Source organism: Rhizobium sp. SU303, assembly GCF_021052345.1.
Classification (GTDB): Bacteria; Pseudomonadota; Alphaproteobacteria; order Rhizobiales; family Rhizobiaceae; genus Rhizobium; species Rhizobium laguerreae.
The window spans coordinates 2346189-2461531 of sequence record NZ_CP088095.1 but is presented as its reverse complement, the minus strand read 5'-3'; the positions used below and the strand labels follow the sequence as shown (position 1 = coordinate 2461531).

General features: G+C 61.8%; 97 protein-coding genes and 1 riboswitch (2 of these 98 cut by a window edge). Of the genes, 54 read left to right on the top strand and 43 right to left on the bottom strand.

What is annotated here, in order from left to right; translation table 11 throughout:
* Together RlegSU303_RS12295 and RlegSU303_RS12290 are read right to left on the bottom strand one after the other, a co-directional pair.
* On the bottom strand, positions 1 to 899 hold the 5' portion of the coding sequence (locus RlegSU303_RS12295; protein ID WP_131709209.1) for a FecCD family ABC transporter permease. It extends 172 nt beyond the left edge of the window; only the first 899 of its 1071 coding nucleotides appear in the window; it begins with the start codon at positions 897 to 899; the stop codon falls past the left edge of the window.
* 6 nt (positions 900 to 905) lie between these two features.
* Positions 906 to 2042 (bottom strand): ABC transporter substrate-binding protein, encoded by a 1137-nt coding sequence (locus RlegSU303_RS12290; RefSeq protein WP_017960728.1) that lies wholly within the window; start codon positions 2040 to 2042, stop codon positions 906 to 908.
* A gap of 113 nt (positions 2043 to 2155) precedes the next feature.
* On the opposite strand from RlegSU303_RS12290, the gene RlegSU303_RS12285 reads away from it, so the two are divergent.
* Entirely contained in the window at positions 2156 to 2941 is a 786-nt protein-coding gene (locus tag RlegSU303_RS12285) for a class I SAM-dependent methyltransferase (RefSeq protein ID WP_026158713.1), read from the top strand.
* Positions 2942 to 3240: 299 nt separating this feature from the next.
* Here RlegSU303_RS12285 and moaA read toward each other — a convergent pair whose 3' ends face one another.
* The gene (gene moaA, locus RlegSU303_RS12280) at positions 3241 to 4287 is read right to left on the bottom strand and encodes a GTP 3',8-cyclase MoaA (RefSeq protein ID WP_131718590.1); all 1047 of its coding nucleotides are present in this window, start codon (positions 4285 to 4287) and stop codon (positions 3241 to 3243) included.
* A gap of 135 nt (positions 4288 to 4422) precedes the next feature.
* Here moaA and RlegSU303_RS12275 point away from each other — a divergent pair, with 135 nt between their 5' ends.
* Positions 4423 to 4797: a gamma-butyrobetaine hydroxylase-like domain-containing protein gene (locus RlegSU303_RS12275; protein ID WP_131628936.1), complete on the top strand. Its 375-nt coding sequence runs from the start codon at positions 4423 to 4425 to the stop codon at positions 4795 to 4797.
* 62 nt (positions 4798 to 4859) lie between these two features.
* Positions 4860 to 6050 (top strand): low temperature requirement protein A, encoded by a 1191-nt coding sequence (locus tag RlegSU303_RS12270; protein WP_131718589.1) that lies wholly within the window; start codon positions 4860 to 4862, stop codon positions 6048 to 6050.
* Positions 6051 to 6053: 3 nt separating this feature from the next.
* Here RlegSU303_RS12270 and RlegSU303_RS12265 read toward each other — a convergent pair whose 3' ends face one another.
* A complete protein-coding gene (locus tag RlegSU303_RS12265) occupies positions 6054 to 6521 on the bottom strand; it encodes a MarR family winged helix-turn-helix transcriptional regulator (protein WP_131718588.1) in 468 nt (155 codons plus the stop codon).
* A gap of 47 nt (positions 6522 to 6568) precedes the next feature.
* On the opposite strand from RlegSU303_RS12265, the gene RlegSU303_RS12260 reads away from it, so the two are divergent.
* Positions 6569 to 7549, top strand: a complete 981-nt coding sequence (locus RlegSU303_RS12260; protein ID WP_131718587.1) for an alpha/beta hydrolase — start codon at positions 6569 to 6571, stop codon at positions 7547 to 7549.
* Between the two features lie 37 nt (positions 7550 to 7586).
* Positions 7587 to 8198, top strand: a complete 612-nt coding sequence (locus RlegSU303_RS12255) for a pyridoxamine 5'-phosphate oxidase family protein (protein ID WP_131718586.1) — start codon at positions 7587 to 7589, stop codon at positions 8196 to 8198.
* 297 nt (positions 8199 to 8495) lie between these two features.
* Here the strand turns inward: RlegSU303_RS12255 and RlegSU303_RS12250 are convergent, their stop codons facing one another.
* On the bottom strand, positions 8496 to 9563 hold the full coding sequence (locus tag RlegSU303_RS12250; protein WP_131718585.1) for a GGDEF domain-containing protein: 1068 nt from the start codon (positions 9561 to 9563) through the stop codon (positions 8496 to 8498).
* A gap of 347 nt (positions 9564 to 9910) precedes the next feature.
* On the opposite strand from RlegSU303_RS12250, the gene RlegSU303_RS12245 reads away from it, so the two are divergent.
* A complete protein-coding gene (locus tag RlegSU303_RS12245) occupies positions 9911 to 10117 on the top strand; it encodes a hypothetical protein (RefSeq protein ID WP_131718584.1) in 207 nt (68 codons plus the stop codon).
* Positions 10118 to 10142: 25 nt separating this feature from the next.
* Here the strand turns inward: RlegSU303_RS12245 and RlegSU303_RS12240 are convergent, their stop codons facing one another.
* Entirely contained in the window at positions 10143 to 11750 is a 1608-nt protein-coding gene (locus RlegSU303_RS12240) for a fumarate hydratase (RefSeq protein ID WP_131718583.1), read from the bottom strand.
* A 193-nt stretch (positions 11751 to 11943) separates the two neighbouring features.
* Here RlegSU303_RS12240 and RlegSU303_RS12235 point away from each other — a divergent pair, with 193 nt between their 5' ends.
* Positions 11944 to 12777, top strand: a complete 834-nt coding sequence (locus RlegSU303_RS12235) for a VCBS domain-containing protein (protein WP_065280168.1) — start codon at positions 11944 to 11946, stop codon at positions 12775 to 12777.
* A 127-nt stretch (positions 12778 to 12904) separates the two neighbouring features.
* On the opposite strand, the gene fumC is transcribed toward RlegSU303_RS12235, so the two are convergent.
* On the bottom strand, positions 12905 to 14296 hold the full coding sequence (gene fumC / locus RlegSU303_RS12230) for a class II fumarate hydratase (protein ID WP_131709203.1): 1392 nt from the start codon (positions 14294 to 14296) through the stop codon (positions 12905 to 12907).
* 403 nt (positions 14297 to 14699) lie between these two features.
* Between fumC and RlegSU303_RS12225 the strand changes: the two genes are divergently transcribed.
* Positions 14700 to 16613, top strand: a complete 1914-nt coding sequence (locus RlegSU303_RS12225) for a L,D-transpeptidase family protein (RefSeq protein WP_094085801.1) — start codon at positions 14700 to 14702, stop codon at positions 16611 to 16613.
* A 302-nt stretch (positions 16614 to 16915) separates the two neighbouring features.
* On the opposite strand, the gene RlegSU303_RS12220 is transcribed toward RlegSU303_RS12225, so the two are convergent.
* Entirely contained in the window at positions 16916 to 17632 is a 717-nt protein-coding gene (locus RlegSU303_RS12220) for an HAD family hydrolase (protein ID WP_205928044.1), read from the bottom strand.
* A 225-nt stretch (positions 17633 to 17857) separates the two neighbouring features.
* Between RlegSU303_RS12220 and rpiA the strand changes: the two genes are divergently transcribed.
* From rpiA to RlegSU303_RS12205, 3 genes are all read left to right on the top strand, one after another.
* Complete coding sequence (gene rpiA, locus RlegSU303_RS12215; protein ID WP_131718581.1) at positions 17858 to 18556, top strand: ribose-5-phosphate isomerase RpiA; 699 nt, start codon at positions 17858 to 17860, stop codon at positions 18554 to 18556.
* Positions 18557 to 18571: 15 nt separating this feature from the next.
* Positions 18572 to 19135 carry a DUF2059 domain-containing protein gene (locus tag RlegSU303_RS12210; protein WP_131718580.1) on the top strand — a complete coding sequence of 188 codons (564 nt, stop codon included), beginning with the start codon at positions 18572 to 18574 and terminating at the stop codon, positions 19133 to 19135.
* A gap of 97 nt (positions 19136 to 19232) precedes the next feature.
* Positions 19233 to 19517: an acylphosphatase gene (locus RlegSU303_RS12205; protein WP_094087616.1), complete on the top strand. Its 285-nt coding sequence runs from the start codon at positions 19233 to 19235 to the stop codon at positions 19515 to 19517.
* A 56-nt stretch (positions 19518 to 19573) separates the two neighbouring features.
* On the opposite strand, the gene RlegSU303_RS12200 is transcribed toward RlegSU303_RS12205, so the two are convergent.
* Positions 19574 to 19786 (bottom strand): hypothetical protein, encoded by a 213-nt coding sequence (locus RlegSU303_RS12200; protein WP_094087617.1) that lies wholly within the window; start codon positions 19784 to 19786, stop codon positions 19574 to 19576.
* A 221-nt stretch (positions 19787 to 20007) separates the two neighbouring features.
* On the opposite strand from RlegSU303_RS12200, the gene gor reads away from it, so the two are divergent.
* Complete coding sequence (gene gor / locus RlegSU303_RS12195) at positions 20008 to 21393, top strand: glutathione-disulfide reductase (RefSeq protein ID WP_131718579.1); 1386 nt, start codon at positions 20008 to 20010, stop codon at positions 21391 to 21393.
* A gap of 6 nt (positions 21394 to 21399) precedes the next feature.
* Here the strand turns inward: gor and RlegSU303_RS12190 are convergent, their stop codons facing one another.
* Positions 21400 to 22683 carry a pilus assembly protein TadG-related protein gene (locus RlegSU303_RS12190; RefSeq protein WP_131718578.1) on the bottom strand — a complete coding sequence of 428 codons (1284 nt, stop codon included), beginning with the start codon at positions 22681 to 22683 and terminating at the stop codon, positions 21400 to 21402.
* 219 nt (positions 22684 to 22902) lie between these two features.
* Here RlegSU303_RS12190 and RlegSU303_RS12185 point away from each other — a divergent pair, with 219 nt between their 5' ends.
* Positions 22903 to 24276 carry a class II 3-deoxy-7-phosphoheptulonate synthase gene (locus RlegSU303_RS12185; protein ID WP_131718577.1) on the top strand — a complete coding sequence of 458 codons (1374 nt, stop codon included), beginning with the start codon at positions 22903 to 22905 and terminating at the stop codon, positions 24274 to 24276.
* A gap of 221 nt (positions 24277 to 24497) precedes the next feature.
* On the opposite strand, the gene RlegSU303_RS12180 is transcribed toward RlegSU303_RS12185, so the two are convergent.
* Positions 24498 to 26336, bottom strand: coding sequence for an ABC transporter ATP-binding protein (locus RlegSU303_RS12180; protein WP_131718576.1), 1839 nt, complete (start codon positions 26334 to 26336; stop codon positions 24498 to 24500).
* Between the two features lie 295 nt (positions 26337 to 26631).
* On the opposite strand from RlegSU303_RS12180, the gene RlegSU303_RS12175 reads away from it, so the two are divergent.
* On the top strand, positions 26632 to 27030 hold the full coding sequence (locus RlegSU303_RS12175; protein ID WP_094085809.1) for a GFA family protein: 399 nt from the start codon (positions 26632 to 26634) through the stop codon (positions 27028 to 27030).
* Here RlegSU303_RS12175 and RlegSU303_RS12170 read toward each other — a convergent pair.
* Positions 27027 to 27557 (bottom strand): DUF1003 domain-containing protein, encoded by a 531-nt coding sequence (locus RlegSU303_RS12170; RefSeq protein ID WP_094087618.1) that lies wholly within the window; start codon positions 27555 to 27557, stop codon positions 27027 to 27029. The two genes, RlegSU303_RS12175 and RlegSU303_RS12170, sit on opposite strands and share 4 nt — an antisense overlap.
* A gap of 192 nt (positions 27558 to 27749) precedes the next feature.
* Here RlegSU303_RS12170 and RlegSU303_RS12165 point away from each other — a divergent pair, with 192 nt between their 5' ends.
* Together RlegSU303_RS12165 and RlegSU303_RS12160 are read left to right on the top strand one after the other, a co-directional pair.
* Positions 27750 to 29429 carry an NAD+ synthase gene (locus tag RlegSU303_RS12165; RefSeq protein WP_131718575.1) on the top strand — a complete coding sequence of 560 codons (1680 nt, stop codon included), beginning with the start codon at positions 27750 to 27752 and terminating at the stop codon, positions 29427 to 29429.
* Between the two features lie 44 nt (positions 29430 to 29473).
* Complete coding sequence (locus RlegSU303_RS12160; RefSeq protein WP_131718574.1) at positions 29474 to 30301, top strand: TolB family protein; 828 nt, start codon at positions 29474 to 29476, stop codon at positions 30299 to 30301.
* On the opposite strand, the gene RlegSU303_RS12155 is transcribed toward RlegSU303_RS12160, so the two are convergent.
* The 3 genes from RlegSU303_RS12155 to RlegSU303_RS12145 all read right to left on the bottom strand — a co-directional run bounded on the left by RlegSU303_RS12155 (position 30298) and on the right by RlegSU303_RS12145 (position 34255).
* Entirely contained in the window at positions 30298 to 31359 is a 1062-nt protein-coding gene (locus tag RlegSU303_RS12155; protein WP_131718573.1) for a 3-deoxy-7-phosphoheptulonate synthase, read from the bottom strand. The genes RlegSU303_RS12160 and RlegSU303_RS12155 overlap by 4 nt on opposite strands.
* Before the next feature lie 379 nt (positions 31360 to 31738).
* On the bottom strand, positions 31739 to 32320 hold the full coding sequence (locus tag RlegSU303_RS12150; protein WP_065280153.1) for a hypothetical protein: 582 nt from the start codon (positions 32318 to 32320) through the stop codon (positions 31739 to 31741).
* Positions 32321 to 32380: 60 nt separating this feature from the next.
* Positions 32381 to 34255 (bottom strand): methyl-accepting chemotaxis protein, encoded by a 1875-nt coding sequence (locus RlegSU303_RS12145; protein WP_131718572.1) that lies wholly within the window; start codon positions 34253 to 34255, stop codon positions 32381 to 32383.
* 368 nt (positions 34256 to 34623) lie between these two features.
* Positions 34624 to 34811: riboswitch (cobalamin riboswitch) on the top strand.
* A 42-nt stretch (positions 34812 to 34853) separates the two neighbouring features.
* Between RlegSU303_RS12145 and bluB the strand changes: the two genes are divergently transcribed.
* From bluB to RlegSU303_RS12130, 3 genes are all read left to right on the top strand, one after another.
* The gene (gene bluB / locus RlegSU303_RS12140) at positions 34854 to 35540 is read left to right on the top strand and encodes a 5,6-dimethylbenzimidazole synthase (RefSeq protein ID WP_017960698.1); all 687 of its coding nucleotides are present in this window, start codon (positions 34854 to 34856) and stop codon (positions 35538 to 35540) included.
* A 422-nt stretch (positions 35541 to 35962) separates the two neighbouring features.
* On the top strand, positions 35963 to 37756 hold the full coding sequence (locus tag RlegSU303_RS12135) for an adenylate/guanylate cyclase domain-containing protein (protein ID WP_131718571.1): 1794 nt from the start codon (positions 35963 to 35965) through the stop codon (positions 37754 to 37756).
* 240 nt (positions 37757 to 37996) lie between these two features.
* A complete protein-coding gene (locus tag RlegSU303_RS12130) occupies positions 37997 to 38743 on the top strand; it encodes an SDR family NAD(P)-dependent oxidoreductase (protein WP_131718570.1) in 747 nt (248 codons plus the stop codon).
* A gap of 117 nt (positions 38744 to 38860) precedes the next feature.
* Here RlegSU303_RS12130 and RlegSU303_RS12125 read toward each other — a convergent pair whose 3' ends face one another.
* A complete protein-coding gene (locus RlegSU303_RS12125) occupies positions 38861 to 39958 on the bottom strand; it encodes a DUF2865 domain-containing protein (RefSeq protein WP_094085819.1) in 1098 nt (365 codons plus the stop codon).
* A gap of 249 nt (positions 39959 to 40207) precedes the next feature.
* On the opposite strand from RlegSU303_RS12125, the gene RlegSU303_RS12120 reads away from it, so the two are divergent.
* Positions 40208 to 40741, top strand: a complete 534-nt coding sequence (locus RlegSU303_RS12120; RefSeq protein WP_094085820.1) for a ribonuclease H family protein — start codon at positions 40208 to 40210, stop codon at positions 40739 to 40741.
* A gap of 64 nt (positions 40742 to 40805) precedes the next feature.
* Here RlegSU303_RS12120 and RlegSU303_RS12115 read toward each other — a convergent pair whose 3' ends face one another.
* Positions 40806 to 43118 (bottom strand): NADP-dependent malic enzyme, encoded by a 2313-nt coding sequence (locus RlegSU303_RS12115; RefSeq protein WP_094085821.1) that lies wholly within the window; start codon positions 43116 to 43118, stop codon positions 40806 to 40808.
* 242 nt (positions 43119 to 43360) lie between these two features.
* On the opposite strand from RlegSU303_RS12115, the gene RlegSU303_RS12110 reads away from it, so the two are divergent.
* On the top strand, positions 43361 to 44800 hold the full coding sequence (locus tag RlegSU303_RS12110) for an FAD-binding oxidoreductase (protein WP_131718569.1): 1440 nt from the start codon (positions 43361 to 43363) through the stop codon (positions 44798 to 44800).
* Positions 44801 to 44860: 60 nt separating this feature from the next.
* Here RlegSU303_RS12110 and RlegSU303_RS12105 read toward each other — a convergent pair whose 3' ends face one another.
* Positions 44861 to 45421 (bottom strand): TetR/AcrR family transcriptional regulator, encoded by a 561-nt coding sequence (locus RlegSU303_RS12105; RefSeq protein WP_131718614.1) that lies wholly within the window; start codon positions 45419 to 45421, stop codon positions 44861 to 44863.
* Positions 45422 to 45653: 232 nt separating this feature from the next.
* On the opposite strand from RlegSU303_RS12105, the gene RlegSU303_RS12100 reads away from it, so the two are divergent.
* Complete coding sequence (locus RlegSU303_RS12100; RefSeq protein WP_205928042.1) at positions 45654 to 46832, top strand: efflux RND transporter periplasmic adaptor subunit; 1179 nt, start codon at positions 45654 to 45656, stop codon at positions 46830 to 46832.
* Positions 46833 to 46837: 5 nt separating this feature from the next.
* Positions 46838 to 49990, top strand: coding sequence for an efflux RND transporter permease subunit (locus RlegSU303_RS12095; protein ID WP_131718568.1), 3153 nt, complete (start codon positions 46838 to 46840; stop codon positions 49988 to 49990).
* A gap of 64 nt (positions 49991 to 50054) precedes the next feature.
* Here the strand turns inward: RlegSU303_RS12095 and RlegSU303_RS12090 are convergent, their stop codons facing one another.
* A complete protein-coding gene (locus tag RlegSU303_RS12090) occupies positions 50055 to 50804 on the bottom strand; it encodes a histidine phosphatase family protein (RefSeq protein ID WP_131619822.1) in 750 nt (249 codons plus the stop codon).
* Between the two features lie 38 nt (positions 50805 to 50842).
* On the opposite strand from RlegSU303_RS12090, the gene RlegSU303_RS12085 reads away from it, so the two are divergent.
* From RlegSU303_RS12085 to RlegSU303_RS12075, 3 genes are all read left to right on the top strand, one after another.
* Positions 50843 to 50980 (top strand): hypothetical protein, encoded by a 138-nt coding sequence (locus RlegSU303_RS12085; protein ID WP_205928041.1) that lies wholly within the window; start codon positions 50843 to 50845, stop codon positions 50978 to 50980.
* A 34-nt stretch (positions 50981 to 51014) separates the two neighbouring features.
* The gene (locus RlegSU303_RS12080; protein WP_131718567.1) at positions 51015 to 51857 is read left to right on the top strand and encodes a UDP-2,3-diacylglucosamine diphosphatase; all 843 of its coding nucleotides are present in this window, start codon (positions 51015 to 51017) and stop codon (positions 51855 to 51857) included.
* Positions 51858 to 52067: 210 nt separating this feature from the next.
* Complete coding sequence (locus tag RlegSU303_RS12075; protein WP_131718566.1) at positions 52068 to 53288, top strand: MFS transporter; 1221 nt, start codon at positions 52068 to 52070, stop codon at positions 53286 to 53288.
* Here the strand turns inward: RlegSU303_RS12075 and dgcA are convergent.
* A complete protein-coding gene (gene dgcA / locus RlegSU303_RS12070; protein ID WP_131718565.1) occupies positions 53240 to 54223 on the bottom strand; it encodes an N-acetyl-D-Glu racemase DgcA in 984 nt (327 codons plus the stop codon). The two genes, RlegSU303_RS12075 and dgcA, sit on opposite strands and share 49 nt — an antisense overlap.
* A gap of 98 nt (positions 54224 to 54321) precedes the next feature.
* Here dgcA and RlegSU303_RS12065 point away from each other — a divergent pair, with 98 nt between their 5' ends.
* The 5 genes from RlegSU303_RS12065 (at position 54322) to RlegSU303_RS12045 (ending at position 59754) form a co-directional block, all read left to right on the top strand.
* Positions 54322 to 55491 (top strand): ABC transporter permease, encoded by a 1170-nt coding sequence (locus RlegSU303_RS12065; protein WP_172426278.1) that lies wholly within the window; start codon positions 54322 to 54324, stop codon positions 55489 to 55491.
* Position 55492: 1 nt separating this feature from the next.
* A complete protein-coding gene (locus tag RlegSU303_RS12060) occupies positions 55493 to 56335 on the top strand; it encodes an ABC transporter ATP-binding protein (RefSeq protein WP_020050174.1) in 843 nt (280 codons plus the stop codon).
* 9 nt (positions 56336 to 56344) lie between these two features.
* Complete coding sequence (locus RlegSU303_RS12055; protein WP_017960682.1) at positions 56345 to 57715, top strand: MlaD family protein; 1371 nt, start codon at positions 56345 to 56347, stop codon at positions 57713 to 57715.
* Positions 57716 to 57741: 26 nt separating this feature from the next.
* Positions 57742 to 58353 (top strand): ABC-type transport auxiliary lipoprotein family protein, encoded by a 612-nt coding sequence (locus tag RlegSU303_RS12050; protein ID WP_027667687.1) that lies wholly within the window; start codon positions 57742 to 57744, stop codon positions 58351 to 58353.
* Positions 58354 to 58500: 147 nt separating this feature from the next.
* Positions 58501 to 59754 carry a sensor domain-containing diguanylate cyclase gene (locus RlegSU303_RS12045; RefSeq protein WP_131718564.1) on the top strand — a complete coding sequence of 418 codons (1254 nt, stop codon included), beginning with the start codon at positions 58501 to 58503 and terminating at the stop codon, positions 59752 to 59754.
* A gap of 27 nt (positions 59755 to 59781) precedes the next feature.
* Here RlegSU303_RS12045 and RlegSU303_RS12040 read toward each other — a convergent pair whose 3' ends face one another.
* A complete protein-coding gene (locus tag RlegSU303_RS12040) occupies positions 59782 to 60657 on the bottom strand; it encodes a D-alanyl-D-alanine carboxypeptidase family protein (RefSeq protein ID WP_094085831.1) in 876 nt (291 codons plus the stop codon).
* Between the two features lie 371 nt (positions 60658 to 61028).
* Here RlegSU303_RS12040 and RlegSU303_RS12035 point away from each other — a divergent pair, with 371 nt between their 5' ends.
* Complete coding sequence (locus tag RlegSU303_RS12035) at positions 61029 to 61778, top strand: aminoacyl--tRNA ligase-related protein (RefSeq protein WP_131718563.1); 750 nt, start codon at positions 61029 to 61031, stop codon at positions 61776 to 61778.
* Positions 61779 to 61832: 54 nt separating this feature from the next.
* Here RlegSU303_RS12035 and RlegSU303_RS12030 read toward each other — a convergent pair whose 3' ends face one another.
* Entirely contained in the window at positions 61833 to 62390 is a 558-nt protein-coding gene (locus tag RlegSU303_RS12030; protein WP_094085832.1) for a cysteine hydrolase family protein, read from the bottom strand.
* A gap of 111 nt (positions 62391 to 62501) precedes the next feature.
* Positions 62502 to 69614 (bottom strand): apolipoprotein A-IV repeat region-like domain-containing protein, encoded by a 7113-nt coding sequence (locus RlegSU303_RS12025; RefSeq protein ID WP_131718562.1) that lies wholly within the window; start codon positions 69612 to 69614, stop codon positions 62502 to 62504.
* Positions 69615 to 70076: 462 nt separating this feature from the next.
* Between RlegSU303_RS12025 and RlegSU303_RS12020 the strand changes: the two genes are divergently transcribed.
* Together RlegSU303_RS12020 and RlegSU303_RS12015 are read left to right on the top strand one after the other, a co-directional pair.
* Complete coding sequence (locus tag RlegSU303_RS12020; RefSeq protein ID WP_003540152.1) at positions 70077 to 70460, top strand: Hpt domain-containing protein; 384 nt, start codon at positions 70077 to 70079, stop codon at positions 70458 to 70460.
* A 262-nt stretch (positions 70461 to 70722) separates the two neighbouring features.
* Positions 70723 to 71043: a 2Fe-2S iron-sulfur cluster-binding protein gene (locus RlegSU303_RS12015; RefSeq protein ID WP_003540151.1), complete on the top strand. Its 321-nt coding sequence runs from the start codon at positions 70723 to 70725 to the stop codon at positions 71041 to 71043.
* Positions 71044 to 71358: 315 nt separating this feature from the next.
* Here RlegSU303_RS12015 and RlegSU303_RS12010 read toward each other — a convergent pair whose 3' ends face one another.
* Positions 71359 to 71985: a DUF922 domain-containing Zn-dependent protease gene (locus tag RlegSU303_RS12010; RefSeq protein ID WP_094085834.1), complete on the bottom strand. Its 627-nt coding sequence runs from the start codon at positions 71983 to 71985 to the stop codon at positions 71359 to 71361.
* A gap of 101 nt (positions 71986 to 72086) precedes the next feature.
* On the opposite strand from RlegSU303_RS12010, the gene folP reads away from it, so the two are divergent.
* Genes folP through folK form a run of 3 tightly spaced genes read left to right on the top strand, consistent with a single transcriptional unit; the run spans position 72087 to position 73829 of the window.
* Positions 72087 to 72956 carry a dihydropteroate synthase gene (gene folP, locus RlegSU303_RS12005; RefSeq protein ID WP_094085835.1) on the top strand — a complete coding sequence of 290 codons (870 nt, stop codon included), beginning with the start codon at positions 72087 to 72089 and terminating at the stop codon, positions 72954 to 72956.
* Positions 72953 to 73318 (top strand): dihydroneopterin aldolase, encoded by a 366-nt coding sequence (folB, locus tag RlegSU303_RS12000; protein ID WP_003540148.1) that lies wholly within the window; start codon positions 72953 to 72955, stop codon positions 73316 to 73318. The genes folP and folB overlap by 4 nt, the downstream gene beginning before the upstream one ends.
* On the top strand, positions 73311 to 73829 hold the full coding sequence (folK, locus tag RlegSU303_RS11995) for a 2-amino-4-hydroxy-6-hydroxymethyldihydropteridine diphosphokinase (RefSeq protein ID WP_017960674.1): 519 nt from the start codon (positions 73311 to 73313) through the stop codon (positions 73827 to 73829). The genes folB and folK overlap by 8 nt, the downstream gene beginning before the upstream one ends.
* A gap of 68 nt (positions 73830 to 73897) precedes the next feature.
* Here folK and RlegSU303_RS11990 read toward each other — a convergent pair whose 3' ends face one another.
* The 4 genes from RlegSU303_RS11990 to RlegSU303_RS11975 all read right to left on the bottom strand — a co-directional run bounded on the left by RlegSU303_RS11990 (position 73898) and on the right by RlegSU303_RS11975 (position 77905).
* Positions 73898 to 74449: a hypothetical protein gene (locus RlegSU303_RS11990; RefSeq protein WP_003540146.1), complete on the bottom strand. Its 552-nt coding sequence runs from the start codon at positions 74447 to 74449 to the stop codon at positions 73898 to 73900.
* Between the two features lie 210 nt (positions 74450 to 74659).
* On the bottom strand, positions 74660 to 75739 hold the full coding sequence (locus RlegSU303_RS11985; RefSeq protein WP_131718561.1) for a YcjF family protein: 1080 nt from the start codon (positions 75737 to 75739) through the stop codon (positions 74660 to 74662).
* A complete protein-coding gene (locus tag RlegSU303_RS11980; RefSeq protein WP_131644190.1) occupies positions 75736 to 77211 on the bottom strand; it encodes a YcjX family protein in 1476 nt (491 codons plus the stop codon). Before RlegSU303_RS11980 ends, RlegSU303_RS11985 begins: the two co-directional genes overlap by 4 nt.
* 199 nt (positions 77212 to 77410) lie before the next feature.
* Positions 77411 to 77905: a SixA phosphatase family protein gene (locus RlegSU303_RS11975; RefSeq protein WP_017960671.1), complete on the bottom strand. Its 495-nt coding sequence runs from the start codon at positions 77903 to 77905 to the stop codon at positions 77411 to 77413.
* A 275-nt stretch (positions 77906 to 78180) separates the two neighbouring features.
* On the opposite strand from RlegSU303_RS11975, the gene dksA reads away from it, so the two are divergent.
* Positions 78181 to 78600, top strand: a complete 420-nt coding sequence (dksA, locus tag RlegSU303_RS11970) for an RNA polymerase-binding protein DksA (protein WP_003540142.1) — start codon at positions 78181 to 78183, stop codon at positions 78598 to 78600.
* A gap of 63 nt (positions 78601 to 78663) precedes the next feature.
* On the opposite strand, the gene RlegSU303_RS11965 is transcribed toward dksA, so the two are convergent.
* Together RlegSU303_RS11965 and RlegSU303_RS11960 are read right to left on the bottom strand one after the other, a co-directional pair.
* Entirely contained in the window at positions 78664 to 79419 is a 756-nt protein-coding gene (locus RlegSU303_RS11965; protein ID WP_131718560.1) for a DUF1062 domain-containing protein, read from the bottom strand.
* Between the two features lie 306 nt (positions 79420 to 79725).
* A complete protein-coding gene (locus RlegSU303_RS11960) occupies positions 79726 to 80784 on the bottom strand; it encodes a flagellar biosynthetic protein FliO (protein ID WP_094085836.1) in 1059 nt (352 codons plus the stop codon).
* A gap of 298 nt (positions 80785 to 81082) precedes the next feature.
* Between RlegSU303_RS11960 and cckA the strand changes: the two genes are divergently transcribed.
* Positions 81083 to 83686, top strand: coding sequence for a cell cycle histidine kinase CckA (cckA, locus tag RlegSU303_RS11955; protein WP_131718559.1), 2604 nt, complete (start codon positions 81083 to 81085; stop codon positions 83684 to 83686).
* Between the two features lie 247 nt (positions 83687 to 83933).
* Here cckA and RlegSU303_RS11950 read toward each other — a convergent pair whose 3' ends face one another.
* On the bottom strand, positions 83934 to 84860 hold the full coding sequence (locus RlegSU303_RS11950; protein WP_131619827.1) for a pseudouridine-5'-phosphate glycosidase: 927 nt from the start codon (positions 84858 to 84860) through the stop codon (positions 83934 to 83936).
* 88 nt (positions 84861 to 84948) lie between these two features.
* Positions 84949 to 85893, bottom strand: coding sequence for a carbohydrate kinase family protein (locus RlegSU303_RS11945; protein WP_131709173.1), 945 nt, complete (start codon positions 85891 to 85893; stop codon positions 84949 to 84951).
* Between the two features lie 229 nt (positions 85894 to 86122).
* On the opposite strand from RlegSU303_RS11945, the gene recA reads away from it, so the two are divergent.
* The 3 genes from recA to RlegSU303_RS11930 all read left to right on the top strand — a co-directional run bounded on the left by recA (position 86123) and on the right by RlegSU303_RS11930 (position 91028).
* Positions 86123 to 87217 (top strand): recombinase RecA, encoded by a 1095-nt coding sequence (gene recA / locus RlegSU303_RS11940; RefSeq protein WP_003540131.1) that lies wholly within the window; start codon positions 86123 to 86125, stop codon positions 87215 to 87217.
* Positions 87218 to 87371: 154 nt separating this feature from the next.
* A complete protein-coding gene (alaS, locus tag RlegSU303_RS11935) occupies positions 87372 to 90026 on the top strand; it encodes an alanine--tRNA ligase (protein ID WP_131718558.1) in 2655 nt (884 codons plus the stop codon).
* 150 nt (positions 90027 to 90176) lie between these two features.
* Positions 90177 to 91028, top strand: a complete 852-nt coding sequence (locus RlegSU303_RS11930; RefSeq protein WP_131718557.1) for an AraC family transcriptional regulator — start codon at positions 90177 to 90179, stop codon at positions 91026 to 91028.
* A 43-nt stretch (positions 91029 to 91071) separates the two neighbouring features.
* Here the strand turns inward: RlegSU303_RS11930 and RlegSU303_RS11925 are convergent, their stop codons facing one another.
* The 3 genes from RlegSU303_RS11925 to RlegSU303_RS11915 all read right to left on the bottom strand — a co-directional run bounded on the left by RlegSU303_RS11925 (position 91072) and on the right by RlegSU303_RS11915 (position 93505).
* The gene (locus tag RlegSU303_RS11925; protein WP_131619831.1) at positions 91072 to 91698 is read right to left on the bottom strand and encodes a glutathione S-transferase family protein; all 627 of its coding nucleotides are present in this window, start codon (positions 91696 to 91698) and stop codon (positions 91072 to 91074) included.
* Between the two features lie 77 nt (positions 91699 to 91775).
* Positions 91776 to 92222 carry a GNAT family N-acetyltransferase gene (locus RlegSU303_RS11920; protein ID WP_017960660.1) on the bottom strand — a complete coding sequence of 149 codons (447 nt, stop codon included), beginning with the start codon at positions 92220 to 92222 and terminating at the stop codon, positions 91776 to 91778.
* Between the two features lie 71 nt (positions 92223 to 92293).
* Positions 92294 to 93505, bottom strand: a complete 1212-nt coding sequence (locus RlegSU303_RS11915; RefSeq protein ID WP_094085842.1) for an NADP-dependent isocitrate dehydrogenase — start codon at positions 93503 to 93505, stop codon at positions 92294 to 92296.
* Between the two features lie 186 nt (positions 93506 to 93691).
* Between RlegSU303_RS11915 and RlegSU303_RS11910 the strand changes: the two genes are divergently transcribed.
* The 10 genes from RlegSU303_RS11910 (at position 93692) to RlegSU303_RS11865 (ending at position 104156) form a co-directional block, all read left to right on the top strand.
* Positions 93692 to 94219 (top strand): hypothetical protein, encoded by a 528-nt coding sequence (locus RlegSU303_RS11910; protein ID WP_131619832.1) that lies wholly within the window; start codon positions 93692 to 93694, stop codon positions 94217 to 94219.
* Between the two features lie 54 nt (positions 94220 to 94273).
* Complete coding sequence (locus RlegSU303_RS11905) at positions 94274 to 96313, top strand: FUSC family protein (protein ID WP_131718556.1); 2040 nt, start codon at positions 94274 to 94276, stop codon at positions 96311 to 96313.
* A 4-nt stretch (positions 96314 to 96317) separates the two neighbouring features.
* The gene (locus RlegSU303_RS11900) at positions 96318 to 97148 is read left to right on the top strand and encodes an RNA methyltransferase (protein ID WP_231283812.1); all 831 of its coding nucleotides are present in this window, start codon (positions 96318 to 96320) and stop codon (positions 97146 to 97148) included.
* Positions 97129 to 97929, top strand: coding sequence for a glutamate racemase (gene murI, locus RlegSU303_RS11895; RefSeq protein WP_094085845.1), 801 nt, complete (start codon positions 97129 to 97131; stop codon positions 97927 to 97929). Before RlegSU303_RS11900 ends, murI begins: the two co-directional genes overlap by 20 nt.
* Positions 97930 to 98109: 180 nt before the next feature.
* The gene (locus RlegSU303_RS11890; RefSeq protein ID WP_131644183.1) at positions 98110 to 99615 is read left to right on the top strand and encodes an ATP-binding protein; all 1506 of its coding nucleotides are present in this window, start codon (positions 98110 to 98112) and stop codon (positions 99613 to 99615) included.
* Positions 99616 to 99839: 224 nt separating this feature from the next.
* Positions 99840 to 100457 (top strand): 30S ribosomal protein S4, encoded by a 618-nt coding sequence (gene rpsD, locus RlegSU303_RS11885; RefSeq protein WP_003540107.1) that lies wholly within the window; start codon positions 99840 to 99842, stop codon positions 100455 to 100457.
* A 102-nt stretch (positions 100458 to 100559) separates the two neighbouring features.
* A complete protein-coding gene (locus RlegSU303_RS11880; RefSeq protein ID WP_011652167.1) occupies positions 100560 to 101489 on the top strand; it encodes a glutaminase in 930 nt (309 codons plus the stop codon).
* Positions 101490 to 101550: 61 nt separating this feature from the next.
* Positions 101551 to 102420, top strand: coding sequence for a tRNA 2-thiocytidine(32) synthetase TtcA (gene ttcA, locus RlegSU303_RS11875; RefSeq protein WP_131644182.1), 870 nt, complete (start codon positions 101551 to 101553; stop codon positions 102418 to 102420).
* Between the two features lie 47 nt (positions 102421 to 102467).
* Complete coding sequence (locus RlegSU303_RS11870) at positions 102468 to 103295, top strand: inositol monophosphatase family protein (RefSeq protein ID WP_131718555.1); 828 nt, start codon at positions 102468 to 102470, stop codon at positions 103293 to 103295.
* 36 nt (positions 103296 to 103331) lie between these two features.
* Positions 103332 to 104156 (top strand): inositol monophosphatase family protein, encoded by an 825-nt coding sequence (locus tag RlegSU303_RS11865; RefSeq protein WP_131718554.1) that lies wholly within the window; start codon positions 103332 to 103334, stop codon positions 104154 to 104156.
* A 187-nt stretch (positions 104157 to 104343) separates the two neighbouring features.
* On the opposite strand, the gene RlegSU303_RS11860 is transcribed toward RlegSU303_RS11865, so the two are convergent.
* From RlegSU303_RS11860 to RlegSU303_RS11845, 4 genes are all read right to left on the bottom strand, one after another.
* Positions 104344 to 105624 (bottom strand): multidrug effflux MFS transporter, encoded by a 1281-nt coding sequence (locus RlegSU303_RS11860; RefSeq protein ID WP_131718553.1) that lies wholly within the window; start codon positions 105622 to 105624, stop codon positions 104344 to 104346.
* A 35-nt stretch (positions 105625 to 105659) separates the two neighbouring features.
* On the bottom strand, positions 105660 to 106865 hold the full coding sequence (locus RlegSU303_RS11855) for a multidrug effflux MFS transporter (RefSeq protein ID WP_131718552.1): 1206 nt from the start codon (positions 106863 to 106865) through the stop codon (positions 105660 to 105662).
* A 137-nt stretch (positions 106866 to 107002) separates the two neighbouring features.
* On the bottom strand, positions 107003 to 107338 hold the full coding sequence (gene grxD / locus RlegSU303_RS11850; protein WP_017960646.1) for a Grx4 family monothiol glutaredoxin: 336 nt from the start codon (positions 107336 to 107338) through the stop codon (positions 107003 to 107005).
* Between the two features lie 173 nt (positions 107339 to 107511).
* Positions 107512 to 107742, bottom strand: a complete 231-nt coding sequence (locus tag RlegSU303_RS11845; protein WP_131718551.1) for a hypothetical protein — start codon at positions 107740 to 107742, stop codon at positions 107512 to 107514.
* A gap of 163 nt (positions 107743 to 107905) precedes the next feature.
* Here RlegSU303_RS11845 and RlegSU303_RS11840 point away from each other — a divergent pair, with 163 nt between their 5' ends.
* Positions 107906 to 109087 (top strand): hypothetical protein, encoded by a 1182-nt coding sequence (locus tag RlegSU303_RS11840; RefSeq protein WP_131718550.1) that lies wholly within the window; start codon positions 107906 to 107908, stop codon positions 109085 to 109087.
* A gap of 34 nt (positions 109088 to 109121) precedes the next feature.
* Here the strand turns inward: RlegSU303_RS11840 and RlegSU303_RS11835 are convergent, their stop codons facing one another.
* Together RlegSU303_RS11835 and purL are read right to left on the bottom strand one after the other, a co-directional pair.
* Positions 109122 to 109355, bottom strand: coding sequence for a BolA/IbaG family iron-sulfur metabolism protein (locus RlegSU303_RS11835; RefSeq protein WP_003540079.1), 234 nt, complete (start codon positions 109353 to 109355; stop codon positions 109122 to 109124).
* 19 nt (positions 109356 to 109374) lie between these two features.
* Positions 109375 to 111606 carry a phosphoribosylformylglycinamidine synthase subunit PurL gene (gene purL / locus RlegSU303_RS11830; protein WP_131718549.1) on the bottom strand — a complete coding sequence of 744 codons (2232 nt, stop codon included), beginning with the start codon at positions 111604 to 111606 and terminating at the stop codon, positions 109375 to 109377.
* Between the two features lie 263 nt (positions 111607 to 111869).
* Between purL and lhpI the strand changes: the two genes are divergently transcribed.
* Positions 111870 to 113612 (top strand): cis-3-hydroxy-L-proline dehydratase, encoded by a 1743-nt coding sequence (lhpI, locus tag RlegSU303_RS11825; protein WP_131718548.1) that lies wholly within the window; start codon positions 111870 to 111872, stop codon positions 113610 to 113612.
* Between the two features lie 91 nt (positions 113613 to 113703).
* Here the strand turns inward: lhpI and RlegSU303_RS11820 are convergent, their stop codons facing one another.
* Both RlegSU303_RS11820 and RlegSU303_RS11815 read right to left on the bottom strand, forming a co-directional pair.
* Positions 113704 to 114282, bottom strand: coding sequence for an acyloxyacyl hydrolase (locus tag RlegSU303_RS11820; protein ID WP_072638317.1), 579 nt, complete (start codon positions 114280 to 114282; stop codon positions 113704 to 113706).
* Between the two features lie 122 nt (positions 114283 to 114404).
* Positions 114405 to 115343 carry the 3' portion of an aminotransferase-like domain-containing protein gene (locus RlegSU303_RS11815; RefSeq protein ID WP_131718547.1) on the bottom strand. It continues 480 nt past the right edge of the window, so the window shows 939 of its 1419 coding nt (coding positions 481-1419); its start codon lies off the right edge, out of view; its stop codon occupies positions 114405 to 114407.

Below are 115343 nucleotides of genomic sequence, written 5' to 3'. Positions count from 1 at the left end.
CGCTGATCCTCGCCGAGGATCATGCGTGATATATGCGGCCCGACAAGGCCGACGAAACCGATTGTGCCGACGAAGCTGACCGGCACTGCGGCGAGCAGCGAGACCACGAGCATGGTCTCAAGCCGGATGCGGCGGACATTGACGCCGAAGCTCGCGGCCTTGTCTTCGCCGAGGCGGATCGCGGTCAGCGCCCAGGCGTTACGGGCAAAGAGCGGCAGGGCGATCAGGAGAACGGTAAGCGTTACCCAGATCTTCGGCCAGGTGGCCTTGGTGAGGCTGCCCATCGTCCAAAAGACGACAGCCGACAGCGCCTGTTCTGAGGCGAGATATTGCAGGAAGGCGAGCAACGCATTGAAGGTGAAGACCAGCGCGATGCCGAGCAGTACCACCGTCTGCACCGAGACGCCGCGAGCCTGCGAGACGAAATGGATGAAGAGCGTGGCAATCAACGCCATGATGAAGGCATTGACCGGCACGAGCAGGCCGGCTGCAACAGGCAGAAGCGGAACGCTGGTGACGATCGCCAGTGCTGCGCCGAAGCTTGCCGCGGCCGAAATGCCGAGCGTGAAGGGGCTGGCGAGCGGATTGGCGAGGATCGTCTGCATCTGCGCGCCGGCGACGGAGAGCGATGCGCCCACGACGATCGCCATCACGGCAACCGGCATGCGGATGCCCCAGACGACGGCCCGCACCTGATCGGACACGGAGGAGGGGTTGAGAAGGGCGGAGACAACCTCGGTAAGACTATAGCGGGCCGGCCCCCAGGCGAGATCGACGGCGAAGGACAGACAAAGCGCTGCCGTCATGGCAAAAAGGATCAGCAGCTTGCGCCGAGCGAGGGCGCGGTAGCGCTCCCTCCCGGCTTCGGCTTCGATCGATAGTGCGGCGATCTCGGCCATTTCGGATTACTGACCCGCCTTGGCGTCGACCCAGTAACCCGGCTGGTAGGCGACCGGCAGGAATTTTTCGTGGAATTCCTTGAAGGTGGCATCGGGATCGAGATCGGCAAAGAGGTTCGGATGGAACCACTTGGCCAGCTGCTGCACGGCGACGAACTGATAGGGGCTGGTATAGAACTGGTGCCAGATCGCATGGACATTGCCGCCGGCAACCGCTCTGGAGCCGGTGAAGGCAGGGTTTTCCATCAGCGTGTTCAGCGCCTTGCGGCTGTCGTCGAAGGTGGCTGCCGCATTCGGGCCGACATTCACAAAGTCCTTGGCATTCTTGGTCTGGCTCCAATTGGAGCCGGTGACGACGATGACGTCAGGATTGGAGGCGACGACCTGCTCGGCATTGATCGAGCCGGTATAGCCAGGCAGGAAATCGGAGCCGAGATTGTGGCCGCCGGCCCAATCGACCATCAGGCCGAAATTGTCGGGACCGAAAGTGCCGCAGCACTCCACCAGACCTGCGGCGCGATACATGAAGACATTCGGCTTCGGCGGATTGGCGGCCTTCAGCTTGTCCGCCACACGGGCCATCTGCTCTTTCCAGAAGCTGGCGACGGCTTCGGCGCGGTCCTCATGGCCGAAGATCTGGCCGAGGATCTTCAGGCTCGGCTCGGTGTTGGCGAGAATGTGCTCGCGGAAATCAATATAGACGATCTTCACGCCGATGCCGGCGAGCTTGTCCTCGAGCTTCACTTCGTCGGCGGCCGTCTTGTTGCCGATCGGCAGCAGCAGCACGTCGGGATCCAGCTTGACGACTGTTTCGGTCTGCAGCGTGCCGTCAGTCAGGTTGCCGAGGAAGGGCAGGTCCTTGCCCTTCGGAAACTTCTCGACATAGGCGTTGAAGCCGTCCTTGTCGGTGGTCCAGAGATCGTTGCGCCAGCCGACGATCTTGGCGAAGGGATCGTCCTTCTCGATCGGCGCGACGGCGTAGAGCATGCGGCCTTCCCCAAGGATCACTCGCTCGACCGGCTTGTCGAAGCTCACTTCACGACCGGCCACATCCTTGATGGTAAAGGATTGCGCAGGCGCCGAAAGCGGCATCAGGCCCGCAACGGCGAATGCTGAGGCTGCGAGCGTTTTCACGAAATTCATCTGGAAATTCCCCCGAGGTCTGAATAATGTCCGCAGGCATAGGAAATATGACTTTGTGAATCAAGTTATATGTTTTAGAGCGTTTCCAAACTGATGCCGTGCCGGGGGCTGCGATGAATTCCATGAATACCAATTACTCCATCCGAGACGAAATCCGCGACTTCTGGTCGGAACGGGCGGCGACCTTCGACCAGAGCGTAGGCCATGAAATCTTTTCGGAAGCGGAGCGGAAGGGCTGGCAGCGGCTGATCAAAAAACATCTCGGCGAGGGCGAAGGACGTGCAGCCCTCGATCTTGCTTGCGGCACCGCCGTGATTTCGCATCTGATGAACGATGTCGGCTTCAAGGTGACCGGGTTGGACTGGTCGGATGCGATGCTGGCGCAGGCGCGCGCCAAGGCGAAGAAGCGCGGCACCGATATTCGTTTCGTTTCCGGCGACGCCGAAAACACCATGGAGCCCAAGGACAGTTACGACGTCATCACCAACCGCCATCTCGTCTGGACGCTGGTCGATCCGGCTTCGGCCTTTAAGGAATGGTTCTCGGTATTGAAGCCGGGCGGCAAGGTGCTGATCCTCGACGGCAATATGGGCAAGGAAACCTGGGTCAAGGGCCTGCAGAAGCTCTGGACGCAGGTGACCGGCAAACCGCCGGCGAGCCACATGACGCCGGAAATGATGGCGCGGCACCAGAAGATCCGCTCACGCGTGCATTTCTCCAACCAGATGCCAGCCGAAGCCGTCGTCGATCTTTTGCGCCAAGCCGGTTTTGCGGATATTGTCATCGACCGCAAACTTGCCGCTATCCATTGGGCGCAGGCCCGCAAGATGCCGTTCCTGCGCGGGCTGGAGCGCATGGTGCAGGACCGGTTTGCGGTCTGTGCGCGCAAGCCTGGGTGATGGGTTGGCGGTGATGCTGCGGCTTGCTCCCTCTTCTCCCCAGCGGGGAGAAGATGCCCTTCAGGGCAGATGAGGGGGTGAGCGGCGAAGCCGCGAATGCGCTGAGCGCAAGCGAAGGGCAATGAAGGGTGTGCCGTGCGGCCCCCCTCATCCGACCCTGCGGGCCACCTTCTCCCCGCTGGGGAGAAGATAAGAGGGAGACTGCCGCACCGTATCCCGACCCTTCGCGGGGCTCAGGGCGTTCGGCCCCGCGATCGATTCACTGGATCGATCGCTCCCCGCTTTGCGGGGACCGGGCCTCACCCTCCGGTGACGCTCATATGCCTGGCCACGGCCGGACGGTTATGCGTGCGGTCGATGATGAAGTCGTGGCCTTTGGGTTTGCGGGTGATGGCTTCGTCGATGGCGGTGTGAAGGAGGGCGTCGTCTTCGGTGGCGCGGAGTGCGGCGCGGAGATCGGCGGCGTCGTTCTGGCCGAGGCACATGTAGAGCGTGCCGGTGCAGGTGAGGCGGACGCGGTTGCAGCTCTCGCAGAAATTATGGGTCATCGGCGTGATGAAGCCAAGGCGGCCGCCGGTTTCTTCGACCCTGACGTAACGCGCCGGGCCGCCGGTCTGGTAATCGATGTCAGCAAGGGTGAACTGCTCTTCGAGATCGGCGCGCAGTTTCGAAAGCGGCAGATACTGGTCGGTGCGGTCTTCTTCGATCTCGCCCATCGGCATGGTTTCGATGACGGTGAGATCCATGCCGCGGCCATGGGCGAAGCGCAGCAGCTCCGGCATCTCGGCATCGTTAAAATCCTTCAGCGCCACGGCATTGAGCTTGATCTTCAGCCCGGCTTTCTGAGCGGCGTCGATGCCTTCCATGACTTTGGCGAAATCGCCCCAGCGGGTGATCTTGCGGAACTTGTCGGGGTCGAGCGTATCTAGCGAGACGTTGATCCGGCGCACGCCGCAATCATAGAGCTCCTCGGCATGGCGGGAAAGCTGTGAGCCGTTGGTGGTCAGCGTCAATTCGTCGAGGCCGGAGCCGATCTTCTGGCCGAGCTGGCGCACCAGATACATGATGTTCTTGCGCACCAAGGGTTCGCCGCCGGTCAGCCTGATCTTGCTGACACCCTTGGCGATGAAGGCGGAACAGAGCCGGTCGAGCTCTTCCAGCGTCAAAAGATCCTTCTTCGGCAGAAAGGTCATATTCTCCGCCATGCAATAGGTGCAGCGGAAATCGCAGCGGTCGGTGACGGAGACGCGGAGATAGGTGACCGCCCGCCCGAAGGGGTCGATCATCGGGTGTGCATCCGCCACCAGCGGCGATGCATTGCCTATCGTTCCGACTCTGGTGTTCACCTGTATCTCCGTACTCTCATCAATGTGGGCATATGCTATTGTCGCGTCAAGGGAAACAGCCGCGCCAGCATGCCAATTTCAGCTTGCGCTGAAAAAGATCAGCGCCTACTCCTCGCATGAGAAGAGGACAAAATGATGAGCGATATCTGGCCGAGCGAACTTCGCGTCTCGAAAGACAGGCAGCGGCTGGTGGTGACCTTCAACGACGGCCAGAGCTTCGACCTGTCGGCCGAGCTGTTGCGTGTGCTGTCGCCCTCGGCCGAGGTGCAGGGCCACGGGCCGGGGCAGAAGGTGACGGTGCCCGGCAAACGCAATGTTGCGATCATCTCGATGATGCCGACCGGCAATTATGCGGTTCGGATCGGCTTCGACGACATGCATGATACCGGCATCTACACCTGGACCTATCTGCGCGAACTGGGTGAACGGGGCGCTGAGCTGTTTTCCGCCTATGAGGCCGAGCTGAGCGAAAAGGGCATGAACCGCGATACGGCGGAGAAGCCACGCTGAGGCTCACGAGAGCGCCGCTATCACATTCAATAGACCCATAATTCCAGCCATCGGGGGGCCATGTGGCGAAAACGAACGGAAAGAACTGGCTGCGCGCCAAGGGCAGCGCCAGCGGCAACAAGGTGACCTTCCTCGAACTGTTCTTCGATCTGGTCTTCGTCTTTTCGATCTCGCAGCTCTCGCATGCGCTTGCCGCCCACTATACGCCGCTCGGTGCTGCCGAAGCGGCGCTGATGACCTTCGCCGTCTGGTGGGTGTGGATTTTCACCGCCTGGGTGACGAACTGGCTCGATCCGGACAAGATGCCGGTGCGCGGGATGCTGGTGGCGCTGATGATGCTCGGGCTGCTGCTGTCTGCCTCCATCCCCGAGGCTTTCGGCGACAAGGGCCTGCTGTTTGCCGGCGCCTATGTGGCGATGCAGGTTGGGCGCTCGCTGTTTGCCACCTATGCGATGACGCGCGTCGACCGCGCCAATACTTTGAATTTCGTCCGCATCACCGCCTGGCTCGTGGCAGCAGGGGTCTTCTGGATTGCCGGCGGGCTGCTCGAGCATGAAGCCCGGCCGATCGCCTGGGTGATAGCGCTTGCGATCGAATATGCCGGGCCGGCCGCGGGCTTTGCCGTGCCGGGGCTCGGCCGCTCGACGGCGCGGGACTGGGACGTTTCCGGCGCGCATATGGCCGAGCGCTGCGCGCTCTTCGTCATCATCTGCCTCGGCGAGGCAATCCTCGTTTCCGGCCGCACCTTTGCGGAGCTGCCGTTCTCGGGGCTGACCGGCGTCGTCTTCGTCACCGCCTTCATCGGCACGGTCGCCATGTGGTGGCTCTACTTCCGCTTCGGCCACGGGCGCGCCGCCCACCGCATCGAGCATGAAGAGACGCCGGGCAGCCTGGCGCGGCAGGCCTTCACCTATGGGCATATCCCTATCCTCGCCGGCATCATCGTCCATGCGGTCGCGGTCGAGTTCATGTTTTCGCATCCGCATGAGACCGGCAATCTTGGTATCGCCGCGGCCGTGCTCGGCGGCTCCGGCCTGTTCCTGATCGGCAATCTCTGGTTCAAGGGCGCGACCAGCGGGCGGATGCCGCTCTCGCATCTCGCCGGCCTGGTGTTTTTGATCCTGCTTGCCTTTGTCGCGCCCTTCATCGAGGTCTATCTGATGGGTATTCTCGCGACGCTGGTGCTGATCGTCGTCGCCGCCTGGGAATACCGCTCGCTGACCGGTACGGAGGCAGCGCCGACGCTGCATTGAACATCAGTCCTCGTCGCGCAGATCTTTCAGCAGCACGGTGATGATCCGCTCCATCGAATCGGCAGTCGCCATGCATTGATCTATCGGCTCATCCGACAGCACGCGATCGATGAGGCCGGTCTGGATGGCCATGGCTTCCTCACTCAGCTTTCGACCCTCTGGCGTCAAATAGAGGCGCAGCACGCGCTTGTCGCGCTCGTCATCGCGGCGAAGGAGCAGACCGCGCTTTTCCATCTGCGGCAGCAGCATGCTCATATTGGAGCGGCCGACCAGCAGCTTGCGCGCCAGCTCCTGCTGCGAGATACCTTCGAAACGATAGAGATTGACCAGGATATCGAGGTGCGGCGGCTTGATGTCGAGATCGGCAAGCGAGCGGGCCAGGGATTGTTGCATGAGCTGGCAGGCGCGAGCCACCGCGATCCAGCTGCGAAAACGCGGGTGATCCCAGGGAAGGGATTGATTTTTGTTCATCGTTGTACTTTATTGTTCAGTGTTGAACAGTCTTTTGGAATCCCACTATGGCAAACTTTGCGCTTGACGTCACCCGCCTCGGGTTTTCGGTTCTGCAGGCGGTTTCTCCTGATCTGGCAGGCAGAGCGGCGTTCCGGCTGTTCTGCCGGACGCGATCGGCAAAGCCGAAGGGAGCAAAGGCGAGGGCGGCGCATGCAGCGGGCGCGGCCCGGCTTGCCGGCGCCGAACGCTTCACCCTCAGGCTTTCCGGCGGGCGCCAAGCGCATGCCTATCGGCTGAACGGCGGGGCGAGGGGCAAACGCAAGCGCTACCTGGTGACACATGGCTGGGGATCGAGCGCGGCCTATATGGCCGAACTCGTCTCGATGCTTGCGGCAACGGGCGCGGAAGTCGTGGCGCTCGATTTTCCCGGCCACGGCCGCTCCGGCGGGCGCTTCCTTCATATGGGGCTTGCGGTCGAGACGATCGCGGCGGCGGAGGCGCGCTTCGGCGCATTCGATGCGGCGATCGGCCATTCCTTCGGCGGTGCGGCATTGATGGTCTCGGCGGCAGGCCTGCTGCCTGGCGCGGCGCCTGTCACCACGGAGAGACTTGTGCTGATCGGTGCGCCGAGCGAGATGGGCTGGCTGTTTACCGATTTCGGCCGGATGGTCAATCTTCGCCCTGCAGCGCAAGCGGCACTGGAGAACGAGGTCCATCGCGTCACCGGACGGAGACTTGAGGATTTCGACGCCGGCGAGGCGGCGGGCGTCATCGGCCGGCCGGTGCTCGTCATCCATGCCGAAGATGACAAGGAGGTGTCGTCTCTCCATGCCAGGCGCTATGGCGCGGCGGGGAAGGGCGTTCGGCTTCTCTGGGCGAACGGCTTCGGCCACCGGCGCATCATTGGCGCCGCGCCGGTTCTTGCCGCGATCGCGGCTTTTCTCGGCGGCGATCGGGGCGTAGGTGAAGCGCCTGATGAAAGCATCAAAAAAGATGCGGAGATCATTCCGTTTTTTGAGCTTCCGGCAAAACGCGCGGCATTGTAGCGTCCGTCGCGAAGATCAAGCCGCGGCGGGACGCCTCATGAAAATCATCAGCAGCATCGAAGAGCTCAACACGATCTATGGCGCCGGACTTTCGCCGGCCTCCGTCACCAAGGTGACGAAGCAATTGACCCCGCTCTATCGGGAGATGATCGAGATCTCACCATTTGCGGCGCTTGCGACCGTCGGGCCGGAAGGGCTCGATTGTTCACCGCGCGGCGATCTCGGCGGCGTGGTGCGCGTCGTCGACGATGAGACGTTGCATCTGCCGGATTGGCGCGGCAACAACCGGGTCGATTCGCTCTCCAACATCGTGCGCGATCCGCGCCTGGCGCTGATGTTCCTGATCCCCGGCTCGAATACGACGATGCGCATCAACGGCCGCGGCGTCGTCTCCGACGATGAGGCGCTGCTTTCGAGCTTCGAGATGGACGGCAAACACCCGCGCACCGTCGTCGTCATTTCGATCGACGAGGTCTATTTCCAATGCGCGCGCGCCGTGATGCGGGCCGAGCTCTGGAATGGAGAACACTTCGCCGATCCGGCGAAGTTGCCGACGCCAGGACAGATGCTGAAGGCAGCGACCGGCGACTTCGACCAGGAAACCTACGACCGGGAATGGCAGGGGCGGGCGGCGAAGACGATGTGGTAGGGTGTGGTGCCGAGAAGCTGACACCCACCTCTCTTCCCTCATTCCTGTGTTTGTCACAGGAATCCAGTGCGCCCAAGTCCTTGGGCGCGGAAGACATTTTCACGGTCGCAAAGAGTTATTCACCGCGCAGACGCGCGGTGGCTGGATTCCTGTGACAGGCACAGGAATGAGGGAGCAAGCGGCTACCTCGTCCGTTCCCTCGGACTCCTGGCGGACGAGGGAGCCATCGGCGCGAACCGGACAACAGTCTAAGCCGTCACCTTGTGGTGACAGCGTGCGCACGGCGACCGATTACCCTCACGTCTTATAAATCAGCCAGCTCTTGGTGAAATCCTTTTGCATGCCGTCCTGATAGAGGATGGTGCAGTTGCGGCCGGCATTCTTGGCGCCGTAGAGCGCGATGTCGGTTTTGCTGTAGAGTTCGCCGGCATCCCCGGCGCTGGAGGCCATGCAGATGCCGATCGAGACGGTGACCGGACCGTAATTCACCCGCGTGCGGGAATTCTTGAAGGGTGTCGTCTCCAGCGTGCGGCGGATGCGCTCGGCGATGCCGGTGACTTCCTCGGGCGTGTTGCCATCGATGATGAGGGCGAACTCCTCGCCGCCGGTGCGGGCGACGAAGATGTCGCGACGGACATTGCTGCGGATGACGGAAGCGACGGTGGCGAGCACCTTGTCGCCGACCGGATGGCCGTAGGTGTCGTTTATCTTCTTGAAATTGTCGATGTCGCAGAGCAGCAGCGCCGTCACCGGCCGCATGCTCGAGTTGTCGAAGATGGCGGCGAGGCGGTCGTCGAAGGCGCGGCGGTTGGAAAGGCGCGTCAGCGAGTCGGTGTTGGCGATGCGCTTGTATTCGTCGAGTTCCTTGCGGACCTGATCCATCTCCTGCGAGCGCTGGACGACGTCCTCGACGGTGCGTTCGCCATGCGCCATGGTGTCGCCGGTTGCCTGGCTCAGGAGATCGATCGCGTTTTCGATCAGTTCGACGCTGGCATTGCTCTTGGAGGTGATGCGCTTGTGGGTCTCGCCGAGCAGCCTGGTATAACTTTCGAGCGAACTCTGCTCCTGCCTGAGAATGCGCAGCAGGCCATCGAGCTCGCCTGATATGCGCGTATGGGCATCGTCGAAGACACGGGCCGGGCTGTGGGTGAAGTGCTGCGCGCCGAGCGCATCGAGTTCGGCTTGGGTCACCTGGCCGCCGAGGGCCGCAAGGTCGCGGGTGAGGGCTGGATTGGAGCCGATATAGGCCTCGTAGAAGAGTTGGTAATTGCGCGGTATCGGCGCGACGCCCATGGAGCGCATGGCATAGGTGATCTGACCCGCAACGTCGGGAACCGGCACCTTGGGCGCGACAGCCGTATTCATCCGGCGAACTCCTCATATATTCAAAGGCAATATTCTATTTGTTAGCTTAAATTTCTTGGGAAAAGATTAAAGCGATATATACCAAAGATTACATACGACAAATGCCCCGTGGGGTAATACTTCGATCAGGCCTATGATTCTCCATGGAAAAACGTATCTTTGGTGAGACAGTGCATACTCGCTGAGCGGGTACAGTGTCTGAAAAACTTGCAGTTCTTCTCTGCTGGAGACCGTATTCATCTTGTCGACAGTTGGTTTTGGCCGTTTCGTATTGCAGTCTCGGTATTTCGGCGTGATATTTCTTGGTGGCAAACCCGATCGTAGCCTGCAAGCCAGGGCGTGAGATCGTGGAAACCTCTCGTCATATTTCTTTCGCTATCCTCGCCTTCACCGTCCTCGCCGCCGGCACCGTGCTGCTGGAGCACACCGGCTTCTTCGCCGGCGCTTTCCGCACGGAGATCCTGGCAAGGGTCGATGCCGGGGATGTGGTGGGTGTGGGCGAGGCGGTGACGGCGCGGAATGTCAGCGCGTCGGATAAGGCGTCGGCACGGTAGAGCAGGCGTCAGCTCAGCCTGCCCATCACCCCAAATTCAGCTCCTGGAAGAAATCATTACCCTTGTCGTCGATGACGATGAAGGCGGGGAAGTCTTCGACTTCGATCTTCCAGACCGCTTCCATGCCGAGTTCGGGATATTCGAAAACCTCGACCTTGCGGATACAGTCCTGGGCAAGACGGGCGGCGGGGCCACCGATGGAGCCTAGATAGAAGCCGCCGTGTTTCTTGCAGGCTTCGCGCACGGCGCGCGAACGATTGCCCTTGGCGAGCATCACCATCGAGCCGCCGAAGGACTGGAACTGGTCGACGTAACTATCCATGCGGCCGGCCGTTGTCGGGCCGAACGAGCCGGAGGCGTAACCGGCCGGCGTCTTAGCCGGACCGGCATAATAGACCGGGTGGTTTTTCAGGTAATCGGGCATGCCTTCGCCCTTTTCCAGCCGTTCGCGGATCTTGGCGTGCGCTAGGTCGCGGGCAACGATGATGGTGCCGGTCAAGGACAGGCGCGTCTTGACGGGATGCCTGGAGAGTTCGGCCAGAACCTCGGCCATCGGCCGGTTGAGATCAATGCGCACCGTCGATTCCGAGAGCTTCGCCTCGTCGATCTCGGGCATGTATTTCGACGGATCGGTTTCGAGCTGTTCGACAAAGATGCCGTCGCGGGTGATGCGGCCCTTGACCTGACGGTCGGCGGAACAGGAGACGCCGAGGCCGATCGGCAGCGAGGCGCCGTGGCGGGGCAGGCGGATGACACGTACGTCATGACAGAAATACTTGCCGCCGAACTGGGCGCCGACGCCCATCTGCTGGGTCAGCTTGTGGATTTCCTTCTCCATCTCGATGTCGCGGAAGGCATGGCCGCTCTCGGAACCTTCGGTCGGCAGCTCGTCGAGATAGCGGGTGGAGGCGAGCTTGACGGTCTTCAGGTTCATCTCTGCCGAGGTGCCGCCGATGACGATCGCCAGATGGTAGGGAGGACAGGCTGCCGTCCCTAACGTCAGGATCTTCTCCTTAAGGAAGTCGATCATGCGGTCATGGGTCAAAAGCGAGGGCGTGCCCTGGTAGAGGAAGGTCTTGTTGGCCGAGCCGCCGCCCTTGGCGATAAAGAGGAATTCGTAGGCGTCGGTGCCTTCCTCGTAGATGTCGATCTGGGCCGGCAGATTGTTTCTGGTATTCCTCTCCTCGAACATTTTGACCGGCGCGAGCTGCGAGTAACGCAGGTTCTTCTTCTCGTAGGCGTCCATGACGCCGCGGGCGAGCGCTGCCGTATCCTCGCCCTCGGTCCAGACCCTGCGGCCTTTCTTGCCCATGATGATCGCCGTGCCGGTATCCTGGCACATGGGCAGCACGCCGCCGGCGGCGATATTGGCGTTCTTCAAGAGATCGTAGGCGACGAAACGGTCATTGTCGGTCGCTTCCGGATCGTCGAGGATCGAGGCGAGCTGCTTCAAATGGCCGGGACGCAGCAGGTGGTTGATGTCGGCAAAGGCGGTTTCGGCCAGCAGGCGGATCCCCTCCGGCTCGACGGTCAGGATCTCCTGGCCCTTGAACGTGTCGACCGAGACATGGTCGCCGCTGAGCTTGCGATAGGGGGTGGTATCCTTGCCGAGGGGGAAGAGATCGTCAGCCATCGAAGTGACCTTTCTGGTAGGGCGTCGCTAGATTGGAACCGGTCTAAATCTGCCGCCGGGCAAATGCAATCGGGACCACGCGCGGCGGATGAGGCGAACCGTCGAAATCGGTCCGACAAAAAGACGACTTCAAGTTGCCTTCTGTTGGAGGCCAGTACATATTCCCGGCAGCGTTAACCTGCCGGGGCTTCCTATGACAAATGCAAAGCCAACTGCTGTCGACGACCTTCTCGTTTTTTTCGAAGACAATTGGATCCGTGGGAATCTGCTGCGCCTCTCCAGCGATCCCGAGGGAGCGGACATGTATGTTCGCTTCGTCAATGGCGTGCGTATCGACGCCAAACATGGGCCTGACCACGAAACGATCATAAGGGGCGAATACGGAACCTTCAAACTGAAACCTGACGGTCACTTCGAGTACGAGCTGGACTACACGCTCGACGTCGTGAAAAATTTAACGAAATACGATCAGCTCATCGAGAAGCTGAGCTTCAAGATGTCCGATGGCTCAGGGGGCACGGACCTCGGCGTGCTGACCCTTGCGATCGACGGCGTCAACGAAGGCGAAAAATACCACGAAATCCTGGATTTCGACGATTTGGGCGTCACATCGAGGGCCGATAATTTCTCTCTGCCTGATTATCGCAACTTTGCGCTCTCGGTGAATGGAAGCCACGAGGTGACGCTTCTGAACGGGTATGTCTATGATACCATCCCGGGTGTCGACGCCATCACCGAGGACGGTTTCAGCGATACCGTTCTATCGCCGGGTTCTGCGCCCGTAAGCTTGAAAATGCTCGATGGCGGGGAATTCACCTTTCAGAGCGTTTCGATTGCCGAATTGTCGGCAGCGCCCTTTCACCTGACGCTCACCGCGCTGAACGACGGCCAGATCGTTTATCAGCAGGAGCTCGAGGTCACCGGCCCCACTCTCGAGGTCAATCTCGAAGACATCGAAGAAATCCGGTTCGATTTCATGGGCAATTCCGTCGTGATGGACAACTTTTCGCTGTTTGCCTTGCTATAGGCTGGAGGGATTCGAGGCGTTGCGGCATATCCCCTTCTCCCCGCGAGCGGGGGTCCGAAGGACGGGTCGAGACCTGTGGCTCGACCCCGTTGGTGGCGGCAGCCGGATGAGGGGCAGCGCCCCCGTCCTATTTCGGCCCGATCATCGTTTCCGGGCGCACGATTGCATCATATTCTTCCGACGTCACCAGGCCGCTGGCGAGGGCCTCTTCCTTAAGCGTCGTGCCGTTCTTATGGGCAGTCTTGGCGATCTTGGCGGCTGCGTCGTAGCCGATCTTCGGAGCAAGTGCCGTGACCAGCATCAGCGAGCGTTCGAGGCCGGCCTTGATATTGTCTTCACGCGCCTCGATGCCGACGACGCAATTGTCGGTGAAGGAGACGGCGGCGTCGGCGAGCAGCTGCACCGACTGCAGGAAATTATAGGCCATCATCGGATTGTAGACGTTGAGTTCGAAATGGCCCTGGCTGTCGGCGAAGGTCAGAGCCGCGTTGTTGCCGAAGATATGGATGCAGACCTGGGTCAGCGCCTCGCACTGGGTCGGATTGACCTTGCCGGGCATGATCGAGGAGCCGGGCTCGTTTTCCGGCAGCGCCAGCTCGCCGAGGCCGGCGCGCGGGCCTGAGCCGAGCAAACGGATGTCGTTGGCGATCTTGAAGAGGGCGGCGGCTGCCGCATTGATGGCGCCGTGCGAAAAGACCATGCTGTCATGCGAGGCGAGCGCCTCGAACTTGTTCGGCGCAGTGACGAAAGGCATGCCTGTGATGGCGGCGATCTCTTCGGCGACCTTTTCGGCAAAACCCAGCGGCGCATTGAGGCCGGTGCCGACGGCAGTACCGCCCTGGGCGAGCTCGCAAAGGCCGGGCAGGGTCATTTCGATGCGCTTGATGGCGGAGCCGACCTGGGCGGCATAACCCGAAAATTCCTGGCCGAGCGTCAGCGGCGTCGCATCCTGGGTGTGGGTGCGGCCGATCTTGATGATGTGGCTGAATTCGGTGACCTTCATGTCGAGGGCGGCATGCAGGTGCTTCAGGGCCGGCAGCAGGTGATGGGCGATCTGCTCGGCGCAGGCGATGTGCATGGCCGTCGGATAGGTGTCGTTCGACGACTGGCTCATGTTGACGTGATCATTCGGGTGCACTGGCTTCTTGGAACCCATGACGCCGCCGAGCATTTCTATCGCACGATTGGAGATCACTTCGTTGGCATTCATATTGGACTGCGTGCCTGAACCGGTCTGCCAGACGACCAGCGGAAAGTGGTCGTTCAGCTTGCCGTCGATTACCTCCTGGGCGGCGTCGACGACCGCTTTGCCGAGGGCAGGATCGAGCTGGTCGAGCGACATGTTGGCGCGGGCGGCGGCCTGCTTGACGATGCCGAGCGCGCGCACGATCGACAGCGGCTGCTTTTCCCAGCCGATCTTGAAATTGCCGAGCGAACGCTCGGCCTGGGCGCCCCAATATCGGTCGGCGGCGACCTCGATCGGGCCAAAAGTATCGGTTTCGGTGCGGGTTGCGGTCATTGGCCTTGCCTTCCCTTTACATGCTGTTTTCGGGCATTTTCGAAAGATGAGGTCTTATAGGTTGGAAAGTCCGACAAGAAAACTGGACCCCGCGCGAAATATTGAAATCGGAAGTCATGTTTGCGCGGGCTTTTCGGCGTGCCTTTTAAGCCACTTTGGAAATTTTATGCGTCCGCGCGTTTTCGCCGGGCTGGTCTGGCGGCGAAAATTCGGTAAAAAATTAACTAATAATTTCATAATTTTGTGTGAACTGCTGGGCGGCGCCGGGCAGGATCTCCGTCACATAGAATTGAGTCCGCCGGCGCTGGCGGCGCACGCCGGTTTCTGATCAATGAGGCCCTACGCTGCTTGAATTTCGCGGGATTTGAGCTGAGAACAGCATGACACCGGGACTGGAATATATATGACCTTCGTTTTTAAAAGCGCGGCATCCGCGTTGGCAATTTCCTGCGGCGTGGCAGTGCTGAGCGCCGCTCCCGCGCATGCTTACACACTGATGGATATGCTGCGCGGCGACAGGCAGCGGACCCAGAGCACTATCTTCATGGACCAGATGCCGCCCGGCCGCGTAGGCCAGCGGGGCGGCGTTGGCGGATCGCTCGGCGGGCTCGATCCGGAAGCGCCGCTGCCGAAGGTGAGCGGTCCGCGTTATTATACCTATAAAACCGAGACGCTGCAGTTCGTCGATACCGGCAGGTTTGCCGATCCGGTGGTCACCGGCGCGGTTGCCGATGTTTCGGGCAGCGGTGACGCCAGCGCCGAACCCGCTGTGCAGCGTCGTTTCCTGGCGCAGGCCAAGGTGCGCGCCAATGCCGACGTCGCAAAGGCGCTCGAAGCCTATTACGGCGACAGCCGCAATCCGCTCGTCTGGGTCGAGGGCAACCAGATCAACGGCCGTGCCAAGTCGGCGATACTGGCACTTGCCGATGCGGCCTTCGTTGGCCTCGACCCGGCGGATTACGCCGTCCAGACGCCTGATATCGACCCGGCCAATCCCGATCCCGCCTTCCGCGACCGGGCGCTGACACAGTTCGAGCTCGATCTCTCCGCCAAGGTGCTCGCCTTCGTGCAGGACACGGTGCGCGGCCGCATCGATCCGAACAAGATCTCCGGCTATCACGACTTCCAGCGCAAGGTGGTTAACCTGGCCCCGGTGCTGAAGCTTGCCCGCATGAGCCCCGATGTCGGCGCCTACATCGGCAGCCGCTCGCCCGATAGTCCGCAATTCCAGGCGCTGAAGGCGGAGCTTGCCAAGCTTCGGGCTGCCGACGGCGGCAATGAGGAGCGAATCGTCGTTTCGCTCGACAGGCTGCTGAGGCCTGGCGACAGCTCGCCGGAGATCGCCAATATCGTCAAGGCGATCGGCAAGCACGGTTCCGAAACGCTGAAGACCGATCATGCGGCAACGCTTGCTGCTTACGCCGGCAGCATCGACTATTCGCCCGACATCGTTTCGCTGGTCGAGGATTTCCAGAAAGAGCGCGGGCTGAAGCCCGATGGCGTCATCGGCCAGGCGACCGTGCGCGCCATGACCGGCGGCGATACCAATGCCTCGAAGATCGACAAGCTCGTCGTTGCCATGGAGCAGGCGCGCTGGCTGCCGGAGGATCTCGGTTCCCGCTACGTCATGATCAACCAGCCGGCCTACATGGTCTACTACCACAATGACGGCAAGGAACAGCTGTCGATGCGCGTGGTGGTCGGCGGCAAGAACAACCAGACCTATTTCTTCGACGACGAAATCGAGACGGTCGAGTTCAACCCGTTCTGGGGCGTGCCGCAGTCGATCATCATCAACGAGATGCTGCCGAAGCTGCGCTCGGATCCGAACTATCTCGACCAGCTAGGTTATGAGGTCGAAGTGAACGGCCACGCCGTCGCCTCGTCGAGCGTCGACTGGTACGGCTCGACCAACAATGTCTCGGTGCGCCAGCCGCCAAGCAGCGACAATGCGCTCGGCGAACTGAAGATCCTGTTCCCGAACAGCCACGCGATCTACATGCACGACACGCCGTCGAAGAGCTTCTTCAAGCGCGACATGCGGGCGCTGAGCCACGGTTGCGTACGCCTTGCCGATCCGCGGGCGATGGCGGCCGCCGTGCTCGGCACGACGGTCGACGACGTCGCCAATCAGATCGCCAGCGGGCAGAACCATGCGGTCCGCGTGCCGCAGAAGATCCCGGTCTACGTCTCCTACTTCACCGCCTGGCCGAACAAGGACGGCGTGGTGGAATATTTCGACGACGTCTACGGCCGCGACGCTTATGTCGATAAGGCTTTCGATGCGACGAGCAAGGCGCGTGGGGCGCAGATCTGATAATCAGCTCTGATTAGTGATGCTGGCGGGCGGTCTTTGGGCCGCCCGTTTTTGTTTTTGGGGTGTTGCGTGCAAGAAGTAAGAGGAGAGGGCGTGCTGTGTGGCCCCCTCATCTGCCTGCCGGCATCTTCTCCCCGCTGGGTAGAAGGGACGTTGCCGCGACGCCTCGCTCCTGATCAAAGCGTTTCGTGCGGTCGCAGCCGTGCCGCTGGTTCCCCTCTTCTCCCCAGTGGGGAGAAGGTGGCCCGAAGGGTCGGATGAGGGGGCCGCGATCGCAAAGACATACGCCTGATCGCCAAGCCTTAGACGGCAACCTTCTCCGCATATTCCCGCAACAGCGTTTCCACCATCTCCGGCGTCAACTCATCGAAATGGGTGATGATAACATCCGGATCGAGGCTCGAAACCGGCACGTCGGAATAACCGAAAGGCACGGCGATCGACGGTATGCCGGCGTTTCTCGCCACGGCGATATCGTTGACGCTGTCGCCGATCATCACGGTGCGGGTGATGTCACCGCCGGCGCGTTCGATGGTGCCGGTGAGGTGGCGGGCGTCGGGCTTGCGGTATTCGAAGCTGTCGCCGCCGGTGATGGCGTCGAAATATCGGGTAAGCTCGAGCTTGTCGAGCAGACCGAGCGCCAGGCTCTCCATCTTGTTGGTGCAGACGGCGAGGCGGTAATCCTGAGATTTCAGCCGGTCCATGGCGGCGACCAGGCCAGGATAGGGTTCGGTATGGCCGGGCATATTGCCGGCATAATGGGCGACGAAGCGCTCGACCAGCGGCGGCAGGGTATCGCTTTCGAGCGGATGGCCGCGCAGCCGGCAGGCGCGCTCGATCATCACGCGCGCGCCCTGGCCGACGAGATGGGTGAGGTCGTCATAGCTGACCGGTTCGAGGTCAAGGGCCGCGATTGTATGGTTCAGGCTCTCGACCAGGTCCACATGGGTATCGAGAAGGGTGCCGTCGAGATCGAAGACGACAAGCGCCGGGCGAGCGGGAACAGGGGTCAAGGGTATGTCTCTTTGAGCGATGGTCGTCTTGATGAGCGATGGATCGTCCCTGAGGAGCGATGGATCGTCCTGAGGTAGGCGATCGTGCGGCGGAAAGCAACGTCCGGCGATGGTCGGGAAGGCTGCAGGCCTCTGTTTCGGCTTTTCATTTTCCGTGATGATTTTGACTTTCGTTTGCCAGGCGAGCCGTGTAAACAGCACATCCAACGCAATATCAGGAGCTGGCGGCGCATGGATGCCCGCGAAATGAAGATCAAGGCCGCCGAGGCCGCACTCGCCCATGTCGAAAGCGGGATGCGTCTCGGGATCGGCACCGGCAGCACGGCGGAAGAATTCGTTCGCCTGCTGGCGGAGAAGGTCGCGGGCGGCTTTAGGGTCGAAGGCGTTCCGACCTCCGAACGAACCGCGCGGCTCTGTGTCGAACTCGGCGTGCCGCTGAAGTCGCTCGACGAACTGCCGGCACTCGACCTGACGATCGATGGCGCCGACGAGGTCGATCAGGCGCTCAGGCTGATCAAGGGCGGCGGCGGCGCGCTGTTGCGCGAAAAGATCGTCGCGGCCGCCTCCGAGCGAATGATCGTCATTGCCGACGAGAGCAAGTTGGTGGAAACGCTCGGCGCCTTCGCGCTGCCGATCGAGGTCAATCCATTCGGGCTCGTTTCGACGCGGATCGCGATCGAAAAGGTCGCGGCTCGGCTCGGTCTTTCCGGTGAACTCGATCTGCGCCAGTCGGGTGACGGAGAGTTTACCACGGATGGCGGCCATCACATCATCGATGCATCTTTTGGCCGCATTCCTGATGCAGAGGCGCTTTCGAGCGGGCTGAATTCCATACCCGGCGTCGTTGAACACGGGCTCTTTATCAATATGGCGGCACTTGCGATCATTGCCGGTCCTGCGGGTGCGCGCACGCTGCAGGCAAACAGATAACAGGAGCATATACTCATGATTAACATTGCAGGTCTTGGCCGTCTCGCCGCTGCGACCGTCGTTCTTTCCGGGCTTGCCTTCGGCTCCGCCGTCAAGGCGCAGGAAGTCTCCGAGGAGCAGCTGAAGGCGTCTCGCGCGGCGATCGACGCCATCGGCGCCACTGCCCAATTCGACAACATCCTGCCCGGTCTGGCCGAGCGTTTGAAGGCCGGCCTGATCCAGGATTCGCCGAACTACCAGGACATCATTTCGTCGACGGTCGACGCGCAGGCGCTGGCGCTGGCGCCGCGTCGCGGCGATCTGGAGAAGGAGGCGGCACTCACCTATGCCAAGACCTTCACCGTCGAGGAGTTGAAGGCGATCGCCGACTTCTATAATTCCGACGTCGGCAAGAAGCTGCTGCGCGATGGCCCGGTCGCTTCGCGCGAGACGGCGAAGGCTGCCGACATCTGGGCGCAGGGCATTTCCCGCGACCTGGAAAAGCAGAGCAACGCCGAGCTTTCCAAGGTCATCAAGGCGCCGCCGCCGGCAACAGACAGCCCGACTGCTCCGGCTCCGGCACCGGCTGCCCAGCAGTAAGACCTGCCCCCTCAAATTTGCGAAAGCCCGGCATTGTCCGGGCTTTTTTGCTATGATCCGGCAAATGCCGCTGGCGAGGCTTCAGGTGACTGCAGACATGTCCGATCATGGTAGTGCCGTCCGAGTGCGGATATCCGGCAAGGTTCAGGGTGTCGGTTTTCGCATGTGGACGCGCGATGAGGCGGTACGGCTTGGTTTGACGGGCTGGGTTCGCAATGAAGAGGACGGGTCCGTCGTTGCTGTGATCGCAGGACCCGACGCCGCCGTCACGACAATGATCGAGCGTTTCAGGCGCGGGCCTTCGGGGGCGTCGGTTTCGGGTGTCGAGACGGAAGCAGCCCAGCTTGAAAAGAACCCAACGGATTTCCGCATTACCCGCTGACAGCAGCAATTGCTAGGCAGATGCAATCGGGATCGCACATGTGCCGGAACTCAGCCCTATGGGTTCGGGTTCTTGGCAAGTTGCCACACACCCTCCTCGTCCGGCTCCACGCGCTTGTTGCCGCGGTAGAAAATCGGCAGTCTCGTCTTCTTGTCGATCGAGAAACGGCTCGGCGTGTATTTTTCGTCCTCATGGCCCTGAATGGCGAGGCCGAGTGCTTCCTTGAATTTGCCAGCCCTGCACAGGTTGCTGAAGAGAGTTTGATCCATCTTTTGCTCCGCCATTCTTTTCCATCCCATGGATTGCCTGCCAGCCTCGGCCGACCGGGTCAACCGTAAACGGTGACCGGGTCAACCGTAAACGGTGACTGGTCAACCGGAATGAAGATTCGACGATGGGAACCGGATGACGCAGGAGCGGGCTTTTGTTTTCATGACGATCGCCCCTATATCAGGAACATCCTTCCTGCGATTCCCTTCCGGAGCTCCTCATGTCTTCCTACGACTACGACCTCTTCGTCATCGGCGGCGGTTCCGGAGGCGTGCGCGGCGCCCGTGTCGCCGCCTCGCTCGGCAAGAAAGTGGCGATCGCCGAGGAGTATCGCTACGGCGGCACCTGCGTCATCCGCGGCTGCGTGCCGAAGAAGCTCTTCGTTTATGCTTCGCAGTTCCACGAGCATTTCGAGGATGCGGCGGGCTTCGGCTGGACGGTCGGCGAAAGCAGCTTCGACTGGAAAAAGCTGGTGGCGGCCAAGGATGTTGAAATCGCCCGACTTGAAGGTCTCTACAAGAAGGGGCTTGCCGGCGCCAATGCCCAGATCCTGGAAACGCGCGCGGAACTCGTCGATGCCCATACGGTCCGGCTGCTGAAGACCGGACAGACGGTGACGGCAAAGACGATCGTCATCGCCACCGGCGGACGGCCGAACCCGCATGCGGCCCTTCCAGGTCACGAGCTCTGCATCTCCTCCAACGAGGCATTTCATCTCGAAGAGCTGCCGAAATCGATCGTGATATCAGGCGGCGGCTATATCGCCGTCGAATTCGCCAATATCTTCCATGGCCTCGGAGTCGAGACGACGCTGATCTATCGCGGCGCCGAGATCCTGTCGCGCTTCGACGAGGATCTGAGGCGCGGGCTGCACGAGGCGATGGTCGCCAAGGGCATCCGCATCCTCTGCCACGACACGCTGCAGAAGGTTTCGAAGGGTGAGGACGGGCTCGTTCTGGAGACGCTGAACAACGGCACGCTGCAAGCCGGCGTCGTCATGCTGGCGCTCGGGCGCGACCCGAACACCGAAGGCCTCGGCCTCGAGGCGGCCGGTGTCGCTGTCGACGAGCGCGGCGCCGTTATCGTCGACGAATATTCCCGCACCAATGTCGAAAACATCTACGCGCTCGGTGATGTCACCAACCGAGTACAGCTGACACCGGTGGCGATCCACGAGGCGATGTGTTTCATCGAGACCGAGTACAAGAACAATCCGACCCGGCCGGACTACGAGCTGATCCCGACCGCCGTCTTCTCGCAGCCTGAGATCGGCACCGTCGGCCTGTCGGAAGAGGAGGCGGGCAGGCGTTATCCCGAACTCGAGGTTTATCGCGCCCAGTTCCGGCCGTTGAAGGCCACGCTTTCCGGGCGGGCCGAGCGGATGATCATGAAGCTGATCGTCGATGCGGCGAGCCGCAAGGTGGTCGGCGCCCATATCCTCGGCCACGATGCCGGCGAGATGGCGCAGTTGCTCGGCATCACGTTGAAGGCCGGCTGCACCAAGGACGATTTCGACCGGACGATGGCGCTGCACCCGACGGCCGCCGAAGAGCTCGTCACCATGTATGCGCCGAGCTATCGGATCCGCGACGGCAAGCGGCTTTGAGCCCTCTTAGCTGGTGATGCGCGGCGCGCGGATGACCTTGAGGAAGAGCTCTTTCATCGCTTCGGCGATGCCTTCGGTCGGCGACACCTCGAAATAAAGGCCGGGCGAGGCGCAGGTCTGCATCTTCGTCGGAATCTCGCTCTGGAACGGCCTGATCCAGTCTTTATACCAGTCGTTGCTCGGCAGCGGCAGGTAGGTGGTGTAGAGCACAGCGATCTTGACGCCGCGATCCTTCAAGGGCTTGCAGAAGGAGGTATCGATCGGCTCCTGGCAGCGACCGCCGGTCGTCTTCTTGGTGCATGTCGACGGCTTGTAGCTGTCGCCGACGCCATCGGAAACGAAGAACAGGATCTTTTGCGGGCTGATATTCGATGTGCCATCACCGGCAGTCTCGATGATGGTGTTCATCTGGGTCATGGCGCTGTCGAAATTGGTGAGTTGGTCCTTATTGTAGTTCTGGTAGGGAATGGTCATCAGGTCGACCGCGTCTGTGTAATTTTTCACCTTCGTGAGGTCGGAGGTGAGGCCCGAAATGGTCGTCAGCTTCGCGTCTTCGGCTTTGGTGCCGAAAGTATAGACGCCCATGCGAAACTGGTCGCTGCTGACACGCTCGGTCTTGGCCGTGTCGGTCAGTGCCTGGGTGGCCAAACGCACCACATCGATGCGCATGGCGACGCCGAGGCTCTTGGCAATGGTGTAGTTGTTGGTGCTCTTATCCATCTGGTGGCAGGCGAAGGCGCAGCCTGTCTTTGCCTCCAGCTTCGAGACGTCGCTCGGGGTCGCGCCGACACCCATAGAGGGCGTGTTGTCGAGCAGGATGTAGAAATCCATGAAGGCGGCGGTTTGATATTCGGCAGTCGCCGCACCCGAGATCGTGATTGAGTCCCGGCCGAGGATGCGCATGAAGGTGGTGGGCACGGTCGCGCTGAAGGAAACCTGCGCATTCAGCTTGTTGGCAGTCTTGGTGACGTCGATTCCGAGATCGACATGAACGTCAGTTAGCTCCCCGGACATTTGAGACATGAAAATATTGCGGGCGTCGTCCTTGCCGAGCGAGATCGTGCCGTTGCCGCTCATGGTCATAGCGGCGGCGACCGCGCCGGATTTTTCCGCGATCGAACCGACGGCGGCGGCATCGGCAGCAGCGTAAAGCTGTGTCCTCAGGCTGAGCGCGTGGGCGAAATCCACCGCCATGCCGGCCGCACCGAAGAGCGGCACCACCAGCAGCGCCGTCATGATGCCGAAATTGCCCGAGCGGTCCGATATGAAACCGGGCGGAAGGATTGCCATGCCATGTCCCCGAAATTGAAACTCTTTCCGGTTCTACATTGAAAGTCTAAAATATAGGAAAATCGACATGGTATATGCTGGTTTAACTAGAGCAGGGCGGGCGGCGGCGGCGAGGCGGCAACTCTCGGCGAATGGTCTTTGCAAGCCTGACCTAAAGGTCTATAAGCCGCCGCATATTGAGGGCATCCTGAGGTATGGATGTGAGAACAGGTGAGTGAGATGGCAGACAATTGGACCCCGAGCAGCTGGCGGCAAAAACCGATCCTGCAGGTTCCCGAATATCCCGACGCAGCCGCTTTGGCGGCAACGGAAGCCACGCTCGCCAGCTATCCGCCGCTTGTCTTTGCAGGCGAGGCGCGCCGCCTGAAGAAGCATCTCGCCAATGTCGCCGAAGGCAACGGCTTCCTGCTGCAGGGCGGCGATTGCGCCGAGAGCTTCGCCGAACACGGTGCCGACAATATCCGCGACTTCTTCCGCGCCTTCCTGCAGATGGCTGTGGTGCTGACCTTCGGCGCGCAGCTGCCGGTCGTCAAGGTCGGCCGCATCGCCGGCCAGTTCGCCAAGCCGCGTTCGTCGAATGTCGAGAAGCAGGGCGACGTGACGCTGCCGGCCTATCGCGGCGACATCATCAACGGCATCGAGTTCACCGAGGAGTCGCGCATTCCGAACCCGGAACGCCAGGCCATGGCCTATCGCCAGTCGGCTGCGACGCTGAACCTTCTGCGCGCCTTCGCGATGGGCGGTTACGCCAATCTCGAAAACGTACATCAGTGGATGCTCGGCTTCGTCAAGGACAGCCCGCAGGGCGAGCGCTACCGCAAGCTCGCCGACCGCATCAGCGAGACCATGGATTTCATGAAGGCGATCGGCATCACCTCGGAAAACCATCCAAGCCTGCGCGAGACCGATTTCTTCACCAGCCATGAGGCGCTGCTGCTCGGCTACGAGGAGGCGCTGACCCGTGTCGATTCCACCTCGGGCGACTGGTATGCCACGTCAGGCCACATGATCTGGATCGGCGACCGCACGCGCCAGGCCGACCATGCGCATGTCGAATATTGCCGCGGCATCAAGAACCCGATCGGCCTGAAATGCGGCCCGTCGCTGCAGGCCGACGATCTGCTGCAACTGATCGACATCCTGAATCCTGCCAACGAGGCCGGACGCCTGACGCTGATCTGCCGCTTCGGCCACGAGAAGGTCGCCGACAGCCTGCCGAAGCTCATTCGCGCCGTCGAGCGCGAGGGCCGCAAGGTCGTCTGGTCCTGCGATCCGATGCACGGCAACACGATCACGCTCAACAACTACAAGACCCGTCCCTTCGAGCGGATCCTGTCGGAAGTCGAAAGCTTCTTTCAGATCCACCGAGCCGAAGGTTCGCATCCGGGTGGCATCCATATCGAGATGACCGGCAAGGACGTGACCGAGTGCACCGGCGGCGCCCGCGCGGTCTCCGCAGAAGACCTGCAGGACCGCTACCACACCCATTGCGATCCGCGCCTCAACGCCGACCAGGCGCTTGAACTCGCCTTCCTGCTTGCCGAGCGGATGAAGGGCGGCCGCGACGAAAAGCGGATGATCGCCAACGGCTGACAGCGGCCCAAACAGATGACGAAAAGCCCGGTTCACCGGGCTTTTTATTGACAGGCCTCGCTCTTTACTCGACGTCATCCTCGGCCTTGTGCCGAGGATCTGCTGCTCCGGCTGCAGATGCTCGGGACAAGCCCGAGCATGACGAAAGAGGAGTTGGCCGCCTTGTTAGCAGCCCGGCGAACCGCCGGGTTTTTTGTTGCCGTGCACGCGAACCAGCCTCCTCATATACTCGCCTGGACGCTGTGCAGATTGGCGTAGACGCCGTCTTGCGCCATGAGTTCGTCATGGGTGCCCTGTTCGACGATGCCATCAGCCGTCAGGACCAGGATGCGGTCGGCATGGCGGACGGTCGACAGACGGTGGGCGATGACCAGGGTGGTTCGGCCGCTTGCCAGGCTGAGCAGCGCCTGCTGCACCGCCCGTTCACTCTCGTTGTCGAGCGCGCTGGTCGCCTCATCGAAGATCAGGATTTCCGGATTCTTGAGGAAGGCGCGGGCGATGGTGATGCGCTGGCGTTGGCCGCCCGAGAGCTTGACGCCCCGTTGGCCGATATCGGTGTCATAGCCATCGGGCAGGGCGCTGATGAAGTCGTGCGCATTGGCGGCGCGCGCGGCCGCTTCCAACTCGGCATCGCTGGCGTCGGGCCGGCCGTAGCGCAGGTTTTCCGCCACCGTACCGGCAAACAGGTAGACATCCTGCTGCACCACCCCGACATGGCGCCGGAGCGAGGCCAGCATCACATCGCGGATGTCGATGCCATCGATCTGGATCGCCCCGGCCTCGACATCGTAGAAGCGCGGTATCAGCGCGCAAAGCGTGCTCTTGCCGACCCCTGACGGGCCGACCAGGGCGACGAACTCACCGGGAGCGATGGTGAGCGACAGCTGCTCGAGCACCCGCGGGCCATCGGCCTCGTAACCGAAGGCGACGTTGGAAAAACTGATCTCGCCTCTTGGTGCCGGCATCGGAAGCGCCGCCGGCCGATCGGTGATATCGGGCGCGATCTCCAGGATCTCCATGGCCCTGACGAAGCCGGTATAACCCTCCTGCCAGAGGCGCACTAAATTCGCCAGCCGCTGCACGGGATCGACCAGCACGGCGACACAAAGCAGGAAGGTCAGCATATCAGGCACGGTCAGCTCCGCCGCCAGGATGCGCAGGCCGCCGACGATGATCACCAATATGGTAACCAGCTGGGCGAAGGTTTCGGTGCCGACCGAAAACCAGGCTTCGCTGCGGTAGCCCTCGGCGCGGCTTTGCAGGAAGCGCCGGTTCTGCTCGGCGAAGCGTTCCTTCTCCAGCGCCTCGTTGGCAAAGGACTGGACGACGCGGATGCCCGCAAGTGCATCCTCCACCCGCTCGTTGACGGCGGCGATCTGCCGTTTGCTGGCTTCGAGCGCGCGGTTCATGCGCCGGTTGAAATAGAGCGCATAGGCGACCGCCGCCGGAGTGAGCAGCAGGATGAGAGCTGCCAATGGCGGATCGATGAAGAACAGCACCAGCATGGCCCCGCCGTATTTGAGTACGGCGATGGAAAGATCCTCGGGGCCATGATGAAAGAGCTCACCCAGCCACAGGCTGTCATTGGTGATGCGGCTCATCAGCTGGCCGGTGCGCTGGCGGTCGTAAAAACTGAACGAGAGCTTCTGGCAGTGCTCGAAGAGTTCTTGGCGCACCGTCGCTTCGATGCGCGCGCCCATCACATGGCCGCGATAATCGACGAAGAAGATGGCGACGATCTGGACCGCCAGCACGGCCAGCATGACGCCGCCCATTGCAAGGATGTGTGCGAAGGCCTGTGGCGCGTCGGGCAGAGCCAGAAGGCGGCTCGTGACGATGTTGGCGCAGAGCGGCAGGGCGACCGCCGTGCCGGCGACCAGGATGGCGCAAAGTAGATCCGCCAGCAGCAAAGGCAAATGCGGACGATAGTAGGAGAGGAATTTGCGCATACGCGACCAACGCCGCTCGCGGTCGGCGGCATTCGCATTGTCGCGGAAGAATCTCGTGAAGAGGTTATGGCGTCGCGAGCTTTTCCTCGCGCGGGAGAACCGAATGTTCATGAAGCTGAATGTCCTTGTGGGGGATGTTTCCTTTCTGTTCGGACAGGGTCGCTCTCATGTCAGTCTCCCGGGGGTCGAATGAATTGGACCTTCAGTATCGCCGACAATAGCCGGCGATTCAATGCCGGGATGAGATGAGGTTGGCGGCTGTTGTCGTCGAGCAACAGGTGTTCGCGCTGACCAAGCATGCATAAGGCCGGCGATTTTCAAGATTTCTGATGATTTCGTTGAACGGAATGGATTTGACGCCAAGGGCGATCGGCGGCAACATTCGGTCATAAACGGGAGAGCGATGATGGCCGAACGGCATACAGGTGGCTGCCTTTGCGGCGCCGTGCGATTTTCAACGACGGCGAAGCCAGGACCCGTGGTCGGCTGCCATTGCTCGCAGTGCCGCCGGCAGACGGGGTTTTATTACGCCGCGGTCAACGTGGCCCGCACGGCTCTTTCGGTTGATGGCACCGAGGCGGTCCGTTGGTACCGGTCGAGCGAAGAGGCGCAGCGCGGCTTCTGCTCGAATTGCGGCTCCGCGCTGTTCTGGCAGGCGGACGGATCGGCGGAAGTTTCTGTCATGGCAGGCGCCTTCGACACGCCGAGTGGCCTTGCCTTCGGCCATCATATCTATTGCGCCGACAAGGGCGATTTCTACGAGATATCGGACGGCCTGCCGCAATATGCGGTGAATCCGGTTTAGCCTTTGGCAGCGAGTTCGGCGCTGAGGCGGGCCACATCTTCGCGCAGCGCCGTCAGCTCGGTCAGCACGCTCATATCGATCTTCTGGTGCAGGGAGAGCACTTCGAGCTCGGCCTTGAGATTGACCTCGTAATCCTTGGCGGCCTCGAAGCGGTCGCGCTCGGCCTGCCGGTTCTGGGACATCATGATGATCGGCGCCTGGATGGCGGCGATCATCGACAGGATCAGATTCAGAAAAATGAAGGGGTATGGGTCGAAGGGATTCGCCACCAGACCGATGGTGTTCATCAGTGTCCAGACGGCGAGAAAGGCGAGGAAGGCGAGTATGAAGGACCAGGAGCCGCCGACGCGGGCGATGCCATCGGCGATACGCTCGCCGAAGGATGACTCGGCGGATAAGGCGGCATTGACGTCGGTCGAGATGACCTTGCGTTGGTGCGCTTTCGCCAGCACGCGCTTTTCGACGTCGCCGAGTTCGTCGGCCGGTTTGTCGAAATGATGGTGCACGAAGTCCGAAAGATTAGACATTGCCTTTTTCCGATGCCGGTTATCGATGTGCTCGCTTTCGGCGCCAGTATTCCGCTCCGGAGGCAAATTGCAATGCGTATCGGTGTCGCGTCGCGCCACGCGCGATCCGTTCATAAAAATTTCGTCGTCGCGAGGTGCCGCTTTCGGCCCGAACGTGTTGCGGTCGTGAAAGGTGCAGGCTAAATAAATGACATGACACAGGAAAACGCTCTTTCTGATATCTTCCGCATCGCCATCGGCCAGCTCAACCCGACGGTCGGCGATGTCGCCGGCAATCTTGCCAAGGCGCGCGAGGCGCGCGCCGATGCTGCCCGGGAGGGCGCGCATCTGCTCGTCCTGACCGAGCTTTTCATCTCCGGTTATCCGCCTGAAGATCTGGTGCTGAAGCCCGCCTTCATCCGCGCCTGCTGGAAGGCGGTCGAGACTCTCGCGGCCGATACCGCCGATGGCGGGCCGGGCGTCATCATCGGCTTTCCCCGGCAGGAAGGCACCGGGCGCTACAATTCGGTCGCCGTGCTCGACGGCGGCAAGGTGATCGCGGTGCGCGACAAGATTGACCTGCCGAATTACGGCGAATTCGACGAGAAGCGCGTCTTCGACCAGGGCGCAATGCCGGGGCCGGTGAATTTCCGCGGCGTGCGCATCGGCATTCCGATCTGCGAGGATATCTGGGGCGATCTCGGCGTCTGCGAGACGCTGGCCGAAAGCGGGGCCGAGATCCTGCTGTCGCCGAATGGTTCGCCCTATTATCGCGGCAAGGTCGATATCCGCCATCAGGTGGTGCTGAAGCAGGTGATCGAGACCGGCCTGCCGCTGATCTATGCCGCCCAGCTCGGCGGCCAGGACGAACTTGTCTTCGACGGGGCGAGCTTCGCCTTCAACGCCGACAAGTCGCTCGCCTTCCAGATGAGCCAGTTCGAGACGGCGCTTGCAGTGACGACGTGGAAACGCGGCGAAGATGGTTGGCATTGCGCCGAAGGGCCGATGGCGCATATCCCTGAAAGCGAGGAGGCCGATTACCGCGCCTGCCTGCTCGGCTTTCGCGACTACGTCAACAAGAACGGCTTCAAAACCGTGGTTCTCGGCCTTTCCGGCGGCATCGATTCTGCGATCTGCGCGGCAATCGCCGTCGATGCGCTCGGCGAGGAGCGGGTGCGCACCGTCATGCTTCCCTACCGCTATACCTCCGAGGATTCGCTGAAGGATGCGGCCGATTGCGCCAAGGCGCTCGGCTGCCGCTACGACATCGTGCCGATCGAACAGCCGGTGACGGGTTTCAGCACTGCGCTCTCCAATCTTTTCGAGGGTACGGACAGCGGCATCACCGAGGAGAACCTGCAGAGCCGGGCGCGCGGCGTCATCCTGATGGCGATCTCCAACAAGTTCGGCTCGATGGTGGTGACGACGGGCAACAAGTCGGAAATGTCGGTCGGCTACGCCACGCTTTACGGCGACATGAACGGCGGCTTCAATCCGATCAAGGACCTCTACAAGATGCAGGTCTATGCGCTTTCCCGCTGGCGTAACGAAAACGTGCCGCCGGATGCGCTAGGCCCCTCCGGCGAGGTAATCCCGCAGAATATCATCGACAAGGCGCCGTCGGCCGAACTGCGTCCGGATCAAAAGGACCAGGATTCGTTGCCGCCCTATCCCGTGCTCGACGATATTCTCGAATGCCTGGTGGAGAAGGAGATGGCGGTCGAGGAGATCGTCGCGCGCGGCCATGATGTTGCGACCGTTCACCGGGTCGAGCATCTGCTCTATCTCGCCGAATACAAGCGCCGGCAATCGGCGCCGGGCGTGAAGATCACCAAGAAGAATTTCGGCCGCGACCGGCGCTATCCGATCACCAACCGGTTCAGGGATCGCTGACGCAATCGAGATCGCTGACGGCATCAAGCTTTTCGGGAGGAAACATGCGCAGCTCGGTTGAGATCTACAATGTCAGGACGGGCAGGGCCCGCGAGGTCTGGCAAACGGACAGGCTGGTGGAGGCGCCGAACTTCTCGCCTGATGGTTCCTACCTGCTCTTGAACGGCGACGGGCTGCTTTACCGGTTGCCGCTCGATGGCGGGGAGGTGGTCAAGGTCGATACCGGCTTTGCCGTCAACTGCAACAATGACCACGGCATTTCGCCCGATGGCACTGAGATCGTCATTTCCGACAAGACCGAATTCGGCAAGTCGGCGATCTATATCCTGCCGATCGAAGGCGGCACGCCGCGGCTCATCACCCAGAACCTGCCATCCTACTGGCATGGGTGGTCGCCGGACGGGCGCCAGCTCGCCTATTGCGGCATCCGCGACGACCTCTTCGATATCTACACCATCTCCGTCGACGGCGGCGCCGAGACGCGGCTGACGCATGGCGAGGGTCGCAACGACGGACCGGACTATTCCGCCGACGGCCAATGGATCTACTTCAATTCCAGCCGCACCGGGCTGATGCAGATCTGGCGCATCCATCCCGATGGCACCGGGCTCGAGCAGGTGACTTTGGACAATCAGGGCAACTGGTTCGCCCATCCTTCACCCAACAACGACATGGTGCTGCTCCTATCCTACGACCCATCGGTGTTCGACCATCCGCGCGATCTCGACGTGCGGCTGCGGCTGATGGATATGGACGGCGGCAATCTGAAGACGCTGTTCGAGCTTTTCGGGGGGCAGGGCACGATCAACGTGCCCTGCTGGTCTCCTGACGGCGAAGAGTTCGCCTATGTCCGCTATTTCCCGGCTGCTTAAGCGCGGGTCTGGCGGCGTTCGCGGGCGGATTTTGCCAGGTCTTCCAGTACCGCGACCGACATATGCCAGTCGATGCAGCCGTCGGTGATGGACTGGCCGTAAACCAGCGGCTTGCCGGGAACGAGGTCCTGGCGGCCGGCGACGAGGTTGCTTTCGATCATCATGCCCTTGATGTCGTTGTTGCCGGCGGCAATCTGTGCGGCGACGGATTTGACGACGAGCGGTTGGTTCATCGGGTCCTTGCCGCTGTTGGCGTGGCTGGCATCGATGAGGATGCGCGGGGCGACGCCGAGCCTGACGGCTTCGCCGGTGACCGCTTCGACATCGGCCGCTTCATAGTTCGGCCGTTTGCCGCCGCGCAGGATTATGTGGCAGTCCTCATTGCCCGTCGTCGAGGCGATGGCCGCCTGTCCGTCCTTGGTCACCGCCGGAAAGTGATGCGGCTGCGAGGCGGCGAGGATGGCGTCGAGCGCCACACGCACGCCGCCGTCGGTACCGTTCTTGAAGCCGATCGGGCAGGAAAGGCCGGAGGCAAGCTGCCGGTGGACCTGGCTTTCGGTCGTGCGCGCGCCGATCGCGCCCCAGCTGACGAGATCGGCAATATATTGCGGCGTGATCGTGTCGAGGAATTCGACGCCGGCCGGAAGACCCATCGCATTGATATCGAGCAGCAGGCGTCTCGCAATCCTCAACCCTTCCTCGATACGGTAGCTGCCGTCGAGATGCGGATCGTTTATCAGGCCCTTCCAGCCGACGGTCGTGCGGGGTTTTTCGAAATAGACGCGCATGACGATCTCGAGATCGCCGGCGAAGCGACGCCGCTGCTCTTCCAGCCGCGCGGCGTACTCCCGGGCGGCGACAGGGTCGTGGATGGAGCAGGGGCCGATGACGACGATCAGGCGATCGTCCTCGCCCTGGAGAATCTTGTGGATCGCATCACGATTGCTGGTCACGGTCTCGGTGACAGTAGGATTGCGGTGGATTTCCGCAATGATATCGGCGGGTTTGGTCAGCGGGGTGATCTCGACGATACGCAGATCATCAATGGTATCAGACACGGTATGGCTCCTGTTTGGTCATACCCGCACGGCACAAAAAAAGCCGCCAGGTAGACTAGCGGCTGTTCGGGTTGTCGTCGCGTCGAATTCAGTTACGCATGGACCCGTATCCGCTGGGAGCAGCGGTACCAATAAAATCCCGAGGCGTAGGTTGACGTGATCGACATGAGGCGTGTGTAGCGCCAAGATCAGGCATTGTCACGTAGAATTTGCTGCCTGAAAAGCTGATGCTCTTGCGGGGCACCATACCCCCTGTGGAGGGCACGTCGCACTCGATCTCGCTCATGCGACGTCTTGCAAGTCTTTGTTTATCCATATCGCCCGAACCGTGCATGCTCCGGGCGATATGCGTTTTCATTGCTTAATGTCGTTCCCGACCTCAGAGAGCGTCGACGTTCACACCGACGGTGATGGCGCCGATCGGCGTTCCCTTGTCGTCGGAAATCGTCACACTTGCCTGCGACTGCAGCGTCTGGGTCGACTCATCCTTTTCGATCTCGTCGACGAAGACCGCGTCCTTGCCGGCTCCGAAAGACTTCTGGAACTTGCCCTCGTCGCCCTGCCAGTAATCCGATGTGGTGTCGCTTTGACCGACATTCAGGCCTTTTGCATCCATGACGAAGATTTCGGTGATCTTGCCGCCGGAAGCTTCCTTCTTTCCCTGAAGGAATTTCGACAGGGCGTTGTTAAGCACGCCGTCGATCATCGAGTGGTCGGAGCCATCGACTTCGGCACGCCACTTCTTGTCGAGGGCGTCGACATCGGCTGCGCTGAGATTGGCGTTGGCAGTGTTCTGCACTTTGACAGCCTCGATGATGGCGGGGTCGTTGAGCCAGGGCTTGACGTCGCTCGTCACGTAGTCGGAGATCGGGGCAAGCTTGGCATCCTGCGCCATGGATACGCCGATCGGCACGGCAAATGCGGTGCAGGCCAAAAGAAATGCGGGCACGATTTTCTTCATAAGTGTTTCCTTCCCGATTATCGGTTGCTGAGAACTAAGGTTTATTGGACGAAGATGAGGTCAGAACTCCTCCCAGGCGCCGGGAGCAGCGGCAACGGCAGCATTTCCTGCATGCCGCTGTACGAGGGCTCTTGGTTGGGGACGAGATTGGCCGGCGACTTGAACGGGTCTAGGCTGGCTGGTCGCAGACGCGCCGACGACGAACCTGCCGGCCGAGTCCTGCAAAAGACGTCCCTGCTGCAGCAGCTCCTGGCAGGCCGCGTTGGTTTCCTCGACCATTGCCGCGTTCTGCTGCGTCGCCTGATCCATCTGGTTGATCGCACCGTTGATTTCCTGCAGACCCGTCGCCTGTTCGCGATAGGACTGAACGATGGAAGCGATACTGTCGCTGATACGGTTGATCTGCTCCTCGATCTTCAGCAAGGCATCGCCGGTTTCGTTCACCAGCCCGACGCCCGCGGCAACTTCCTGGCCGGATACGTTGATCAGGTTCTTGATTTCCTTTGCCGCGTTTGCCGACCGCTGGGCGAGTTCACGCACCTCCTGAGCGACAACCGCAAAACCCTTGCCGGCCTCACCGGCGCGCGCCGCCTCGACGCCGGCATTCAGCGCCAGCAGGTTGGTCTGGAACGCGATTTCATCGATGACGCCGATGATGCGGCCGATCTGGCTCGACGAGGTCTGAATCCGGTCCATCGCTCCGATCGCATCACGCACCACCGTTGCCGAGACATGAGCGCTCCGCTTGGTTTCCTCGACCAGCTTGCCGGCATTTTCGGCGCGCTGCGACGATGTTCTGACCGTGGTGGTCACCTCATCAAGTGCCGCGGCGGTCTGTTCCAATGATGCCGCCTGTTGCTCGGTCCGCTTGGCGAGTTGATCTGCGGAGGAGGCCAGCTCGCTGGAGCCGCCTTCAACCGCCACGGAGGCGGCCTTGATCTCCGTCAGCGCGGCCGCGACCGCTTCGACCATGTTGTTGAAATCCTGCCGCAATTTATCGAATTCGGGGCCGAGATCGGCCAGGTGTATCGAGAAGTCGCCTGCGGCAAGCTTTTCCAATGAAGTTGCAAGAGCGGTCATGACCAGCCGTTGAGTTTTGCTGGCCTCTTCGGTGAACAATGTGTTGCGTGCCCGTTCGGCGTCGAGCGAAGCGCTCTGCTCGGCAGCGGCCTGCTCTCTTTCGACCTTCGCTATCGCTTCATGACGGAAAACTTCCAACGCGCGTGCCAGAAAACCAATCTCGTCGCCATTTTCCTTGTAGGTAACAGGGGAGACCAGATCGCCTTTCTGCAGCGCGCTGATGCGTTCGCTGAGGATCCTGATGGGCCAGCCAACAAGGCTGCGCATGGCGAGAAGGAAGGCGACGACGGCCAAGGCGGTGATCAGCGACTGGGTGAGCAGCGAAACGAGAACCTTCTGCCTGACTTCAGCAGCGATTTTTTCGACGGACCAGTTCGTGACGATATAGCCGGTGGCCTTGCCTGATTTGTCCAGCGGGAGCGGCGCGATGATCGTGACCACGCCGGCGGATACCCCGCCGTCATCGATCGTCGTTTTTTCCGGCTTGGCGCTGAGGCTCTTCACCAGATCGGCCGGTGCGGGCAGGCCGTTGATGCCGTCGCGTGTCCACGTGTCGACGGCGGCAGGTTCCGCGTTGAATGCGGCAAACTGCACGAGATCGAGCGAAGGGTCGTCGCGGTAGAGCGAATAAGCTTCACGGACCGCATTCGCCTTGCCCCACTTGACGCCGCCGGCGGCCAGGGAGGCAAACTGCTCCGCATCCTTGGACCAGTTGGCCTTGGCGCCATCGATCAATGCCCGGGTTTCGTACATCCACGTATAGGTGGCGAAAGCGGAAATGCCGCAGAGGTTGACGGCAACGATAATCGCCGCCAGCTTGGCTGTCAGAGGCATCGTTTTCAAAAAATGGAACATTCCGCGGCAGCCTAGAATTGCGGCTCAGTCGGACATGTTCCCGACCGGCGTCTCAATACGGGCATCCGCGCTGACGGTCACATCACGAGCCCTCATGCCCATGTCCGGATTGCAACCCAAAACGCGCAAACGCAGTGTGTATTTGATATGTGAATAAATCATAAAGTAGAATGGGATGCCGGAGCACACGCGTGTTATTTCGCTATTACGCCCGCTGGAGATCTGCCTCGCCCCGCTGGGGAGAAGAGGTATGTCGCGCGTCCGTGTTCCCTACGCCCCGGCCGAAGAAAAGAGACAGATGGCACCGCTCGGCGCGCGCGGCTAGAATCAACCATCAGGTTCGCGGCTTGCCGCCGCGCCGGTTTGCTGAAATAGATGCGCCGTCAGGTGCCCGCCGGTAAGGCGGGAGAATCGGGAATCCGGTGCAAAACCGGAACGTGCCCAACGCTGTAAGGCCGATGTTTGCCGCTTCATCATGCCACTGGCTTCTTGCCGGGAAGGCTACGGCAGACGGATGACGCCCAGTCAGAAGACCGGCCTGGCAAGATAGACCGATCCGCGCGGACGGCGGGGCGGTTGCGTTGTTGGGGATTTGACGATGCGACCCTTTGATGAGGATGCCCTTTCGGCGGCGTCCGGTTTTTCCTTGGCCGAACGCGAGGCCGTCTATCACGCGATCATGACGCGGCGCGACGTTCGCAGTCAGTTTCGACCCGATCCTTTGCCTGACGATGTTGTGCAGCGGCTGCTGACGGCCGCCCATCATGCACCCTCCGTCGGCTTCATGCAGCCCTGGAATTTCATTCTGGTGAAAAGTGCCGCTGTGCGGGCGCGCGTCCGGGATGCCTTCGCGAGCGCCAACGACGAGGCGGCGCTGATGTTTGCCGGCGAGCGGCAGCAGGCCTACCGCGCCCTCAAGCTCGAAGGCATCGTCGAGGCGCCGCTCGGCATATGCGTGACCTGCGATCCCACGCGCAGCGGCAGCGTAGTGCTGGGGCGCACCCACAATCCCAGGATGGATAGCTATTCCACAGTCTGCGCCATCCAGAATCTCTGGCTTGCGGCGCGGGCGGAAGGGGTCGGCATTGGCTGGGTCAGCATTTTTCGTGAAGGCGACCTGAAAACCATTCTCGGCATACCCGAGCATATCGAAGTGGTCGCCTGGCTCTGTGCCGGCTTCGTCGACCGGCTCTATGACGAGCCGGAACTCTCCGTCAAAGGCTGGCGGCAGCGGCTACCGCTCGAGGAGCTGGTCTTCCACGATGGATGGGGACTGAACACCTAGGCACGGTGGTCGAGCGTGGCCTCAATCGCACAGTCACGCCATTGACAGGCAAGGTGAGCAAACCGATGTCGGTATCGCCGACGCCGGGCGAGGCCGAGATATCTTTATTCCGTTATGCCGAACGCGGCATAACGGAATTTATCCCGAGCCCGAGACTATGCCGAGCCAGTTCCCCAAAGCTCGAGATTTCCGATAGTTCCCGATTGCAAGCTCGGCATATTCCACCGATCGCCCCTCGGCCGGAATGCGCCCGCAGCGGACTAAGCGATTGCCGTCGGTGGACGAGGCTGTTGAGCTCACGTGCACATCGTCGATGAGTGACACCGAGCGGATTGAGATCGTCTTGGATGCTTGGATGAGGTATCATCGCAGCAGCTTTCCAGAATACTGTCGATGACTGCCTCGCGTCAGCGGAGGACGAAATGACAACGCCTCAGGTCGAACGTAGGACCACGGCCGTGTTGGTTGCCGATGTCGTTGGGTACTGCCGACTCGTTGAGACTAACGAGGAAAGGGCGCTCGCGGCAATTAAGGAGCTCTGGGGTGCTGTGTTCCGACCGTTAATAGCTGAGTACCGTGGGCGGATCGTAAAATTGATGGGTGACGGCCTCATCGCGGAGTTCGGATCTGTTGTCGGAGCAGTTGCCTGTGCGGCGGCAGTACAAGAAAAGCTCGCCGCTCAACAGCAACAGGTTGCAGTTGAACGCCGTATCGTGCTCCGGATCGGCATAAACCTCGGAGACGTCGTGATCGACGGTGATGATCTTCTTGGCGACGGGGTCAATGTCGCTGCGCGCCTGGAGCAACTATGTCCGCCAGGCACCGTGCTCATATCCGGCTCAGCTCACGAACAACTGTCGGGAAAACTCGATCTCCACTTCGAGTATGTGGGCGAGCAGCACCTAAAGAATATCGCACGGCCGGTGAGGACCTACTGCATGGACGTCGGCGGCTTGACGCCAATGCTCCCAGCCAGCTCACGATCCGACAAACCGGCGGTCGCTGTTCTGCCTTTTGACAATATGAGCGCAGATCCTGATCAGGCTTATTTCAGCGACGGCATTACTGAAGACGTCATCACCGAGCTTTCGAGATTCAGAGAGCTCACGGTGATTGCCCGCAATTCCTCATTCGCCTTTCGCGGACAGAGCATGGACCTGCGTCAAATCGGACGCATGCTGGGAGCGGAGTATGTCGTGGAAGGAAGCGTTCGGCGGCTAGGAGATCGGGTACGCGTCACGGCGCAGCTTATTGAGGCCACGAGCGGGACACATCTGTGGGCCGAGCGTTACGACCGAGCGATGGAGGACGTATTCGCCATTCAAGAGGAGATCTCGCAGAACATCGTTGCGACGGTCGCCCAGCGTGTCCGGGACGATAGAGAGGTCTCGGCGCGGCGACGCCAGCCTGAGGACATGCACGCATATGACCTCTTCCTCCAGGCCAACCGCCTCTCCGACGACTTTACGCCCGGAAGCCAGGAACGAGTTCTTTCCCTGTTCGAGCGTGCAGTCAAAATCGACCCTACTTTTGCGCGGGCTTACACAGGCCTCGCATATGCATATCTCAATCGTGCGATCGATAATGGCATCGGTGCACCGCGGGAAAAGGACGAAAACAGGATAAAGGCACTTCGTTTTGCCGAGCAAGCGCTTGTGCTGGATCCAAATGATCCGAAGGTGCATTGCACACTTGGATTCATGTGTCTGACCTGGCGGGATTTTGATCGAGCCGAACGTCACCTGGATCTAGCTCGAACCATGAACCCGAACGATCCGATAATCCAGATCATCTGGGCTTGGATGCAGGGGGCCTTGGGCAGACCGGAACGTGGGCTGGCTGCCGCTCAAATTGCCTTGAGGATCAACCCGCGTCACCCGAGTTGGTATAACTACTATCTCTCGCGCATCCTGTTCCAACTCGGACGTTACAGTGAGGCCGCTGTGCTTCTCGAGCAACGAACCTTCGATTCCCCGATAAGGCATCCGCGAGACATGGCTTGGCGGGCGGCGGCCTATGGTCATCTAGGCAGGATCGAAGAGGCGAACGAATGTGGGGACGTATTTGTCCAGGCAGTGCGCACGCTGTGGATTGGTGACCCCGCCGCAGGGCCAGCGGAATACGTCGACTGGCTTGTTGATGTGTCATATCTGCGCGAGCCGAGGGATGTGGAGCGCCTGCGCGCTGGTCTACGTCTTGCCGGGTTGCCGGCCTGAAGCAGTGCGGGCTGCCGAACACCTAGAGAGATCTGAACATGGAACTGACGCCAGGCTGCATAACTATGCCGAGCTCGCCATTCCTGAACTATCGGAAATCTCGAGCTTTGGGGAACTGGCTCGGCATAATCGCGGGCTCGGGATAAATTCCTGGCCTTCATATCGATACGCTGAAGGCGAATCCCGGAATTTCCAATAGATATTCGGTTATCGGCGGCTCAATCGGAGGATAACGGCCCAATGAACATGATCGACTTGAAGGAACGCATCATCGTGATCACAGGCGGTGCGCGCGGCATCGGCTACGCTATCGCAGAGCGCGTCATCCAGTCTGGTGGCAAGGTGGCCATCTGGGACCTGAACGAAAACATGGCGAAGGACAGCGCTTCCGTTCTCGGATCTGGCACAGTTGCTTTCGGCGTCAACGTCGCAGATTCCCAATCAGTGAGGAACGCGGTGGCGGCGACCGAAGAGATTTTTGGCCGTATCGACGGGCTTGTCAATTCCGCCGGGATTACCGGCCCGGTAAAGCCCACGATCGAATACGATGTCAGCGAGTGGAAAGACGTCGTCGATGTCTGCCTCACGGGAACCTTCAATTGTTGCCGGCACGTCGTTCCGGTCATGTTACAGCGCGACTACGGGCGGATCGTGAACATCTCCTCGGTTGCGGGCAAGGAAGGAAATCCGAACATCGCTGCCTATAGCGCAGCGAAAGCCGGTGTGCTGGGCTTCACAAAGTCTCTTGGCAAGGAACTCGCAAAGACAGGAATCGCCGTGAACGCGGTAACGCCGACCACAGCAAAGACACCTATATTGGACGGGCTGACACCGGAATTTATCGAATATATGCGCGTCCGCATTCCGCGCGACCGTTTTGTTGAACTTCATGAGATCGCTTCGATGGTCGTCTGGCTGCTCTCCGAAGAGAACTCCTTCACGACCGCATCGACGTTCGACCTGAGCGGCGGTCGTACGACCTACTGACTATGCTCAAGCGACCCGCATTGACATCCCGCCGCAAGTTCACCTGACGTCGGCTTCATCTCAAGCACCCCGGCACAACGCCGCGATAGCTTCGTCACCGTCGTTTGAGCTGCTCGGTCACCGCTGCTGTTGCGGCTGAGGGCCGGGCGCTGCCGGATTGGCGAGGTCGATCGAACCCTGGTCGCCAGCGAGGAATTGCGGGCCGACCTGACGGACCTTGTTCTGTGTCGGATCGTAGGGTCGCTCGGGCGATGGTTGCGGTGCGATCTGCGCTGTAGGATCCTTTACCGGCGGATTGGTGTGGATGGTGGTGATCGAGCCCTGCTGCGGCGGTTCGCTCAACGCCTGCTTGCCGCGCATCTCCTCGTAATAGGCGGTGAGATTGCAGGCGCAGGAGGACTTTTCTCCGGGCGTGCGGTTTTTGTAGGCGAAGGCGTTCTTCATGGCGCTGTAGGGCGTGCCCGTTGCGACCGAGATCATGTTCGAGGTTTCGGTGCTCGTCACATCACGATAGAACAATTCTGTCTCGATACCCGGGCACATCTTGGCGCAGGTCTGGGCGTCGCGGCCGAAATCCACCGAGGTGGCGTTCGAGCTGATCGGGAAGAAGCCGCCGTCACAGCTGCGCACGCACATGGTGCTGACGGGTGACAGCATGTCGGCCCGCGGCAGGCCGTAACGCGGATCAACCTCTTCACCGCCGCCGAGTGGGATGAAGGTATCGGTGCGCATCGCCTGTTCCTCGACACTCGGGGCGGGGTCGGCGGCGCTGCGATCGCTCGGCGCGTAGAAATTCTCGCTGTTGCAGCCGTTGTGGTCGAGAGCGGCGATCAGTTCGCGACGCGCGCCGTCAGCGGCGCCGTTCTGGCCGGCCAGTTCGCTGCGGCGGTCCTGGAGATAGCGAATATTGTCGATCATCCTGGCTTCGGCCTGCGTGAGCTCGGCGCAGTAATCGGCATTCTCGCCGCCGATCACGACCATGCTGCCCGACGTGCAGCCATTGCTGCGCAGCTCGTTGCGAACTTTGCGCAGCTCGAGGTTCTGTTCGGCCATGGCGCTCGCATATTGGCGCGCCTCCGGGCCGTTGCCATTGCCGATCGATCGCGGCAGGTCGGCAAGGCGGCCGCGCAGGTCCTCACAGACGGCGCTGCTTTGCGCGGCGGCCGGCGCCGCAAGGGCAAGGAGAAGGGCAAGAGACAGGTTTCGGCGTTTCACGGCGTCGTCCCGGAATGAGCAAAGAATCGATCGGTCGATTGCGGCCTCGATCGCCGCGGGTTTCTCTTAGGGTATTTCTCTTAATAAGCTGGGATAAATTCCTAGCGTATTTTCGCGATTTTATCCAGCAGACCGCCAAAGACCTGGTGTTCGATTATGAAGAAGCTGCCGATGGTAATCAACGAGGCCAAGTGCCCACTCCAATCTCCTGGGTCGCTTGGGGAACGTACTCATATCCGGACGTCGAAAATGACAGGAATTGCCAACGAACTCAGCTCCCCCGCAACGACAGCCGGGTTGCCAGGAACCCAACACGGCTTCCACGTCTTCGTGGACGGCTGTTATGAACCCGGTTCTGGGCACGGAGGTTGGGCATTCGTCGTTTATCGCGATGCCGCGGAAATTGCGTCCGGCTTCGGTGGCGCCGAAGATTCCGCCAATAATTCGATGGAAGTGATGGCCGTGCTCAAGGCTGTAGTCTGGATCAACAGCGAGGCAAGCGGCGAGCCCGCGACCATCTGGTCGGATTCCGTCTACGCCATCAAAGGCTGCAACAACTGGCGACAAATCTGGAAGAACAACGGCTGGAAGAAAAGCAGCGCGAATGGGAATGCGCGAAGGCGAACGATCGCCAATGCGGAACTCTGGAAAGCGGTCGATCTTCAACTGTCGCACAATCCACTGATGACCATTGCCTGGTGCAAAGGCCATTCCGGCATTGCCGGCAACGAACGCGCGGATGCGCTCGCGGATAAAGGGCGGCTGACGATACGGAGTGCCTGAGACGGCATCAGGACATGTGTCGGGACGACTTCAGGGTCTTTACGCTGTGTTGCTGTCAACCGGCTCAAGCCGGTTGCGATGCCTCGACGACGGCGAGTGCCGCCATATTGACGACGCCGCGGGAGGTGACAGAGGGGGCGAGGATATGGGCGGGCAGGGCGGTGCCGAGCAGGATCGGGCCGACGTGCAGGCCGTCGGTCATCGACTTGACCACACCGAGGGTGATGTTGGCGGCATCGAGGTTCGGGAAGACCAGGAGGTTCGCCTCATCGTGCAGCGTCGTGTCCGGCATGACGCGCTTGCGCAGTGCTTCGGTGATGGCGCTTTCGCCGTGCATCTCGCCGTCGACCTCAAGGTCGGGCGCGGCTTCGCGCACAAGCTGCAGGGCGTTGCGCATCTTCGTCGCGCTTTCGGACTCACGCGAGCCGAAATTGGAATGCGAGACCAGGGCGGCGCGCGGCGTGAGGCCGAAACGGCGGATTTCCTCGGCCGCCAAAACCGTCGCCTCGGCGACCTCCTCGGCGGTCGGATTGAAGGTGACGTAGGTGTCGGTGAAGAAGGTGGCGCCGCGCTGCGAAATCATCAGGCTGAGGGCCGAGAAATCGCGGACATTCTTGCGCTTGCCGATGATTTGGCGGACGTCGCGCAGGTGCTTCTCGTAGCGGCCTTCGAGGCCGCAGATCAGCGCATCGGCTTCGCCGCGCCTCAGCGCCAGCGCACCGATGACGGTGGTGTTGGTGCGCACGATCGTGCGGGCCGCTTCCGGGATGACGCCGCGGCGGCCGACGAGGGAGAAATAAAGATCGACATATTCGCGGAAGCGCGGATCGTCTTCCGGGTTGATGACTTCGAAATCCTGCAGCGGGCGGATGCGCAGGCCGTAGCGCTTCAGGCGCGTCTCGATGACTTGCGGGCGGCCGATCAGGATCGGTTCGGCAAGGCCTTCTTCGAGCAGCACCTGGGCAGCGCGCAGCACGCGTTCGTCCTCGCCTTCGGAAAAGATGACGCGCTTGCGCTCGGCGGCCTTGGCGGCGGTAAAGATCGGCTTCATGACGAAGCCGGAGCGGAAGACGAAGCGGTTCAGTTGGTCGAGATAGGCGTCGAAATCCTGGATCGGGCGGCGTGCCACCCCGCTCTGTTCGGCGGCTTTGGCGACTGCAGGTGCGATGCGCAGGATCAGGCGCGGATCGAAGGGCGAGGGGATCAGGTAATCGGGGCCGAAGACCGGGGTCTCGCCGGAATAGGCGCGGGCGGCGACATCCGACGGCTCTTCGCGGGCAAGGGCTGCGATGGCGCGCACGGCCGCCATCTTCATTTCCTCATTGATCGTCTCGGCGCCGCAATCGAGCGCGCCGCGGAAGATATAGGGGAAGCAGAGGACGTTGTTGACCTGGTTGGCGAAATCCGACCGGCCAGTGCAGATCATCGCATCTGGGCGAGCAGCGCGGGCGAGATCGGGCATGATCTCCGGCGTCGGATTGGCGAGCGCCATGATCAGCGGCTTGTCGGCCATCTGCGCCAGCAGCTCTGGTTTCAGCACGCCGGCGGCCGAAAGGCCGAGGAAGACGTCGGCGCCGCCGATATTTTCGGCGAGCGTGCGCGTATCGCTCTTCTGGGCGTAGATGGATTTCCATTCGTCCATCAGCTCGACCCGGCCCTCATAGACGAGGCCTTCGAGATCGTGGACCCAGATGTTTTTGCGTTTTGCCCCGAGAATGACCAGCAGGTTGAGGCAGGCAAGAGCGGCAGCACCGGCGCCGGAGGCGACGATCTTGATGTCGGCGATGTTCTTGCCGGCGAGTTCCAGCCCGTTCAGGATCGCGGCGGCGACGATGATTGCCGTGCCGTGCTGATCGTCGTGGAAGACGGGGATCTTCATCTTTTCGCGCAGGCGACGCTCGACCTCGAAACATTCCGGCGCCTTGATGTCTTCAAGGTTGATGCCGCCGAAGGTCGGCTCCAGCGAGGCGATGGTCGAGACCATCTGGTCGACGGCTGCAGCGTCGATCTCGATATCGAAGACATCGATGCCGGCGAACTTCTTGAAGAGCACGGCCTTGCCCTCCATGACCGGCTTGGAGGCGAGCGGGCCGATATTGCCGAGGCCGAGCACGGCGGTGCCGTTGGAGATGACGGCGACGAGATTGGCGCGCGAGGTATATTCGGCCGCCATTTCGGGGTTGTCGCGGATGGCAAGGCAAGGGGCGGCAACACCGGGCGAATAGGCGAGCGCCAGGTCGCGCTGGTTGCCGAGCGGCTTGGTCGCCTGGATCTCCAGCTTACCGGGGCGGGGATAGCGGTGGAAGAAAAGCGCCTGTTCGTCGAGATCGCCGCTCGTCAGGTTCTTTTCCGTCTTCGATTTTTCCGGGTGATCCATCGCCGCCTCCGTGCACGTCTTTTGAGCTCCCTCCATACATCAATCGGATACGGGCGACAGTATGGAAATGAGGGATGGGAGAAGATTTCGTGAGGTGGGCAGAGGGGTGTATCCACGTCGTGACCATTCGGCCTTCAAGCAGCCGCCGCAGCTAATCCTTTTGGGGAAACTTGTTTGACGACCTCAACAGGAGCAGGATGCCGGCCGCGACGGTGCGGGGCGCCGGTCGCATGGAGGAAATCATGGACAATTTGAACCTCACGACCCTGCAAAAGGGGCAGACGATGGTCAATGACGTGGCCATCGATGCTTTTGCCGCCGGATTTCGCGGCAGTCTCCTGACCAGCAAAGACATGGATTACAACGAGGCGCGGACGATCTGGAATGCGATGATCGACCGCAGCCCCGGGCTCATCGCGCGTTGCGCGGGTGCCGCCGATGTCGTGCGGGCGGTGCGGTTTGCACGCGACAACAATCTGCTTCTTTCGGTGCGCGGCGGTGGGCACGGCATCGCCGGCAATGCCGTCTGCGAGGGCGGCGTCGTCATCGACCTGTCGGCGATGAAATCGGTGCGGGTCGATCCGCAAACGCGGCGTGCCAGGATCGAGCCGGGCGCCACGCTTGCCGATGTCGACCAGGAAACGCTGGCCTTCGGGCTGGTGCTGCCGACCGGCATCAATTCCACCACCGGCATCGCCGGGCTGACGCTCGGTGGCGGCTTCGGCTGGCTGACCCGCAAATTCGGGCTGACGCTGGATAATCTGCTTTCGGTCGACGTGGTGACGGCCGATGGCGAGCAGGTCAAGGCGAGCGAAAAGGAAATGCCGGACCTCTTCTGGGCGCTGCGCGGCGGCGGCGGCAATTTCGGCGTCGTGACCTTGTTTGAGTTCAAGCTCAACCCTCTCAACACAGAGGTGCTCGCTGGGCTCGTCGTGCACCCCTTCGCCGATGCGGAAATGGTGCTGAAGGAGTACCGACAGGCGCTGGAAGCGGCCCCAGACGAACTGACCTGCTGGGTGGTGATGCGCCAGGCGCCGCCGCTGCCGTTCCTTCCCACTGAATGGCACGGCAAGGAGATCGTCGTGCTCGCCATGTGTTATTGCGGAGACATCGCGGCGGGCGAAAAGGCGGCGGCCAGATTGCGCGCGATCGGAAATCCGATTGCCGACGTTGTCGGCCCGGTGCCGTTCACCGGCTGGCAGCAGGCATTCGATCCGCTGTTGACACCGGGCGCGCGCAATTACTGGAAGAGCCAGGATTTTGCCTCTCTCTCAGATGTCGCGATCGAGGTTCTGCTCAAGGCCGTGCGCAAGCTGCCTGGCCCGGAATGCGAGATCTTCATCGGCCATGTCGGCGGTGCGGCTGGCCGCGTGGCCACCGAAGCCACCGCATTTCCGCAACGCAGCTCGCATTTCGTCATGAATGTGCATGCGCGCTGGCGGGAAGCCGGGATGGATGGAAGCTGTATAGGCTGGGCGCGGGATCTGTTCGAGGCAACCAAGCCGCATTCGGTCGGCACGGCCTACATCAACTTCATGCCCGAAGACGAAGGCGATCGCGTCGAGACCGCCTATGGCGCCAACTACGCTCGCCTTGCCGAGATCAAGCGGCGCTACGATCCGAACAATCTGTTCCGGATGAACCAGAATGTTAAACCGATGGCGGCAGTGCGAGCTGCCTAGCCCCGACGATCCCGCGCTCGGGTGATATAGCCGGGCGCGGGATGAGGCGCCAATCACTTGTCACCCCTCGGTGAGTTCGATCAATTCGCGCAGCAGAACCGCGTCGTCGGACGCGGCATGGCCGTCAGGCCGTAAAACATGGGCAAGCCATGCGCCGTCCGCCGCCAGGCGAACGATCTCGAGTCGCATTCCGCCATCGGTTTCGGCGTGTTTGATGAGCCGGTCATTCATCCATTTATGCCAGAGAGACTTGGAGTAGGGATCGGCAAGCACGGTCATCGTCTGCGCCGACCACGGGCTGTTGTTGAGGGCGCGGTCGGCAAACAGGGTGCGGACATAGGCGCGGGTGAATGTGCCGTGGCCGCCCTTATCCATTTCCAGTTCTCCATCGATCTCACGGTCGAGGTTTTCCATCATGCCGTCGAACACGGCCTCTATAAGCACCTGCTTATTGGGGAAGTGGTGAAACAGACCTCCCTTGGTCACGCCGGCGGCACTCGCGACCGCCTGCAGGCTGACGGCGGCCAAGCCATGCTCGAGCGCCAACCTGGTGGCGCAATCGAGAAGAGCCTGCCGCACGACATCCGGCTGTTTCTTTCTGTTGCGGGGGCTATCTACCAATGCATGACCTGTGTTCGAGATAAGCTTCGCGCCGAGGCGGCGCGAGAGGATCAGTATCACTCCCGGGATCGCCGGGCCATGGGAGTTCCGATCATGATAATGCTATCATACCTACCGGTAGGTATCTTGCAATGCAAAAAAAGATCGACTATCTGTCGGCTGAGGAGGCCCGCCGAACGTCATTTCGGCGGCTGTGCTTTTTGGGACCCCAGCGGGACCAGCAGGAAGGCTAATGAACATGCTTTTTCGAACGAAATCATTGCGTTATACGCTTGTCCTGGCGCTGATATTCGGTGCATGCCTGCCGGCTTACGCTCAGGAGGGCGGCGCGATGCCGCCTGCCGCCGTCAGCGTCCTGACGCTCAACGCGCGTCCGGTTCCCGTTATCAGCGAGCTGCCGGGCCGCATCGCCGCGACGCGCGTTTCGGAGGTGCGGGCCAGAGTTTCCGGCATCCTGCAGGAACGGATCTTCGAGCAGGGCAGCCTCGTTCATCAGGGCGACGTGCTTTACCGGATCGATCCGGCGCTTTTCCGGGTCCGTGTGGCGAGTGCCGAGGCAAGCCTCGAGCGCGCCAGGGCGACGCAGCTGAATGCCCGCCAGCAGCTGGAGCGCCAGAAGTCATTGCGCGATCGCGATGTTGCAAGCGGTATCGAATATGATGCGGCCGCCGTCGCCCTTGCTCAGGCCGATGCCGATGTTGCACTGGCGCAGGCAGCACTCGACGAGGCGAAGATCAATCTCGGCTATACCGAAGTCCGCGCACCGATATCAGGTATCATCGGCGGCGCGCTGGTGACGGAAGGCGCGCTGGTGACGGCCGACGCCGGCGATGCGCTGGCGATGATCCAGCAGATCGACCCCGTTTATGCCGACTTCACACAATCCTCCGGAGACCTGCTGGCGCTGAAGCGGGCGGTCGAAAACGGCAGCCTCACATCGACCGAACCAGGCAAGGCCGACATCAAGCTCGTCTTCGATGACGGCACGGTCTATGGCGAAGCCGGTAAGCTGCTCTTCAGCAGCGCAAGCGTCGATGCGACGACGGGCCAGGTCACCCTCCGCGGTGAATTCCCCAATCCGAAGGGCGACCTGCTGCCCGGTCTTTACGTCCGCGTCCGTATCGAACAAGCCGTCCGGGAGAAGGCGATCCTTATCCCGCAGCGCGCCGTCATCCGCACGGCCGACGGCAAGGCGCAGGTCTACGTCGTCCAGGAGGGAGACGTAGCACAGCCGCGTGACGTGGAGCTCGGACAATCCTTCGGCAATGAATGGGTGGTCGAAAGCGGCCTGTCATCAGGTGAGCGTCTCGTTGTCGACGGCAGCCAGAAACTGCAGCCGGGCGCAAAGGTCGCGCCGGAAGAGTGGCGCGATGGTCAGCTCGCGTCCGGTGACGCCAAGAAGCCGGAGTAAGGTCGATGGCACGCTTCTTTATCGATCGCCCGATCCTAGCCTGGGTCTTTGCGATCTTCATCTCCCTCGCCGGTCTGATCGCGCTGCCATTCCTGCCGGTTGCGCAATATCCGAAGGTCGCGCCGCCGCAGCTCAGCATCACTACCAGCTATCCCGGCGCATCGCCGCAGGACATTTATCAGGGCGTCACTCGCCAGATCGAAGAAGAGCTGAATGGGGTCGAGCACCTTTCCTATTTCGAGTCGACCTCCGATACATCGGGTGCGATGACCATCACCGCGACCTTTGCGGCCGGAACCGATATCGACCAGGCCTCGGTCGACGTTCAGAACGCCATCCGCCGCGTCGAACCGCGACTGCCGCAATCCGTCAAGGATCAGGGCATCACGGTCGAGGAGGCATCGTCAGGCTTCTTGATGTTCATCTCGCTGACCTCGACGGATGGGAAGACCGACGAGGTGGCACTCGGCGACTATCTCAACCGAAACGTCATCGGCGAGCTGCGCCGTCTCGAGGGCGTCGGCCGTGCCCAGCTGTTTGCGTCGCAGCGGGCGATGCGCATCTGGATCGATCCCGACAAGATGGTCGGCCTGAACCTGACAGCATCCGACATCAGCGCGGCAATCTCGGCGCAGAACGCCCAGGTCGCAGCTGGCCAGATCGGCGCAGCGCCCAATCCGATCTCGCAGGACCTGACGGCGACGGTGCTGGTGAAGGGGCAACTGACCGACATCAAGGAGTTCGGCGACATCGTGCTGCGCGCCAATGCCGACGGATCGAACGTCAGGCTACGCGATGTCGCGCGCATCGAAGAGGGCAGCGAGAGCTACAGCTTCTCTACCCGCTTGAACGGGCAGCCGAGTGCGGCCATTGCCATCCAGCTGTCGTCGACGGGCAATGCCGTCAATACGTCTAACCTGGTCAAGGCGAAGATGGAGGAGCTCTCACGCTTCTTCCCTGACGGCGTCGAATATTCCGTTCCCTATGATACCAGCCCGTTCGTCTCGGCATCGATCGAGAAGGTGGCGCATACACTCGCAGAAGCCGTCGCGCTCGTCTTCGTCGTCATGCTTATCTTCCTGCAGAGCTTCCGCTACACCATCATTCCAACGCTCGTCGTGCCCGTCGCGCTGCTCGGGACGCTTGCTGTCATGTTTGCCGCAGGCTTCTCGATCAACGTACTGACAATGTTCGCGATGGTGCTTGCCATCGGCATTCTCGTCGACGACGCCATCGTGGTGGTGGAAAACGTCGAGCGGCTGATGGCGGTGGAAGGGCTGTCACCGAAGGAAGCGACCAAGAAGGCGATGCGGCAGATCACCGGCGCGATCCTCGGGATTACGCTGGTTCTCTCCTGCGTCTTCGTGCCAATGGCGTTCTTCCCAGGCTCCACAGGCATCATCTACCGTCAGTTCAGTCTGACCATGGTCGTATCCATCCTGTTTTCGGCCTTCCTGGCGCTGTCGCTGACCCCGGCGCTTTGCGCCACTTTCCTGAAGCCGATCAAGGGTCATCACGAAAAGAAGGGCATCGCCGGCTGGTTCAACCGCAACTTCGACCGACTGACCGGCCGTTATGCCCGCACCGTCGAGGGACTGGCCAAGCGCTCCTGGCGGGTCATGGCCGTCTATGTCGCGCTGCTCATCGGCCTTGGCTATCTTTTCGTCAACCTGCCGAGCAGCTTCGTGCCGGATGAGGATCAGGGCTTCCTGATCGTCGACGTGCAGGGACCGCCGGAGGCGAGCCGCAACCGCACGGTGGCCTCGCTTGAAAGCATCGAAGCGATCTTCAAGAAGGAACCGGCCGTTGCCAACGTCGTTGCGATCCAGGGCTTCAGCTTCTCGGGGCAGGGACCGAACGCCGCCCTGGTGTTCGTCACGCTCAAGGACTGGGCCGAACGCGGCGCCGGCAATTCGGTACAGGAGATCTCCAACCGCACCAACTTGCAGCTATTTGGACTGAAGGACGCCACATCCTTCGCGTTGTCACCGCCGCCGATCGAAGGGTTCGGCACGACCAACGGCTTCACCTTCCGCCTTCAGGATCGCGGGGCGAAAGGCCAGGCGGCACTGACCGAGGCGGCGGGAATGCTGATCGGCAAGGCATCGCAGAACCCCATCATATCAGGCATCCGACCGGAAGGCATGCCGGACTCGGCCCAACTCGTGCTCGTCATCGACCGCGAAAAGGCAAATACCTTCGGCGTCGCCTTCGCCGACATCAACAGCACGATCACCGCCAATCTCGGCTCGAGCTATGTCAACGACTTCCCGAATTCGGGCCGCATGCAGCGCGTCATCGTGCAGGCGCAGGACAAGAGCAGGCTTCAGGCGGAAGACCTGATGAAGCTCAATGTCCGCAATACGAGCGGCGGCATGGTGCCGCTGTCGTCCTTTGCCGTCGCCGAATGGCAGAAAGGGCCGGCTCAGATCGTCGGTTATAACGGCTACCCTTCCGTGCGCATTTCGGGCGCTCCGGCGCCTGGATATTCATCGGGCGCGGCAATTGTCGAAATGGAGCGGCTGGCCTCGGAACTTCCCGACGGCTTCGGCTTCGAATGGACCGGCCAGTCGCTGGAGGAGCTGAGATCGGGATCGCAGGCGCCGTTCCTGTTCGGCCTCAGCATCCTTTTCGTCTTCCTGCTGCTGTCGGGGCTTTACGAGAGTTGGTCCATCCCGTTGTCGGTGATGCTGGTCGTGCCGCTCGGCGTCATCGGCTGCGTGCTCGCGGTGATGAGCCGCGACATGTCCAACGACATCTACTTCAAGGTCGGCCTGATCGCGATCATCGGACTGTCGGCAAAGAACGCCATCCTGATCGTCGAATTCGCCAAGGACGGTTTTGCCGAGGGCAAATCGCTGATGGATGCCGCGATCGAAGGCGCTCGTCTGCGCTTCCGGCCGATCATCATGACCTCGCTCGCCTTCACTTTGGGCGTGGTGCCTCTGGCGATCGCCACCGGCCCAAGTGCGGCGAGCCAGAATGCCATCGGCACGGGCGTGCTCGGCGGCATGATCTCGGCGACGGTGTTGGCGATCTTCTTCGTTCCCGTCTTCTTCGTCTTCGTGCTGCGTCTCTTGAGGACGAAGCGGCCGGAGACTGTAAACGAGGAGGCGCCGGCCGGGCAGGAGGCTGCACCGGTGACGTCGCCGACCTGAGGTGAAGAGTTGGAGGGTCGCCTTGCGCAACTCGCCACACCTTTGCGCGGTTGGATTTCAGGAATTATGCCTTTGGCTTCGGCGTGATCGTCACGTCGGCGCCATAGGCATCGCGCAGTTCACCTTCCTGTCCCGGCTGCCGGTCGGCGGCCTGATGCAGCAGGATTGACTCGTATCCTTGCGAGCGCGTCCCCTCGATCAGCGTGATATCGGCGTTTCCAGGATTGTCGGAGCGCTCGAACCACTCGACAGGGCGGTGCAGGAAGTTCATTTCGACCGCCCGGTTGGTGACGCCATGACCGACGATCACGAGGTTGTGGTCGCTATTTTCGGCGTCGTGCATGACGGTCTGGAGGAATAGGCGCACCCGCTGCGCCACATCCGCCCGGCTTTCGCCATCCGGCGGCCGTGCGTAGAACTTGCCGCTGTTGCTGCGCAGCCTTGCCCATTTTTCGAACTCCTCGGGAAACTTCTGCTTCTGTTCGGCGTGGTCGTAGATTTCGGTGAAGAGACCGAAATCCTGCTCGCGCAGCAGATAATCCTCCCTGATATCGCCGACGAAGCTTTCCGGCAGGGCTTCGAGCAGCGCATCTTTGCTCTGCCGGGTCCTGAGAAAGGGCGAATACCAGATATGCAGCTTGCCGAAACCCGCGCTCGGCAATGCTTGCAGGTAGGAGGCGATCACGCCGCCTGCTTCGAGAGCCTGCCGATGGCCCCATCGCGTCAGCGGCACGTTGTGATCGCCGAATTGGCGGTAAGCCTGTTCGTTGATGTTGCCGAGGGATTCGCCATGGCGAACGAGAAAAAGACGCATCAGCCATCCCGCATTGTCGGATATGAATCGCCGCCATCATGAACGCCCTGAATGCGCAGGGCAACGTGGCCGGCAGGCCTGGCAGCGACGGCCATGCGGCCGCGCGGCGACAGGCATTCTGCCAGCGCGGGATGATCGGGTTTGCAGCGCTTTTCCGCACCTTGTCATCTTCCTGAAACACGAGTCTGATTTTGGAAGGTTAGATGAAAGATGGGACATGAGCGGCAGCTCGTGAAAGACATGATGGAACCCAGACATTTCCGCACGCTCTTCATTTCCGATGTCCATCTCGGCTCGAAGGCCGCGAAGGCCGACTTCCTGCTGGATTTCCTGCGCCACCACGAGGCCGATACGATCGTGCTCGTCGGCGACATCGTCGACGGCTGGCGCCTGAAGCGCAGCTGGTACTGGCCGCAGGTCTGCAACGATGTCGTCCAGAAGCTGTTGCGCAAGGCGCGCAAGGGAACGCGCGTCGTCTATATTCCCGGCAATCACGACGAATTCCTGCGCGCCTTCCCGGGCATGCATTTCGGCGGCATCGAGGTCGTCGAGCGCATGATGCATGACGGCGCCGACGGCAAGAAATACCTGATCCTGCATGGTGACGAGTTCGACGTCGTGGTCCGCAATGCGCGACTGCTCGCCTATCTCGGCGACTGGGCCTATGACACGGCGATCCGCATCAACATCATCCTGGCGGCAGTGCGCCGCCGGCTCGGCATGCCCTACTGGTCGTTCTCGGCCTGGGCGAAGCTCCAGGTCAAGCATGCCGTCAACTTCATCGGCGAATTCGAGCGCGTCGTGGCCGAGGAAGCCCGCAAAAACGGCGCCGACGGGGTGATCTGCGGACATATCCATCATGCCGTGATCCAGGACATGGACGGCATCCGCTACATCAACACCGGCGATTGGGTGGAAAGCTGCACGGCGGTCGCCGAACACGAGGACGGCACGTTCGAACTGATTACCTGGCGGTCGCTCGCCAGCAGCGTGCCGGCGCTTGTAGCCATCGAAATGCACGACGAGGGTGAGCTGGCCCCGCAGGCCGCCTGATTTTTCCGCTCGCGCTTTACAGCGCCGCGTGTCTTTTCGGATGCGCAAACGACGCTGTAGCATTTTGAAATTTTGCAGTAGGAATTTAGCCGTTACCGCAAGGCGACAGGCCCTATTTATATTCTAAAACGTTTCAGAACGGCTATTTCTCGCAATAGTCGCCTCCAGGGTGGTGTGTTAGGACAACAACGAGTTTCCTTCAGGTCCATCATGATTCCCGCTCAAAATTCCCCGACGGGTGAGGGAGCGCCGCCGCGCTTCCGATTGCTCAGCGCGCTTTCCTATTGCGCGCCGCTGCTCGTCAACGGCATCGTCCTGCCGTTCTTCCCCGTCTGGCTTGCGGGCCACAGCTTCAGCGACCACGAAATCGGTGTGATCCTGGCCGTTCCGATGGTGGTGCGCGTGCTGGTGGCGCCTGTTGTCGCCATGATCGCCGACCGGATGAAGGAGCGCGCCGACGTGCTGCTCTGGTCAGGCAGCCTGTCGCTGCTGACGGCGGTAGCACTCTACTGGACGACGACTTTCTGGCCTGTCTTCATCGTCTTTACGCTGCAGGGCGCCACCTTCGCGCCCTATGTGCCGGTCGTCGAATCGATCGTCATATCGGGCGTGCGCCGCTGGGGTCTCGATTACGGATCGATGCGGGTCTGGGGCTCGATCGCCTTCATCGTCTCGACGCTGGTCGGCGGCCAGTTAATCAACCGGTGGGGCGGCGGGATGGTGCTTGATGTCATGGCGTTCGGCTTTATCATGACCGTGGTCATGGCGATCTTCTGTCCGCGCATCGGGCCGACGCGCCGCCGCGGCCAGCCGATCGATCTTCCGGCCGCCACCGGCAGCGGCCTGCGTGAGCCGCACCTGCTGCTGCTCTTGATTGGCGTCGCCATCCAGCAATCGAGCCATGCGGTGCTCAACGCCTTCTCCTCGATCTACTGGCATCACCTCGGCTTTTCCGGCACCGAGGTCGGCCTGCTCTGGAGCACCGGCGTCGCTTCGGAAGTGACGGTGTTCTTCCTGTCGAAGCGCCTCAGCCGTCGCTTCGACGCCTGGACGCTGATCCGCTTCGGCTGCGCCATCAGCGTCTGCCGCTGGATCCTATTTCCGATGAATACGGGCTTTGCCGGTTTCTTCCTGCTGCAATGTTTCCATGGCTTTACCTACGCCTTCGTGCATACCGGCGTGCAGCGGCGGATCGTGGCGACGGTGCAGGAGACGCAGGAATCCTCGGCGCAGGGCGCCTATTTCTTCTATGTCGGCATGGCGATGGCGCTGATGACCCTGGCGTCGGGTTATCTCTACGCCTCGCTCGGCGTCGTCAGCTATTACGTCATGGCGGTAGTGGCGTTCGCCGGCCTCTGCCTCGTCATTTCAGCCTACTATCTTCAGCCCCAAAGGCTAGTTTCGGGCGGAAAGACCAGGGAAGCGGCGTAACGCAGACCGGGTTCGCGATCGCGGGCAAGCAGCAGCGGACCGTCGAGATCGACGAAGTCGGCATTCTGGGCGAGCAGAACGGCGGGCGCCATGGCAAGCGAGGTGCCGACCATGCAGCCGATCATGATGCTGAATCCAAGCCGTTCGGCCTCGGCCTTCATCGACAGCGCCTCCGTCAGGCCGCCAGTCTTGTCGAGCTTGATGTTGATCGCGTCGTAGCGGTCGGCAAGGCTTGCGAGATCGCCGGTGTGGTGGACGCTCTCGTCGGCGCAGACGAGGAGCGGGCGGCGGATTTCGGCGAGCAGCCCATCGCGGCCGGCCGGCAGCGGCTGCTCCACGAGGGCGATGCCTGCTTCCGCGGCGATATGGAGATGGCGCTCCAACACAGCTTCCGGCCAGCCCTCATTGGCGTCGAGAATGATTTCGGCATCGGGCGCGGCGGCGCGGACGGCGCGGATGCGGCTTTCATCGTCGCCAGTGCCCACCTTGACCTTCAGCAGGGCGCGGCCGGCATGCTCGCGCGCCTGGGCGGCCATCACCTCCGGCTCACCGAGCGAGATGGTGTAGGCGGTGGTCAGCGGCTTCAGATCGGCAAGGCCGAGGCGGTCGGCGACGCTGTCTCCCGTCCGCTTCGCCTCGAGATCCCAGAGGGCGCAATCGACGGCGTTGCGGGCCGCACCCGGCGGCATTGCCGCCAGCAGGTCGCGGCGCGAAATGCCGGCCTCGATCAGCGGCCGCGCCGCCTCGATCTGGGCGAAAACGCTCTCCATGGTCTCGCCGTAGCGGCGGTAAGGCACGCATTCGCCGAGCCCGCGCGCACCCGCTTCGATAAGCGTGCAGGTGATGACCTCGGCTTCGGTCTTTGCCCCGCGCGAGATGGTGAAGGTCCCGGCAATCGGAAAGGAATTCATCTGGATATCGAGGGTACGCGGCATTATTGCTCTCCTGCGAGCATGGAAATTGGACGGTGCTTCTGTATATTGACGCGCCGGGCGACGATCTGCTTCGCGATTCGGCAATGTCGCTGTAAGCCTTGAAAGACACAAGTATCTTGAACGCCGAGAATCGCAACGCCGCCTCCCTTGATGTGGACGACCAGGCTGATGGCTCGGGACAGCGTGTGCGTCTTCAGGGCAATTGGCGCAGCGCCTACATCCACCTGGTGCTACGCGATTTCGAAAAGCTCCTGCAGAAGAAGACCGGCGACCTGACGGTAGACCTCTCGGATATTTCGGAGATCGACACCGCCGGCATCTGGCTGCTGTGCCGGCTGAAGAAGCAAGAAGAGGCTGGCGGGCGGACGGTTCGCTTCGAAGGCACCAACTCGCATATCGACGAAATGCTGGAGATGTTTTCCGAGGAGCCGGCCAAGCCCGAGCCGGAGCAGGTGGAGAAAGTCTCGCTTGCCGCGCGCATCTTCGCGCCGATCGGCAAAATGACCTACGAGGTCTGGGACAATTTCGCCGCCGCCATGTATATCCTCGGCTCGGCGGTGCGCGGCGCGCAGATGAAGTTCGGCCGCGGCAGCGGCGTTTCGCCGGCCTCCATCGTCAACCAGATCGACCATATGGGGGTTCGCGCCGTTCCGATCATTCTGTTGATGTCGTTTCTGATCGGGGCGATTATCGCCCAGCAGGGCGCCTTCCAGCTGCGTTACTTCGGCGCGGAGGTTTTCGTCGTCGATCTCGTCGGCATCCTGCAATTGCGCGAAATCGGCGTGCTTCTGACGTCGATCATGATCGCCGGCCGTTCGGGCAGCGCCATCACCGCCGAAATCGGTTCGATGAAGATGCGCGAGGAGATCGACGCGCTGAAGGTGATGGGGCTGAACCCGATCGGCGTGCTGATCTTCCCGCGGCTGGTGGCGTTGACGATTGCGCTGCCGCTTTTGACGGTGCTGGCGAATTTCGCTTCGCTGGGCGGGGCTGCCGCTGTCGCCTGGGGTTATTCCGGCATCACCTTCGCCAACTTCCTGTCGCGCCTGCACGAGGCGGTGACACTCTCGACTGTGCTCTCAGGCATGATCAAGGCGCCGTTCATGGCACTCGTTATCGGCATCGTCGCCGCCGTCGAGGGGCTGAAGGTTGGCGGCAGCGCGGAATCGCTCGGCCAGCATGTGACGGCCGCGGTGGTCAAGGCGATTTTCGTCGTCATCCTGATGGACGGACTTTTTGCGATGTTCTATGCAGCGATCGACTTTTAGCATGGCGGACCGCGTGGACGAGAAACCGATCGATACGGAAGACAAGGACGAAAGGGACATCGTGCTGTCGGCGCGCGACGTCACCGTCGGCTTCGGCTCCAAGGTCGTGCTCGACAATCTCAACCTCAATATCTACCGCGGCGAGATCCTCGGTTTCGTCGGCGCGTCTGGCACCGGCAAATCGGTGTTGATGCGCACGGTGCTCAGGCTGCTGCCGCGCCGCTCCGGCACGATCAAGATCCTCGGCCAGGATTTCGACGAGCTCGACGAGCCGCAGCGCAACGCGCTCGACATGCGGCTCGGCGTGCTGTTCCAGCAGGGAGCACTGTTCTCGTCGCTGACGGTCAAGGAGAACATCCAGGTGCCGATGCGCGAATATCTCGACCTGCCGCGCTCGCTGATGGACGAACTGGCGCATCTGAAGATCCGCATGGTCGGGCTTGCGGCTGATGCCGCCGACAAATACCCGTCCGAACTGTCAGGCGGCATGATCAAGCGTGCCGCCCTTGCCCGCGCGCTGGCGCTCGATCCGGAACTCGTCTTCCTGGACGAACCGACTTCGGGTCTCGACCCGATCGGCGCGGCCGAATTCGACGAACTGATCGCCAACCTGCGCGATAGTCTGGGACTGACCGTGTATATGGTCACGCACGACCTCGACAGCCTGTTTTCGGTCTGCGACCGTATTGCCGTGCTCGGAAAGAAGCGGGTAATGGTGGAAGGCACGATCGACGATATGCTGGCCTATGACGATCCGTGGGTGCAGGCCTATTTCAAGGGTAAGCGGGCGCGGTCGATCGTGCCGCAGGACGATGGCGCGCGGCACGGCAGCAGCGGGAAGTGACCGGATAAGATGGAAACCAAAGCCAATTACACGATTGTCGGTTTTTTCACGGTGCTGGTGATCGCGGCTGCCTTCGGCTTCGTCTACTGGATGGCTGAATATGGCCGCGGCGGCCCGATGACGGAGTTGATCGTTCGTATTCCGGGCTCGGCCAACGGCCTCAGCGTCGGCTCGCCCGTGCGCTTCAACGGCATCCAGATCGGCTCGGTGCAGACGCTGTCGATCGATGCCGACGATCCGCAATATTCGCTGGCCTTCACCCAGGTCCGTACCGATGCGCCGATTTACCCCTCCACCAAGGCAGCCCTTGAAATCCAGGGTTTGACCGGGGCTGCCTATATCGAACTCTCGGGCGGCCGCAAGGGCGAGGAAAGCATACTCCAGCATGCGATCGACAATAACAAACGCGCCGTCATCGTCGCCGACCAGTCGAGCGTCACCAATCTTCTGGCGACGGCCGACAAGATCCTCGATCGGGCCAACGACGCGGTCGGCGAACTTCAGGGTTTCATCGAAGATTCGCGCGGGCCGCTGACCGAGACTTTCAAGAATGCCGAGACGTTCTCGGATGCGCTTGCCAAGAATTCCGGCAATATCGACGCCTTCCTGCAGAGTGTGGGTGAGCTCTCCAATACGGTGAAGGCCGTGTCCGGCCGCGTCGATTCGACGCTTCAGGCCGTCGAATCGCTGGTCAAGGCGGTCGATGCGCAGAAGATCGACAACATCGTCTCCAATGCCGAGAAGATCACCGCCAATGTCGCCGATGCCTCAGGCGACCTCAAAGGGGCGATCCAGAAGTTCGACCAGACGGCCACCACCTTCAACGATTTCGGCAAGCAGGCGCAGGCGACGCTCGATCGCGTCGATACGCTCGTTGCCCAGATCGATCCGGCGAAGGTGAAGGGCTCTGTCGACGACATCGCGCAGGCAACCAAGGATGCGCGTACCGCCGTCGCCTCGATCCGTGATGTCGCCAACACCGTTTCGCTGCGCCAGAAGGACATCGACCAGACGATCCAGGACGTCTCTCAGCTTGCCAACAAGCTGAATTCGGCGTCGACCCGAATCGACGGCATTCTCATCAAGGTCGATGCGCTGCTCGGAACCGACAATACACAATCACTGTTTGCCGAGGCGCGCAATACGCTGGAATCCTTCAAGAAGGTGGCCGACAACCTGAATTCGCGGATCGGGCCGATCGCCGACAATCTGCAGAAATTCTCGAGCGGTGGCTTGCGCGACGTGCAGACTCTCATCAATGACATGCGCGGAACCGTGAGCAATCTGAACGATACGATCAGCAACTTCGACCGCAATCCGCAACGCCTGATCTTCGGCGGGGACACGGTCAAGCAATATGACGGCCGGACGCGGCGTTAAACTTGGGAAGTCAGGGGTAGCCTAATATGGTCGCATCGCATCTGTTGTCGCGCCGTTCTTGGATCAGGGGAACGGTGATCGCGCTGCCGCTGACGGCGCTGATCCTTTCCGGGTGCGGCACCGCGGCCAAGAACGATACTTATGATCTTTCCGCCGCCGTCGACGGCAGCGGACCCGCGGCCAAATCCCGCCAGATCCTGATCGCCAGCCCGACGGCGCTAAGGTCGCTCGACAGCGAGCAGATCGTCATCCGTGTTTCGCCGTCGGAAATCCAGTATCTCTCAAAGGCGCAGTGGGGCGACAAGCTGCCGCGCATAGTGCAGTCGAAGCTGGTGGAAGCCTTTGAGAACTCCGGCAAGCTCGGCGGCGTCGGCATGCCGGGGCAGGGGCTGGCGATCGACTACCAGGTCGTCACCGATATCCGCTCCTTCGAAATCGATGCTTCGAACGGCAATCAGGCGGTGGTCGAAATTTCCGCCAAGATCCTCAACGACCGCAACGGCTCGGTGCGCGCCCAGAAGGTGTTCCGCGCCATGGCGCCGGCCGGCGGTGACAATGAAGGCTTCGTCAAGGGGCTCGACCGCGCCTTCTCCACGGTTGCCTCCGAGATCGTCTCGTGGACGCTACCCTTGATCTGACCGGCGTTTGCACGACGGCGCCTCGATCCGCGCCTTGCCGGTTTTTTGAAAAATATCGACGCTAATGACATTAAGATCGTCGTCGTATTCAGTTTCTTCATGAATTTATGGAACCGATCATGCGGTCCCTTTCAGGAGGAATGCTGCATGGTGGTTGCACGAGTCTTCGGGAAATCGTCATCGGAGGCGATCCAACGCGAAAACGAACGCCTGGCTGCGCTGCAACAGCTCGATTTCCTCGACACTCCGAGGGACGAGGGATTCGAGCGGATCGTACGCCTGATAAAGGAGATTTTTTCCATCGACATCGGCATCGTGTCGCTGATCGATGCGCATCGGCAGTGGTACAAGGCTTGTTCCGGCCTTTCAGCCGACGAGGTGTCGCGAGAAGACACGTTCTGCCGCTACGTCATCGACTGTGAAAGGCCTGTTGTTGTGCAGGACGCCACCAAGGACTCGCGGTTTTCACAGCATCCTGCCGTGACAGGCGAGGACAATATTCGCTTTTATGCCGGTGTGCCGTTGAGGACAAAGGCCGGACACATGATTGGAACGGTATGCGCGATCGACCGCAGGCCCAGATCGTTCGGCAACAGAGATCTCGGCATTCTCGAGGAACTGGCGGGGGCCGCGATGGACCGCATCGAGCTCATGCAGTCGGCCGCCATCGACAGCCTGACCGAGGCGATGACGCGGCGCGCCTTCAGGCAGGAGGCCGATCAGCTCATTTCGCTCGCTTTGCGGCACCAGCACGACCTGTCGTGCATCGTCTTCGATATCGATCATTTCAAGCGGGTGAACGATACGCACGGGCATGCTGCCGGAGACGAGGTCCTCAAGATGGTCGCATCGATCTGCAAGACGGCTCTTCGAGCCGGTGACCTGTTTGGCCGGCTTGGCGGCGAGGAATTCGGCGTGATCCTGCCGCATGTCGATCGGGAAGGCGCTGTCGCAGCCGCCGAAAAACTCAGAGCCGCCATCGCCTCTGAGATCATTCACGGCGATCATGGCGCCCTGACCGTCACAGCCAGCTTCGGAACGTCGGCACTTTCAATCGTCAGCAAGGAGATCGAGACCCTGCTGGCTCAGGCGGATGCGGCGATGTATCAGGCCAAGCATGGCGGACGGAACCGTTGCGTGTCGTGGAGTTCCATCCATGCCGATCACGCCATTGGTGCGCGACGGCGCGTGCTGAAGGCGGGTTCGATCCTGTTCAACAATCGGCGTTCGACCATCGACTGCACCGTCAAATCCATCGGCTCGGAGAGCGCCGGCATTTCAGTCTCCAATACATCAGGCATTCCTTCGGAATTCATCCTGGCTATCAGAGGCGAAGGATTCGAAACGAATTGCAGGGTGATCGCGCAAGACCGGCAGCATCTGGAAGTGGCTTTCAGGTAACCTGTCGACGGGTCTCCGCTCATCGATCTATTTCGTCGGTTGCGAATCCGTCATCGTTGCTCCCGGCTGATTGCCTGGTATCGTGGAAGCTGTGGCGTTTGATGACGGCGACAGGGTGCTGTCCAGCAAGCTTGCCATCTTATCGTCGCGTATGCTCGCGGTCTTTTCGCCCATGACGACGCCCACCACGCGGCGGCCATCCTTCAGGGCCGAGGTCACGACGTTGTAGCCCGATGCATCGGTGTAGCCTGTCTTGATGCCGTCGACGCCATCATAGCGATACATGAGGTTGTTGTGGCCGCGCAGCTTCATGCCGCGGAATTGGAAGCCGCGCATGGAGAAGAGCTTGAACTCCTCGGGGAAGTCCCGCATCAGCGACACGCCGAGGGTCGCCATGTCCCGCGCCGTGGTGACCTGCTCCGGATCGGGAAGGCCCGACGGGTTCTTGAAGACCGTATCCTTCATACCGAGCTGGCGCGCCTTGTCGGTCATCGTCTTGGCGAAGGCCTGTTCGGTGCCGCCGAGCTGTTCGGCAATCGCCACAGCCGCATCATTGGCGGAGAGCACGACGACTCCTTCGACAGCTTCGCGCAAGGTCACCTTGCGGCCAACGCCGACGGCGAGCTTGAAGGGCTCCTTGCTCTCGGCATTTTCCGACATGGTGAGCTTCTGGTCCCAGTTGAGGCGTCCGTCATGCAGGGCTTCGAAGGCGAGATAGAGCGTCATCATCTTGGTCAGCGACGCCGGATAGTTCAGATCGTCCTGATTGGAACCTTCGAGGACCTGGCCGGACTGGGCATCCACGACGAAGCTTGCCTGGCCTGCCTGAACCTGAGTGAAAGCGCCCATCAGGAAAAAGGAAGAGAGCGCGGTGGCAAGGAGCCGGGATGTCGTCTTGGTCATCAATGTTGCTGTCTCTGTCGTTTGGATGGCGGAGTGAGCCGTTCTGTTTGAATATGAGCGGATCAGAAAAGTTTGTGACGGAATGAAGGACAGCGGGCAATAAAAAAGGATCTTCCACAGCTCATTCCTTTTGTCTCATCCTCTTCGGTTTTGACAATGATGCGTACGGCACGTAGAAAACGCGCCATGAGCATGAAGCGCGCGCCCTTCTCCCGTCATATCAGCACCTGCCCGCGGGTTGCGATCGTGCGCGCTTTTGGCGGACGAGGTCTTCGCGTCCTGCTGTGACGTCAGGGCGCCAGGCGTCCGGCGCGCTGCTGGACGTAAAGCCCCTCACCACGTCAATCAAGGTTGCCAGGGAGACAGGCACCGTGCTCAATATTTATCATGTCAATTCGCTCGTCCATTGGGAGGAGCGCGAGATCCAGCTGCGCGATCATATGATCGGCTTCTTCTCGCAAGAGGTCCGTAGCTTCCTCAGATCCGTCAATCCGGCCTGGGATGTCAGGAGGGTCGAGGCGCCGGCGCTGATGCCGCGGTCGCTGGTTTCAAGTGCCTATTCGAACGCCGATATCTGGATCCAGGAACAGCTCTCCACCAGCGATACCGCGCTGGTGCTGCGACCGGAGACCACGCCGTCGACCTACGTCTACATGCAGCATATTCTCGGCAATCACTCGAAGACACGGCTGCCGCTTTGCGTCTGGCAGGCCGGCAGATCCTATCGTCGCGAGCAGGAACAGCCGAGCAAACACATGCGGCTGAAGGAATTCTGGCAGCTCGAATTCCAATGTGCCTTCACGGCCGACAGCGGCAACGACTATCACGCCGCCTGCCTTGAGCCGGTCCGCCGGATGATCGCATCGCTGATCCATCTGCCGACGCGGATCGTACCCTCCGACCGGCTGCCGGCCTATTCCGAGGTGACTGTCGATATCGAGGTCGACAATGGCGACAAGTGGCTGGAGGTCTGCTCGATCTCGCGACGCACGGACTTTCCGCAGCGCTACCGATCACAGCCGAAGAAGGGAGCGGCTATCGACCACGACGTGCTCGTGCTTGAGATCGCCATCGGCCTCGATCGTTGCGTCTACAACTGGAATATAGCGGCCGATCGATGAGATATCGGAAGCCGGGGCTGCCAAGCAGTCCCGGTTCTCCTGCAACCCGAAAATTTATGAAAAGGCTATCTCGGCGGCGGGACGGATTTCTACCGTCGCCTTGCCCGCATCGAAACCATCGAGTGTTTCATTGTGATGGGCAATGATCTCGGAGAAGGTGAGGGTCGCCGTGCCGCCGGTCGTGTGACCATCGGCAATCAACGTCACGTCATATCCCAGCGACACGGCACGTCTGACTGTCGTGTCGACGCAGAATTGTGACATGCATCCACCGATGACGAGGTGGGTGACCGACCGTTCGTCCAAGCGTTCGGCAAGATCGGTCTCGAAGAAAGAGTCGGCGCTTTTCTTGCGCACAACGACCTCGGCCTGTGTCGGCGCGATCTCGTCGCGTAGCGCCCAACCCGGCGTGCCGACAGCCAAGCGATGGCCGCTGTCGCCGTCGTGCTGAACGAGTACGATCGGCGCGCCCGCCTGCCGAGCTTTTTCCTGCGCGGCCAGCCGTGCGACCGTCTCGTCGAGTGCGGCATCAATATGAGGTTGCCGTTCCGGCGAGGCTTTTCCGGAGAGGATCGCATTCTGCACGTCGATGATCAGAAGGGCCTTCGTCATTTCGGGAGAGGCTTCCGTGGCTGGACGGTAAAGGGATAACGCTCGCCTTACAGAGCGAAAGCCGCCTGACACGTGTTCAAGCGGCTTTCCAATCGCGGGTACCAGTCAGGATCAGCCGAGCCTGCCTGCGGCATGAGCGAGCATGGTGTAGACCTTGCCCGTATCCGAGGTGAGGTAGGACTGCGTCACCGTGCGGTTCGGGTCGGTGCGGGCGACGTCGGCGAGCAGCTTTTCGAAATCGCCAATATAGCGGTCGACGGCGGTACGGAATTCCGGTTCGCGGTCATATTTGCGCTTGATCTCGTCGAAGGTCTGCTGGCCCTTCAGCGTGTAGAGGCGGCGGGTGAAGACGTCGCGCTCGCCGCGTTGATAACGGCGCCAGAGATCGACCGAGGCGTCGTGATCGATGGCGCGGGCGATATCGACCGAGAGCGAGTTCAGCGATTCGACGACGTGGCGCGGATTGCGGCTGTCATTGCTGCGCGCGGCCGGCGCGGCAGTTTCCGCCGGGCGGGCAGGAACACGGGCGGCCGCGGCCTCGTCGGCGGCGTCCTCACGCGATGCGCCACGCAGGAGATCGCTGATCCAGCCGCCGCTTTCCGGACGGGCCGGCTCTTGGCGACCTGTTTCCGGGCGAGCGGGGACAGGCTGCGGCGCGGCGCGCTGGGGGGCGGCAGCAGGCGCAGACGGCGCGATCGTTCCGCGCAGACCTGTCGCTTCGATCGGCGCCGGCGCTGCCGGCTGCTGCGGCTGGGCTGCGACCGGCTGGGCAGGACGCGGCGCCGGCTGCACCTGCGCGAGTGTGCGGGCGACCGGCTCGGAGATTTCGAGCTGCTGGCTGGAGCGGCCGACGAGTTGGGAGATATCCTGCAGAGCCTTGATCTGCTCGGCGACGGCCCGGCGCATGGCCGAGGCGCTTTCCTTGGCTTCCTCGGGGAGATCGAAGGCGCCGCGCTTCAGTTCGGCGCGGGTGGCGTCGAGTTCGCTGCGGATGTCGGCGGCGGAGCGGCGGATATCCTCTGTGGCGCCGGAGAAGCGGCCAACGGCATCATCGATCGCTTCGCGTAGCGCTTCGCGCATGTGCTGGGCGGCGCCGTCGGAGGCGCGGCCGGCTTCGCCGAGCATGCGCTCGACTTCCGACAGCGAGGCGGTGAGACCGCCGCGAATGCGATTGGAGAGATCGCCGGAGCGGCGCTCGACATTGGCGAAGGTGCCGTCGATCGTCGTATTGGCCTCGTCGCCGGCGCGGGTGATTGCCTCGCGCATCGTCTCTGCCGCCTCCTGGGCGCGCTTCTCGGTTTCGGTGAGAATGCGGCCAATATCGGCGAAGGAGGATTGCACGCCCTCGCGCAAATTGCCGGTAACCTGGCTGGAGCGTTGCTCTGCCCGTTCGAACACGGTCTCGATCATGCTCCCGAGGCCTTGCATGGTCTTTTCGATCTCCGCGGAGCGCGAGACGAGGCCGACCGAGAGCGTCTGCAGAGCGCTCTCGCGCTCCTCGAGCGTCGAGGCGAGGTTGGACTGGGCGGCGCCGAGAAGCTGCGAAGCCTGGGTCAGAACCTTGGAGTGTTCGTCGAAGCGGCCGATGATGCCGCCGACCTGCGCCAGCGTCTGGCCCGAAATGTCGGAGAGGCGGTCAACCTTGCCTTCGAGAAGCCTGGTCGAGGCGGAGACCATTTCGGCGGCCTTGGTGGCGGAGTCGGCAAAGCGCGTGGTGGTATCGCCGAGACGGCCGTCGACGCTGGCCAGCTGCTCGGCGGCGCGGTTCATCATCATCGCCATCGCCGCACTGCTTTCCGACATGCGCTCGACGAGGCCGTTGACGTTGCCGACCAGGCTGTTCTCAATGGCACTGACGGCATTGGCGACATTCTCGGTGCGGGCGGCAACGGCGCTGGCGAGCGCTTCGTTTTCGGCGCGCAGACGATCGGCGCTGAGGTTGGCGGCGGCGGTGATGCGGGCGGCGGCCTGCTCGCCGGCATCGGTGTACCGGTCGATGATCGGACGGGCCGTTTCGTCGAGGATGCGCGTCAATTCGACCGAACGGCCTGATAGCATCGAGTTGAGGTCGCGGGTGCGCTCTTCGAGCGTCGAGCGGATCGAGTTACCGCGTGCTTCGAGCGCCCGGTCGATGCCGGAGAACGTCGTATCGATCTCGCGGGCACGCTCCTCGAGATTGGTGCGAATGGCGCTGCTGCGAGCTTCGAGCGCCCGGTCGACATCCGCCATGGTGGCCGAAATCTCGCTGCCGGCGCCCGACAGTGTCGAGCGGATGGCGTTGCCGCGTGACTCCAGAGACTGGCCGGCATCCGACAGCACCTTGGAGATGGCATTGACCTGCGTACCGACGATGGTCTCGGCCTCGGCGACCTTGTTGACGATAGCGTTGCCGGCTTCCGAGAAGGTCTGGGCGACGGCAGCGGCCTGGCTTGCCAGCCGGTTCTGAGCTTCGGCGACGCGAGTGACGATCTGCGACGAGCGTTCATCCATGGTGCGGGTGAATTCGTCGCTTTTCACATTGAGATCCTCGGCGAATTGCTGGCCGGTCTTGCCAAGCAGTTCGGTGGTTCTCGTCGCTTCGCCTTCCATTCCCTGGGCCGCGTCGGCAACTGCGCTGCGCAGCGTCGAGGCGAGACCAGCGGCCTTGCCTTCGATGGTGCGGTTGACGGCCTCGAGGCCGACGGTCAACGCACGGTCCATCGTAGAGAGGCGTTCCTCGATGCGTTCATTGCCGCGGTCGAGCGTTTCGGCGAGGCTCGCGGTGCGGCCATCGATGGCGCCGGTCAGGCTGGTGGTGCGGCTGTCCAGCGTCTCGGCCAGATTGGCGGTGCGGCTGTCGATCGCCTGAGTGAGGTTTGCGGCACTGCCTTCGAGCGTCGCCGAGATGCGCTGTGTGGCGTCGTTGCTGAGCGCGCCGAGACGAGAGACGCCGTCGGCAAGCACGCCGGACAGCTGGCCGCTGGCCGCTTCGACCTTTTCGGCAACGCCGCCGACGCCGTCGCGGATGCGGGTCTCGATCGCCGCAAGACCGGCTTCCACACGCGATCCGGTTTCTTCAAAACGGCCCGTCAGGCTTTCGACCGACCGGTCGAGATGGGTGGACAAATCCTGGGTGGAGCTCGAAATCGCACTTGCCGCCTCCTGGAAGCGGCCGGCGATCTGGCCGGCGCCGGCATGCATGCGATCTTCCAATGTCTGGGCGCCGGCATCGATCGCCTGGCGGATCGCGGCCTCACGGTGCTCCAGCGACAATTCGAGCATGCCGACACTCGTCGCCACCGAGGTGCCGATGCTGGTCGCCTGTTCGGCCAGCGTATCGCTGATCAGCGCATGGGCCTGGTTCAGCGATAGGTCTATGGCGTTGGCGCGGTCTTCGAGCGTCGTGCGGATGCGCTCATGGGCAGAGGCAAGCCCGCCCTCGATGCGCGCCGCGGCCTCGTCGGCGAGGCCTCCGAGCCGCGTATGTGCATCGGTCAGGCGGCCTTCGATGCGGCCGGTCAAGCCGCCGACGAGATCCTCGAAGCGGGCGCCGCCGGCATCGAGAACGCCCGAGAGGGCGGCGCTATGCTCGGAAAGCGCATTTTCGAGCCGCTGCTGATTGTCGGTATAGGCGGTGCGGATCGCATCGGTCTTGTCGGAGAAGGCACCGGCGACTCGTGCCTCGGCACCGGAGACGGCCTCCATGATGGCGTTGCTGCGGGCTTCGAGCACGCTGTCGAAGCGGCTCTGGTTATCATCGAGCGAAATGGCGAGCGCCATGGTCTTTTCGTCGAGCGTATCGGTGAGCCGATCATGGGTTGCCGTCACGGCGCCGATGATCGCGGCGGTACGGTGGCCCAAGGCTTCCTCGAGGCGGGCCTGGCCTTCGCTCAGCGAGGTGGCGAGGTCGGCGGCCTTCTGGTCGAGTACACCGTTCAGGCCAACATGCGTGCCGGAAACCGCATTGGTGATCGCATCGGCGCCTGTTGTCAGCGTCTCCTCGAGACGGCTCTGGCTCTCATTCAGCGAGATGGCAAGCGCCATCGCCCGATCGTCGAGCGTCTCGGATAGGCGGTCGTGGGTGGCAGAGACCGCATTCAGGAAGGATTCCGAGCGGCTCTCCAGCGTATCCTGCAGGCGGCTCTGGCCCTCGTTCAGGGAGGCGGCGATCGCCGTCGCCTTTTCGTCGAGCGTTTCCGAGAGACGGTCGTGCGTGCCGGACACGGCCTTGAGGAAGGCTTCGGAGCGTGCTTCCAGCGTGTCTTCGATCCGCGACTGGCTCTCATTGAGCGAGATGGCGAGCGTCATCGCCTTCTCGTCCAGCGTCTCGGACAGACGGTCATGCGTGCCGGAGACCGCATTCAGCAGGGCCGCCGAGCGGGTTTCCAGCGTGTCTTCGATACGCGTCTGGGTTTCGTTGAGCGAGATGGCGAGTGCCATCGCCTTTTCGTCCAGCGTGTCGGAGAGGCGATCATGGGTGCCGGAGACGGCGTTCAGCAGGGCTGCGGAGCGGGTTTCGAGCGTATTCTCGATACGGGCATGGCCTTCGCTCAGCGAGGTGGCAAATGCTGCCGCCTTGCCGTCCAGCGTCTCGGAGAGGCGATCATGGGTGCCGGAGACGGCGTTCAGCAGGGCTGCGGAACGGGTTTCCAGCGTCTCCTCGATACGGGCCTGGCTCTCGTTCAAGGACATGGCGAGCGCCATCGCCTTTTCGTCGAGTGTCTCGGCAAGACGGTCGCGCGTGCCGGCTACGGTGTTCAGCAGTGCCTCGGCGCGCGTTCCGAGCGCATCCTCGATGCGGGCATGGCGCTCGTCGAGCGAGGTCGTAAGGGCCGCCGCCTTGCTGTCCAGCGTTTGCGATAGGCGATCATGCGTGCCGGACACGGCGTTAAGGAAGGCCTCGGAGCGGGTCTCGAGCGTATCCTCGATGCGGGCCTGGTTTTCGCTGAGCGAAATGGCGAGCGCCATCGCCTTCTCGTCGAGCGTCTCGGAGAGGCGGTCATGGGTGCCAGAGACGGCGTTCATCAGGGCAGCGGACCGAGTTTCGAGCGTGTCCTCGATGCGGGCCTGGCTTTCATTCAGGGAAATGGCAAGCGCCATCGCCTTTTCGTCAAGCGTCTCGGCAAGACGGTCATGGGTGCCGGAGACGGCATTGATGATAGCGTCGGAGCGGCTCGTCAGTGCTTCTTCGAAGCGGCCGTGATGGGTGGTCAATGCCTCCACAAGCGCGCCGCCGCGCTCTGCCATGACGTTGTCGATGCGACCGTGGGCCGTGCCGAGCGCCTCGCTGATTTCGGCCGCACGGGCGGTAAGCAGGCCGCTCAACTCCTCGGCGCGACCGCCGAAGGCAGTGGTCACCTGCTCGGTGCCAGCGGCAACAGCAGTCGTCAGATCGGTGGTGGTGGTGCGTAGCGTATCGCGGAATTCGGCCGAGCGTGTCTGAAGGTTGTTCTGCAGCTCGGAGGTGCCGGTCGCAAGCGCCAGCGCGATTTCCGAGGTGGCGCTTTGCAGCGCCGAGGTCAGCTCGCCGGTGCGGCTGGTGAGCGCGGTGGTGATTTCGTCCGCCCGGCTGCCGAGCGTGCTTTCCAGTACTTCGTGGCCGGTGGCGAGCGCAGTGGCGAGCGCCAGCGACTGGTCTGATATCGACGAACCGAGCCGGTCGATGCCGGAGCTCAAAATGCCGTCGATCGAATCCGAGCCGCCGGTCAGCGTCTCGTTGATACGGGCGAGGCTCTCCATCAGCTTGGTGTCGAGCGAGCCGGTGCGTTTGTCGAAGGCGCTGGTGAATTCGGAGACGCGTTCGTCGAAGGCGGTCGACAGCTGGGCGACGGTCGTCTGCAGCCGCTCCTCAAAGAAACCGGAGCGCACGTCGAGATCCATAACGGCGTCGTCGGCGGTGGTCTGCAGGCTCTGGCGGAAGCTTGCGCCCTTTTCGTCGAGCGCGCTGTTCAGCTTCGACAGCACGTCGTCGAGCGTGCCGCCGATGGTGCGTTCGCCTGACGTCAGGCTCTCATTGATCTCACGGGTGCGGGCTATCAGGATCTCGTTGAGCTGGTGCGTGCGCTCATTCAGCGCCGCATTCAGCTTTTCGGTGCTGCTGTCCATGGTCGAGGCGCGCGTCTCGAACTGGCTGAGTAGCCTTTCGCCATGATCGTTGAGATTGACGGAGAGGGCTTCGAGGCGGTTGTCGAATTCGGTGGCCAGCGCGAAACCCGAAGCGTTCAGGGTCTGCAGCAGGGTATCGGTCTTGGCTGCGAGCAGGCTGCCCATCGACTGCAGGGCGCTGTCCGATTTTTCCAGGATCGTCGCTGCGCGCGTATCGATCAACGAGGCGAAGGCTTCGCCCGATGTGGCAAGCCGCACCGCGATCTCTTCGGTCGCAAGCGACAGTTCTTCCTTCAACTGGTCGTGGACGCTGCCGATCGAGGTGCGGATACGGTCGGCATGGTTGACGATCGCCTCGCGCTCGGAGCCGAGTTCGTGGACGAGGCCGCGAACGCGCAACTCGTTGTCGGCATAAGAGCGTTCAAGCGCATTGACTTCGGAATGGACGAGCGTTTCCAGCTCGGAGGCACGCGCGATAGTGCGCTCAATGCCTTCATTCATGGCCGAGACCTCACGGCGCACGGCCTGGCCGACGGTCATGATGCGCTCGGAGGCGATGGTTTCCGGCTCTGCCAGACGCAACGCCACCTCTGCCATTGAGCGGGCGGCGTTGCGCATGTCCTGGGCACGGGAGATCATGATCGCGAAGGCATAGAACATCATCACGGGAATGATGATGCCGACGAGGCCGGCGATGACGCCGGGCAGGGCGACGAGATCGGCGAGCGAACGGATCTGCCAGATCTGCGGAGCATAAAGCAGCGACATCAGGCCGAGGCCGGCCATGACCCAAAGCACGGAAAACAGGGTGGCGGTGCGCACCGCCGAGCGGCTGGAGGCGCCGTCAAAGGATTTCAGGATCGAGGCGGGCGTATTGCGGCTGGCATCGTTGGCGGGCGCGAAAGCCGGACCCCTGGAAGCCTGCTCGCCGGCGGCACCGCGGCGGTTGCGGCGCTGCGCTTCTTCCTGGGCCTGCTGGTTACGCGCATTTACTGGGTCAGACACATTAGCCTCCGGGGCCTGGGGCGCGTCGCCGCGGCGAGACGGTACGTTATCCTTGCTGAAGTCGATCTGGAGTGCCTCGTCCAATGCCTTGAACGCCTTGTCCTCAATTGACTCATTATATTTATTGTTCGCCATTCGGTTATGCCTCGTTACTGTCAGCCAGTCCGACAGCGCATCCTGGGCTTCCGCCTCACCCGGGAACAACTTTGCCGTTCCAGCCCTCCATCCCAACGAAGGACGGATAAGCATGTCATTTCAGAGTAGATAGCCGCTTTTTCAAACGGAAGGTATCAAAACACTACCATTATCCACTCGCTCGGCAAAGGCGCGTACCATAAACCCGCTCCACCAGTATCGTAGTGACACATCTGGGCTCTTCACACAATTAATGAAGGCTTGAGATTCATGGCTCGTTAACTCGTTGTTAACACCTTTGAATCCTAGCTACGGCTTAAAAACCAATAATTTAGGGATATTTAACGGACGTTAACCATATGGCGAGATTTCCGCCCCGAATGTGCCGGAATTTAACGTGATGGCCACCCTCCTGTCGCAGAACTGTTGCAACTGCAGACGACAGAGACGGGAGAATTGGCAATGGCAGCCCAGATGGCAGCATTGAACATCGTATTCGAGGCGCCGGATAATGCAAAGGGACCGTGTCCCTCCAAGGTCCGGCCGATCGATCTGGTGCATCTCGCAAAGCAGACGATGGGCGATAAGACGCTGGAACTCGAAGTCCTTCAGATGTTTGCGCGCCAGGCCCGCGCATGCCTGCAGGATATTGCCAGCGGCGAAACCATCCGTATCGGCGCAGCCGCGCATCGGCTGAAGGGCGCGGCAAGCTCGGTCGGCGCGTTCCGCGTGTCGCAGACGGCGGAAGCCGTCGAGGAAAACGGCGGCGATGCCGGCGCGACCGCAGCGCTCGGTGCCGCCGTCATCGACGCCGAGAATTTTATCCTGAAGCTCTGCCGCGGCTGATCTCCAAGTTTCTATCTGACGCATGTCGTTGTCCCAAAACCGCTGCGTACTTTTGGGCGACGTGCATAGGATAGCGTTCGAACGAGGCCCGTTGTTCCATTGCGGAACCGCGGGTCTTTTTGCGACGTCCCTTATGACGCTTTGAAGACGGCGGGCGAAGGCCCGATCTGCGAGGCTGTGGCAAATTTCCCCAATATTGACTGATGCGTCGAATTGTCGGAAGAAAATCCGCCCACTCACTTGAAGACCGGAAATAGTCCTGATGCCTAAACTTACCATCGTCGCCTTCGACGGCACGCGCTTCGACCTCGACGTCGACCAAGGCTCCACCGTGATGGAGAATGCCGTACGCAATTCGGTCCCCGGCATCGAGGCCGAATGCGGCGGCGCCTGCGCCTGCGCGACCTGTCATGTCTATGTCGACGAGGAGTGGACGGAGAAGGTCGGCCAGCCGGAAGCGATGGAAGAGGACATGCTCGACTTCGCCTTCGATGTGCGCCCGACCTCGCGGCTGTCCTGTCAGATCCGGATGAAGGCTGTCTATGACGGGCTGGTGGTGCACGTGCCGGAACGCCAGGCCTGACGCGTACTGCGCTTCACACGCCGCCGAAAAAATTCGATAAAAAAAGACGCCTCGCGCGCTAGAGCGAGCGAGGCGAGGCGGGCGCATTACCTACGGATGAGGGAGGAACATCCGCGGCTTCGGAACGCGCCAGGAGAACCCAGCGATGAAAGTGCAGATGCCGTACCTGAACTTTCGAATGTGTTCATATTAACGCGTTCCGGTTGAGTCTGCCAGGATGAAAAATGACCATTCAATCGCTGGGGAGGGTGCAAGTTTCGCACAAGTTTCGTTATGCAGCTAAGGGTTTTCGCTCGCAACCAGACTGGAAAAGCCTTATTTTGCGCCGGCTCGACCGTTGATTCGATTGTTCAGCAACCTCAGCATGCGCTTCTGGAAATTGACCGCCTCGACCCGGTCGAATCGCGCCTGCTGCCGGTCGTGCTCCTCTATACCGCGAGCTGATTCGTCGGAGACGAGTTCCTGCATGGCTTCGCAGCTGCGCTGCTGCGGCAGCGCGCGAATGGCGCGCTCCATGGCGCGGGCCTGGTCGCGGGCGATCTCGGCATGGCGCTCCTCGTGGCGCTTGATATCGCTCGACAGCGCGTCCCAGATCATCGACAGCTCCTTGCTGGCGCCCTTGCGGCTGCTCCAGCGCGGCAGGATGATCTGGGTGTGGACCGTGACCTTGACGTTGCTGACGCGGCAGCGCCCGTTATTCTGAATATAGGTTGCCTCGCCGCCGAAGCGGATCTTCGTAGCGCCGGGATGGCGCGCCGAGGAACCGCTCGCCGTCGGGCCGCGCCGGCTGAGTTCGCGGTCGAGCTCATCCGCGGTTTTGCCGCGAATGTCGAAATAGGAATAGCTTTTCGATGCGATCACTTCGGCTGCCGACGGGCTGCAGAGGGAAAGAGCAATGGAAAAGGCGATAGGAACGACCATATAACGCACTGCAAGCGGCATTCTGAACGCAACCCGTGTTGAAATCGGCAGGAGCTTGGGGCATAGCCACCCCAAGCGCAATATCAGATGGCGCTTTTTTCGTCATCAATGGGATAAGTCTGGTGACAGGGCTCGAAGGCAGCATATGGCGTGTCGGCCATGGCCGGGAGATCGAACTCGGGCGTCGTTCGGTGATCATGGCGATCATCAACGTGACGCCGGACTCCTTTTCCGATGGCGGACGCTTTGAAACCGTCGATGCGGCGGTCGAACAGGCGTTGCGGGCGGTGAGCGAGGGTGCCGGCATTATCGATATCGGCGGCGAATCGACCCGGCCGAACGCAGCAAAGGTCAGTCCTTCCGAGGAGCAGGCGCGCGTGCTGCCCGTCATCGAGGCGTTGCGCGGCCGCACCCAGGCGCTGATCTCGATCGACACCTATCGCGCCGAGACGGCGCGGCTTGCGATCAGTGCCGGCGCCCATATCGTCAATGACGTCTTCGGGCTGCAGAAGGAGCCCGATATCGCCGATATTGCCGTGGTGACCGGAGCCGGGCTTTGCATCATGCACACCGGCCGCGACAGGGTAAAACTTGTCGATGTGATTGCCGACCAGGTGCATTTCCTCGAACGGTCGCTTGATATCGCCGCTGCATCAGGCGTCAACCGCGACCGCATCGTGCTCGATCCGGGCTTCGGCTTCGCAAAGGAGACGGCGGAGGAGAACCTGGAGCTGATGGCGCGGTTTTCCGAACTTTCCCGCTTCGGCCTGCCGCTGCTTGCCGGCACTTCGCGCAAACGCTTCCTCGGCACGGTAACGGGGCGTGAGGCGCAAGACAGGGATGTAGCGACGGCTGCGACCAGCGCGCTGCTCAGGCTTCAAGGGGCTGCGGTTTTCCGGGTGCACAATGTCGCAATCAACAGGGATGCGCTTGATATCGCCGATGCTATGCTTAATGCGCGCCAGGAATTCGAGAGGAAGCGGCCGACATGACCACCTACACGATCACGCTGCAGAACTGCGCCTTCTTTGCGCGCCACGGTGTGCATGACGAGGAGGAATTCCTCGGCCAGCGTTTCTTCGTCGATGCCGAGCTCGATGTCGTCGCCGGCGAGGCGCTGGAAAGCGATTCGATCAACGATACCGTCAATTACGGCATCGCTTTCACCGTGATCGAGCAGATCGTCACCGGCAAGCGGCGTTACCTGATCGAGTCCCTGGCGCTCGATATCGCCAAGGGGCTCTGCGAGACATTCCCGCAGATCCGGCGGGCAAAGATCACGGTGCGCAAGCCGAACGCGCCGGTGCCCGGCGTGCTCGATTTCGTGCAGGTGAGCGTTGAGCACTTTGCTTAAGGCTGCGTTCCAATCCGCCACACTCGGTCTCGGCGGAAATATCGGCGACCCGGTGAAGGCGATGGCGGCTGCGCTGCAAAAGCTGGATTCGCGGGACGACTGCCGGGTTACCGCGGTCTCGCGGCTCTATCGCACGCCGCCCTGGGGCAAGACCGACCAATCGTTCTTCTTCAATGCCTGCGCTGTCGTCGAGACCAGGCTGGAGCCCGAGGCTTTGCTCGATATCTGCCTGTCGATCGAACGGGAAATGAAACGCGAGCGCATCGAGCGCTGGGGGCCACGCACGCTCGATATCGATGTGCTGACCTATGGCGACGTGATCCAGGACGCGCCGCGGCTGGAACTGCCGCATCCACGGATGACCGATCGCGGTTTCGTGCTGATGCCGCTTGCCGATATCGCGCCGGGTCTTCGGGTCAGGGGCAGGGCGGTCAGTGACTGGCTGTCAGATGCAGAGGTGACCGGCATCGAGATTGCCAACAACAGTCGCGATTGGTGGCTGAGCGCCTGAAACAGGGAAACTGAAACGGGAAACGGCGGGAAACCCGCCGCTTCAGGAAAATCCTCTGTGCGATTTGTCTACTGGATGGAACCGACGGCCATCTCGTCGACCTGGCGGGTCAGCGTCAGGCCGATCACCGGGATCATCTGGCTTTCGACCTTGACCGAAACTGTGACGTTCATCGTCTTGTCGTCGCGCACGCGGGCGATCATCGCGCCATTCAGTTTGGCGCGGTTGATGCCGACAACGACGGTATCCTCGCTGACGGCGCCGGAGACGACGTCAAGGCCCTTGCCGGCGGCGCCGTCGAGGAATTTGCCCTTGTAGCTCGAGCCCGACTGAGAGATGACGGCGGTCATCGGCTGCTTGAAGACGCCGACGCGGCAGGTGCCGTCGAGCTTGATGCCGGCGCTACTGTCGCCTGTGGGCTCACCGATCAGGTTGCAGGTGAATTTTGTGCCCTTGTACTTGCCGGCGACGATTTCGCCAGGCCCTTTCCATGAACCGGCGACGGAATCGAAGAAGGCCTTGTCACGGGTTGCAGCGGTGGCTGCCGGTGCGACATCTGCGACGGGAGACAATGCCGCGGCGGCCAGGCCGCATACGATAAGAAACTTGCGCGAATACATGGATTTTCCTTGGCAAACACCACTCACGAACTGGCTGCAAGTTTTGCCGAAGAATGGTTAATCCTTCCTTTCGATTGTGCCGAAATGCAAGGTAGTACAGGGTTTTCGCGCGGTGATGGGTTTAAAAACCTGTCACTAGAGCCTTGAATCTGCGGAAATTTCTCCGGCATTACGCTACGGCAAGCGAAAACTGCGGAATCGCTGCTTCGTTCAAGGATTGTTGCCGCGCGGCGACATGGAGGGGGTGAGATCGCCGATGAAATCACCGATTCCCGGCCGCTTCAGGGCATGGAAGGCGAGCGGGCGGCAGAGATCCATCGCTGCGATTCCAATGCGGGCGGTCATCAGGCCGTTGATGACGCCTTCGCCCAGTCGTGCCGAGAGCTTCGAGGCAAGCCCATGGCCAAGCACCTGCTGGACCAGGCTGTCGCCGACGGCGATCGAGCCGGTGACGGCCAGATGCGCCAGCACGTCACGCAACAGACGGAACATGCCGAGTGTGCCAGGCCGGCCACCGTAAAGCTCAGCCATGGCGCGGATGAGGCGCACGGCCTCATAGAGCACGTAGAGCAGGTCGACCACGGCGCGCGGGCTGACAGCAGTAACGATCGAGACGCGCTTCGAGGCATTGACGATCAGGGCGCGGGCCTTGCGGTCGAGCGGAGCGAGCAGTTCCCGTTCGGCGAGCGCGATCAGATGCGGGGGATCGATGACCTCGCCCTCGGTAGCCTTCAGCGTCGCACGGCCCTTTGATGTCTCGGGATTTGCCGAGAGCAGCGCAGTCAGCTGCGCGACGACGGCGCGCGCCTTGACTGGGCGGGTTTCGAGGATCGCCGCCTCGGCTTCGGCCTTGATCTTCTGGACGGCGGCAAGGCGCATCATGCCGACGGTTTCGCGGATGACGAGGACCAGCACGGCGAGGATGCCGGCTGCCAGCACGGCAAGGGCTGCATATCCCAACCAGTCGGCGCGGGTGAAGAGGTCGCGGATCAGGCTGTCGGTCCAGAGGCCGATGGCGAGCGACAGCAGGATGCCGAAGGCGCCGGCGGCGATCTTGCCGAAGGAGGTTCGCCGCCTGCGCGGCGCTGCAATGGGGACCGCGCTCAGATCCTTCTCGGGATTGAGGAAAGGATCGTCCTCGTCAGGCGTCACGACGATATTTTCGGAGAAGCTTTCCGGCTTGCGCCGCTCGCCTCCTTGCCCGCCGTTGTCGCGCGGATCGGCAGCCTTGTCCTCGTAGGTGAAGGCGGCGGGTGCGCGGCGCGGCGGATCGGACGGGGGCTTGCTCATGCGAGACGATCTCCGAACAGGAACTGCATGGCGCGGTCGAGGCGGATATGCGGCACCGACAGCTTGATGCCGCCGCCGGTTTCCTCGAGATGCGGCGGGCGGAACCTGACGACATTGACATCGGGCAGCTGCAGGCCGGTTTCGCCCGCGGCGATGCGGTCGAACAGGCTTTCCGGATCCTCCGGCAGGTCACCGGGGAAGATCGCGGTCTTTCTCTGGCCGTCGAAGCGTTCGCCGGCGATGGTTTCGCCCTCCATCGGCGTGCCGACGATGACCGGCAGTTCATGGCCGTCACGTTTGACGGTCGCCTCGCGGGTGGCGCGCACGGAGGCAAGCGCCATGACGTCGATGCCGGCGCCTGCCATGCCGATGCGGTCGATGGCGCGGTCCACCAGGCGGCGGGTCAGCGCATCGAGGCGGTCGTGGCTTTCATGGTGGAGATGATCGGCCTTGGTGGCGGCGACCAGCACGCGGTCGATGCGGCGCCCGAGCAGGGAGGAGAGCAGCGAATTGGTGCCGGGGCGGAAACAGGCGAGCACATCGGTCAACGCGCGTTCCAGATCCTGCACTGCTTCGGGGCCGCGGTTCATCGCCTGCAGCGCATCGACGAGGACAATCTGGCGATCAAGCCGGGCGAAATGCTCGCGGAAGAAAGGTTTGACGACGACCGACTTGTAAGCCTCGTAGCGCCGCTCCATCATCGTCCAGAGCGAGCCGCGGCCGGGACGGCCGTCCGGCGGCAGAGCCAGCGGCGCGAAGGTCAACGCCGGCGAGCCGTCGAGATCGCCGGGCAGGAGCAGGCGGCCAGGCGGCAGGGTGGAAAGTGAGCGTTCGTCGGCCTTGCAGGCTTTGAGATAATCGGCAAAGGCGGTGGCGAGGTCGCGGGCGACCATCTCGTCGGCGCCGGCATGGATATCGGCGGCGCGTGTCAGCGCCAGCCATTGGCGCGACAGCTCGGAGCGGACGCCAGTTTCGGCAAGCGCCAACGTCTCCTCGCTGAACGTGCGGTAATCCTTGCCGAGCAGCGGCAGGTCGAGCAGCCATTCGCCGGGATAATCGACGATATCGATCGACAGGCGGCCGGGCGAAAACAGCCGGTTCCAGCCGCTGGCGCTCTGATAATCCAGCGTGATTCGCAGTTCGGAGATGGCGCGGGTCGAATCCGGCCAGATACGATCCTTCACCAGCGCGCGGATATGGTCCTCGTACTGGAAGCGCGGCACGGCATCGTCGGGCTGCGGCTCCAGCCGTACCGCCGAGACGCGGCCGGATTGGACCGGCTCGAACAGCGGCAGTCGGCCGCCATGCAGCAGATTGTGGACCAGCGAGGAGATGAAGACCGTCTTGCCGGAGCGGGAGAGGCCGGTGACGCCGAGCCGCACGGTCGGATTGACGAGGCCGCTCGCCCGGTCGGCGAGATTGTCGAAGGCGATGCGGGCGTCATCGGCAAAGGATGTCAGGCGTGGCGGCAAGGCGCGATTCCGGTTGGTAACTGCCCCGCAATATAGGGAGGGCGCGCCGCCCGCAAAAGAAGCGGCGCTAGAGCATTTCCGTTTTTCTTCGAATCACGGAAATGCTCTACTTCCTTGTTTTTTCGCAATTCCCGGCAAAAACGCTTCGCGCTTTGCCTCGCAAAACCGCGGCACACTTTTGCTGGAATTGCTCTAGTCTTCAGACGACGACGAAATCGGTGAGGCGCCAGACGGCGGCGGAAGCGTCGTAATCGACGACGGCAAGGCCTGCCGTCGGGAAGCCGCCGGGAAGGGCGCTTGCCATCGCCTCATGACCGATCAGCGCCTCCAGCGCCTGCTCCATGGTCGGATTGTGGCCGACCAGCATGACGGCCGCTTCATCCTGCGCATCGATGATCTCGAGATAGGTATCGACCGTGGCGTTATAGAGCGCATCGACATAACGCACGTCGAGCGTGACGCCCATCGCCCGGTGGACGGCGCCTGATGTGTCGCGGCAGCGCAGCGCCGTCGAACTGATCAGAAGATCGGGACGGTAGCCCTTGTCGGCGGCCTTATCGGCGATGATCTCGGCATCGCCAAAGCCCTTTTCGTTCAGCGGACGGTCGAAATCGCGCTGTCCGGGTTCGGCCCAGGCGGCCTCGGCATGACGCAGGAGATAGATGCGGTTGGGCGGAGGCAGCGGTACGGTCATGGGCAAATCCGGGATCGGGCGGGTCTTTTCAGTAGCGGTTGCAATTGGCCGTCGTCAATCGCCAGCCATGCCACAAGCGCCTAAACGGGGCTGATAACACGGCGTTTTGAAGGCGAAGCAAAAAACGGCAACCGGAATAACGATGACAAAAGAGACCGTTAGCTGAAAATTGTAACAGATTTAAAAATCTGTTTACCTGTCGTATTTGGCTTGAATCGCGACTAGCGCTTGGGATATACACCCGGCCAGATGAGATGTTCTTCAGGAGAATCGCGTTGAGTGAGAAGATCGATCTTAGCAATTACGTTCCCTCGGAAGAGGAAGAATTCATGAACGTAAACCAGCGTGCCTATTTCAGGTCCAAGCTGGTTGCATGGAGAAATGATATCCTTAGAGAAGCGCGTGAGACACTCGACCATCTGGCCGAGGAAAGCGCAAACCATCCCGACCTCGCCGACCGGGCGTCGTCGGAAACAGATAGGGCGATCGAACTTCGCGCCCGTGACAGACAGAGAAAGCTGATTTCGAAGATCGACGCGGCACTGCAGCGCATCGAAGACGGCACCTACGGCTATTGCGAGGAAACCGGCGAACCGATCGGCCTCAAGCGCCTCGACGCCCGCCCGATCGCGACATTGTCGATCGAGGCGCAGGAGCGTCACGAACGCCGCGAAAAGGTCTATCGCGACGAATGAGAGTTTTCATGCAGGCATGAGAGCAGAACAGGCGCCGCGATCCGATCGCGGCGCCTTTTATAATTACGGTGAGCTTCCGGTCGCCACAGACCTCCACCATTGCTCCCGGCCGGTCTCGGCGGTGACGTCGACTGCAACCTTGGTGCCGTTCTTGATCCGCCGCCGCAAAACGTCGGCTCGACTCGAATCCGTCCGCAGCATGCCACAATCGTGAAGAGCCTGTAGCCGGGTGCGTGAAACTTGCAACTCGGACGCCAGCAGGCGGTCGAGGCGCGTGCTTGTTGGAACCGGGACCATCAGTTCGATTTCCAGTCTCGTCCAATCGGCAATTTCCTGCTGCATCTCTTTTGCGATTTCAAATTCGGCAAACTCGTCGACACGCTGCGACTTGCGCCTGAGAGCCTCGAGGTTGAACGCTTCTGCCCGGATCCAATCCGGATCGTTGGACTGCAACGCCTCGAGGACTGCGGGATCGATGTCGCGAACATTGCGGCGCTCGAAGATCGGACGATTCCACGTCTTTTCGCAGGTCGAGCATTTGTAGATAAGCCAGGCATCGAGCTTGCGGCCATTGGCGTTGAGCCGGATCTTGTCACTGCATCGGAAAGCTCTGAGGCCCCCGCAGCCGCTGCATACAATCCAGGGCTGGGGCGCTGTTTTCGGCAGAATGGTCCATCGGACCCGAAGGGTATTGCACATATCGTGTTGGTCTTCCGTTCGGAAGTCCACCAGGATGATGCGTGAGAAAGCCCTTGCGGGCGCGGTGTGGCGATGTTCTGGGCGGCAGAAGAGCTGAGACAGCGGAGTTGCACATGGCACATGTCAACAATGCCAAACCGGTCTCTCGCCACCACCCGATGAACATGTTCATACGCCGTCAGCGTGTCGCTGTCCGGCAGTACGGGTGAAACTGGAGTGAGACCGGTATTTACTTAGGCAAAGTATGACCTCGATGCGCCAACGCTCTTCAACCGGAGCGATAACAAATTATCAGCACAAGATGGAGTCCCCCGACACATCGGGAACTGAAAGTCGCCGTATTGCGGCTTTTATGCAACTTAGTGATGAAGGAAGGCCGGACGTGCGTTTCCGCTCACTTGTCGCGCCGGTCACTTGTCGCGCCAGTCACTTATCGCGGTTGACGCTCATCTCGCCGAAGATGCGGGCGACTTCCTTTTGCAGATCGGTATCGGCGCCGGTGATCGGCGCCATTTCCGGATCGCGGCGCGGCAGGTTTCCGGGTTGCGGCGCTCCGGGCCGGGGCACCTGGTTTGCCGGCGCCGGTACGATGCGTTCGGCCGTCAGATTGTTCGACATTTCCTCTTCCAGCACCCGCTGGAAATCAAGACGGCTCGCTGCTGCCGACTGCGCAGCCGATTCGTCTTCGGCGCTACCTGGCGCGGCGCGTGCGGCCGCCGGCATGTCCTTGACAGGCGGGGCGGAGACTTCGGGTTCGATGCGCTGCTGCGGCATCACGCGCTGACGGGCGGCATCGAGGATCTCGGCGGCACTTGAGGTATCGTGGAACGGTGCGGGCTGCGCGGCCGGGGGAGCGACGGGACGCTCCAGCGGGCGCGGCTGGGGCGGGACGGCACGCAGAGGATTGTCGCGTTCGGCCGACAGCGGAGCTGTAACGGGTTCTGCTGGAAGAGGGCTCGTGACCACCGGCGGTGCCACGGCCGGCGGGGCTGGCGGTTGGGCCGACGGTTCTGGGCGCGGGCGCGGCTCCGGCGAAACCGGTGCGGAGAAAGCGGGCTCGGCCGCCGGCTCGACACGGGCTGCGACCGGCGGGCGTGGTGGTGGGACCGGCGGCGTTTCCGATCGCGCGACGGATATCGGACGCTGCTCGACGGGCTGCGGGCGGATGGCGCTTTCCGGCTGCTCGGCCGCCGCGGGCAGGATGCGGCTTTCGATGACGATATCGCTCGGGCCGCCGATCATGATCAGGTGCTCGACCTCGTCGCGGCGCACCAGCACCAGCCGGCGACGGGCATCGACGGCTGCGGCATCCAGCACTTGCAGGCGGGGCTGGCGATTGCGGCCGCCGCGCACGAAGGGCGAGGGCGCCCGGCTGCGGATCACCCAGAGCACGATGATGAGCAGGAGAAGCGCCAGACCAACGCCACCGGCGGCAAGCAGGAAACGGCTGCCATAAGCTCCGACAACATCATCCAACATAGTCACTCACTCCATTTCGCATTCGGCACATATTGACGACTTTTCCGTTCCTTAGGCAAGGGCCGCCGGTGCTGTCCAGTCACTGGAGAACGCGATTTCGTGTTCCGCTGCTTGGCACCCGGCGACCTTGCGCACGGGTGGCAGCGTTGGCTTCTGGGGCAGATGGCGCTGTTGCCTGTGAATTCAAGCAGTCTTGCCGGCTAGCGGTGTTTTTGCCGACGCGGCAAATTGCTAAGAAGGAAAGAGTGCCTGATTCCCGCTTCGTGTTCGTGCTACGAAGCGGTAGGGCTTATGTGAGGAATACATGACGAAACCGCGTCAGGCCGACGACTATAACGCACCGCTTGTGGATCGTGGGGGGCGTTCTGGCACGGTCTTGCGCATTCTTCTGCTGGCGCTCGTGCTGATCGCGGCTGCCGGCGCTTTCGTCTTCTTCAAAAAATCGCTCGACAACGAGGTGGTGCTTGGCGGTCTCGGCGTGCTCGCCATGGTCGGCATCTTCTTCCTGGTGTCTTCGGTCATCGGCTTCATCGAGGTGATGCCGCAGCACCAGTCCGACAGCCTGGCGCGCGCCTTCCTCAACAGCCATCCCGACGGTACGCTGATCACCGACGAAAAAGGCCGAATCATCTATGCCAATGCCGCCTATGGCGCGCTGACCGGCGCGCGCAAGGCGACCGAGGTGCAGACGCTGGAAACGCTGCTGTCGCGCCATCGCGAGTCCAACGAGGCGCTCTACAGGCTGGTCAACGGTCTGCGCGAGGGCAAGGAAGGTCGGGAGGAATTTCGCCTACTACGCGCCGTCGGGCCTGGCAGCAACAGCTCCGGCGCCCATTGGTACCGGCTGAAGGCGCGGTTGCTGCAGCCGGAGGAAAACGGCGGCAAGCCGCTGCAGATCTGGCAGATCACCGACATCACCACCGAGCGCGACGACCAGGAGCGTTTCTTCAAGGAATTGCAGAACGCGATCGACTATCTCGACCATGCGCCGGCCGGCTTCTTTTCCGCCGGCAGGAAGGGCGAGATCTTCTACCTGAATGCGACGCTTGCCGATTGGCTGGGCCTCGACCTCACCAAGTTCGTGCCGGGCTCGATGACGATCGGTGACGTCGTGGCAGGCGAGGGACTGGCACTGATCCAGTCAGTGCAGGCCGAACCGGGTCTGAAGAAGACCGTGACGCTCGATCTCGACCTGCGCAAGAGCAACGGCCAGAGCCTGCCGGTGCAAATCATTCACAGCGTCACCTCGATGCGCGACGGCGCACCCGGCGAAAGCCGGACGATCGTGCTGGCGCGTGAAAAGAGCGATGTCGGCGGCCAGTCCGCTTCGGCCGCCGCCATGCGTTTTACCCGTTTCTTCAACAATACGCCGATGGCGATCGCCTCGGTCGACGGCAACGGGCGAATCTTGCGGACCAATGCGCCATTCCTGAAGATGTTCTCCGGCGTCGTCTCGCGCGACGATCTCGAAAAGGCGCCGCATCTCGAAACCATCGTGCAGGAAAGCGACCGGCCACAGCTGGCCGCGGCGCTGGCAGCGGCCAAGGACCGGCAGGGCGACATTGCGCCCCTCGACACCCGCACACCGACCGACGAGGCGCGCTATTTCCGCTTCTATATCAATGCCGTCATCGACCAGAGCGACGAGGCGCCAGAGGAGGCGGCGATCGTCTACGCCGTCGAGGTGACCGAGCAGAAGGCGCTGGAAGCGCAGATGGCGCAAACGCAGAAGATGAATGCCGTGGGAACGCTCGCCGGCGGCATCGCGCATGATTTCAACAACGTGCTGACGGCGATCCTGCTTTCCTCCGACCACCTGCTTTTGCAGGCGCGGCCCTCGGATGCCAGCTTTGCCGACCTGATAGAGATCAAGCGCAACGCCAACCGCGCCGCAGTGCTGGTGCGCCAGCTGCTCGCCTTCTCGCGCAAGCAGACGATGCGGCCCTCGGTGCTGAACCTTACCGATGTCGTCGGCGACCTGCGCATGCTGGTCGACCGGCTGCTCTCAGGCACCAATGTCAAGCTCGACGTGCAATATGGCCGCGACCTCTGGCCTGTCAAAACCGACCTGTCGCAGTTCGAGCAAGTTTTGATCAATCTCTGCGTCAATGCGCGCGACGCGATGCCCGAGGGTGGCACGCTGACGCTGCGCACCCGCAATCTGACTGCCGCCGAGGTCTCGGCCTTCAACTACTCCTACATGCCGGCCGAGGACATGGTGCTGGTCGAAGTCGCCGATAACGGCACCGGTATCGCACCGGAGATCATGGACAAGATCTTCGAGCCGTTCTTCACCACCAAGGATGTCGGCAAGGGCACGGGGCTCGGCCTCGCCATGGTCTACGGTATCGTCAAACAGTCGGGCGGCTACATTCAGCCGGAATCTGAAGTCGGCAAAGGCACGACCTTCCGCGTCTTCCTGCCGCGCCACATCCCGGAGCCGGCGGTGGCCGCCGAAGCAGGTTCGATCGACGGCGCCATCGCCGGGGCCGAAGTGGTGCCGCTGCCGGTATCGCCGCAGCAACCGGAGGACCTGACGGGATCTGCCGTCATCCTTCTCGTCGAAGACGAGGAGGCGGTGCGCCGCGGTGGCAAGCGCATGCTGGAAACGCGCGGCTACACCGTGCACGAGGCGGGCTCGGGCGTCGAGGCGCTGGCCATCTTGGAAGAACTCGACGGCAAGGTCGATATCGTCGTTTCCGACGTCGTCATGCCCGAAATGGACGGCCCGACGCTGCTGCGCGAGCTGCGCAAGACCTATCCCGACATGAAATTCATCTTCGTCTCGGGTTATGCCGAAGATGCCTTTGCCCGCAACCTGCCGCCGGAGGCGAAATTCGGCTTCCTTCCGAAGCCGTTCTCGCTGAAGCAGCTTGCTGTTGTGGTGAAGGAGACGTTGGACGGGTGAGGGAGGGTTGTCGGAGGGTGAGCGTGGGCGTTGTGCCGTGTCAGCCCCCTCTGCCCTGCCGGGCATTCTCCCCACAGGTGGGGAGATCACAAGGGGCGAACGCTTTCCATCACATCAACGTTTTCGCCGAGCTGCAATGGATACTTGGTTGGGGAAGCCGGTGCTTCCTGCCAATCTCCCTACCCGTGGGGGAGATGCCCGGCAGGGCAGAGGGGGCTTGCGTGGCGCCGCCGACGGCCCGTAGTCCTCACTCACCCAGCGCCACCGCAATCTCAGCCGCAAGCCGCGCGTTGTTTTCGACGAGCGCGATGTTAGTCTTCAGGCTCTGGCCATCCGTCAGGTCGAAGATGGTCGAGAGCAGATAGGGCGTCACGGCCTTGCCGGTGATTTCGTCGCGCTCGGCGCTGTCGAGCGCCCGCTCGATATAGATTTCCATCTCCTCGCTCGCGATCTCGTCTGCCTCCGGTACCGGATTGGCGACGAGCATGCCGCCGTCGATGCCGAGCTGTTCGCGCACCGTCTGGAAATTGGCGATGGCGGCCGGGCTGTTCAGCGACAGCGGGCTGCGGATGCCCGAGGAGCGCGACCAGAAAGCGGGGAATTCCTCGCTCTCATAGGTGACGACAGGCACGCCGCGGGTTTCCAGCACTTCCAGGGTCTTCGGAATGTCGAGGATCGCCTTGGCGCCGGCGCAGACGACGATGACGCCGGTGCGCGCCAGTTCCTCGAGATCGGCTGATATATCGAAGCTTTCTTCGGCGCCACGATGCACGCCGCCGATGCCGCCTGTGGCAAAGACACGGATGCCGGCGCGCGCCGCCGCAATCATTGTCGCCGCGACCGTGGTGGCGCCGGTGCGGCGTTCGGCGATGGCAAAGGCGAGATCGGCGCGCGACACCTTCATCACTTCGGTTGCCTTGGCGAGTTGCTCCAGTTCCGCAGCTTCAAGGCCGATATGCAGCGTGCCGTGAATGACGGCGATCGTGGCCGGCACCGCACCCTGTTCGCGAATGATCGCCTCGACGCTGCGGGCCATCTCGATATTGCCGGGATAGGGCATACCGTGGGTGATGATCGTCGATTCCAGTGCTACCAACGGCGCGCCGCGCTGCTTGGCGCTGGCGACTTCCTTCGAATAGGCGATCGGCAGAAGAGGGGAGATGGGCTTGGTCATGGTCTTGTCCTGTGATCGACAGAGCATGATGCCGAAAAGTGTGAGCGGTTTTCGGACGACATCATGCTCAACTATTTAATTAGCCGCTTCAATGCAGAATTCTGACCTCGGGAACAAGGGCAAGCGCCTCATACAGCAGATCGGGCGTCAGATTTTCGTTGACGGCATGCCGTGACTGCACGGTCAGCGTGGCGGCCGCGGTGCCGTGGCGGACGGCTTCTTCGAGCGGCAGGCCTGATATCAATGCGGCGAGTGTGCCGGCCGCAAGAGAATCGCCGGCACCCGTAACATCGGCAACGGTGTCGGCGATCGGCGGCTGCAGCGTCACGGCGCGGCCCTCGCAAAGCACGACGAGCTCACGCCGGCCGCGGGTGACGACGGCGTTCCGGATGCCGATCTGGTTCAGCAAAGGTAGCCAGCCGGCGGCGTCTTCCGGCCGCTCACCGGCAAGGGCGGCAGCTTCAGCCTCATTCAGGAACAGGTAGTCGATATCCCCGATGCAAGGCTTCAGCCTGACGACCTTGGCCGGCGAGATGGCGATTGCCGCAACGGGCTTGCCTAGCGAGCGTGCCTTTGCGACGATCGCCGCGATCGTCTCTTCCGGCAGGTTGGCGTCGACGAGGATGAAATCATGCGCGGCGAAGGCCTCCCGCACCCAGCGGATGGAGAGACGCCGCGGCACGAAGAAGCGATAAAGATCCATGTCGGCGAGGGCGATCACCAAATTGCCGTCCTTCTCGATGATCGCCGTGTAGCTCGGCGTCTTGCGGTCGAGGAAGACGAAGGGCCGGTCGTCGATGCCGGCGAAATCGGCAGCTTCTCCGACCGTCTCGCCCATCGGATCGCCGCCGCGCGGCGAGATCATCGTCACCTGAAAACCAAGTCTTGCCAGGTTGCGCGCCGCATTGAAACCGCCGCCGCCCGGCTCCTCGAACCAGGTGCCGGGATTGCTGGCGCCAGGCGCCGTCTCTCCGGAGATTCGGCCGCGCCGGTCGATATGGGCGCCGCCGAGAACAAGAATCTTTTTCGTCATCCGATCCGCTCTCCCGATGCCCGAAGGACGAATCGATACGGTGCGCCACGTCGCGGTTGAGTCGGCACCTTTGGCTTAAGTCGTTGCTTTTCATCGATAAAACAAATACAGAACACGTGCCGTTTTACCTTTTTCTTTCAACTGTTTGATCGCCTATTGCGAGAATGGAACAAATAGGGTACAAACTCGACATTGCTTGAGCGGCTTCAATAACCTAAAGGTGGATCGGATGTCTCAGAATTCATTGCGGCTGGTAGAGGACAAATCGGTGGACAAAAGCAAGGCGCTTGAAGCGGCACTCTCACAGATAGAGCGGTCGTTCGGCAAGGGCTCGATCATGAAACTCGGCTCCAACGAGAATGTTGTCGAGATCGAGACGATCTCGACCGGCTCGCTTGGCCTCGATATTGCACTCGGCGTTGGTGGCCTGCCGAGGGGCCGCATCATCGAGATCTACGGGCCGGAAAGCTCCGGTAAAACGACGCTTGCACTGCAGACGATTGCCGAAGCGCAGAAGAAGGGTGGCATTTGCGCCTTCGTCGATGCCGAACATGCGCTCGATCCCGTCTATGCCCGCAAGCTTGGCGTCGACCTGCAGAATCTTCTGATCTCGCAGCCCGATACCGGCGAACAAGCGCTTGAAATCACCGATACGCTGGTGCGTTCCGGCGCCGTCGACGTTCTCGTCGTCGACTCCGTCGCAGCACTGACGCCGCGCGCCGAAATCGAAGGCGAGATGGGCGACAGCCTTCCCGGCCTGCAGGCACGACTGATGAGCCAGGCGCTGCGCAAGCTCACCGCTTCGATCTCCAAGTCGAACACCATGGTTATCTTCATCAACCAGATCCGCATGAAGATCGGCGTCATGTTCGGTTCGCCGGAAACGACGACGGGCGGTAATGCGCTGAAATTCTACGCCTCCGTGCGCCTCGACATCCGCCGCATCGGCGCGGTCAAGGAGCGCGAAGAGGTGATCGGCAACCAGACCCGCGTCAAGGTCGTCAAGAACAAGATGGCGCCGCCCTTCAAGCAGGTCGAGTTCGACATCATGTATGGCGAGGGTGTTTCCAAGACCGGCGAACTGGTCGATCTCGGCGTCAAGGCCGGCATCGTCGAAAAGTCGGGCGCCTGGTTTTCCTATAACAGCCAGCGTCTCGGCCAGGGCCGTGAAAACGCCAAGACTTTCCTGCGCGACAATCCGGATCTCGCCCGCGAGATCGAACTGTCGCTGCGCCAGAATGCCGGCCTGATCGCCGACCGCTTCCTGCAGAATGGCGGACCGGACCCCGATGACGGCGATGGCGATGCCACTGCGGAAATGTAATTTTCGCGCTTAAACTCATCGGACAGTTCCAACCGGCCGCATTCCTGATGAGAATGCGGCCGGTTTTGTTTGTCTGCTGGACAGTGGCGGGGGTGAACGTTAAAAGCCGATGAATTTAAATTTACCTGCCTCCGGCAGCATTGAAGGGCATAGCATGAGCGGTGTGAACGATATCCGGTCGACCTTCCTCGACTATTTCAAGAAGAACGGCCATGAGATCGTTCCGTCGAGCCCGCTCGTGCCGCGCAACGACCCGACGCTGATGTTCACCAATGCCGGCATGGTGCAGTTCAAGAACGTCTTCACCGGCCTCGAAAAGCGTCCCTATTCGACGGCGACGACGTCGCAGAAATGCGTGCGAGCCGGTGGCAAGCACAACGACCTCGACAATGTCGGCTATACTGCACGCCACCTGACCTTCTTCGAGATGCTCGGCAACTTCTCCTTCGGCGACTATTTCAAGGAGAATGCGATCGAGCTTGCCTGGAAGCTCGTTACCGAAGGCTTCGACCTTCCGAAGAACCGTCTGCTGGTGACCGTTTATTCCGAGGACGAGGAAGCTGCGACGCTGTGGAAGAAGATCGCCGGCTTTTCCGACGACAAGATCATCCGCATCTCGACCTCAGACAATTTCTGGCAGATGGGCGATACCGGCCCCTGCGGCCCGTGCTCGGAAATCTTCATCGACCAGGGTGAGAATGTTTGGGGTGGCCCTCCGGGCTCACCGGAGGAAGATGGCGACCGGTTCCTGGAATTTTGGAACCTCGTCTTCATGCAGTTCGAGCAGACCGAACCTGGCGTTCGCAACCCGCTGCCTCGCCCGTCGATCGATACCGGCATGGGGCTGGAGCGTATGGCCTGCATTCTGCAGGGCGTTCAGAGCGTGTTCGACACTGATCTCTTCCGCACGCTGATCGGCACCATCGAGGACACGATGGGCGTCAAGGCGGAAGGCAGCGCCAGCCACCGCGTCATCGCCGACCATTTGCGCTCCTCGGCCTTCCTGATCGCCGACGGCGTGCTTCCGTCGAATGAGGGCCGCGGTTATGTGCTGCGCCGCATCATGCGCCGCGCCATGCGCCATGCACAGCTGCTCGGCGCCAAGGAACCGCTGGTCTACAAGCTGCTGCCGACGCTGGTGCAGCAGATGGGCCGCGCCTATCCGGAACTGGTGCGCGCCGAGGCGCTGATCTCGGAAACGCTGAAGCTGGAGGAAAACCGCTTCCGCAAGACGCTGGAACGCGGCCTGTCGCTTCTGTCGGACGCGACGACGGATCTTTCCAAGGGCGATATGCTGGATGGTGAGACCGCCTTCAAGCTCTACGACACCTACGGCTTCCCGCTCGATCTGACGCAGGATGCGCTGCGTGCCCGTGAGATCGGCGTCGACATCTCCGGCTTCACCGATGCGATGCAGCGCCAGAAGGCCGAAGCCCGCTCGCACTGGGCCGGTTCCGGCGAGAAGGCGACGGAAACCGTCTGGTTCGAGCTCAAGGAAAAACACGGCGCCACCGAATTCCTCGGCTATGACACCGAAACGGCTGAAGGCGTCGTGCAGGCGATCGTCAAAGAGGGCGCGGTTTCCACCGAGGCCAAGGCCGGCGACAAGGTGCAGATCGTCGTCAGCCAGACACCGTTCTACGGCGAATCCGGTGGCCAGATGGGCGATACCGGCGTGATCTCGTCCGACCACGGCAAGATCGAGATTTCGGATACGCAGAAGAGGGGCGAAGGCCTGTTCGTGCATCAGGGGACTGTCATCGACGGCGTCGTTAAGGACGGCGATGCGGTCGTGCTGACAGTCGATCATGCCCGCCGTTCGCGGCTGCGTGCCAACCACTCTGCGACCCACCTGCTGCACGAGGCTTTGCGCGAAGTGCTCGGCACCCATGTGGCGCAGAAGGGTTCGCTGGTCGCGCCCGAGCGCCTGCGTTTCGATGTCTCGCATCCGAAGCCGATGTCGGCCGAGGAGCTGAAGATCGTCGAGGATATGGCAAACGAGATCGTGCTGCAGAATTCGCCGGTTACCACGAGGCTGATGAGCGTCGACGATGCGATCGCCGAAGGCGCGATGGCGCTGTTCGGCGAGAAATACGGAGATGAAGTCCGCGTCGTGGCGATGGGCGAGGGCGTGCGCGGCGCCAAGGCCGGCAAGCCCTATTCGATCGAACTCTGCGGCGGCACGCATGTCGGAGCCACTGGCCAGATCGGCCTGATCCGCGTTCTCGGCGAAAGTGCCGTCGGCGCCGGCGTTCGCCGTATCGAGGCCGTCACCGGTGAATCGGCGCGCGAATATCTGGCCGAACAGGACGAGCGCGTGAAGACGCTTGCTGCCTCGCTGAAGGTGCAGCCGGGCGAAGTGCTGTCGCGTGTCGAAGCGTTGATGGACGAGCGCCGCAAGCTCGAAAAGGAACTGGCTGACGCCAAGCGCAAGCTTGCCATGGGCGGCGGGCAGGGCGGCTCGGTCGGTGCCGTGCGCGAGGTTGCCGGCGTCAAGTTCCTCGGCAAGGCGATTTCGGGCGTCGATCCCAAGGATTTGAAGGGGCTTGCCGATGACGGCAAGACCAGCATCGGCTCCGGCGTCGTTGCTCTCGTCGGCGTGTCCGACGACGGCAAGGCAAGTGCTGTCGTGGCGGTGACACCGGATCTCGTGCAGCGCTACAGCGCCGTCGACCTCGTCCGCATCGCATCTGCCGCCCTCGGCGGCAAGGGCGGCGGCGGCCGCCCCGACATGGCGCAGGCCGGCGGCCCCGACGGATCGAAGGCTGACGAGGCGATCGAGGCGGTAGCCGTGGCACTTGCCGGCTGAACTGCCGGTTCATCAACGATTTTCGAAAGGCGGAGGCTTGGCTTCCGCCTTTTTTGTTTCGCAGGTTCAAAGCCCAGAGCCAATTTCCGCAGGATTTGTCAAATCGGGTTATGGTTCTCTCAAGCCGATCGACTTGCACGAGGTTCCGATATGAATGGCGAAACGGCATGGGCACTTTATGAAAACCGTCTGAGACGGGTTTCGGCCTATATTCACGACCACCTCGACGAGGAGCTGGATATGGAGCGCCTTGCCGAGATCGCCTGCATGTCGAGCTATCACTGGCACAGGATCTACCGGGCGATTTACGGCGAGACGCTGGCGGCCACCGTCAAGCGGCTCAGGCTGCATCACGCGGCGGGCGAGATCGTCCGCACGGAACTTGCCGTCAGTGAAATTGCGAAGCGATCAGGCTATCCCAATCTCCAATCCTTCAATCGTATTTTCAAGTCGGTCTACGGCATGCCGCCGGCCCGCTACCGGAAAGAGGGAAGCCACACAGCCTATGAGCCCTCACCTAACGGAAAGACCAAAGTCATGTTAGACGTTACCATACGTGAGATCGCGCCGATCAAGCTGATCGGCGTTGCCCATACCGGCTCCTACATGCAGATCGACAAGGCCTTCGAGACGCTTTTCGGCACGCTTTACGCCCGCGGCCTCGCCAAGCCCGACATGCGGATGATCGGCGTCTATCTCGACGATCCCGATCTTGTGCCGGAGGAAAAGCTGCGCTCGATCGCCTGCGTCACCGGCGCTGCCGAAGTGTCGTCGGCGTCACCCTTCGAGCGGCGCACGATCGACGGCGGCGATTATGCGGTGCTGCGCCACAAGGGTCCCTATGCCGACATGTCCAAGTCCTATCAGTGGCTCTTTGCCGAATGGCTGCCGAAATCCGGCCGGCAGCTGAAGGACAGGGTCATGTTCGAGGAATATCTCAACAATCCGCGCGAGGTGTCGCCGACCGAGCTTTTGACGGATATTCACATGCCGCTCGTCTGACGCCCCGATCGGGAGCGCGGCGGATCTGCCGTGCCTTCGAGACTCAGGCGGCCTGCATGGTCTTGACGGCTTCGTCGTCAAGGGCGTTCGCCCGCTTGTAGGCCTCGCGCTGGCTGATGCGGCCGACATAGTCGAGGAATGCTTGGCGTCTTTCGATGCCGCCGAATCCGATGCCCCAGCCGATATGGGAGCCGACATAGACGTCGGCGGCGGTGAAACGCTCGCCGGTGATGTAGGTCGAAGCGGAGACGGCTTTCTCGAGTGTGTTCATGACGTCGCCGAAACTGCCGCAGCCGGCCATGCGCAGGCGTTCCTTCGGAATTTCGAAGCCGAGAGCCTTCATCGTCACCGCCGATTCGAGCGGACCGGCGGCAAAAAACATCCAGCGATAATAGCGGGCGCGCTCCTCCGGCCTAGGCGCCAGCGCCTTTTCGGGGAAGGTCTCGGACAGATAGGCGCAGATCGCCGCGCATTCGGTGACGATGGTGTCGCCATGGCGGATCGTCGGCACCTTGCCCATCGGATTGACCGCGAGATATTCCGGCGCCTTCATGGTTTCGCCGAAGGTCAGGAGTTCGGTGCGATAGGGCTGGCCGATCTCCTCCAGCATCCAGCGCGCGATGCGGCCGCGCGACATCGGGTTCGTATAGAATACCAATTCTTCGGTCATGACGTCCTCCTCGTGTTGCCGTTATTTGGTCCCACGGAATCAATAGCGCAGCGATGTCTGCCTGCAAGGCCCGATCGTCAGAGCGCCTTGCGATATTGGATGAAGCCGGAGCGCTCGGCGATCCTGTCATAGAGCCGGCGGGCCGTTGCATTGGTCTCGTGGGTCATCCAATAGAGCCTGCCTGCGCCGTTGGCGCGGGCGAGGTCGGCGACGGCCTCGATCAAAGCGGCACCGGTACCGAGCCCGCGCTGGCTGTTGTCGACATAGAGATCCTGCAGGTAGCAGGTCCATTGCGGCAGCCAGCAGGAACGGTGAAAGATGGCATGGACGATGCCGACAAGCTGGCCGTCTTCGTCAAAGGCGCCGAGCGCATGCATCGGTTCGTCAGGATCGTGGAAACGAGCCCAGGTGAGATCCGTGGTTTCGGGCGGGATGACCACTTCGTAGAAGCGCTGATAGGCCTCCCAAAGGGGTTCCCAAGCGGCTCGGTCAAAGGGTTCGAGCGGTCGCAGGATGGCCGTCATCGGTTCGTTCTCCCAAAATGAAAACGGCGGGGAAATCCCCGCCGCTTCGATGTTATCTCGGAAAGGCCGGCTTACGCCATGGCCTTCTGCAGGTTCTGATCGATCTTGTCGAGGAATGCGGTGGTCGAGAGCCACGGCTGGTCGGGGCCGATCAGCAGCGCCAGGTCCTTGGTCATGAAACCGGATTCGACGGTGTCGACGCAGACCTTTTCGAGCGTCGCGGCGAAGCGGGCGAGTTCGGCATTGTCGTCGAGCTTGGCGCGGTGCGCCAGGCCGCGGGTCCAGGCGAAGATCGAGGCGATCGAGTTGGTCGAGGTTTCCTGGCCCTTCTGGTGCTGGCGGTAGTGGCGGGTGACCGTGCCGTGAGCGGCTTCGGCTTCGACCGTCTTGCCGTCGGGCGTGAGCAGAACCGAGGTCATCAGGCCGAGAGAGCCGAAGCCCTGGGCGACGGTATCGGACTGGACGTCGCCGTCATAGTTCTTGCAGGCCCAGACGTAGCCGCCAGACCACTTGAGCGCCGAGGCGACCATGTCGTCGATCAGACGGTGTTCGTAGGTGATGTTTGCTTCCTTGAACTGATCCTTGAATTCGGTCTCGTAGACTTCCTCGAAGATGTCCTTGAAGCGGCCGTCATAGGCCTTGAGGATGGTGTTCTTGGTCGACAGGTAGACCGGCCACTTGCGCATCAGGCCATACATCATCGAGGCGCGGGCAAATTCGCGGATCGATTCATCGAGGTTGTACATCGCCATGGCAACGCCGGCGCCCGGTGCGTTGAAGACTTCCTTCTCGATGACGGTGCCGTCTTCGCCGACGAACTTGATCGTCAGCTTGCCCTTGCCGGGGAACTTGAAATCGGTGGCGCGGTACTGGTCGCCGAAGGCGTGGCGGCCGACGACGATCGGCTTGGTCCAGCCGGGAACGAGGCGCGGCACGTTCTTGCAGATGATCGGCTCGCGGAAGATGACGCCGCCGAGGATGTTGCGGATCGTGCCGTTCGGGCTCTTCCACATTTCCTTGAGGTTGAATTCCTTGACGCGGGCTTCATCCGGCGTGATCGTCGCGCACTTGATGCCGACGCCGTACTTCTTGATGGCGTTGGCGGCGTCGACAGTGACCTGGTCGTTGGTGGCGTCGCGGTTTTCGACCGAGAGGTCGAAATAGTCGATGTCGAGGTCAAGATACGGATGGATCAGCTTATCCTTGATGAGCTGCCAGATGATGCGCGTCATTTCATCGCCGTCGAGATCGGCGACGGGATTGGCGACCTTGATCTTGTTCATGTATCTGCCTCGTTCGAGCTTGAATGGGGACGGGGTCCCGGGTGGGTGATGTGATGAGGAGCGCTATAGCATTGTGAACCGGGAACGCAAAGCTGCAAGGGGTTCGACAATGCGTTTTTGCCGCCATTGCCAAGTACTGGAATTTGGCTAGTGTCCGCCTCAACTGCCGACGCCGGACATTCGACCATGAAGACAATCGCCGTTGTTATCGCAAGCCTTATCGCCTTTTCAGGCATCAGCCACGCCGCCGAAATCATCGCTCCGGTGAAGGAGATCATGGACGCGACCAGGAGCAACTGGGCCGACAATAGCAGCGACTGGATCGACATCTTCGACGCGAGCCGGCTTGACCATCTCTACAGCCGCGATTTCGTCGCGAAATACCAGGCGGCGGCGCAGTTTCCCGCCGTCGACGACGACGGCATATCGCCCTTCGACTACGACGTCATCGTCAACGGCCAGGATGCCTGCCCGCTGGAGGATCTGACGATGGTGGCAGCGCCTGTGGTCGACGGCGTGGCCGAGGTGACCGTGCGCTTCAAGAAATCCGCCTGCTCGGATGCGTCCGATGCCCAGGACTATACGACCGTTCATTTCGAGGTGGTCGAGGAAGGCGGCAAGCCCGTCATCGACGATATCGTCACCGAGAATATCGAAACGCAGGCGCGCGATTCCCTGAAGACAACGATGGCGCTGATTGCCAAGGGCCAATAGGCGCGCGACATTCAAGAGCATCGAGATTCGATCTCTGAGCGGCATGAGGGGCTCTTGCATTTGTTTTCCGGTTTTCAGTTCCGCGACTGGCTGCTTGCCAACGATCCGGCGCTTTCGCGCCTGCGCATGGCTTCGCGGGTGACGCTGACGATCGTCCTCTCCTTCGCCATCCTGTTCGCCATCCAGAAGTTGATCGTGCCGCTGCCGACGGCGGCCTTCGGTCTCGGCATCGTGCTGTCGATCGAGGGCGGGGTGGCGGTGCGCGACAAGGGCAATTCGCGCCAGCTGGTGACGCGGCTTTTCGGCTGTGTCGCGAGCCTTGCCGTCGTCGGCATTGCGGCGGGGCTCGAGGATCGCCGTTTTCTCTCCGATCTCGTCTTCCTGGTGGTGATCGCGCTCGCATCGGCCGGGCGGGTGTTCGGGCCGCGTGGCTTTGCGATCGGCATGTTCGCCTTCACCTCTTATTTCATGGGGTCTTATTTCCGGCCTTCCCTTGCCGAGCTGCCTGATGTGGCGATCGGCCCCGTCGTCTCGGTACTCGTCGGCCATCTGGTGAGAGCAGTGCTGTTGCCGGATGATTGGCGGCGCGACCTGCTGCGCTCGCTCGAAAGCGTGCGCGGCCGGATCAACCAGATCCTCTTCAAGCTCGCCACCCTTGCCGGCAGCGGTCATATCGGCGAGGCTGACCGGCAGGAGCTGCGCCAGCTGGAAGACCGGCTGAAGGAAGTGGTGCTGATGGCTGAGACCTTCATTCCACGCCCGCCGGCCGGCGTCTTCGACGGTGCTTCCGATCCCGCCGCGGAATTGGCGATTCGGCTCTTCGATGCGCATCTCGCTGCCGAAAGCGCGATCGTGGTGAGCTTCCAGAGCCTGCCGCCCTTTGCGCTCATCCATGCCGTGATCGAGGCCGACAAGGCGGAGCTCGCCACCTATGAGGGGATGGCGGAAGCCATCAAAGACGAGCCTCAGGGCGAAACCGTGCGGGCGCTTCTCTGGCTCGGCGAGGCGCGGCAGCAGCTGACGCAGGCGATCGGCGAGGGGCAGGCCTCCGGCTTTGCCGGCATCGATGCCGTCAAGGACACTGCGCAGCCTGAAAGGATCGACTTTTCCTTTGCCAATCCGCTGCTGCGCTCGGCGCTGCAGATCACGCTCGCCTCGGCGCTTGCCATGGGCTTCGGTCTGCTTCTGTCGCGCGACCGCTGGTTCTGGGCGGTGCTTGCCGCCTTCCTCGTCTTCACCAACACCAATTCGCGCGGCGACACGGCGATGAAGGCGCTGTCGCGCTCGCTGGGCACGGTGTTCGGGATCGCCATGGGCCTCCTGCTGGCGACGCTGATTTCGGGTGAGCCTGTCGTCGCCATTCCGGTTGCTGTCGTCTGCATTTTCCTCGCTTTCTATTTCCTGCAGGTCTCCTACGCGACGATGACCTTCTTCATCTCGATCGTGCTCTGCCTGGTCTACGGCATGACCGGGGTGCTGACGCTCGATCTCTTGCAGCTGCGCATCGGGGAGACCTTGATCGGCGCGGGGGCCGGAACGGCGGTTGCCTTCCTGGTCTTTCCGGCACGCACGCGCGGCGCGCTTGATGCGGCACTCGCCCGCTGGTTTCAGGCGCTGGACGAGTTGTTGAGCGCGATCGGCGAAGGCAAGAGCGGTTTTGTGCTGATGGCGCTGTCGCAAAAGATTGATGCCTGCTACCGTGACGTAACGGTGGCGGCGCGGCCGCTCGGCTCGTCCTGGTCGGTGGTGACGCGGTCGGGCCAGATCCGCCAGACGCTGGCGATCTTCCTCTCCTGCACCTATTGGGCGCGCATCCTGGCGAAGAGCTACGCAGCATCGGCCGAGGCCGACGAGCTGAAGAGGCTGATCGCGTCGGATCTGGCGCTGATGAAGGATGCGGCCCCGCGCGGCTCGACCTGTTTCTTCATCGAGCGCAAGGCGTCGCGGACGACAGGGCGGCACCTGCCCCTGTCGCGCGAGGGCGCCAGACTTGGGCTCGAAATGATCGGTTCGGCGCTGGAAAGGCTCTATCCGCAGGCTGATGTCTTGCCGTTTGCACCGGGCGAGGTTATTGCGCGCTCGAAACAGGGATAGAACCATGGCAGGCACGAACAGCGAGCGTCAACTTCTGGCCGAAGGGCCGGCGATCATTCTGGTCGAGCCGCAGATGGGCGAGAATATCGGCATGGTGGCGCGCGCCATGGCGAATTTCGGCCTTGCTGAACTGCGCCTCGTCAATCCGCGCGACGGCTGGCCGAACGAGAAAGCACTGGCGACCGCCTCCAAGGCCGATCACGTGATCGAGGCGACCAAGGTCTACGACACGCTGGAACAGGCGGTCGCCGATCTTAATTTCGTCTACGCGACGACGGCGCGCGAGCGCGACGGCTACAAGCCGGTCCGCTCGCCCATCATCGCCGCCGAGACGCTCCGGGCGAGGTTTCGCGCCGGCGAGGGCACCGGCATCCTCTTCGGGCGCGAGCGCTGGGGGCTGACCAACGAGGAGGTGGCGCTTGCCGACGAGATCGTCACCTTTCCGGTCAATCCGGCCTTTGCGTCGCTGAACATCGCCCAGGCGGTGCTGCTAATGTCCTATGAATGGATGAAATCAGGCATGGAGGATCTCGGCGCCGTGCCCTTCCAGGCGGTGGGGCAGACGCCTTCGACCAAGGAACAGCTGTTCGGCCTGTTCGACCAGCTGGAAGAGGCGCTCGATGCGCGCGGTTATTTCCATCCCGCCGGGAAAAAGCCGAAAATGGTCGACAATCTGCGCGCTGTCTTATCCCGCCGGGCTTTCACGGAGCAGGAAATCAGCGTGTTGCGCGGCGTCATCTCTTCCCTCGACCGCTTCTCGCGCAAGAGCCCGCGCGGCGGCCGGTTCCCGACCGCGACCAAGGAAACACCGCCAGATGACAGCGCCGACGCATGAGCTGAAACCCGTCCTCGTCTTCGATTCCGGCATTGGCGGGCTGACCGTGCTGCGCGAGGCGCGCGTGCTGATGCCGGAACGCGGCTTCATCTATGTCGCCGACGATGCCGGCTTTCCCTATGGCGGCTGGGAGGAACAGGCGCTGAAGGAACGGATCATCGGGCTTTTCGGCCGGCTGCTCGCGGAGCACGACCCTGAAGTCTGCATCATCGCCTGCAACACGGCCTTCACGCTTGTTGGTGCCGATCTGCGCGCCGCCTTTCCGCAGATGACCTTCGTCGGCACGGTGCCGGCGATCAAACCGGCGGCGGAGCGCACGCGGTCCGGCCTCGTCTCGGTGCTCGCGACGCCGGGCACGGTCAAGCGCGCCTATACCCGCGATCTCATCCAGTCCTTCGCCCAGCAATGCCATGTCCGTCTCGTCGGCTCGGAGAACCTTGCGCGCATGGCGGAGGCCTATATTCGCGGTGATGCCGTCTCCGACGACGCCGTGCTGGCCGAGATCGACCAATGTTTCGTCGAGAAGGAAGGCCGCAAGACCGATATCGTCGTGCTCGCCTGCACGCATTATCCCTTCATGGCCAATCTATTCCGCAGACTGGCACCTTGGCCGGTGGACTGGCTTGACCCCGCCGAAGCGATCGCCCGCCGCGCCCGCACGCTGGTGCCGCTGATCGCAGACGCTGTGCATCCCGACAATTTCGACTTCGCGGTGCTCACCTCGGGCAATCCCGATTTTGCGACCCGGCGACTGATGCAGGGGTTCGGATTGAGGGCGTAGCTCGGCGAAGATATCCACGATCATGGCAATGGATCAGCTTCTCGGATGATGCCGGGAATTGTCCTGTGGGTTGGCGAAATCCGATCCTGAAAAACCGCGCATTCTTTGATAGACGAGGCGATGCCGTTTCGGAAGAATGGCGCTTCGTTCATGTGAGTCTCTTCGCCGCGAGGATATGCATTGCAGGTTGGCATCGATATGGGATTGGCGTCCGGCAGCCCGGCGACGCTCGATATCGAGGAGCTGCTGGCGACCCGCCTGCTCGTGCAGGGCAATTCCGGATCGGGCAAGTCGCACCTGCTGCGGCGCCTGCTCGAGCAATCGGCGCAATGGGTGCAGCAGGTTATCATCGATCCTGAGGGTGATTTCGTCACCCTCAGCGACAGATTCGGCCATGTCGTCATTGACGGTGAGCGCACAGAGGCGGAGCTTGCGGGCATCGCCAACCGCATTCGCCAGCATCGCGTTTCCTGCGTGCTAACGCTCGAAGGCCTCGATCTCGAAGACCAGATGCGCGCCGCCGCCGCCTTCCTCAACGGCATGTTCGATGCCGATCGTGAATACTGGTATCCGGTTCTCGTCGTGGTCGACGAGGCGCAGATGTTTGCGCCATCGGTCGGTGGCGATGTCTCGGAAGATGCGCGCAAGATGTCGCTCGGCGCGATGACCAATCTGATGTGCCGCGGCCGCAAGCGCGGCCTTGCCGGCGTGATCGCGACACAGCGGCTTGCCAAACTCGCCAAGAACGTCGCGGCCGAGGCCTCGAACTTCCTGATGGGCCGCACCTTCCTCGATATCGACATGGCGCGCGCTGCCGACCTGCTCGGTATGGACCGGCGCCAGGCCGAGATGTTTCGCGACCTGAAGCGCGGCAATTTCGTCGCTCTCGGACCAGCGCTGTCGCGCCGGCCGCTGCCGATCCAGATCGGCGCGGTGGAGACCTCGGCGCGCTCTTCCAGCCCGAAGCTGATGCCGCTGCCGGACGCGCCGCAAGGTGTCGAGGACCTGATCTTCACACCCGATCCGGAGGAATTCCAGCGCCCGCCCGTGCGCCGCGCCCCGCCGGCGCCGCGGCCGACGACCGATATTCTGGCCGAACTTTCGCGCTCGACGCCGGCGGTACCTGCCGAGGCGAGGGCGAGCCAGGTGGAAGTCTCTCCCGAGGAGAGGGAGGAGCGCCTAGCTGGCGTTCTTGCCGAAATACTCGACGATCCCACCTCCGCTTTCCGCACCGATTCGGTGCTTTACCAGGACTTTCTGGTAAGGCTGCGCATGCGCCGCGTACCGGGACCGCCGATCGCGCTGCCGGATTTCCGCCGGCGCGTCGCGATCTCGCGCTCCGGCGTCGATGTGGCAACGGCCGCGACCGATGCCTGGGCGACGGCGCTGTCGCTGTCTTCAGGTGTCACCGACGACCTGCAGGGCGTCTTCCTGATGCTCGCCAAGGCCGCCGTCTGCGGCGAGCCGTGCCCGTCGGACGCCCGCATCGCCCGCGCCTATGGCACCCATTCCGCCCGCCGCGCGCGGCGCCTGCTTGGCTATTTCGAGGAGCAGGGCATCATCGTCGTGCACGCTGATTTTTCCGGCAAGCGTATCGTCGCTTTCCCTGATATGGACTGCCAGACGGCGCCGGGCGACGCCAACGCACCTGATGCTGGCGGCGACCAGCCGCTGGCGGCGGAATAGTGGCGCTTTCGGGGTTTGCCGCTGTTGACATTTTCATGACGGCCCTCTAAAGACCGCCGCAAGCACCGGGCAGCAATGTCCGGTGTTTCATTTGACATGTCCCGTGGATCGTTCCTGTTCGCTAACCGGAACATCCTGTCAGGTCTTGGAAGAGACCAGAGGAGGGCGTGTTTCCTTCGTGCGGTTTGGCAACAAACCGTCATAAACCTTTGAAAGGAAATACGATGAGCAAGCGCGAATCGTCCAAGTACAAAATTGACCGCCGTATGGGCGAAAACATCTGGGGCCGTCCGAAGTCCCCGGTGAACCGCCGCGAATACGGCCCGGGCCAGCACGGCCAGCGCCGCAAGGGTAAGCTTTCGGACTTCGGTGTGCAGCTGCGCGCCAAGCAGAAGCTCAAGGGCTACTACGGTGACCTGCGCGAAAAGCAGTTCCGCGCGATCTTCGCCGAAGCCGACCGCCGCAAGGGCGACACCTCTGAAAACCTGATCGGCCTCTTGGAATCGCGCCTCGACGCAATCGTCTATCGCGCCAAGTTCGTTCCGACGGTCTTTGCTGCCCGCCAGTTCGTCAACCATGGCCACGTCTCGGTCAACGGCGTGCGCGTCAACATCGGTTCCTACCGCTGCAAGGCCGGCGACGTCATCGAAGTTCGCGAAAAGTCGAAGCAGCTGGTGATCGTTCTGGAAGCCGTCAGCCTCGCAGAGCGCGACGTTCCCGACTATATCGAAGTCGATCACAACAAGATGGTCGCAACCTTCGGCCGCGTTCCGACGCTCAGCGACGTTCCGTTCCCTGTCGTCATGGAACCGCACCTGGTCGTCGAATTCTATTCGCGTTAATGCATTTGTCTCGCAGTCGAAACCGATTGCGAGACAACAGCATGCGTCGATATACGGAAAGCCGCTCTTTCGAGCGGCTTTTTTGCGATCTGGAGAGAAGCAATGGCAGATTTGCAGGCGACCCTCGATAGCATCTACGCCGATATCCAGCCGCGGATCGGCGAGGGCAAGGTCGCGGACTATATTCCCGAACTCGCCAAGGTCGACCCGCAGCAGTTCGGCATGGCGATCGTCACCGTCGACGGCAAAGTCTATCGCGTCGGCAATGCCGATACCGCCTTCTCGATCCAGAGCATATCGAAGGTCTTCATGCTGACGCTGGCGCTCGGCAAGGTCGGCGAGGGGCTGTGGAAGCGGGTCGGGCGCGAACCCTCGGGATCGGCTTTCAACTCGATCGTCCAGCTGGAGCACGAGAGCGGCATTCCCCGCAACCCCTTCATCAATGCCGGCGCGATCGCCGTCAGCGATGTCGTCATGGCTGGCCATGCGCCGCGCGAGGCAATCGGTGAGCTGTTGCGCTTCGTGCGCTACCTCGCCGATGACGAGTCGATCACCATCGACGACAAGGTGGCGCGCTCGGAAACGCAGACGGGATACCGCAATTTCGCGCTTGCCAATTTCATGCGCGCCTACCGCAATCTCGACCATCCCGTCGACCATGTGCTCGGCGTCTATTTCCATCAATGCGCCTTATCGATGAGCTGCGAGCAGCTCGCCCGCGCCGGGCTGTTCCTGGCGGCGCGCGGCAGCAATCCGACGACCGGCCATTCGGTGGTCTCGCCGAAGCGGGCGCGGCGCATCAATGCGCTGATGCTGACCTGCGGCCATTACGACGGCTCGGGCGACTTCGCCTATCATGTCGGCCTGCCCGGCAAGAGCGGCGTCGGCGGCGGTATCTTTGCCGTGGCGCCGGGCATTGCCTCGATCGCCGTGTGGTCGCCGGGACTGAACAAGGTCGGTAATTCACAGCTCGGCGCCGCGGCGCTGGAGATGCTTGCAGCACGCACCGGCTGGTCGGTTTTCGGCGATTGAACGCTGTGTTGGCAGGACGCTTTCTGCTAAGGCAGGTCTGGACCTTCGATAGGACGAAGCAATGAATATCGCAGCCAACATCGCTGATGATTTAGAAACCGGCGAGGCCGACAACAGCGGCCATGCGCTGTTTTCCGATGCACCGCGCTCGGTCTCCTTCAACAAGCTGCGCAAGCGCCTGCTGCGGCAGGTGCGCCAAGCTTTCGACGATTTTGACATGCTGAAGGGCCAGAAGCGTTGGCTGGTCGGCCTTTCCGGTGGCAAGGACTCTTATGGGCTGCTGGCGCTGCTGCTCGACCTCAAATGGCGCGGCCTGCTGCCGGTCGAGCTCATCGCCTGCAATCTCGACCAGGGCCAGCCGAACTTTCCGAAACACGTGCTGCCGGACTATCTCACCAAGATCGGCGTCCGCCACCGGATCGAGTATCGGGACACCTATTCGATCGTGAAGGAGAAGGTGCCTGAAGGCGCCACCTATTGTTCGCTCTGTTCGCGGCTGCGCCGCGGCAATCTCTACCGTGTCGCGCGGGAAGAGGGCTGCGATGCGCTGGTGCTCGGCCACCACCGCGAGGACATTCTCGAAACCTTCTTCATGAATTTCTTCCATGGCGGCCGGCTCGCCTCGATGCCGGCGAAGCTTCTGAACGACGAGGGCGATCTGATGGTGCTGCGGCCGCTCGCCTATGCTGCCGAGGACGACCTCGAGAAGTTCGCGGCCGCTATGCAGTTTCCGATCATCCCCTGCGATCTCTGCGGCTCTCAGGACGGGCTGCAGCGCAATGCGATGAAGGATATGCTCGCCGATATCGAGCGGCGCATGCCGGGCCGCAAGGATACGATGCTGCGGGCTCTTTCGCATGTGAACCCGTCGCATCTGCTCGACCCGAAACTCTTCGACTTTTCCACCCTTGGTGTCACCGATCCTTCATGAAAGGCCGGCTAAGCAGGCTGGCTATTGCATCAAGGACAGGATTTCGCATGACTATTTCAGATCAGGATATTCTCTTTCTCGGCGATTGCGTCCGGGAGGCGGCGCGCGCCGAGATCATGCCGCGTTTCCGTAATCTCGGCGCTGCCGATGTTTCGGAAAAGACTTCGGCAATCGATCTGGTGACGCAGGCGGACCTGCTTGCCGAACAGCGGATCACCGCGGCGCTGAGAGAGCGCTTTCCCGCAGCACTCGTCGTCGGCGAGGAGGCCTATGACGCCGACCGGTCTGTCGTGCCGGCCCTCGCCGATGCCGAGCTCGCCTTCGTCATCGACCCTGTCGACGGGACGTTCAATTTCGCCGCCGGGCTTCCCGTCTTCGGGACCATGTTGGCGGCGACAGTCAGGGGCGAGACGGTCGCCGGCATCATTCATGATCCCGTTCTCGGAGATACGGTGACCGCGGTCAGGGGGGCAGGCGCCTTTCTGACGCGGCGGGACGGGCAGTCAACAAAGCTGAAGGTCGCCGAGCCTGCTAGCCTGAACCAGATGGTCGGTGGCCTCTCATGGAGCCACATGGACGAACCGGATCGCGCGCGTATCTGCGCCAACATGGCGAAGATACGGATGACCTTCGCCTTCAACTGCTCGGCTTACGAATATTGGATGGTCGCTTCCGGCAAGATGCATTTCATCGGCCATGCGAAGCTGATGCCCTGGGATCACCTGGCCGGCGTGCTCGCGCATCAAGAGGCCGGCGGCCATACGGCGAAATTCGACGGCACACCCTATCGCCCCGGCGAGACCGTGGGAGGTATCATCTCCGCGCCCGACAAGGAGAGCTGGCAGCTCATTCGGCGCGAGATCGTCGGCATCTGATTCAAGGCCCTGTGAGGCTTAATTAAAGGATCTGACATGATTGCGACTGTCGACGTGACCGTTCTTGCCGATCTGCTGCGCCGCGCGGCGAAGGCAGAGATCCTGCCACGCTTTCGCCGGCTCGGCCAGAACGACGTGCGCGCCAAAAGCGAGGCGACCGATCTCGTCACCGAGGCCGATGAGCAGGCGGAACGGATGATCAAAGCGGAAGCTGCGCAACTCTGGCCGGGCGCACTGTTCCTTGGCGAAGAATCGGTCGCAGCCGATCCTGATTTGCTCCACAGCCTCGAACATGCCGATCTCGCGATCGTCGTCGATCCGGTCGACGGCACGTTCAATTTCGCCTCCGGCATCCCGGCCTTCGGCGTCATGGCATCCGTCATCTCCGGCGGCGAGACGGTTGCCGGCATCATCTACGATCCGATGGGCGACGACTGGGTGATGGCGGAAAAAGGCGGCGGCGCCTGGCTGCGCCGACCTGATGGCGAAGCGCAGCGGCTGCATACGGCCGCGCCGGTTGTACTCGACCAGATGGTCGGCATGGCCTCTACCGGCTACTTGCCGCAGGAGAAGCGGGCCGAGATCCTCGGCAATCTCGCCAAGGTGCGTTTCCTCACCAATTACCGCTGCGCCGCCCACGAATACCGCACCTTTGCCGGCGGGCATGTGCATTACCTCATGTACAACAAACTGATGCCGTGGGATCACCTTGCCGGCACTCTGATCTCGCAGGAGGCCGGCGCCTATGCGGCGCGCTTCGACGGATCGCCCTACCTGCCGCATCATCTCGACGGCGGGTTGCTGATCGCGCCCGACAAGGCCTCATGGGACGTGTTGCGGCGTGAGGTTTTCACGGTCTGAACTTGCCGTCCGGTAAGCTTCAGAATGCTGAGACAGTTGTCCACTCCTCTTTCGTCATGCTCGGCTTGTCCCGAGCATCCGCAATTCGTTGATATGCAGCAGATCCTCGGCATAAGACCGAGGATGACGTCGAGTGAAGAACGTTTGTCAACAAACTAAACCCGCCGGGTCCAGCAATGATCCCATTTCAGAAATGCGCCGCACCCGGATCGAATTGCGGACTGTCGCCCGGGTGCGTGAAGAGTTTGCCGTTCTCAGCCCAGAGCGTGGCTGCGATCGTCGCCGCGCCGAAGAGCGCGAAGCCGCCGAAGAGCGGCTGCACCGTGCCATTGAACATCTGGCCGACCAGGCCGCCGAGGATGGCGCCGGCGGTCGTCGAGACGAAGCCGGTGATGGCGGTCGCCGTGCCGGCGAGATTGCCCATTGGTTCGAGGCTGATGGCGGTGAAATTGGTGGCGATCACGGCGAACATCATCAGAACGATGGTGAAGATGCCGTAGGCGATGGCGAAATCCGGCTTGGCGGCCAGCGAATAGAAAAAGCCGGCAGCCGACAGCGCCGTGAAGATCAGTAGGGCAGTGTGCGAGATGCGGCGCATGCCGAATTTGCGGACGAAGAAGCCGTTGGCGAAATTGGCGACGGCAATGCCGCCGGCGGTGGCCGCAAAGGCGATCGGCAACCAGTCGCCAAGGCCATAGACCTCGCCGAAGACCTGCTGCACCGAGATCACATAAGCGCTGATGACACCGGTGAACATGGTGAGGCCGATCATGTAGCCGCAGGTGATGCGGTTGGTGAGCACGGTCTTGAAGCCATCCACGACAGAGGCGACCGACAGCGGCAGCCGCTCTTCCGGCGGCAGCGATTCCTTCAGCCGCAGGAGACCCCAGACGAACAGGATGGTGGCGATGATGCCGAGCAGGATGAAGATCCAGTGCCAGTTGGCATAGAGGATGATGAGCTGGCCGACGGATGGGGCAACGATCGGCACGATCATGAAGACGATCATCACATAGGACATCACACGGGCCATTTCGCGGCCACCGAAGCAGTCGCGCACCATGGCCATGGTGGTGATGCGCACGGCCGCACCGCCAATACCCTGGACAAAACGCATGAGGAGCAGCATTTCGAAGCTGCCGGTCGCTGCGGCGGCAAACATTCCGACAATATAGCAGGCCAAGCCGCCGAGCAGGATGTTGCGGCGGCCGAAGGTATCCGAGAGGCTGCCGAAGAAGATCTGCGAGACGCCGAACCCTAAGAAGAACACGCCGATGATCAGCTGCGCGTCGTTGGTATTGGTGACGCCGAGGGAATGGCCGATATTGGGCAATGCCGGCAGCATGCTGTCAATCGCCATGGCGACGCTGGCGGTCATGATGGCGATGGTAACGACGAATTCGCCAAAGCCCATGCCGATGCGGCGGGAGCCCTGGTTTTCCTGGTGCGGTTTATGCGGCGGCGTCATGTGGTGAAATCCCGGATGCGAATGAGGCCCGCCGTTCAGACGGCTGGGTTCTGCGATTGGAAGAGGCGGCCCTTCTCGGCGATCAGCACGAAGACGAGCCCGATGATCGACACGGTGAAATAACCGGCGACCATCGGCAGCGCAGTGCCGTCGAAGGCCTGGCCGATGCCGGCGCCGATAATGGCGCCGCCGACCGTGCTCATGAAGCCGAGGACCGAGGAGGCGGTGCCGGCGACGTGGCCGAGCGGCTCCATGGCGAGCGAATTGAAGTTCGAGCCGATCCAGCCGAACTGGAACATCGAAAGGCCGAAGAAGGAGATGAACAGAGCGAAGGGCATCGGCTCGGTGCTGGCCATCTGGACGATCAGCCAGATGGTGTTGATGGCGATGAAGCCGATGAGCGAGCCATGCGACAGGCGGCGCATGCCGAGCTTGCCGACGAATCGCGAATTGAAGAAGGACGACAGCGACATGAAGATCGCCACGCCGGCGAAGGCGAAGGGGAAATAGACGCCGAGATCGTAAATGCCGACATAGACCTGCTGGGCCGAATTGATGAAGCCGAACAGCGCGCCGAAGATGAAGGTGCTGGCAATGGTGTAACAGAGCGCGACGCGGTTGGTCAGCACCAGCTTGAAGGCGCCGAAGATCGAGCGGGCGGTGAAGGGCCTGACATTGGCGGGATGCAGGGTTTCCGGCAGGCGCAGATAGGCCCAGACGGCAATCGCCGTCGCCATGGTGGCGATGAAGAGGAAGATCAGGTGCCAGTTGCCGAAGAACATGACGATCTGGCCGGCGCCGGGCGCAATGACCGGCACGATCATGAAGACCATCATGATCAGCGACATGACTTCGGCCATCTGCCGTCCGCCATAGATATCGCGGACGATGGAGATGGTGATGACGCGCGTGGCCGCCGAGCCGATGCCCTGGACGAAGCGCAGCACCAGCAGGCCGGCGAAGGAGGGAACGAAGACGATGCCGATGGCCGAAACGATATAGACGACGAGACCGAACAACAGCGGCGCGCGGCGGCCGAATCGATCGGAAAGCGGTCCGTAGAAAAGCTGGGCGCAGCCGAAGCCGAGCAGATAGGAGGAGACGACGAATTGCCGGTGGTTCTCGCTCTCGACGCCGAGGCTCGCGCCGATCTGCTGCAAGGCTGGGAGCATGATGTCGATCGCCAGCGAATTGATGGCCATCAGGAAGGCGGCAAGCGCGATGAATTCTCGCTTGCCCATGGGCATGCGGCCCGCGGACACGGCTTGTGATGAATCTGTCACAATGAAATTCCCATAAACACGTCAAGGCGCTGCTGGCCGCAGCGCCTCGAACTCAAGAAACAGATTTGGAAACCGGGCGGACGTCCGGTGACCGGTCAGGCGGCGCCGCGAACCGTGATGCCGTTTTCCTGGAGGTGCTGCTGCAGCTCACCAGCCTGGAACATTTCCCGGACGATGTCGCAGCCGCCGACGAACTCGCCCTTTACGTAGAGCTGCGGGATCGTCGGCCAGTTGGAATATTCCTTGATGCCCTGGCGGATTTCCGAATCGGCGAGCACGTTGACGCCCTTGTAGTCGACGCCGATGTAATCGAGAATCTGCACGACCTGGCCGGAGAAACCGCACTGCGGAAACTGCGGCGTGCCCTTCATGAAAAGGACGACGTCGTTGCTCTTGATTTCGTTGTCGATGAATTCGTGAATGCCGCTCATGGGACCTAATCCTTTCAACAGGCGGGTTAAAGGCCCACCGTTTCAATCGTTGCCTTTAGATAGCATGCGACAGCAGGAATTCCAGCCGCCCGAACCAAAAAAAGACCAATTCGGGCTGGGCCTCGCTGAGGATTGTTGCCGTCGCGTTACGGTCGGAGTTTTTGCCGCTCGCCTCAGCTGCCACGCTGGCGGCTGCGGCCTGCGGCGGTGCGGCGCTTGCTGACCTGTTTGCGGGCGGGCTTGGCCTTGGCCGAGGTCGTCTTGCGCGTTGCCGTCGTCGTCGCGACGGGGCGTGTCTTACGCCTCCTGCGCTTCGTCGTGACGCGGCCGGTGGTTTTCTTCAGGATCTCCTTCAGCACGCTGTCGACGACGCCTGATATCAATTCTTTGACTAGATCGGCCACAAAACCCCTCCGTTCGTGGTGGAAACGACATGGTTGCTATTGAATTCCGGAAGAGTTCGGTTAGCAAGACGGCTTCGAGACCATGGCTGCTTTTTTGCCGATATAGGGGCGCAGCAGCCGGGTCGCAGCAACATGCCGGCCAATCGCCCGGCCGGAAGAGCGAATGAAACTGATCGAGAAGCGGGTCGTCCTGCATTTCCCGGGCTTCGAGCCGCTTGACGGCGTTGCCCACAGGGCACGCTACGAGCGTTCGGCCAGGCAGAGTGCTGCCGTCTGGGACTATTCGGTCGAGATGGGGGCAGCGGACGAGCGGAGCGATCCGGTCAGTTTCGAAGTCAGGACGGCTGAGAGGGTAGCGGCGCCCGAGGCAGGGACCAGTTCCCCCGGCTGGCAGGCGAAGAGCCGCATCCATATGGTCGATCACGACATACTGGTGCGCAAGCTGCGTGCCGGCAACACGCTGAGCCAGATCATTGCGGGCTTCCGAAGCTGCGCCGAGATCATGTTCGAAGGCGGCATGCGGGGGTATTTCCGCCATGCCTGGCGCTTCGGCCTGTTCTTTCTGTTCCCGTTCCTACTGACGGCGCTGGCGATCGTGCTGACGGCGCAGATCGCCATCATGCCCTATGGCCTCGGCTTTTCGCCGTGGCACATGCTCTGGAGCGGGCCGCTGGCGCTCTGTTTCTTCATCTTCGCCTTCCTGCCGTTTTCCGAACGCTTCCACACGCTGCATCTCTTTGCCGATTGGGAAATGGCCGTGGCGCTCGGCCGCATGGACCGGACAGATTTCAACGATTGGCTGGAAGACCGGGCCACTGCCGTGCGCAAGGCGCTTGAAGAAGAGGCGGACGAATATGTGATCTCCTCGCATAGCATGGGATCGAGCGTCGCCGCCCATGTCATCGGCATATTGCTGGAAAGGGAGCCGGAGATCTTCAAGGGAAAGCGCGTGATGTTTGCCACACTCGGCAGCGCCATCCTGCAATGTGCGCTGATGTCATCGGCAACACTGCTTCGCGCCCGCGTCGGGCTGATCGCCCGCTGTCCCGAGATTTCCTGGCTCGACGTGCAGTGCCTGACGGATTCGATCAATTTCTACAAGGTGCCGGTCGTTGCCGTCTCCGGCCATGAGGATGCGCCCCAAGCAAAGATGATCCTGATCCGCGTCAAGCAGATGCTGACGCGCGAGCACTATCGCAAGATCCGCAAGGACCAGCTGCGCGTTCACCGGCAATATGTGCTTGGGCCAGATCTGCAGGCGCCCTTCGACTTCACGCTTTTGACATCCGGGCCGATGCCGGCCTCGGTCTTTGCCGATCCCGACGAAAAGAGAATGCCCGCCTGAGGGCCGGGCATCGTCATCCGGATTGCGTCGGGCTCTATTCCGGCGCGGAGGTCTGCAGCGCCAGAGCGTGCAGGACGCCGCCCATATTGCCCTTCAGCGCCTCGTAGACCATCTGGTGCTGTTGCACGCGGCTCTTGCCGCGAAAGGCTTCGGCGACGACTTCGGCGGCGTAGTGATCGCCGTCGCCCGCCAGATCGCGGATCGTCACCTTGGCACCGGGAATCCCAGCCTTGATCATGTCTTCGATATCGCCGGGTTTCATGGCCATGATCGTTACTCCTTGCGCATCATTCCGCAGCAAGTTCGCCGCGGCCTTCCATGAAATTAGGGAACCACGATTCATGGGCATCGCGCAATTGCTGAATCGGCAGCGAGATGAGATCGCCGACGACGAGCGCCGTTCCTCCGACCGTACCGAGACGGCGGAAGGGAACGCCGCCACCTTCTGCATTGACGCAGACGAAATCGGCGACATCGGCAGGCAAAGTCAGCACATAGCGCGCCTGATCCTCGCCGAAGAGCAGCGCATGCGGTTCACCCTTGCCTTCGCTCAGATCGATCGTCAGGCCTTTGCCCGAGGCCATCGCCATTTCGGCGAGCGCCACGGCAAGGCCGCCAGAGGAGATGTCGTGGCAGGCGGTCGCCTGGCCGTTGCGGATGACAGAGCGGACGAAATCGCCATTGCGTCTTTCAGCGAACAGATCCACTTCAGGAGCCGGACCTTCGCTGCTGGAAAGTACATCGCGGAGATAGACGGACTGGCCGAGATGGCTGCCGTCGACGCCGATCATGATCACCTTATCGCCATCGTTGGCGCTGCCGATGCGGGCCATCTTGCGCCAATCAGGCAGCAGGCCGACGCCCGCAATCGTCGGGGTCGGCAGGATGGCGACGCCGTTGGTCTCGTTGTAGAGCGAAACGTTGCCTGACACGATCGGGAAATCCAGCGCGCGGCAGGCTTCGCCGATGCCCTTCACCGCCTGGACGAACTGGCCCATGATCTCGGGCTTTTCGGGATTGCCGAAGTTCAGATTGTCGGTGGCGGCGAGCGGTTCGGCGCCTGTCGCGGTGATGTTGCGCCAGCATTCGGCGACCGCCTGCTTGCCGCCTTCGAAGGGATCCGCCTCGACATAACGCGGAGTGACGTCGGAGGAAAAGGCAAGCGCCTTGGAGGGATGGCCGTCGACACGTACGACGCCGGCATCGCCGCCCGGAAGCTGCAGCGAATTGCCCTGGATCAGCGTGTCGTATTGCTCATAGACCCAGCGGCGGCTCGATTGGTTGGCGGAACCGACGAGTTGCAGCAGCGCCTGGCCATAATCCTCGGGTGCGGCGACGAGATTGGCGGGCAAGGGGGCGTGCTTGCCGGATTCGCGCCAGGGGCGATCATACTCCGGCGCCTGATCGCCGAGATCCTTGATCGGCAGGTTGGCGACTTCCTCACCCTGGTGCATAACGCGGAAGCGAAGGTCGTCGGTCGTCCAGCCGACGATGGCAAAATCGAGGCCCCACTTGACGAAGATCGCCTTGGCTTCCTCTTCCTTCTCCGGCTGCAACACCATGAGCATGCGCTCCTGGCTTTCCGACAGCATCATCTCGTAGGCGGTCATCCGCTCTTCGCGCACCGGCACCTTGTCTAGCTCGAGCAGGATGCCGAGATCGCCCTTGGCGCCCATTTCGACGGCGGAGCAGGTGAGGCCGGCCGCACCCATATCCTGGATAGCGATGACGGCGCCGGTCTGCATCAGCTCGAGGCAGGCTTCCAGCAGGCACTTCTCGGTGAAGGGGTCGCCGACCTGAACGGTCGGGCGCTTCTCCTCGATCGATTCGTCGAATTCGGCCGATGCCATCGTCGCGCCGCCGACGCCGTCGCGCCCGGTCTTGGCGCCGAGATAGACGACCGGAAGACCGACGCCCTTGGCTTCGGAGAGGAAGATGGCGTTGGACTTCGCAATACCGGCGGCAAAGGCGTTGACGAGGATGTTGCCGTTGTAGCGAGCGTCAAATTCGACTTCGCCGCCGACCGTCGGCACGCCGAAAGAATTGCCGTAGCCGCCGACGCCGGAAACGACGCCGGAGACGAGGTGGCGGGTCTTCGGATGATCCGGCTCGCCGAAGCGCAGCGCGTTCATCGCGGCGATCGGGCGCGCGCCCATAGTGAAAACGTCGCGCAGGATGCCGCCGACGCCGGTCGCAGCACCCTGATAAGGCTCGATATAAGAGGGGTGGTTGTGGCTCTCCATCTTGAAGACGACGCAATCGCCGTCATCGATATCGACCACGCCAGCATTTTCGCCCGGGCCCTGGATGACGCGCGGCCCCTTGGTCGGCAGCGTGCGCAGCCACTTCTTCGAGGATTTGTAGGAGCAGTGCTCGTTCCACATGGCAGAGAAGATGCCGAGCTCGGTAAAGGTCGGTTCGCGGCCGATCAGATCCAGAATACGCTGGTACTCGTCGGGCTTCAGGCCATGGCCCGCTATGAGTTCCGGCGTGATCGGGATGGTATTTGGAATGGTCATGAGCTCTCGAAAGTCCCTGCCGTTGCGCGTTTTCCGCTCTTTAGCCTATGTAGGGACGGCGCGCGACAGGAAAATGCCCGCCGTCAACAGAGGGTGAGCGACGTCTTCGGCCCCGGTCCGGCGGCCGCTTCTCAGAGTCTGTTTGACAACTTGCTTTTAATTCTCGATCGATAGCAATGGGGCAAGGCTCCGGCCTCAGCTTTTGTGTGCCGCTGGTGTTCCTATAGGAAACTTTTCTTCTTGGTTGATGGTATCGAGATACAATGCCGGACATACAACAACAGGCAGACGAAAAGGTGTTTGCCGGGCGCGCGCTTGTGGCTGGCTTCGCTACGGGGTCGATCGTATTCAGCGACACGGCGCTCAGCTTCTGGGGCGGCGTCGACTCCCGGACCGGAGAAATCATCGACCGCCACCATCCCCTGTCGACACAGGTCCTGACAGGAAAGATTCTCGCCATCCCCGGCGGACGCGGCTCGTGTACGGGCAGCAGCGTGCTCATGGAGCTGATCATGAACGGGCACGCTCCCGCCGGCATCGTGGTTTCGCGCCAGGAGGAAATACTGTCGCTCGGAGTGATCGTCGCTGACGAAGTGTTCGGTCGATCTATCCCCGTTGTCCAGCTCTCCGAAGACGACTTCGCCGAGCTGCACTCTATCCCTGAAGTCACCCTCATCGGCGACAAGGTCATCGCGAGCCGGATCGAAACCGCCCCCGGTTTCGATGCCGCCGATCGCACCTACGGAAATTCGATAGCGCTGACATCGAGGGATCGGTCCGCTTTGAATGGGGAAATGGGCAAGGCCGTGCAGGTGGCAATGAGGGCCACGACGCGCATGGCTGAAATTCAGGGAGCGACGGAACTCATCGATATCTCCCAGGTCCATATCGATGGCTGCATCTACACCGGGCCGACCAGCCTGGAATTCGCGAAACGCATGCGGGACTGGGAGGGTAGGGTTGTCGTTCCAACGACCCTGAACTCGATATCGGTGGACCAGATGCGTTGGCGGGAGCAGGGCGTGTCTCCCGGCGTCGCCGGACCCGCATCCGAATTGGGTGAGGCCTACGCCTCCATGGGAGCACGAAAGACGTTCACCTGCGCGCCCTATCAGCTGTCGTCCGCACCCAGGCAGGGTGAGCAGGTGGCCTGGGCGGAGTCGAACGCGGTCGTATTCGCGAACAGTGTTTTGGGTGCTCGCACTGCCAAGTATCCTGACTACCTGGATCTGTGCATCGCTCTCACCGGGCGCGCGCCGCTGACCGGGCCGCATATCGCCGACAACAGGCGCGCCAGCCTCGTGGTCAAGGTGTCGGGCTTCGTGTCGCGGGATGACATGGTCTACCCCATTCTCGGCTACCACATCGGCAAGCTTGTCGGAGATGAAATTCCGGTCGTGATCGGCCTCGAGACGTGGAAGCCGAATCTGGACGACCTAAAGGCGTTCGGGGCGGGTTTTGCGACGACATCAGGCTCTCCCATGTTCCATATCGTCGGTGTCACGCCGGAGGCCGACAGCCTTGAGAGCGTTGTCGGAAGCAAGATCAAGGCGAGCTATGAAATCTGTCCCGAGGACGTCGTTGCGGACTGGAGGAAACTCAACGGCGAGTCTGTGGATGGCATCGAGTTCGTCGCGCTGGGCAATCCCCATTTCTCTTTCGACGAATGCGAGCGGCTGGCCGCGCTCTGCGAAGGCCTGGCGAAACATCCTGACGTCAAGGTTCTGGTTACCTGCAACCGTGCGACGTTCGAAAGGGCTTCCACTGCGAATCTCGTCGGCAAATTGTCGGACTTCGGCATAGAATTCGTAACCGATGCGTGCTGGTGCACACTTGCGGAGCCTGTCATCCCAAAATCGGTCGATACAATTATCACCAATTCCGCGAAGTTCGCTCACTACGGTCCTGGATTGACGGGTAAGGCGCTTCGGTTTGGCAGCCTGGCGGACTGCGTCGCGGCGGCTTGTCAGGGCGAGTTGAAGCCTGTTCGTCCCACATGGGACTGAACGGTTCCCGCCTGCCGATGGCCGATCAGACGGCGGTAATGAGCAGTTCAATCATCCGTCGGTCAACCCGCTGAAATTGTCGAACGGACTCTCAGAACTTGTAGCCGACCTGCAAGCCGGCGCGTGTCATGCCGTCGTTCGGCCCGTCGCAGAGATTGGCATGCGAGGAGTGGGCGATCTGGGCCATGACGTTCCAGTGGGCGTTGAAACGATAGCCGGCGCCCAGATATTCGTGGAAGAGCACGCGACAGCCGAGTTCCGGGCCGTCATCATCGCCCTCGAGATCGCCGGTATGAATGACGCCGCCGAAGCCGGCTTCGGCAAAAAGCTTCTCGTTGAAATCGACCGTCCAGGTGAACCCGGTGAAGAATTGGGTGGCCTCGCCTGACGTGCCGATCGAGGTGCCGAGATGCACACGAGGATGCAGCAGCTGTTGCTGCCAGCCGACCGCCGTATCGTAGCCGAAGGGATCGAAGAGAGCGGTAATTTCGGGAAAGACGCCGTCTTCCCTGGAATGGCCCGATTGTACCGAGGCCGAGACGCCGAAGCGCAATTCATCGAATATTTGCTCGCCGGCATTTGCCGAGCCTGCCAGCAAGAGACCGGCTATCCCTGCCACTGATGCTATACTCAAAAAACGCAACGCGATCCTTCCGAAGTCGACCCTCATTTGCTGTCCTTTGATTCGCATCAGACGGGAATAACAAAGAGGTAACACGGAGGTTGAGTCGCTAAAGCGCTCCGAATAGGTTCCGGCGTTTTTTCCGATTTATGACGTGTATTTGCAACACGTCATATTTCCCCGTCATAGGCGGAGCCGCCATTTTCCAACAGCCGGCGCAGGATCATCAGCCCCGAGGTCAGTTCCTGCCCCGTCTTCGGCGAGGACAAACCGATGCGAACGCGGTGATAGGCTTTCTCGCCGCGGGCCGCCTTGAACTCGTCCTCATCGTCGACGAGCACACCGTCGCGGTAGGCGGCGTTCTTGAAGGTGCCTGACATCCAGGGCTCCGGCAGTTTCAGCCAGAGGAAGGGCGCGTGGAGGTGCGATTCGAAGTCGAACCCCCGCAGCTGCTCGCGGGCGATCTGGACGCGCCTGGAAAGTTCTTTGACGCTCTCTTTGCGGATCTCGTGCGCTGCGCCGCTTTCGACGAGGCGCGCACAGGTCTCCGCCAGGATGAACGGCAGGCCGCCGGTGATCATCTTGTGCGTCACCCTGATGCGCTGGGCAAAATGCGGCGGGCAGGCGACCCAGCCGCCGCGCACGCCGGCGGCGACCGATTTTGACAGGCCGTTGACGAGGAAGGTGCGGTCGGGCGCGATCGAGGCGAGCAGCGGCGTGTCGTCGTCGGCCATGCCGCCGTAGAGGTCGTCCTCGATCAGCCAGACGCCGTGCTTCCTGGCGATTGCGGCGATATCAGCGCGCCGTTGATAGGGCATGATCGCCAAAGTCGGATTGTGGACGGTCGGCATCAGGAAGGCGATCTTCGGATGCTGCTGCTGGCAGAGCCGCTCGAAATCCTCGGGGATCATGCCAAGCTTGTCGGAATCGACCGTCAGTGTGCGGCGGCCGAGAAGGCGGACGCTGCGGCTGACCTGGGTGTAGGTAAGATCCTCGAAGACGATTTTGTCGCCCGGCGCCGAGACGGCGGCGATAACGGCGATCGCCGCCGCATGGGCGCCGAGCGTCGGTACGATGTTTTCAACCTCCGGCGTCCAGCCGCTGCGGGC

Bases quoted from the DNA above. Each gene is read 5' to 3' on its own strand.
- RlegSU303_RS12260 (WP_131718587.1), top strand. From the start codon at position 6,569: ATGGCAAACTTTGCGCTTGACGTCACCCGCCTCGGGTTTTCGGTTCTG.
- RlegSU303_RS12285 (WP_026158713.1), top strand. From the start codon at position 2,156: ATGAATTCCATGAATACCAATTACTCCATCCGAGACGAAATCCGCGAC.
- RlegSU303_RS12120 (WP_094085820.1), top strand. From the start codon at position 40,208: ATGACAGGAATTGCCAACGAACTCAGCTCCCCCGCAACGACAGCCGGG.
- RlegSU303_RS12020 (WP_003540152.1), top strand. From the start codon at position 70,077: ATGGCAGCCCAGATGGCAGCATTGAACATCGTATTCGAGGCGCCGGAT.
- RlegSU303_RS12085 (WP_205928041.1), top strand. From the start codon at position 50,843: ATGAACGCCCTGAATGCGCAGGGCAACGTGGCCGGCAGGCCTGGCAGC.
- RlegSU303_RS12050 (WP_027667687.1), top strand. From the start codon at position 57,742: ATGGTCGCATCGCATCTGTTGTCGCGCCGTTCTTGGATCAGGGGAACG.
- grxD (WP_017960646.1), bottom strand. From the start codon at position 107,338: ATGAGCGGCATTCACGAATTCATCGACAACGAAATCAAGAGCAACGAC.
- RlegSU303_RS12265 (WP_131718588.1), bottom strand. From the start codon at position 6,521: ATGAACAAAAATCAATCCCTTCCCTGGGATCACCCGCGTTTTCGCAGC.
- RlegSU303_RS11880 (WP_011652167.1), top strand. From the start codon at position 100,560: ATGGCAGATTTGCAGGCGACCCTCGATAGCATCTACGCCGATATCCAG.
- RlegSU303_RS12150 (WP_065280153.1), bottom strand. From the start codon at position 32,320: ATGAAGAAAATCGTGCCCGCATTTCTTTTGGCCTGCACCGCATTTGCC.
- cckA (WP_131718559.1), top strand. From the start codon at position 81,083: ATGACGAAACCGCGTCAGGCCGACGACTATAACGCACCGCTTGTGGAT.
- RlegSU303_RS12290 (WP_017960728.1), bottom strand. From the start codon at position 2,042: ATGAATTTCGTGAAAACGCTCGCAGCCTCAGCATTCGCCGTTGCGGGC.
- RlegSU303_RS12080 (WP_131718567.1), top strand. From the start codon at position 51,015: ATGGGACATGAGCGGCAGCTCGTGAAAGACATGATGGAACCCAGACAT.
- RlegSU303_RS12075 (WP_131718566.1), top strand. From the start codon at position 52,068: ATGATTCCCGCTCAAAATTCCCCGACGGGTGAGGGAGCGCCGCCGCGC.
- RlegSU303_RS12130 (WP_131718570.1), top strand. From the start codon at position 37,997: ATGAACATGATCGACTTGAAGGAACGCATCATCGTGATCACAGGCGGT.
- RlegSU303_RS12240 (WP_131718583.1), bottom strand. From the start codon at position 11,750: ATGGCTGACGATCTCTTCCCCCTCGGCAAGGATACCACCCCCTATCGC.
- RlegSU303_RS12060 (WP_020050174.1), top strand. From the start codon at position 55,493: ATGGCGGACCGCGTGGACGAGAAACCGATCGATACGGAAGACAAGGAC.
- murI (WP_094085845.1), top strand. From the start codon at position 97,129: ATGACAGCGCCGACGCATGAGCTGAAACCCGTCCTCGTCTTCGATTCC.
- alaS (WP_131718558.1), top strand. From the start codon at position 87,372: ATGAGCGGTGTGAACGATATCCGGTCGACCTTCCTCGACTATTTCAAG.
- RlegSU303_RS11915 (WP_094085842.1), bottom strand. From the start codon at position 93,505: ATGAACAAGATCAAGGTCGCCAATCCCGTCGCCGATCTCGACGGCGAT.
- RlegSU303_RS12145 (WP_131718572.1), bottom strand. From the start codon at position 34,255: ATGTTCCATTTTTTGAAAACGATGCCTCTGACAGCCAAGCTGGCGGCG.
- RlegSU303_RS12275 (WP_131628936.1), top strand. From the start codon at position 4,423: ATGAGCGATATCTGGCCGAGCGAACTTCGCGTCTCGAAAGACAGGCAG.
- gor (WP_131718579.1), top strand. From the start codon at position 20,008: ATGTCTTCCTACGACTACGACCTCTTCGTCATCGGCGGCGGTTCCGGA.
- RlegSU303_RS12095 (WP_131718568.1), top strand. From the start codon at position 46,838: ATGGCACGCTTCTTTATCGATCGCCCGATCCTAGCCTGGGTCTTTGCG.
- RlegSU303_RS11865 (WP_131718554.1), top strand. From the start codon at position 103,332: ATGATTGCGACTGTCGACGTGACCGTTCTTGCCGATCTGCTGCGCCGC.
- RlegSU303_RS12160 (WP_131718574.1), top strand. From the start codon at position 29,474: ATGCGCAGCTCGGTTGAGATCTACAATGTCAGGACGGGCAGGGCCCGC.
- RlegSU303_RS12175 (WP_094085809.1), top strand. From the start codon at position 26,632: ATGGCCGAACGGCATACAGGTGGCTGCCTTTGCGGCGCCGTGCGATTT.
- RlegSU303_RS12055 (WP_017960682.1), top strand. From the start codon at position 56,345: ATGGAAACCAAAGCCAATTACACGATTGTCGGTTTTTTCACGGTGCTG.
- RlegSU303_RS11855 (WP_131718552.1), bottom strand. From the start codon at position 106,865: ATGGGCAAGCGAGAATTCATCGCGCTTGCCGCCTTCCTGATGGCCATC.
- RlegSU303_RS12185 (WP_131718577.1), top strand. From the start codon at position 22,903: ATGGCAGACAATTGGACCCCGAGCAGCTGGCGGCAAAAACCGATCCTG.
- RlegSU303_RS11945 (WP_131709173.1), bottom strand. From the start codon at position 85,893: ATGACGAAAAAGATTCTTGTTCTCGGCGGCGCCCATATCGACCGGCGC.
- RlegSU303_RS12190 (WP_131718578.1), bottom strand. From the start codon at position 22,683: ATGGCAATCCTTCCGCCCGGTTTCATATCGGACCGCTCGGGCAATTTC.
- RlegSU303_RS12030 (WP_094085832.1), bottom strand. From the start codon at position 62,390: ATGACGAAGGCCCTTCTGATCATCGACGTGCAGAATGCGATCCTCTCC.
- RlegSU303_RS11835 (WP_003540079.1), bottom strand. From the start codon at position 109,355: ATGGCCATGAAACCCGGCGATATCGAAGACATGATCAAGGCTGGGATT.
- fumC (WP_131709203.1), bottom strand. From the start codon at position 14,296: ATGACCGCAACCCGCACCGAAACCGATACTTTTGGCCCGATCGAGGTC.
- RlegSU303_RS11860 (WP_131718553.1), bottom strand. From the start codon at position 105,624: ATGACGCCGCCGCATAAACCGCACCAGGAAAACCAGGGCTCCCGCCGC.
- RlegSU303_RS12115 (WP_094085821.1), bottom strand. From the start codon at position 43,118: ATGGATCACCCGGAAAAATCGAAGACGGAAAAGAACCTGACGAGCGGC.
- ttcA (WP_131644182.1), top strand. From the start codon at position 101,551: ATGAATATCGCAGCCAACATCGCTGATGATTTAGAAACCGGCGAGGCC.
- RlegSU303_RS12010 (WP_094085834.1), bottom strand. From the start codon at position 71,985: ATGCCGCTTGCAGTGCGTTATATGGTCGTTCCTATCGCCTTTTCCATT.
- RlegSU303_RS12255 (WP_131718586.1), top strand. From the start codon at position 7,587: ATGAAAATCATCAGCAGCATCGAAGAGCTCAACACGATCTATGGCGCC.
- recA (WP_003540131.1), top strand. From the start codon at position 86,123: ATGTCTCAGAATTCATTGCGGCTGGTAGAGGACAAATCGGTGGACAAA.
- RlegSU303_RS12110 (WP_131718569.1), top strand. From the start codon at position 43,361: ATGGACAATTTGAACCTCACGACCCTGCAAAAGGGGCAGACGATGGTC.
- RlegSU303_RS11870 (WP_131718555.1), top strand. From the start codon at position 102,468: ATGACTATTTCAGATCAGGATATTCTCTTTCTCGGCGATTGCGTCCGG.
- RlegSU303_RS12025 (WP_131718562.1), bottom strand. From the start codon at position 69,614: ATGGCGAACAATAAATATAATGAGTCAATTGAGGACAAGGCGTTCAAG.
- rpsD (WP_003540107.1), top strand. From the start codon at position 99,840: ATGAGCAAGCGCGAATCGTCCAAGTACAAAATTGACCGCCGTATGGGC.
- RlegSU303_RS11990 (WP_003540146.1), bottom strand. From the start codon at position 74,449: ATGTATTCGCGCAAGTTTCTTATCGTATGCGGCCTGGCCGCCGCGGCA.
- RlegSU303_RS12100 (WP_205928042.1), top strand. From the start codon at position 45,654: ATGAACATGCTTTTTCGAACGAAATCATTGCGTTATACGCTTGTCCTG.
- RlegSU303_RS12165 (WP_131718575.1), top strand. From the start codon at position 27,750: ATGACACAGGAAAACGCTCTTTCTGATATCTTCCGCATCGCCATCGGC.
- RlegSU303_RS11820 (WP_072638317.1), bottom strand. From the start codon at position 114,282: ATGAGGGTCGACTTCGGAAGGATCGCGTTGCGTTTTTTGAGTATAGCA.
- RlegSU303_RS12040 (WP_094085831.1), bottom strand. From the start codon at position 60,657: ATGACCAAGACGACATCCCGGCTCCTTGCCACCGCGCTCTCTTCCTTT.
- purL (WP_131718549.1), bottom strand. From the start codon at position 111,606: ATGACCATTCCAAATACCATCCCGATCACGCCGGAACTCATAGCGGGC.
- RlegSU303_RS11930 (WP_131718557.1), top strand. From the start codon at position 90,177: ATGAATGGCGAAACGGCATGGGCACTTTATGAAAACCGTCTGAGACGG.
- RlegSU303_RS12170 (WP_094087618.1), bottom strand. From the start codon at position 27,557: ATGTCTAATCTTTCGGACTTCGTGCACCATCATTTCGACAAACCGGCC.
- RlegSU303_RS12210 (WP_131718580.1), top strand. From the start codon at position 18,572: ATGATTAACATTGCAGGTCTTGGCCGTCTCGCCGCTGCGACCGTCGTT.
- RlegSU303_RS12090 (WP_131619822.1), bottom strand. From the start codon at position 50,804: ATGCGTCTTTTTCTCGTTCGCCATGGCGAATCCCTCGGCAACATCAAC.
- RlegSU303_RS11985 (WP_131718561.1), bottom strand. From the start codon at position 75,739: ATGAGCAAGCCCCCGTCCGATCCGCCGCGCCGCGCACCCGCCGCCTTC.
- RlegSU303_RS12015 (WP_003540151.1), top strand. From the start codon at position 70,723: ATGCCTAAACTTACCATCGTCGCCTTCGACGGCACGCGCTTCGACCTC.
- RlegSU303_RS12225 (WP_094085801.1), top strand. From the start codon at position 14,700: ATGACCTTCGTTTTTAAAAGCGCGGCATCCGCGTTGGCAATTTCCTGC.
- RlegSU303_RS11950 (WP_131619827.1), bottom strand. From the start codon at position 84,860: ATGACCAAGCCCATCTCCCCTCTTCTGCCGATCGCCTATTCGAAGGAA.
- RlegSU303_RS12250 (WP_131718585.1), bottom strand. From the start codon at position 9,563: ATGAATACGGCTGTCGCGCCCAAGGTGCCGGTTCCCGACGTTGCGGGT.
- bluB (WP_017960698.1), top strand. From the start codon at position 34,854: ATGCGACCCTTTGATGAGGATGCCCTTTCGGCGGCGTCCGGTTTTTCC.
- RlegSU303_RS11925 (WP_131619831.1), bottom strand. From the start codon at position 91,698: ATGACCGAAGAATTGGTATTCTATACGAACCCGATGTCGCGCGGCCGC.
- RlegSU303_RS11900 (WP_231283812.1), top strand. From the start codon at position 96,318: ATGGCAGGCACGAACAGCGAGCGTCAACTTCTGGCCGAAGGGCCGGCG.
- RlegSU303_RS12180 (WP_131718576.1), bottom strand. From the start codon at position 26,336: ATGAACATTCGGTTCTCCCGCGCGAGGAAAAGCTCGCGACGCCATAAC.
- RlegSU303_RS12205 (WP_094087616.1), top strand. From the start codon at position 19,233: ATGTCCGATCATGGTAGTGCCGTCCGAGTGCGGATATCCGGCAAGGTT.
- RlegSU303_RS12235 (WP_065280168.1), top strand. From the start codon at position 11,944: ATGACAAATGCAAAGCCAACTGCTGTCGACGACCTTCTCGTTTTTTTC.
- RlegSU303_RS11840 (WP_131718550.1), top strand. From the start codon at position 107,906: ATGAAACTGATCGAGAAGCGGGTCGTCCTGCATTTCCCGGGCTTCGAG.
- RlegSU303_RS12200 (WP_094087617.1), bottom strand. From the start codon at position 19,786: ATGGATCAAACTCTCTTCAGCAACCTGTGCAGGGCTGGCAAATTCAAG.
- folB (WP_003540148.1), top strand. From the start codon at position 72,953: ATGACCACCTACACGATCACGCTGCAGAACTGCGCCTTCTTTGCGCGC.
- RlegSU303_RS11975 (WP_017960671.1), bottom strand. From the start codon at position 77,905: ATGACCGTACCGCTGCCTCCGCCCAACCGCATCTATCTCCTGCGTCAT.
- rpiA (WP_131718581.1), top strand. From the start codon at position 17,858: ATGGATGCCCGCGAAATGAAGATCAAGGCCGCCGAGGCCGCACTCGCC.
- RlegSU303_RS12045 (WP_131718564.1), top strand. From the start codon at position 58,501: ATGGTGGTTGCACGAGTCTTCGGGAAATCGTCATCGGAGGCGATCCAA.
- dgcA (WP_131718565.1), bottom strand. From the start codon at position 54,223: ATGCCGCGTACCCTCGATATCCAGATGAATTCCTTTCCGATTGCCGGG.
- lhpI (WP_131718548.1), top strand. From the start codon at position 111,870: ATGCCGGACATACAACAACAGGCAGACGAAAAGGTGTTTGCCGGGCGC.
- RlegSU303_RS11910 (WP_131619832.1), top strand. From the start codon at position 93,692: ATGAAGACAATCGCCGTTGTTATCGCAAGCCTTATCGCCTTTTCAGGC.
- RlegSU303_RS12135 (WP_131718571.1), top strand. From the start codon at position 35,963: ATGACAACGCCTCAGGTCGAACGTAGGACCACGGCCGTGTTGGTTGCC.
- RlegSU303_RS11920 (WP_017960660.1), bottom strand. From the start codon at position 92,222: ATGACGGCCATCCTGCGACCGCTCGAACCCTTTGACCGAGCCGCTTGG.